The organism is Actinopolyspora xinjiangensis (genome assembly GCF_900104475.1).
GTDB classification, from domain to species: Bacteria; Actinomycetota; Actinomycetes; order Mycobacteriales; family Pseudonocardiaceae; genus Actinopolyspora; species Actinopolyspora xinjiangensis.
Genome location: NZ_FNJR01000005.1, coordinates 230,687 through 321,166, shown reverse-complemented (window position 1 = coordinate 321,166; position 90,480 = coordinate 230,687). Strand labels below are relative to the sequence as shown.

Genomic DNA, 90,480 nt, shown 5'->3' with positions numbered 1-90,480 from the left:
GTGATCATGGTCTCCATCGCCACACGCGAACGCGGGTCCTGCGCCAGCATCGCGTCCAGGATCGCGTCACTGATCGAGTCGGCCATCTTGTCCGGATGGCCCTCGGTCACGGACTCACTGGTGAACAACCGACGCTGGTCGGGACCCATCGAAAAACCTCATCGCACTGGTCACGCCCGAGGGCGAGCACGGCGGGTAACGTCCGGTCTCAGACTAAGCTCAGCTGTCCCCGGCAGCGAACTGCTCGACCACGGCATCCCACAATCTGGACGCAAGCAGGGTCTTCGAACCGTGCGGCACGGGGTGCTCCATGCCCGAGGAGGCCAACAGCCATCCCGCGTTGTCCTCGACCTCGAAGGCCCGGCCGTCACCGACCGCGTTGACCACCAACAGGTCGCACTCCTTGTGCGCGAGCTTCTTCCTGCCGTACTCCAGCACCGTGGTGTCCGGGTCACCGGTCTCCGCCGCGAACCCGACGATCACCTCGGTGCGAAGTCGCCCGTTCGCACGCCGGCGGACCAGCTCTCCCAGCACGTCCGGGTTGCGGCTCAGTTCCACCGGGGGCGGATCGCCCGAATTCTTCTTTATCTTGTGCTCGGCGCTCCCGGAGGGCCGGAAATCGGCCACAGCGGCCGACATCACCACCGCGTCGACCCCGTCCGCGACCTCGAGCAGCTCGGATCGGAGTTCCTCGGCGGTACCCACCCGCCGGAGCCGGACCCCGGCCGGAACCACGAGGTCGGCGGTGTTCGCGGCGACCAGCGTGACATCGGCACCCCGGTGCGCGGCCACCCTGGCCAGGGCGAAGCCCTGCCTGCCCGAGGAACGGTTGCCGAGGTAGCGCACCGGGTCCAGCGGCTCGCGCGTGCCACCCGCGGAGACGACGACACTGCGCCCCTCCAGATCACGGGGAAGCCCGGTGGGTTCGGCCAACAGCAACCGCGCCAGGTCGACGATCTCGACGGGATCGGGCAGACGCCCCTTCCCGGAGTCGGCACCGGTGAGCCGTCCGCTGTCCGGCTCGGCGACCACCACTCCCCTGGAGCGCAGCAGCGAGATGTTGTGCCGCGTCGCCGGGTGCTCCCACATCTCGGTGTGCATGGCCGGAACCAGCAGCACCGGACAGCGCGCCGTCAGCAGGGTCGAGGTGAGCAGGTCGTCGGCGATGCCGTTGGCGGCCCGTGCCAGCAGGTCGGCGGTGGCGGGAGCGACCACCACCAGATCGGCCTCCTGCCCGAGCCGCACGTGGGGAACGCTGGGCACGTCGTCGAACACGTCGGTTCGTGTCGGATGCCCGGACAGTGCCTCGAACGTGGCCGCCCCCACGAAGCGGAGCGCGGCGGCGGTGGGAGCCACCCGAACGTCGTGACCGCTCTCGGTCAGTCCCCGCAGCACTTCGCAGGCCTTGTAGGCGGCGACACCACCGCCCACGCCGAGAACGATGCGGGGCGCGCTCCGCGCCCCCCGCTCGTCACTCACGCGCCCTCGGAGTGCTGCAGCACACCCGCGTGGATCTCGCGGAGTGCGATGGACAGCGGCTTCTCACGCGGCCCCGGCTCGACCAGCGGGCCCACGTACTCCAGCAGTCCCTCGCCGAGCTGGGCATAGTAGTCCTGGATCTGCCTCGCCCGCTTGGCGGCGAAGATGGCCAGCGCGTACTTCGAGCTGACGTTGTCCAGCAGATCGTCGATGGGCGGATCCGTGATCCCCTCGGCCGCGCCACCGCTCGGCTGGGACTTGGTGTTGGAAGACTGGCCGCCGGGGAAGGCGGTCAGCGAGTTGGGGATGCTCACCTGTGTGGCTCCTGTGCTCTCCGACGGCGATCAAATTGGTCGATCCGAGTCCCCGCCGCCCGGGGCGCGAAGCCGCGTCGAACCGCTGAAAATCCCTCGGGCCGTCGCCCGGGAAGTTCGGTTCACGACGCGGACGACACCACGACCGGAGCGCCGGAACGTTTACCGATCGCCCGAGGACAGCGACTGCCCGGCAGGGGGACCGACTATCAATCGTACCAACTCGTCCACCGCTTTCCGCACGTCGGCGTTGACCACGGTGGCGTCGAACTCGGAGCGGGCCGCCAGTTCGGCACGCGCCGTTTCCAGCCGCCGCCGGACCACCTCGGGGTCCTCCGTCATCCGGCCGGTCAGCCGATGGACCAGATCGTCCCAGGAAGGGGGCAACAGCATGACCAGCTGGGCGTCCGGCATGCTCCGCCGCACCTGGCGCGCCCCCTGCAGTTCGATCTCCAGCACCGCGGGGCGACCGGACTCGAGCGCGCGTTCCACCGGTTCGCGCGGGGTGCCGTAGTAGTTGCCCGCGTAATGGGCGTACTCCAGCATCTCGCCCGTGGCGATCATGCGTTCGAACTCCTCGCGGCCGACGAAGTGGTAGTGCACCCCGTCGATCTCACCGGCACGCGGCGGACGAGTGGTTACGGACACGCTGAAGTAGATCTCCGGTGCCTGTTCGCGCAGTTCGTCGAGCACGCTCGACTTGCCCACACCGGAGGGACCGGAAACGACGGTGAGCCGGGGTGTGCCCCTGGGGGCACTCCCCGGCAGCACGCCGTCGTCCGCGTCGATCACGCCCCGTTGAACTCGGCGAGCAGCGCCTTGCGCTGACGCTCACCGAGACCACGCAGCCTGCGACTGTTCGCGATCTCCAGCCGCTCCATGATCTGTTGCGCGCGGACCTTGCCCACGCCGGGAAGGGCCTCCAACAGCGCGGAGACCTTCATCTTGCCGAGGGTCTCGTCGTTGTCGGCACTGTCCAAGACCTCGGCCAGGCTGGTCCCACCGCGCTTGAGGCGCTCCTTGAGCTCAGCGCGGGCGCGACGGGCGGCAGCCGCCTTTTCGAGTGCCGCAGCCCGCTGCTCCTCGGTCAGCTGGGGAAGGGCCACCATGTCCTCCGTGATGTGGGTTTTCTTGATCGGTGCGGCGACGGTACCGACCCAGGTCAGCTCGCTACAACGCGGGTCCGCCTTTTCGGTGTCGGCTTCATCGGTTCTCCCGTCGCCCGGCCTGTCGGATGACTCGCCCGCGACGCTGACGAGCACCGGCCGCTGCAAGTACTACCAACAACGAGGCTGAAGTGCACTAACCCGGGGCAAAACTGCCTCCAACTGTCCGATTTCCGTGCGGTTGAGCGACGCAGAGCGACTCATCGCAGGTCAGTACGGGACGCACGAGGTGGTCGCGGCAGGTGTGAGCGAAACCGCATCCGGCTCTTCGACAGAGGGACCGGGAGGACGTTCACGAACGTCGCGAGGAAGTGGTTCTCGGGCCGGTATCGAGCCGGTTCGTGATCCCCGCCTCGAAAAACCCCACCGAAAAGTGGTTGATATCACACCGACGCGGGGCTGTCAGCGCCGTTCGGGCTCGTCCACACGAGCGACACGCCGGTGTTCACGCCCGGTTCGACGCGGCGCAGCCGCCACCACAGCAGCAGCAGGGCCAGCACCGCGAGCAGCACGTAGCAGTCGCCGATCAGGTGCTGCCAAGGTGTCCAGCCCAGTTCGCGCCGCTGCCCGTGCGGCAGGAAGTGGTAGGGAGCCACCACGACGGTCGCGGTTACGAGAACCCCGGCGGCCGGAAGGAGGTAACCACCCCGGCGCAGCGCGGCACCGAACAGCAGCAGCACGGCCGGCACGCACCAGACCCAGTGGTTCGACCAGGAGGTCGGCGAGACCAGCAGCGTGAGCAACCCCACCGCGACCATTCCGGTCGGTGCGTCACACCGACGCAGCACTCCCACGACCACCCCGACGAGCAACGCGGTGATGATCGCCCACGCGATCACCTGCCAGGGCGAGTTCGGCATCATCCGGGCCAGCGCGCCCATGACCGATTGGTTGCTGTTGAGCGGGTGCCCGGCCACCTCGGAAGCGGGCCCGGCGCGGAACCAGTAGTCGACCGAAGCCCGCGCGTCCACCGCGAAACCGAGGGCGGTACAGGCCGCTCCGGTGACGACGAGTCTGATCACGGATCTCGTGTCGCGCCGCACCAGGAAGAAGAGCACGAAGGCCGCCGGGGTGAGTTTGATCGCGGCGGCCGCGCCGATCAGCACGCCCCGAGGCCACCTCGGCCAGGGCGCCAGGCAGTCGAGCGCGATCACGCCCATCAGCAGGAGGTTCACCTGCCCCTGACCGAAGCCCGAGTGCACCGGTTCGAGCCACAGGCTCGGCGAGAGCGCTGCCAGAGTCACCACGGCCGCACCACGCGGCCCCACCGAGGGCCAGCAGTGCCTGGTGACCAGGTGGATCACCGTGGCCAACGCGAGGACGTTCAGCGCCCAGAGCGAGGCCGTGGCCAGCCACATCGGTACGAGCCCGAACGGGCTCAGCGGCAGCACGGCGAACGGGGGGTAGACCCAGGGCAGCAACACTCCGTTGCTCAACGGCGCCCAGCCTCGGGGAATCCGGCCGTCGGTCACCCAGGAGCGGACCGCCCACGGGTAGACCTGCAGGTCGCCACGTATCTGGTAGACGGCCTCGCCCCCGCTGAACAGATAGACCGCGCACAGACCGGCCAGGGAGAACAGCAGAACGAACGCGGCGATCACGAGGGAGAGACGCCGATGCCGCACGACCAGAGCGCCGAGGAAACCGGCGATGTGCCGAGCGATTCTTCCCCGTCTTCCGGCTCCGTGGAACGGCGCCCGCCATCGTGGAATGACTTCTGTGGACACGGACGGAATTGAATCATCACGCCTACGGGTGACACCGCTGCTTCGTGAGATCCGAGCTCACCACCATCGTCGCGGCGGAGCCGGTGAGTACCTCGCGAAGCCACGGGCTCCACGGGGCACCCACCGGCCTACCGGAACGAGGCCCGGCGGAAGGGTCAGTGACCGAACACACCCGAGAGATCGGCGGCCAGGCGCCGGGTCGCCGCGCGGATCTCCCCGACGTCCGGACCGTGACGCAGCAGCTCCCGAGCGGCGGCGGGCAGCACGTTGGGCAGCACCGATCCGAAAACCGAACGCAGCCCCTGCACGGTAGCGCCCTGCGCTCCCAGGCCGGGCGCGAGGACGGGACCGTTCAGCGCGGTGAGGTCGAGCTCACCGGGACGGATCGTGGCGCCCGTGACCACGCCGACGTGCCCCAGCGGTTCGGATCCGGCGTTGCTCTCCGCAGCGGCGTCCACGATGGACTGAGCCACCGTGTTGCCCTCCGAGGTGACCGAACGCTGCAGCCCGACCGCCTCCGGATTGGAGGTGCGGGCCAGCACGAAGATCCCGCGCCCGGTCTGGGCGGCGATGCCCACGGCGGGCGCGAGCGAGCCGTACCCCAGGTAGGGGGACACCGTGATGGCGTCCGCCGCCAACGGCGAGGAATCGTCGAGGTAGGCGTTGGCGTAGGCGGTCATGGTGGAACCGATGTCGCCGCGCTTGACGTCGTGGATCACCAGGGTGCCGAGCTTGCCGCACTCGGCCACCACGCGTTCCAGCACGGCTAGACCGCGTGAGCCGTGGAGCTCGAAGAAGGCCGACTGCGGTTTCACCACGGCCACCTGCTCGCCCACCGCCTCGAGCACGGTCATCGCGAACCGCTCCACCCCGGCGGGGGTCTCGTCGAGGCCCCACGCGTGCAGCAGCGCGGGATGCGGGTCGATCCCCACGCAGAGCGGCCCCCGGGCGCTCACGGCCTCGCGGAGGCGCTGCCCGAAGGCCGCCTGAACAGCCGTCATCGGATCTCACCACTCCGATCGCCGCGCAGCGTGGCCTGCAGCCGCTGCAGCGGCCGCACACCGATGTTGCCCCGGATGGCCGCCTCCACGCCCTGCACCGCCGCGGCGGCGCCCTGCACGGTGGTGATGCAGGGGACGTCGCGGGAAACCGCCGCGGTGCGGATCTCGTAGCCGTCCACCCTGGGGCCCGGGTTGCCGTAGGGGGTGTTGAAGATCATGTCGATCTCCCCCGCCTTGATCAGGTCGATGACGTCGCGGTCCCCGTCGGTCTCGACGCCCGAGGGGGCGCCGAAGTCGGCCGGGTCCTCGTTGTGCTTGCGGACCACGGTGCAGGCGATGTCGTTGCGCTGCAGGACCTCGGCGGTGCCCGCCGTGGCGCAGACGTCGAACCCGAGGTCGGCGAGACGCTTGACCGGGAAGACCATCGAGCGCTTGTCCCGGTTGGCCACCGAGACGAACACCCGCCCGGAGGTCGGCAGCGAGCCGTAGGCACCGCTCTGGGACTTGGCGAAGGCCTGTCCGAAAGCGGTGTCGATGCCCATCACCTCGCCGGTGGACTTCATCTCCGGGCCGAGCAGCGAGTCGATGCCGTGCCCCTCCGGCGTGCGGAACCGGTGGAACGGCAGCACGGCCTCCTTGACCGCGACGGGGGCGTGCGGCGGCAGGTCCGCCCCGTCCCCCTGCGGTGGCAGCATGCCCTCGGCCCGCAGGTCCGCGATCTTGGCGCCGAACATGATCCGGGCGGCCGCCTTGGCCAGCGGCGCGGCGGCGGCCTTGGACACGAACGGCACGGTGCGGGAGGCCCGGGGATTGGCCTCCAAGACGTAGAGCACGTCGTCCTTGAGCGCGTACTGCACGTTGAGCAGGCCACGCACCCCGATCCCCTCCGCCAGGGCCTCGGTGCAGCGGCGGACCTTCTCGATGTCCTGCCTTCCGAGCGTGATGGGCGGCAGCGCGCAGGCCGAGTCGCCGGAGTGCACCCCGGCCTCCTCGATGTGCTCCATCACCCCGCCGATGTAGACGTCGGTCCCGTCGGCCAGCGCGTCCACGTCGATCTCGATCGCGTCGTCGAGGAAGTTGTCCACCAGCACGGGGTGTTCCGGTGTGACCTCGGTGGCGCGGGCGATGTAGTTCTCGAGCGAGGCCTCGTCGTAGACGATCTCCATACCGCGACCGCCGAGCACGTAGGACGGGCGCACCAACACCGGGTAGCCGATGTCGTCGGCGATGCGCTTGGCGCCCTCGAAGGAGGTCGCGGTGCCGTAGCTGGGGGCGGGCAGCCCGGCCCGGGCCAGCACCTCACCGAAGGAACCACGGTCCTCCGCGAGGTGGATCGCCTCCGGCGGGGTTCCCACGACGGGCACTCCGGCCTCGGCGAGCCTGCGCGCCAGCCCCAGCGGTGTCTGACCACCGAGCTGGACCACCACACCGGCGACCGTCCCCGAGGCCTGCTCGGAGTGCACGACCTCCAGCACGTCCTCGAAGGTCAGCGGCTCGAAGTACAGCCGGTCCGAGGTGTCGTAGTCGGTGGAGACGGTCTCCGGATTGCAGTTGACCATCACCGTCTCGTAGCCGCTGCCCCCGTTGTCGGGAGCGGCGCGCAACCCCATGGCGGCGTGCACGCAGGAGTAGTCGAACTCGATGCCCTGGCCGATGCGGTTGGGGCCCGAACCGAGGATGATCACCTTCGGCCGTTCGCGCTGCCGCGCCACCTCGGACTCGGCGGCCGGGTCGGACTCGTACGCCGAGTAGTGGTACGGGGTGGCCGCGGCGAACTCGGCGGCGCAGGTGTCCACCGTCTTGTACACCGGACGCACCCCGAGCCGGTGCCGCAGCGAGCGGACCCCGTACTCACCGGCGAGCTCGGGCCGCAGCGCGGCGATCTGCCTGTCGGAGATCCCGGCGCGCTTGGTGCGCCGCAGCAGTTCGGCGTCCAGCACGGGGGCGGCGAGGATCTCCTCGCGCAGCTCCACCAGCGCCGCGATCTGGTCGATGAACCAGGGGTCGATCCCGGATGCCTCGTGCACCTGGGCCACCGTGGCCCCCATCCGCAACGCCCGCTCGACGGTGTAGAGCCTGCCGTCGTGACCGTTGGTCAGCTCGTCCAGCGTGGAGTCCAGGGTCACGCCCTCCGGATCCGGCACGGTCCAGAAACCGGCCCGGGAGGACTCCAGCGACCGCATCGCCTTGCCCAGTGCCTCGGTGAAGTTGCGCCCCAGTGCCATGGCCTCACCGACGCTCTTCATCGTGGTGGTCAGCCCGGTGTCGGCGCCCGGGAACTTCTCGAAGGCGAACCTGGGGGCCTTCACCACCACGTAGTCCAGCGTGGGCTCGAAGCTGGCCGGGGTCTGTTCGGTGATGTCGTTGGGGATCTCGTCCAGCGAGTACCCGATGGCCAGCTTCGCCGCGATCTTGGCGATCGGAAAACCCGTGGCCTTCGACGCCAGCGCCGAGGAGCGCGAGACCCTCGGGTTCATCTCGATGACGACCATGCGGCCGGTGCTCGGGTGGATGGCGAACTGGATGTTGCAACCGCCGGTGTCCACCCCGACCTCGCGCAGCACGTCTATGCCCACGTCGCGCATGTGCTGGTACTCGCGGTCGGTCAGCGTCATCGACGGGGCCACGGTGACCGAGTCGCCGGTGTGCACCCCCATGGGGTCGACGTTCTCGATCGAGCAGATCACGACCACGTTGTCGGCGTGGTCGCGCATCAGCTCCAGCTCGTACTCCTTCCAGCCGAGCACGCTCTCCTCGATGAGCACCTCGTGCACCGGGGACTCGGTCAGCCCCAGCGAGGCCATCCGCTCCAGTTCCTCGTGGGTGTGAGCCATGCCCGAACCGAGCCCGCCCATGGTGAAGCTGGGACGGATCACCACGGGCAGTCCGCGCTCGCTGACGAAGTCGCGGACCTCGTCCATCGAGTTGCACACCCTGCTCTCGGGCACACCGCCGCCCACCGAGCGCACGATGTCCTTGAACCGCTGGCGGTCCTCGCCGCGCTGGATGGCGTCGATGTCGGCGCCGATCAGCTCCACGCCGTACTTCTCCAGCACACCCCGCTCGTGCAGCGCCACGGCGGTGTTCAGCGCGGTCTGGCCGCCCAGCGTGGCCAGCAGCGCGTCCGGACGTTCGGCGTCGATCACCTTCTCCAGGAACTCCGGGGTGATCGGCTCGATGTAGGTGGCGTCGGCGAACTCCGGATCCGTCATGATCGTGGCGGGGTTGGAGTTGACCAGCGTGACCCGCATCCCCTCGGAACGCAGCACCCGGCAGGCCTGGGTTCCGGAGTAGTCGAACTCGCACGCCTGGCCGATCACGATCGGACCGGAGCCGATGACCAGAACGTGGTTGATGTCGGTCCTCTTCGGCATCAGCGTGCCTCGCTCATCAGTCGTACGAAGGAGTCGAACAGGTTGGCGGCGTCGTGCGGCCCCGCCGCGGCCTCGGGGTGGTACTGCACGCTGAAGGCGGGAGCGTCCAGCAGCCGCAGTCCCTCGACCGCGCCGTCGTTGGCGCAGTGGTGGCTGACCACGGCACGGCCGAATTCGGTGTCGAAGTGCTCCCCCGGCTCACCGCGCACCGCGAAGCCGTGGTTCTGCGCGGTGATGGCGACCCTGCCGGTGTCGGAGTCGATCACCGGGATGTTGATGCCCCGGTGCCCGTAGGGGAGCTTGTAGGTTCCCCGCCCGAGCGCGCGGCCCAGGATCTGGTTGCCGAAGCAGATCCCGAACAGCGGCAGGCGCCGCGAGAGCACCTGCCTGGTCAGCTCGACCGCGTGGTCGGCGGTGGCGGGATCACCCGGACCGTTCGACAGGAACACCCCGTCGGGCTCCACCGCCGTGATCTCGGACAGCGAGGACGACAGCGGCAGCACGTGCACCTCGACGCCGCGCTCGGCCAGCATCCGCGGGGTGTTGGACTTGATCCCCAGGTCCAGCGCTGCCACCGTGAACCGGCGCTGCCCCCGTGCGGGCACGACGTAGGACTCGGCGGTGGTGACGTCACCGGCCAGGTCGGCGCCCAGCATCCGGTCTCCGGAAACGACCCGCTCGATCATCCGCTGGTCGTCGGTGACGTCCTCGCCGGAGAAGACACCCGCGCGCATCGCGCCCAGTTCCCGGATGTGGCGCGTGAGCGCCCGAGTGTCCAGGTTGGCTATGCCGACCACGCCCTGCCTGCGCAGCTCCTCCTGCAACGTGCGGGTGGCGCGCCACGAGGACGGTCTGCGCGCCGGGTCGCGCACCGCGTAGCCCGCGACCCAGATGCGCTGCGACTCGTCGTCCTCGTCGTTCCAGCCGGTGTTGCCGATCTGTGGCGCCGTGGCCACCACGATCTGCCGGTGGTACGACGGATCGGTCAACGTCTCCTGATATCCCGTCATGCCGGTGCTGAAGACGACCTCCCCGAAGCAAGAGCCCTCACTTCCGAAGGCCTCGCCGCGAAAGATCCGGCCATCCTCCAGCACCAGGGCGGCGGGGGCCTGCGCGGTCATGTTTCCTCCTGCCGCTCAACCGCGGCGTAGTCGTGGTCGGATTCGGAATCGGTGGCTGCGGCGGGCAGTGCCCTGATCGCGTCGACCCACGTCCCCGGATCGCTCTCGTCGCCGTGCCGGAACCCGCTGTCGACCAGCCGGCTCCCCGAAAGCCGGTCTCCCGGGCGCCAGGTGATCACCAGCATGCCGACACCCGGGACGACCTTGTTCGCCAGCTTGTGGTCGACGCGTGCGTCGTGGATCGCGGTGGCCGGAATCCAGAGGGGCTCGGTACCGTCCCGGTCGAGCAGCAGCCCCTCGGGGTACAGCCTGAGCGTGGCACCGGAGCGGTTGCCCAACGTCGCCGCCGTGACGCGGTCCTGCCAGTCACCGGCGACGGTGGTCCCCACGTACAGCCCCACCGAGGCGGGCAGCAGCTCCCGCAGCGAGCTCAGCTCCCCCGGCACCGGGGGCAGCGATCCCACGAGCTCGGCGTGCCCGCGTTTGCGGTTGTTCCAGCCCCTGCGCATCCCGTAGAGGACCAGCACGGCCAGCGCGGCCAGTCCGATGACCCAGAGCGTGCGCGCCATCAGAACCGCCCCCCTACGGGCTCGACCTTGCCGTCCCGGGCGGTGATCCGCCCGGCGGAGATCGTCGCCAGCACGCGCCCCGGCAGCACCATTCCCTCGAAGGGCGTGTTGACCGAGGTGCTCGCCAGTTCGGCCCCCCGGACCGTCCACTCCGCGTCCGGGTCGACCAGGGTCAGGTTGGCCGGCTCGCCGACGGCGACCGGGCGCCCCTGCTCGGACAACCCCGCGATGCGGGCGGGGGCCTCACTGAGCACCCGGGCGACTCCACGCCAGTCCAGCAGCCCCGGGCGCACCATCGTGCGCACCAGCACCGACAGCGCGGTCTGCAGGCCGAGCATGCCCGGCCTGGCCGCCGACCACTCGCAGTCCTTGTCCTGGTCGGCGTGCGGCGCGTGGTCGGTGGCGACGCAGTCCACCACGCCCTCCGCGAGCGCCGCGCGCAGCGCGCGCACGTCCTCGTCGGTGCGCAACGGCGGGTTGACCTTGTAGCGGGGGTCGTAGGTCTCCAGCAGCTCGTCGGTGAGCAGCAGGTGGTGTGGCGTGACCTCGGCCGAGACCGAGCCCCCCGTCGCACGGGAGCGCCACCACCGCAGGAACTCCGCGGTGCCCGCGCTGGAGACGTGGCACACGTGCAGCGCCCCGCCGGTGTGCTCGGCGAGCATGCAGTCCCGCGCCACCACGGACTCCTCCGCGGCGGCGGGCCAGCCCGCCAGCCCGAGGCGCGCCGCGTTCGGCCCCTCGTGCGCCTGCGAGTCGGGGGTCAGCCTCGGATCCTGGGCGTGCTGGGCCACCACCCCGCCGAACGCCCGGGTGTACTCCAGCGCGCGCCGCATCAGCAGCGGGTCGTCCACGCAGTGACCGTCGTCGGAGAACACCCTGACCTCGGCCCGGGAGCGCGCCATCGCCCCGATCTCGGCGAGCCGCTGCCCGGCCAGCCCGGCGGTGACCGCGCCGACGGGGCGCACGTCCACCAGTCCGATTTCCCGGCCCCGGCGCCGCACGTGTTCGACCACCACCGCGTTGTCGGCCACCGGGTCGGTGTTGGCCATGGCCAGCACCGCCGTGTAGCCCCCGAGCGCGGCGGCCGCCGAACCGGTCTCGACGGTCTCGGCGTCCTCCCTGCCGGGCTCCCGCAGGTGGGTGTGCGGGTCCACGAAGCCGGGCAGCAGTACCGCTCCCCCGGCGTGCACGATCTCGTCGGCGTCGGTTCCGGTCTGCTGCCCGATCGCGGCGACGACACCGTTCTCGATCAGCAGATCCACCGGCTCACCGGTGCCGTAGGGGCGTACTTCGCGCAGCAGTGTCCGACGGCCGGGATCGCCCGCCGGTCGCTCGACATCGTTCACGCCGTGCTCTCCTCTCCGGCCAGCAGGTGGTACAGCACGGCCATCCGCACGTGGACACCGTTTCGGACCTGCTGTTCGACGGCCGCGCGTGGCGAGTCCGCCACCTGCGGCGCGATTTCCATTCCGCGCAGCATCGGCCCGGGGTGCAGCACGACCGCGTGCTCGGGCAGCTTCGCCGTCCGGGCGGCGCTGAGCCCGTAGCCGATCGAGTACTCCCTGGCCGTGGGGAAGAACCCGCCGTTCATCCGCTCGGCCTGCACGCGCAGCCCCATGACGGCGTCGAGCCCGGGCAGCTGCGGGTCCAGCTCGTGCGTGACGGTGGCGCCCCAGCTCTCCACGCCCTCCGGAACCAGGGTGGGGGGCGCGATCAGCACGACCTCGGCCCCGAGCGTGCGCAGCAGGTGGACGTTGGAACGGGCCACGCGGCTGTGCAGCAGGTCACCGACGATGCCGATCCGCCTGCCCGCCAGCTCGCCGAGCCTCTCCCGCAGCGTCGCGGCGTCCAGCAGCGCCTGGGTGGGGTGCTCGTGGGTCCCGTCCCCGGCGTTGACGACCTTGGTACCGGTGTGATCCAGCCACTCCGCGAGCCGGTGCGGCGCCCCGGAGGCGCCGTGCCGCAGAATCACGCAGTCCGCCCCGGCGGCGGAGAGGGTCAGCGCGGTGTCGCGCAGCGACTCGCCCTTGCCGGTGGACGAACCCGAGGCCGACACGTTGATCACGTCGGCACTCATCCACTTGCCCGCCACCTCGAACGAGACCCTGGTGCGGGTGGAGTTCTCGTAGAACATCGTGATCACGGTGCGTCCGCGCAGGGTGGGGAGCTTGCGCACCTCCCTGCCCAGCAGCGTCCGCTTGAGCGTGTCGGCGGTGTCGAGCACCGTGTTCACGGTTTCGCCGTCGAGCCCGTCGGCCGTGAGCAGGTGTCGTATCACTGGTTTCCTCCGGCCGATTCGGCTGGGTCGGTCGCCGCGCTCGAGGAGTGGTCACCGGTGTGCTGGCTCGAGGAGGTGTCGGGGCGGCGCAGCAGCACCGCGTCGGCCTCGTCCACCTCGGTGAGCCGAACCGCGACGTCCTCGCTGCGTGCGGTCGGCACGTTCTTGCCCACGTAGTCGGCCCTGATGGGGAGCTCGCGGTGCCCGCGATCCACCAGCACGGCCAGCTGCACGGCCCTGGGACGGCCCTGATCCCGCAGCGCGTCCAACGCGGAGCGGACGGTGCGACCGGAGAACAGCACGTCGTCGACCAGCACGACCAGCGCGTCATCGACGCCCTCGGCGGGCACACTGCTCGGTTCCAGCGGACGATTCGGCTGCTGACGCAGGTCGTCGCGGTACAGGGTGATGTCCAGCGCCCCGGAGGGAACGGTCACGCCGCTGAAGGTGGCGATGCGTTCCGCGATGCGGTGGGCGAGGGGAACTCCTCTGGTGGGAACCCCAAGCAGCACGACGTGCTCGGCACCGCTGTCGAGCGCGGTCTTCTCGATGATCTGATGGGCCATTCGGGCGACGGTGCGCGCGACGTCACCGGCCGAGAGGAGTTCGCGCTCCCCGGCCGGAACCGCCGCGTCCGCCGATTGGCGTGACGCCACGGAAGGACCTCCTTCCCCGCCTCACTGGACGGGCCGTTAAAGGACGCCAGGAGCCCGGCACTCGCCGGGCTTGCCCTGTACGCTATCAGCGTCGGGGGGTCAACCGCCGGGGTGGTGTAACGGGATTCGTGCCACACTCACTCCATGAGCAACTTGACCTGGTGACGCTCGCGAGCGAATATTACTCTCCGTATCAATACTGAGCGTTCCTCCCCGGCAACTTGAACTAGGCTGACGGGGCGAATGAAACGGAGAAACGCCACATGGGCGACTACGCCAAGGCGCTGGGCAGCAAGCTCCGCGCTATCCGCCAGCAGCAGGGTCTTTCGCTGCACGGCGTCGAGCAGAAGTCAGGCGGGCGGTGGAAGGCCGTGGTCGTCGGGTCTTATGAACGAGGTGACCGTGCGGTCACCGTGCAGAAACTCGCCGAGCTGGCCGACTTCTACGGTGTTCCGGTAGCCGAGCTGCTGCCGGAAGGCAGGGTTCCCTCCAGCGCGGAACCCGCCACGAAGGTCGTCATCAACCTCGAACGGCTGCAACAGCTTCCCGCGGAGAAGGTGGGACCGCTGGCCCGCTACGCGGCCACGATCCAGAGCCAGCGGGGTGACTACAACGGCAAGGTCCTGTCGATCCGGACCGAGGACCTGCGCTCCCTGGCCATCATCTACGACATGTCCCCGGGGGAGCTCACCGAGCAGCTCATCGACTGGGGCGTCCTTCCCCCCGAGGCGCGTCCGGCCCGCGAGGAGTGATGAGCCGGCGGTCCGCGTCCGCCCCGCGCGGGTGCGGGCCGCACCGGGAACGGGCCGCGCCTCGTTCGTGGGGACAGCGCGGCCGTTTCCGGGACGTTCCCGGCCGGTGGGCGCGGTCCACCGACTGCAGGAACAGCGATCCGGGGAACCACCGGAAGATTTCGGCGTACGGCGCCGTACCGCTCCGCACGGCCCCGTGCGGCCTACGGTCCCGCCCGGCGGCGGCCAACCGGCACGGACTTCAGCCGGATGCGTTCCGGTGGGAACTCCGCCGGGGTGGCACGCCCCTTACCCGGTCCCTCCCGCCGGTGACGGGGAGACCGGGAGTTCGGCTCGCGAGCCACCCCGGGCGGAGAGGCCGGTCAGCGTTCGGAGGCCGTCGGGGACCCCTCGTCGGGGGCGGCGTCCTGGTCCCCGGCGTCGGACCGCTCCCCCGAGGAGCGCAGCGACTTCCGCTGCCGCTCGTCGATACCGGCCAACCTGCCCAGCACCCCGTTGACGAACCTGGGGGTGTCGTCCGTGGAGAGCGCCTTGCCCAGCTGAACGGCTTCGTCGATGACCACGGCGGGGGGAATGTCGTCCTCCCACAGCAGCTCGAAGAAGCCGAGCCGCAGCACGGCCCGGTCCACGACCGGCATGCGGGAGAGCGCCCACCCCTGGGAGTACTCGACGATCAACTCGTCGATCCGTTCGCGGTGTTCGGCCACGCCGGAGACGAGCGTGATGGTGTACTCACCGACGGCCGGCGCCTCCGTGGACCCGACGCGCTCCCGGAGCAACGTGTCGGGGGGAAGCTCCCGCAGGTCGGCCTCGTAAAGCACTTCCACCGCGCGTTCGCGGGCCTTGCTACGTGCGCCCAACTCACACCCTCTTTTCGGCAGCGCGCGGTCCTGTACAGCACAGTCGGGCCAGCATACCGACCGACCGAGAGCCGCTCACTTGACGCGTCCCAGGTAGCGCCCGTCCCTCGGGTCCACCTTGATCTTCTCGCCCGTCTCGATGAACAGCGGGACCTGCACGGTCGCCCCGGTCTCCAGCTCGGCGGGCTTGCTGCCGCCGGTGGAACGGTCCCCCTGCACACCGGGATCGGTGTGGGCGACCGTCAGCTCCACTGAGGCGGGCAGCTCGACGTAGAGCGGCTCCCCCTCATGGCGGGCCAGAGTGACGGTGCTGTTCTCCAGCATGTAGCCGGCGGAGTCACCCACGGTCTCCGGCGAGACGCTCACCTGGTCGTAGGTGTCGGGGTCCATGAACACATAGTCGACGCCGTCGTTGTAGAGATAGGTCATCTCGCTGCGGTCGACGTTGGCGGTCTCGACTTTGACACCGGCGTTGAAGGTCTTGTCCACGACCTTGCCGGAGAGCACGTTCTTGAGGGTGGTGCGCACGAAGGCGCCGCCCTTGCCCGGCTTGACGTGCTGGAAGCTCGTGACGGTCCACAGTTGCCCGTCGATGTTGAGCACGATTCCGTTTTTCAGGTCGTTCGTGGTGGCCACGGTCGGAGTCTCTCCTGTGCTAAGGCTGCAGATGTTCGCCGTTCGAGCTGGCGCGCGACCGAGAAGCGGGATCGAGCGCACGTTGCCCCACCTAGAGGACGACGAGCTCCTTCGTCGTCAAGGTGAGCAACTCCGGCGTGTCCGCACGCGCGACCAGCGTGTCCTCGATGCGGACGCCGCCCCGCCCAGGCAGATACACACCGGGCTCGGCGGTGACCGCCATCCCGGCCTCGATGGTACCTTCCCCGCGTTGGGACAGGGCCGGTGCCTCGTGGATCTCCAGTCCCACACCGTGCCCCAGACCGTGCGAGAACCGCTCCCCGTAACCGGCCCAGGTGACCACGTCACGCGCCGCCGAGTCGGCGTCGCGCACCTCGGTGCCCACCCTGATGGCCTCGCGCCCGGCCGCCTGGGCCGCGGCCACGAGCTCGTAGACCTCGCGCTGCCATTCGGCGGGCTGGCCCAGTACGACCGTACGGGTCATGTCGGAGTGGTAGCCGTCCACGAGGGCACCGAAGTCCATCTTGACGAAGTCGCCCGTCGCCAGCTCCGCCTCGGTGGGGCGGTGGTGCGGCACGGCCGAGTTGGCTCCGGTGGCCACGATCGTCTCGAAGGAGGGACCGCTAGCGCCGTGGTCGAGCATCCGGCTCTCCAGCTCGCGCGCCACGGCGAGTTCGGTGCGCCCGGGGCGCAGCCCGCCGTGCTCGATCAGCTCGGCCAGCGCCCGGTCGGCCGCCGCGCACGCCATGCGCAGCGCCTCGATCTCGCTCTCGTCCTTGAACAACCGCAGGCTCTCCACCAGTCCCGGAGCGCGCACCAGCTCCACCCCGGGCGCGGTGCCCCGCAGCTCCTCCAACCCGTCCACCGTGACGTGCTGACTCTCGAAACCGACCCGCCGGTAGGTCTCGGACCGGGACTCGGCCCGGCGGGCCAGCTCGGCTGCGCTGGCCCGGTCGATGAGGTGTTCGAGCTCGGGGACCTGGGAGGCGGCCTGCGTCTCGTAACGACCGTCGGTGCAGAACACCGTGCGCGTCTCGGAGCTCTCGGCGTCGGCCGCGTGCACCAGCAGGGCCGCGTTGGATCCCGTGAAGCCGGTGAGGTACCTGATGTTGAGCAGGTTGGTCACCAGCATCGCGTCCACCTCACGCTCGCGCAGGTGGCCGCGAAGGGACTCACGGCGATGTACGTGCGATTCGGGCATGAGGGCAGCTTAGTTCCCGCCCGGGAGCCCTCGCCTGGGCACGGGTGGCCCCGTTGTGCGGTCGGTTCGTCACAGTTGGGAGATCGGGCGTGGCCCGGGCGCCAACCTTCCAGCGATCTCGGGATCGGCACACCCCGCTCCGGAGAACGGTTTGAACACGACATCGACCGCGCACGCCGCGGCGCCGAAACGGCCCTCGACCTCGGATTCGCTCCGCCTCTCCCCTTCGGTTCCGGCGCACGCGGCGTGATCTTCTTCGCCGAACGCGCGGCACTGAAGATCTACACCCACCGATGGCGGGACCGCTGCCACCGCGAGAACACCGGCCCGCGCGCGGCCGCTCACCCCCCGAACCACGCGTGCCCGACGTCCTCGCCCACGATGCGCGGGCCGGACAGCTGTCCTAGCTGGCCGCCACCCGAATGAGGGTGCCCGACCTTCCCCGCACGAGGCGACCACGAGATCGGGCAGGTAGCCGCCCGACCGCACAGCCTGTCGGGCGAGCCTCCTGGCGGAGCTGCCGGAACACCGCCGACGGCTGCGCACCCTGCCGAAAGGCAGCAGCCCCGCACACGCGGCCGCGACCCAGCTCGGGGCCGCCCTGAGCGAGACGGCACCGGCGGCCGAAACGCACTGTGCCCGAGGGGTCGTGCACAGGACTTCTCCAGCTGCGACATCCTGCTCACCGACGGTGAACATCCGGACGTCATCGACTTCGAGGGCTCCGGGACCGGCTGTCGCTAAGAGGATCTCGGCACGCTGGTGCCGCACGAGCGCCTGTTCGGTACACACGACCGGCGCGTCCTCCTGACCGGCTACGACGCCGAGCGTCGTCGATGGAACCCCCACCACGGACCCGGTCAGCGGTGACCACCTCGCCTGTCACCTGGCCCTGCGCACCCGCTGGATCCTGTAATGGGCCCTCGAGCTGGCCGAGCGGGTCGCCGCGACAACCCCGTCGCTGTCGGCCGCGCCGAACGGACGGGAAGCGCTGTGAAGCCCTCAACCGTTCTCGCGCTCCGGCACCGCCCCGCGAGCTACGCGGAAACCGATGTCGTCGAGCCGGTTGGTCGGGTGGGTACGGCGGCGCACCGAGGCGCGGCAGCTCCAGTGCTCGTCGAACCAACCGCCGCCACGCAGGACCCGGTAGGTGCCGTAGACCTCGGGGTCGTAGAAGTCCCAGCACCACTCCCAGACGTTGCCGAGCGTGTCGTGCACACCCCACGGGTTCGGCTGTTTGCGGCCCACTTCGTGCGGCCGTTCGCCGGAGTTGTCGCGGTACCAGGAGATCTCGTCGAGCGGTCCGTACCGCGGCCCGGTGGTGCCCGCGCGGCAGGCGTATTCCCATTCCGCTTCGGTCGGCAGCCGGTAGCCGTCGGCCGTGGTGTCCCATTCGGCGGAGCCGTCGTGCTCGTGCAGGCGGTAGGCGGGCTCGAACCCCCGCAGCCGGGAGAACGCGTTGCAGAAGCGAACGGCGTCCCACCAGGAGACGCTCTCAACGGGGAGCTGGTCACCCCGTGCCGCGCTGGGACGCAGCCCTGTGACCTCGGCGTAGCGGGCCTGAGTGACCGGGGTCGCGGCGATGCGGTAGGCAGCCAGCTCGACCGGCCAGCTTCGCCGCGTCCGGCGATCAGTGAGCACCACCCGCCCCGGTGGCGGGTCGATCAGCTCGACGTCGGTCTCGACTTCGGTACCGTCGGCCACGGGTGCTCGTTTCGTCGGTGTTCTCGCCCGGCAACACGGCACGCACTCGGCGACGAGCGGCCCGCTCGGTGTGATCATACAGCGACCGGCCACCGAATTTCGTTGTCCGCTCACGATCATCCGCGCGGCGCGGTCTCACGGGAATCCTCCCGGGCCGAGCGGGTTCGCCCCGGTACCCCGGGTCAATCGCGTGCGGCCCCTTCGGGCCAGACGACGGTCACCGGCAGGCCGCGCTCGCGGGCGGCCGCGACGGTGTCACCGGTTCCGCCCGCGCCGTCGGAGGGCTGTCCGTCCCAGACGGCGACAAGCCAGTCCACAGTGTCCAGTATGTGAGCGCTGGCGGCCTGGTAGGCCGCACGTCCGGAGGTGGAGAACGGCATGATGTGGACCGTGGTCGCGTACTCGACCAAGGTGTCGAATTCGGGCAGGTCGTCGGGCTTGACCTTCGCGTCACGGTAGTCGTCAGCGGGCAGGACCACCTCGTAGGAACCGCCCACATCGCGCACGGCGTGCGCGAAGAGCTGATCGGCACCGCGCGCCAGGCAGGTCACCCCGTGCAAGCCGTGTTGGACGTGGGGCCGCAGGGTGGTGCGCAGCGCGGCGCGCACCATCTCACGGGTTCGGGGGGTCAGGCTGGAATGCCCGGTGATACCGACGCGGATCAACACGGCACCTTTCGTCGAAGTCAGCGGTGGATGAGGTCCATGATCGCCTCCCGCGCCCGCCGCACGGCGGGGACGGAGGCGAACGCTCGGGACTCCCGATGGAAATCGAGCAGTTTCGTTCCCACTCGTCCGGACCTTCGGGGCTCGGCCAACGGCAGCGCTTCCAACAGCAGCGCGGCGGCCCGCTCGGGTTGCTCGCGGCACGGCAAGACGCGGTCGAACGTGGGCTCGTGACACGTGCCGCGTTGCGCGGAGTTCCGACGTTGCTCCGGGGAAGCAGTTTCGCCTACCGCACGAAGCGGCCTCTCGAAGGCGGCGACACGTTCGAGAACGGCGTGTACGCCCATGGGCCCGAGGCGGACGCGGTGGCCGACGAGTACGTCGAGCTGCTGCGGCGATGGGACCGCGATCTGCGGGGCGGTCCCGGCGCGCGTATCGAGGTGTTTCCCGCTACGCGGCCGACCAGCGAACTCTCCAGGTGACGCGTCATCGAGAAAAAGCACACGCGTGTCGTCGTCTCCTGGTCGGGAGCGCGGAATCCCTGACAGGCAGGGCCCCGCGATAACCACGATTACCGAATGATGGAGGTTGCGTTGACTGTTTCCACCGATTCCGAGGTCCCCATGCCGGCGGTGGCCGAGACCACCACCGATGGGGAGGCCGAGTCTCCTGCTGTCGAGGACTTCGACCTCGACATCCGTTTCTCCGAATCCGGTCCGATCGTCGAGGAACTTATTCGGCCCACCGATGACCACGTTCGTCCGAAGAAATGTTTCCCCGTCATGGCCGGTGTCAGGCTGGTACGGACAGCAGCCAGTGACGAGAGCCCGGCGCGTCGTGGGGACCGCTCGAAATCGTCGGCGTCCGACGCGGGAAGCGGAGGGCGCGTTTCACCGCGCGATCACCCACGCGAGCATTCGCGGGGCGGCCCGGCCAGGCCCTCCTGGTACGCCAACCGCTCCCCGCTGTCGGCGGATCGCGTCACCGTAGCTGAGCGTCAGCCACGCAACACGCTCCTCCGCCGTGGGAACCCGCCCGTCACCCGGGCGGTGGACTTCAACCGTGGACACCGGGATGCATCCGGTGCAGCGTCGAACGGTGCGCCTGTCTGATCCGGGCGCCGTCCGACTCGTCGTCCACGGGCAGATCGACCTCGGTCGCGAGTGGCCACTCCGGCGGCCGGTCGGTGCCCGCCAGACTCCAGGCCGCCTGCCGCGCCGCCCCGAGGGCGACGTACTCGGCCTGGCGGGGAACGGTCACCGGCACGCCGAAGATCCCCGGCGCCACCCGGCGCACCGCCTCGGAACGGGCGGCTCCGCCGATGAGCAGCACGCGGCGCACCGGCACGTCCTGGCCCCGCAGCGCGTCCAGCCCCTCGGCCAGGCCGCACAGCATTCCCTCCACCGCCGCGCGGGCCAGGTTCTCGGGGGTCATGTTGTCCCTGCAGAGCCCGTGCAGCGTCCCGGTGGCGCCGGGCAGGTTCGGGGTGCGCTCCCCGTCCAGGTAGGGCAGCAGCGTCAGCCCGCCCGCCCCCGGCTCGGCCGAACGGGCCAGCCGGTCGAATCCAGCGTTGTCGGTACCCAGCAGTTCCGCTGTCGACGTGAGCACCCGCGCGGCGTTGAGCGTGCACACCAGCGGCAGGAACCTGCCGGTGGCGTCGGCGAACCCGGCTACGGTGCCCGTCGGATCCCCGGTGGCGGTCCCGGAACAGGCGAAGACGGTACCGCTGGTCCCCAGGGAAACCACCACGTCGCCGGGAGCGATCCCCAACCCCAGGGCCGCTGCCATGTTGTCCCCGGTGCCCGCCGAGACGAGCACGCCGGAGGGAGTGGTCCCCGCGGGTTCGCCGGGGGCGAGCACACGCGGGGTGTTCGGCGAACGTCCGCCGAAGGCCCGGGCGAGCAGGTCGTGGCGGTAGCGTCCCTCGCCCGGCGACCAGTAGCCGGTGCCCGAGGCGTCCCCGCGATCGGTGACGTACTCCCCGCCGGTGAGCCTGGCGGTGAGCCAGTCGTGCGGCAGCACCACGTCGGTGACCAGGTCCGCGAGCCGGGGCTCGTGCTCGGCCATCCACCGGAGTTTGGCGACCGTCAGGCTCGCCACCGGAACGGTTCCGGTCATGCCCGCCACGGCGGCCGCCCCGCCGAACTCCGCGGTGATCCGCTCGGCGGCCTCCGCCGAGCGCGTGTCGTTCCACAGCAGGGCGGGCCGCACCACGGCGCCGTCCGCGTCGAGCGCGACCAACCCGTGCTGCTGAGCCCCCACCCCGATGGCCGACACGCCGTCCAGCAGGCCGTCGGTGGCGCGGCACAGGGCGTTCCACCAGACCTCGGGGTCGATCTCGGTTCCGTCGTGGTGCTCGGCGCTGGCGCTGCGCAGCACTTCTCCGCTGGCGGCGTCGCACACCACGACCTTCGTGGACTGCGTGGAGGAATCGATCCCAGCGACCAGCTCCCCGGAACCGGGTGCTGACTCGTGTTCGGTGCTCATCTGGTGCCGTCCTGCGACTCGGGAGTCGAATTCGGAAGGATCTGCAGCTTGCGGCCGGTTCCGGCCCGGAACTTGCGGACCGCGTCCTCGTAGGAGTCCAGCGGGAAGGCGTCGCTGATCATGGTGTCGGCGTCGACCGCTCCGCTGCCCATGAGCTCCACGGCCCGGGAATAGCTGTGCAGCACCGCCATGCTGCCCACGATGGTGATCTCCTCGTTGTAGACCCGGAACGGGGAGAACGACGCGGTCGCCTCGCCCGGGGCCACGCCGAACTGCTGGAAGGTTCCCCCCGGACGCACCCTGCCGAGACCGTCCTCGATCGCGGCGACGACGCCGGTGCAGTCCACCACGACCTCCCAGCCGTGGCGGGCGTGCAGCGCCTCGGCCGACGTGGCGGTGGCGTCCGCGCCGAGCCGCTCGGCCACCTCCAGCCGCTCCTCGTTGAGATCGACGACCGACACCGAGGTGGCGCCGCCCCGGCGGGCGAGCTGGGCCATCAGCAGCCCCATCGTCCCCGCCCCGTAGATGAGGTAGTGCTCGCCGAGCCGGCGGGGAAGCCGGTCGAAACCGCGCACGGCGCAGGACAGCGGTTCGATCAGCGCGGCCCGCGCCGCTGTCACGCCCTCCGGGAGCCGGTGGCAGTTGGCGGCGGGAGCGAGCGCGTACTCCGCGCAGGCCCCGTCCCTGGTGTTGCCGATGGCGTTCCAGTCCTCACAGAGGTTGCCGCGGCCCAGCGCGCAGTAGTGGCAGCTGCCGCAGAACAACGAGGGGTCCACCGCCACGGCATCCCCGACCCGAAGGCTCGTCACTCCGTATCCGAGGGCGGCGACTCTGCCCGCGAACTCGTGGCCGGGCACGATCGGGTAGGGAGCCGGGGCGAAGTCGCCGTCGACGATGTGGATGTCGGTGCCGCAGATACCGCAGGCGTCGACCTCGACGACCACCTCCCCGGGACCGGGTTCGGGATCGGGGACGGTGGTGACCGACAGTTTTCCGGGTGTTTCGATGACAGCTGCGCGCACTGGGGCCTCGTTCCTCAGTCTCGGACGGTCTCTCCGGGAAGGTGTTCGTCCGGGTCGGCGGGGGTGACCCGCACCTCGGTGCCGAACGCCCGGATGGCCGCGATCTCCTGTTGCGGGGTGGTCCCGTCGGTGACCACCAGGTCGTACGCCGCCACTGTGCCGTGGGAGTACGTGGCCGTCTTGCCGAACTTCGAGTGGTCCACGAGCAGCACGCTGCGTTCGGCGGCAGCGCACATGGCTTCCTTGATCTCGGCGAAGTCCTGGATCGGGTGGTACAACCGGCCGTCGGCGACCGCGGTCGCCGACATCACCGCCAGGTCGGCGCGCAACCGCGAGAGGCCGCGCAGCACGTCCGGCCCGGTGCAGGACTCGAACTCGCCGCGGAAACGTCCCCCCAGCAGCAGTACCTCCCGCTCTGCGCCTGACAGGGTCCGCGCCACCACGAACGAGTTGGTCACCACGGTCAGACTCTCGACCGAGGTGAGCCTGCGGGCGCACGGGAACAGCGTGCTGGAGTCGTCCAGGATGACGGTGGTGTCCGGGCGGACCTCGCCGACCGCCACCGCCGCCATCGCCTCCTTCTCCGCGACGTGCAGCCCGACCCGGAACCTGGTTGCAGTCTCCATGGTCAGGGAGGGGAAGGACTCCACCCGACCGCGCAGTTTGCGCAGCAGATGGCGCGCGGCCAGGTCGTCGAGATCGCGGTGCATCGTCATGAGACTCACGCCGAAACGCTCGGCCAGCTCGTCTATGCGAGCCCTGCCCCGATCGACGACGAACCGCAAGATCTCCCGCCTGCGGCGCTCCACCGCGGCTTCCGATGGTCGGGCGGCGGCCACGGCCCCTCCCTTTCGCTTCGCCGGGTTCGTCCTCTCCGTTGCCGGAGCGCTCGCTTGGTGGACCTCTCGGTGGTTCCGAGGCCTCGCCGGGAAGCGAGCGCGTGGCTGCGCGGGTCCTGTTCGGGATCGTCATTCCTGGGGGCGGACGACGGCCTTGATCGCCGTGTCGTCGCGTGCGGACAGGGTGAGCGCCTCGGGAACCCGGTCCAGTCCGAACCGGTGGGTGACCAGCCTGTCGAGCTCCACCGCGCCGGACGCGGCGAGCGCGATGGCGGTCGGCCAGGTGTTGGCGTACCGGAAGGTGCCGGTCAGCTCGATCTCGCGGGTCTGCACGTGCGAGATCGGGAGGGTGAGTTCGTCCCCACCCAGGCCGACGAACACGGCGCGCCCGGCGCGGGCCAGAGTGCCCACCGCCTCGGCGGCGGCCCCGGCGTTGCCGGAGCATTCCAGCAGCACGTTCGGTTCGTACCCGCGGGCGGACAGATTCCGCTCACCGACGTTGACGGTGTCGGCGGCGGCCAGCTCCGAGGCCATCAGCAGCCTGTGCTCGGTCACGTCGGTCACCACGACCTCGGTGGCCCCGAAGGCACGCGCGGTCTGCGCCGCGAGCAACCCGATCGGCCCGGCCCCGGTGATCAGCACACGGTCGCCGGGGGCCACCCGCGCCCTGCGGCACGCCCACACGGCCACCGAGAGCGGTTCGACGAGGGCGGCGGCCTCGTCCGACATGTCCTCGGGCACCGGGTAGGCGAACCGCTCGTGCAGGAGCACGTACTCGCAGAACGCCCCGTCGACGGGCGGGGTGGCGAAGAACCGCACATCCGGGCAGAGGTTGTAGCGCCCCGACCGGCACTCGTGGCACGCCATGCAGGGAACCCCCGGTTCGAGAGAGACCCGGGTGCCGGGTTCGTGTCCGGACACTTCGGAACCGCGTGCGACGACCGTGCCGGAGGCCTCGTGCCCGAGGACCAGCGGTTCGCGGACCACGAACTCCCCGAGCCTGCCGTGTTCGTAGTAGTGCGTGTCGGAACCGCAGGTTCCCACCGCGCTCACCCGGACCAGCACTTCGTGCGGGCCGGGACGCGGAACGGGCCGGTCCTCGACGACGATGTCGTGGACGTCACGCAGCACGGAAGCGCGCATCGACGTTGGAAGTTCGTTCACTCTCCGGTCACTGCTCCCAGGGTCAGGCCGGTGACCAACCACCGGCGGACTGCCAGTCCCGCCGGCATCATCGGCACCACGACGAAGGTGCCGATGGCGCACAGCTGCCCCCAGTCGATACCTGACCGGGTGACCAGCTGGCCGGCGGCCATCGGTAACGTCCGCGAGTGCGGACCGCTGAATACGAGCGCGAGGGTGTAGTCGTTCCAGGTGAACACCAGCAGACGAACAGCGGACAGAACACGAAGGTGGTCACAAGTCCCGACCGGGTCAACGACAGCACCACGTGTCGGAAAGCCTGCCAGTCGGTGCGCCCCTCCACCTTGGCCGATTCCTCGAGTGCTCACGGGACGTCGGCGAAGAACGCGCTCAGCAGCCAGACCGCGAGCGGCGGATCGAACGTGAGATAGGCAAGCACCAGCCCCGCCACGGTGTCGATCAGCACGACCTGGCGGAACATCGGGAACAGCGGGAGCACCACCGCGGCGACGGGGGTCATCCGAACCAAGATGATCCGAAAGGACAGGTGCTTCCTGCCCCGCGTCCCGCCGCGGACCAGTCCGTAACCCGCCGGCGCTCCCGGCGTCACGGACAGCAGGGCCGAGGTCCCTACGGTGCTGCCAGATCATCGTGGCGCAGTCGTAGGGCAGCGCCAGTACCCGCTGGCCCCCGAAGCGCCCGGACACGTCCATCTGCGGCGGGACGGAGTCGTCGAACTCCGACGACTCGCCCGGAAACGAGGGGTCCCCGGCGGGGTCGAGCGGATCGACCAGCCCGTCGGCACAGGGCTCGAACACCTGGTACCGCGACTGGCCGGATGCCAGGTCCAGGGCCGCCTTCCGCACGAGCACGGACAGTCCCGGCGTGACGATGTCGACGTGGATAACGGTCAGCTCGGTGAAGCGCCGGGCGTCGGCGGCGATGGCGCCGAGGGGCGCCGTGTTCTCGGAGACGAGGTTCAAGGTGCACCCGGCGAACCGACGCCAGGGGTCGGCGGTGTCGTGCCGTGCCACGTCCCGACGGCCGGAGCAGCCGCTGAGCACACCACCACCGACCACGACGGCCCCTCCGCCGGGGAGTGTTCCCGTCGGTAGACGTCTTCTGCTGACGGTGGCTGGTTTCGGATCGGCCATGGGCCCTCCCGATGCTCCACCCGAACATGTGATCGGGATCATTCTTAGCAGACAAGCACCACTTTGTTAACACTTTCTGCGATATCTAATGGTGAATGATTCCGAACCGGCCGCGCGAACACGGACGGCAGACGAGCGGAGATGCCGCTGGGGCGCTCCAGCGGGGAGCGGATACCACGACGACGGCGCACGGCGGCCGGCTCCGGAGGCGGCCAATGGCCGGAACGACACAACGATGAGAGAGCTCGGGACGCACCACGCCCGCTTACCGGGGACGGCTCGGGAACCGCTCCGTCACGACGGCAGGCGACGCACGGGGGCGCCGCGTCGCGCTCAGGTGAAAGAAGGTCCGGTCACGTCGGGAATCCGGCCCTGTCCGGGGACGACCGAGCACGGGAAGCCCGCCGCACGGACCTCCCGCCGCGCGGCGGGGACCGGTCAGCTCGCGGTCTCGGCCAACCAGCGCAGCGCGAGGGTGTAACCGCGCACCCCGAGCCCGACGAGCACGCCGGTGGCGAGTTCGGAGATGTAGCTGTGTGCCCGGAACGACTCACGGCTGTGCACGTTCGACAGGTGCACTTCGAGCAACGGTGCGCGCAATTGGGCGCAGGCGTCGCGCACCGCGATCGAGTAGTGTGTCCAGGCCGCGGCGTTGAGCACCACGGGACGGCGCGAATCGGCGGCCTCGTGCAACCAGCCGACCATCTCGCCCTCGTGGTCGGTCTGGCGCACCTCCACCTCGATCCCGAGCTCGACGGCGGTGCGCTCGCACGAGTCCACCAGGTCGGCATAGGTGTCGTGACCGTACTTGTCCGGCTCCCGGGTACCGAGCCGCCCCAGGTTGGGACCGTTGAGCACCAGCACGTTCAAAGCAGAACCTCTTGTCCGGACCTGGCCTCGCCCCCGGCGAGGGCGGAGTAGGCGGCGGCCAGCAGGGAGGGGTCCGGCCCCTCCAGCCTGCCCGGCTTGGCCAGGCCGTCCAGCACGACGAAGCGCAGCGTGCCGGAACGGGTCTTCTTGTCGGAGCGCATCAGTTCGAGCAGGTCGCCCAGCGCGTCCGCGTCGTAGGTGACCGGCAGCCCCAGCCGATCCAGCACCGCCCGGTGGCGGTCGGCGGTCTCGTCGTCGAGCCGGCCCGCCAGCCGCGCGAGCTCGGCCGCGAACACCAGCCCGATGCTCACGGCGGCACCGTGGCGCCAGCGGTACCGCTCCCGCCGCTCTATGGCGTGGCCGAGGGTGTGCCCGTAGTTGAGGATCTCGCGGTGGTGGGACTCGCGCAGATCCGCACCGACGACGCCGGCCTTGACCCGCACGGCGCGCGCGACCAGATCGGCCAGCACGGGGCCGGTCGGGTCCAGCGCGGCGTCGGCGTCGGTCTCGACGAGCCGCAGGATCTCGGGATCACTGATGAAACCGCATTTGACGACCTCGGCCATCCCGGCGATCAGCTCGTTGCGGTTCAGCTCCTCCAGGGTCGCCAGGTCCACGAACACCCGCGCCGGCTCGTGGAACATCCCGACCAGGTTCTTGCCCGCGTCGGTGTTGATCCCGGCCTTGCCCCCCACGGCCGCGTCGACCATGCCCAGCAGCGTGGTCGGCACGTGCACCACACGAACACCGCGCATCCAGGTGGCCGCGACGAAGCCCGCCAGATCCGTCACGGCACCGCCGCCGAAGGAGACCACGACGCCGTCGCGGTCCATGCCGATCTTGCCGAACACGTCCCAGCAGAACCCCGCCACCGCGAAGCTCTTCCCCTCCTCCGCGTCGGGAACCTCGACGCGGTGGGCGTCCACACCGGCTTCGGTGAGCTCCTCCCGCACGGTCTCGACGGTGGTGGTCAGCGTCGGCTGGTGCAGCAGCGCGACCACCGAAGCGCTGCTCAGGAACTCGACGAGCTCACCGAGGAGTCCGCGTCCCACCAGCACATCGTAGGGCTTTTCGGCGTTGACGGAGATCAGCTCGGGTTCGCTCATCGTGTCCTCTCGCTTTCGACGGGCTCGTGCCGCATTCTCCCGCGTACCCCCGCTCCCCCGGCGAGGGGGACGCCCGGATCACTCCCCGGCGGAGCTCCCGGTGTCCGCGCCGTCGAGGCGCTCCAGCAGGTGCTCGACGACCTCGGCCGGGGCGGATTCGTCGGTGTCGATCTCCCAGTCCGCGACCTCGCGGTACAGCGGAAGCCGTTCCCGCAACAGCGCCTGGAACGTGGACCGGGGGTTCACCCCGGTGAGCAGCGGTCTGGGCGCGGAGAGACCGGTTCGCCGCACCCCCTCGGCGACACCCACCGACAGGAACGCCACCGGATGGGCGGCCAGCAGCGAGCGGTTCCGCTCGACAGTCACCGCACCCCCACCCAGCGCCAGCACGCCGTGGTGCTCGGCCAGCGCGGTGGCGATGGCACGGCTCTCCAGTTCCCGGAACGCCTCTTCGCCCTCGTGGGTGAAGATCTCCGGTATCGTCCTGCCCGCCAGCGCCTCGACGTCGGTGTCCGTGTCGCGGAACGCCGTCCCGAGACGTTCGGCGAGCAACCGCCCCACGGCGGTCTTGCCCGCTCCGGGGGGTCCGATGATGACCACTCGCGGGCTCATGGGCTCCCCTCCCGCGCCTCGGCTCGCTCGGTGAGCGCCGCGAGATAGCCCCGCACGTTGCGCCGGGTCTCCCCGAGGGAGTCCCCGCCGAACTTTTCCAGCACGGCCTGGGCCAGCACCAGCGCGACCATGGTCTCGGCCACCACCGCCGCGCGGGGCACGGCCGTGATGTCCGAGCGCTGGTGCATGGCCTGCGCCTGCTCGCCGGTGCGCACGTCGATCGTGGACAGCGCGCGGGGCAGGCTGGAGATCGGCTTCTTGGCCGCGCGCACGACCAACGGCTCCCCGTTGGTGATGCCGCCCTCCAGGCCTCCGGCCCGGTTGCTGGCACGGTGCACCCAGTTCGGTCCGGCGGCGGGGTAGAGCTCGTCGTGGGCCGCGCTGCCCCGGCGGCGCGCGTTGGCGAACGCGTCCCCGATCTCCACACCCTTGACGGCCTGGATGCTCATCAGGGCCTGGGCCAGCCTGGAGTCGAGCTTGCGGTCCCAGTGCACGTGCGAACCGATGCCGGGGGGCAGCCCGTGGACGACCACCTCGACCACGCCGCCCAGGGTGTCGCCCTCGGACTTGGCGGACTCCACCTCGGCCATCATGCGTTCGGTGGCCTGCTCACCGAAGGCGCGTACCGGGTTCTCGTCGATGGTGGGCAGGTCGGCCGCCGTGGGCAGTGCGTCCTGTGTGGCGTCCACATCCCCCAGCGAGACGACGTGGCTGACCAGCTCCACGCCGAGCAACTGACTCAGGAAGTGACGCGCGACGGTTCCCACGGCCACCCTGGCTGCCGTTTCCCTGGCGCTCGCCCGTTCCAGCACGGGGCGGGACTCGTCGAAGTCGTACTTCTGCATTCCCGGCAGATCGGCGTGCCCGGGCCGGGGCCGCGTCAGCGGTTCGTTGCGGGCCAGCGAGGACAGCACTTCCGGATCGACCGGGTCGGCGGCCATCACCTGCTGCCACTTGGGCCATTCGGTGTTGCCGATCCGCACGGCCACCGGTCCCCCCTGGGTGAGGCCGTGTCGGATACCACCGATCACCTCGAGTTCGTCGGATTCGAAGTTCATCCGGGGACTGCGGCCGAACCCGAGCTTACGACGCTCGAGCTGGGCGTTGATGTCCTCGGTGGTGACCTCGACACCGGCCACCATTCCTTCCAAAACTCCCACCAGAGCGGGACCGTGTGATTCCCCGGCGGTCATCCAGCGCAGCACGTCCGCGATCCTGCCACGGGGTCCTCCGTTCCGGGCAGCCCGGGTGGCGGAGTATGTCGGGTTCCCACCACCCGCGCACCTCAGCCCCCGAAGCGCTCGGGAACGAGCAGCGCGGGCGACGCCGTCACCAGCCAGGCGGGCAGCAGCATCGCCGGGCCGTGCGGCAACCGGAGCCGCAGGGTGAGCCCCGCCGCCAGCAGCGTGAGCAGTGCCGCCGCGAACATCACCACCGGCACGGCCACCGGAGCCACCGCTCCCAGCGGCAGGCCGAGCACGAAGGCCAGCTTCACGTCCCCGCCACCCAGCAGTCGCGGACGCGTCGAACGCACCAGGGCGTAACCGCCGCCGAACAGCAACGAGCCGAGGAGGGCGCTCCACAGCGCCCCGTACCTCCCCGTGGCCACCGCCCAGCAGGACAGCGCGGTCAACAGGGGTGCGGGTGCGCTCAGCGTCAACCGGTCCGGCAGTCTCGCCTCGGTCAGGTCGCAGGCGGCCAGCGTCACGGCGAACCACCCCAGCACCGCAGGAACCGGTGCCCACCGGACGGTGAGAACACCGCAGCCGAGGGCCGGGGCCAGTGACGCCCACAGCACCGCGAGTGCCGAGCGGCACGGCGCGAGGCGGACCGCTCCCCGCTCGTACGTCGCGTCGGCCGCGAGCCGGGCGCAGCGCGCACCCGCCGACCATCCGAGCAGGAAGAGCACCGCGGTCGCCGCGGCGACCGGTACCAACGTGGTGAGCGAACTCCGGAACACGACCGCATCCTCGGAGCCCGCTCGCCGAGTCGCCCGTGAGGTCGCCGGACCTCCTCGGCGTGTCGGGACTCGCGCCCGCGAACCGGACGCGAATCCCGGTCACCGGCCCGCGGCGACCCGGTCCGCGTCACGAGTCCACGGTGAACAGCGGATCCCCGCCGCTGACCCGGGCGTCGTCGGCTATGTCCGACAGTGCCTCCTGGCCGACATCCAGCACCACCACGGGGCACACCGAGGAGTAGCCCTGCTGCTCGACCTCGGTGGGGTTCCAGGTGACGACCGGCTGACCCGCCGTCACACGCTCCCCCTTGGCGGCGTGGAGCGTGAATCCCGCACCTTCGAGCTTGACGGTGTCGATTCCCAGGTGCACCAGCACGGCCTTGCCGTCGTCGGTGGAGACGACGAAGGCGTGCGGGTGCAGCGTCGAGAGGGTTCCCTCGACCGGGGCCACGGCTTCCGAGCTACCGCCGCTCGGCTTGACCGCCACTCCCGGCCCCACCATCGCCTGCGAGAAGACCGGGTCCGGCACCTCGCTGATCGGCGCCGCCAGACCCGTTACCGGACTGAGTACCTGAATGCTCACAACAAATCCTCGATATCGCTCGCGATGGTGTCCGCCTCCGGACCCACCACGACCTGGACGACCGTGCCCTGCTGCATCACGCCGTGCGCGCCCGCCTTCTTCAGCGCGGGCTCGTCGACCTTGCCGCCGTCCTCCAGTTCGCAACGGAGCCGCGTAATGCACGGCTCGATCTCGACGACGTTGCCCTGACCACCCAGGGCGGCCAGAATCGCCGCAGCCTTGTCATCAGCCACCGAAATCCTCCACCTTCGATCACTCGCGCGTCGAGTGTTGTGCCCACAGCTAACCACGCCGTCCCGGCTGCGTCCGATGTCGAACCGGCAACGAATCCGCCACCCGCTTGACACTCGTTCACCTGGAGGCGCAAGGTTCCCTCCAACTGGTTTAGACCTTACCGTACCAACCGCCAGGCGACGGTACGAGTGACTCGGCGGACAGTGAGCGACAGGTGTGCCCGACCCCGACCGGCACCACCGGAGCGTACTGGCCGCGACGCGTCGAAACCGTTCCAACGCACCGGTGTATCCCAGGAGGTACTCGATGAGCACCAGCGCCAGCCCGTCCTCGGGCGGCAGCAAGGCCTTCGCTCAGCTACAGCGGCTCGGCAAGAGCCTGATGCTCCCCATCGCCGTACTCCCCGCGGCGGCACTGCTGCTCCGCCTGGGGCAGAAGGACCTGATCGGCGCCATCCCCGGCCTGGCCGAAGTCGGCAGCGTCATCAGCTCCGCGGGCGGGGCGTTGTTCGACAACCTGCCACTGCTGTTCGCGATCGGCGTGGCGATCGGGTTCGCGCGCAAGGCCGACGGATCCACCGCCCTGGCCGGAGCGGTGGGATACCTGGTTCTCGCCGGGGTGCTGTACCAGATGACCGGCACCGAGGGCGAGACCGTCTACAACAAGGGCCCCTACGGGGTGCTGGGCGGCATCATCGCGGGGCTGGTGGCAGCCGGCCTGTGGCAGCGCTTCCACCGGATCAAGCTGCCCTCCTACCTGGGCTTCTTCGGTGGAAGGCGCTTCGTGCCCATCATCACCTCGGTGGTCATGCTGGTCATCGGTGTGCTGCTCGGGATCGTCTTCCCCTACTTCGACCAGGCGCTGACGGGCTTCAGTGAGGCGGTCACCGGCAGCGCCGTGGTGGGCGGCGGAATCTACGGCGTGGTCAACCGACTGCTGCTGCCGATCGGCCTGCACCACATCCCGAACGCCATCCTGTGGTTCAGCACCGGCGAGTACCAGGGCACGCAGGGCGACATCAACCGGTTCTTCGAGGGCGACCCCACGGCGGGCACCTTCATGACCGGGTTCTTCCCCATCTTCATGTTCGCGCTGCCCGCCGCGGCGCTGGCGATCTACCACTCCGCCAAGCCGTCACAGCGCAAGCTGGTCGGCGGTATCATGTTCTCCACGGGACTGACCGCCTTCCTGACCGGTGTCACCGAACCGCTGGAGTTCTCGTTCATCTTCGTGGCTTGGCCGCTGCTGATCGTGCACGCCATCCTGACGGGGACCTCGTTGGCCCTGGTCAACGCGCTGGACATCCATCACGGTTTCGGTTTCTCGGCGGGAGCCATCGACTACCTGCTCAACTTCGGAATCGCGCAGAAGGCGCTGTGGTTGATACCGATCGGGTTGGTCTACGCCGTCATCTACTACTTCCTGTTCCGGATCATCATCACGAAGATGAACCTGCCGACGCCGGGCAGGGAGGAGGACACGGAAACCGAACAGTCGGACTCCGAGGCCGGCTCGGTCACCACCGGTTCGTCCGGGAGTGCCGATTCGGCGGCGAGCGGGAACAAGACCTGATCCCCGCTGGAGAGCGAGGACCGACAGGCAACGACGAGAACGGACGAGGAGATGCCTGAACGACACGTCACCGTCGCGAGCAAGGTAGGGCTGCACGCACGGCCCGCGGCCCTGCTGGCCAAGGAGGCGGCCGCGCAATCGGTGAAGATCACCATCCGCAAGCAGGAGACGGAGCCGGTCGAGGCCGCCAGCATCCTGGGACTGATGACACTGGGGGCCGCGTACGGCGACGAAGTCGTGCTGGCCGCCGACGGCGAGGGCGCCGACGACGCGCTGGACCGCATCGCTGAGCTCGTGGGCAGCGAGCTGGACGGTTCCTGAACGAACCGCGGTGGCTCGGTGGTGGGCCGGCCCGCGAACCTCTCGCGAGCCCTCGCCGCCGGTAGGGCCCGACGTCGGGCGGATGTGCACGACGCCGGGCCTGAGAGCACGCGCGGCGGGGGTCGGAGTTCGGCGCCGGATCCGCGCTCGTCGCGGTGACGAACGCGGGAGATACCGGGCACCGGAAATCCTGAAAAACCCGTCACACCAGGCTGTGGGCCGGTTCTCGCACGGTGGAGGGCCGGCCCACTTCTCGCGCCAAGACCTCGCGGGACCGCCCCTCCGGGGAAGAGCCGGAGGCACGTTCACCACGGGGCCGATCGCTCACCGCAACGGGAGCGGCACCCCGCCACCGGTGGCTTCGGACAACGCGTCCCGCATCGCCGCTCGCGGCGCGGAAACCCCCGTGAACAACTCGACCTGGCCGAACGACTGGTGCAGCAGCATGTCCAGCCCGGTGGCCAACCGACCGCCCACGGCGTGCACCGCCTCGGCCAACGGTGTCGGCCAGGGGTGGTAGACCACGTCCAGCACGCAACCGGCCTTCGCCAGCTCGTGAGCGTACCCGTCCACCGCCCCGGCCGGCAGCGTGGAGACCACCACGTCGGCGGCAGCGGCGGCCTCGGCCAGGTCCAACGACCCCAGCGCCCGCGCCTCGGCACGCACCCCGACACGTTCGGCCGTCGCCAGCGCGGCCCCGGCACGCGCGGGATCCCGCACCGCCAGGGTCACCGTCCGCACCTCCAGTTCCGCGAAGGCCGCGAGCACCGCCAGGGCGGTACCCCCCGCGCCGAGTACCAGCCCGGTACCCGCTCCCGGAGCACCGCCACGGAAACCACCGGCCCCGCGCAACGCACCGGAAACGCCGTCGACATCGGTGCAGTCGGCGTACCACCCGCCTTCGGAGCACCGGACCAGCGTGTTGGCGGCACCGACAGCGACGGCACGCTCACTGCTCTCCGAGGCCAGTTCCAGCGCCGCGTGCTTGCCCGGCATCGTCACCGACAACCCGCGCCAGTCGGGACCGAGCTCACCGACCAGTTCCCGTAATCCTTCCGCGTCCCGTTCGACGCGCTGGTACGACCAGTCGCGCAGGCCGAGCGCCGCGTAGGCGGCGCCGTGCAGCACCGGGGAGAGCGAGTGCTCCACCGGCGACCCCACCACCCCGGCCCTGGCCGCACGCGGCCCCACCGACTCGGGTGACTGAGCTGACATTCCCGAAAGCTCCCCTCGGAACCGGACTCTCGTACGAACGACGCGGACCGCGCGGGCGAACGTCAGACGCCGTTGCGGTCGGCCTTCTGCTGGGCCTTCTTGTGCTGCTCGAACGTCTCGGAGAAGCACGAGGTGCCGTCCTTGTGGCACTTGACGAAGTACTTCCAGTCACCTTCGGCGGGATTGGCAGCCGCCTTGATGGCCGCCGTGCTGGGCGCGGAGATCGGCGTGGGGGGCAGGCCGGACCTGTCGTAGGTGTTGTACGGCCCCTTCCTCGCCCTGTCCTCGTCGTCGGTGTAGAGCTGCGGATCCTCCAGCACGTAGTTGATCGTCGAATCGAGCTCCAACCGCATGTCGATCGCCAGTCGGTTCTCGATCACGCGGGCGACCTTGTCGAAGTCTTCCGTGATGCCCTCGCTCTGCACCAGCGAGGCGATCCTGATCAGCTCGTAGCGCGAGTGGCCGGTATCGGAGGCGAGCTTCGACAACCCCACGGCCCGCATCTTGCCGAAGGACTCCTCCAGCACCGAGCGCAGGATCTCCACCGGAGCGGCCGTGGGTTCCACGTGGTAGATGCCCGGCAGGATGAGTCCCTCCAGCCGTCGCCTGGGATGGGGAACGTCCGAGATCCCCTCGGCGGCCCAGTCCGGGACACCGAGCTCGGACAGCGGTGCCCGGGTGGCGACCTCGGTCATCCGCTCCCCGTCGACGCATCCGGACGACTCCTCTCCCCCGGTGCAGGTGACCTCCGCCAGCCGGGTGAGGATTCCCTTCTTCACCTTCCCGCCCGGGAGATTGTGGTCGGCGAGCTGCATACCGCCGCGGATCTCCACCCTGCCGGCTCTGGCCTCGTCGGAGACGATGCGTCGCACGGCCGCCTCACCGGACATCTTGGCCCGCATCAGGTAGAAGCCCGGTTGGATCCCGGTGATCTCGCTGTTGTCCTCCGCCGCCTCGACGAAGGCCTTGGCCGAGGCGACCACGTCCCGCTCCGAGAGCGTGGTGGCGATGGCACTGGTCGTGTCGCCCCGCTGGACCTCGATGACGACCTGCCCCTCGCCGCCCCCCTCGTAGTCCTCGTAGCCGCCGAGCCGAAGCAGCTGCAACAAGCCGTAGCAGGCACCGCCGACGACGATCAGCAGCACCAGGACTCCGGAGGACGCCGTGACGACACGGCGACGTCGCCTGCGCTGCAGCCGCTCACGTTCCTGCTTGCGACCACCGCGCGGCGTCTCTCCAGCGTCATCGGTGAACAGGCCCAGATCATCGTTCACGCCGGGGTCCTCTCATTCGCTCCGGGCACGTGCGTCGAGCCAGGACTGCAGGATCTCGACGGCGGCCGCCTGATCCACCACGTCCCGTTGACGCCTACCACGGATTCCGCGGTCGGACAGCATCCGAGTGGCCGTGACCGTGGTGAGTCGCTCGTCACTGAGTCTCACCGGAACGTCACCGGTCCTGGCGTCGAGCGCGTCGGAGTAGGAACGCGCCATGTCGGCCGCCGGACCGTGCCTGCCCGCCAGGGTCACCGGCAGGCCGACGACTATCTCGACCACCTCGTACTCGCGCACCAGCTCGGCGAGGCGGTCGAGATCCGACTTGCGCGACTTGTCGCGCTTGAGCGTGGTCAGCGGGCTGGCGAGGATGGGCGCCGGGTCGCTGACCGCGACCCCCACCCTGGCTTCCCCCACGTCCACGCAGATGCGCCTGCCCGGTCCCGGATCCGCCCGGCCACCGGAGCCCGCGTCGTTGGCCTCGGTTTCGGACCGTTCGGGGTTCACGCCCGTGCCACCACCTGCTCCAGCTCCTTGCGCAACGCCTCGATCGCGGTGTCGATGCCCGACGGGTCGGACCCGCCGCCCTGGGCCATCTCGGCCTTTCCACCACCGCGTCCCCCGATGTGCGCGGCGAAAGAGGGCACCAGTTCACCCGCTGCCACGCCCCGGTCCTGAGCACCCGGGCTGACAGCCACCACGAAACCGACCTTGGAAGTCTCCGGGTCCGCCGAGAACAGCGCCACGACCGCGGGGCGCGAGCCCAGCTTACCGCGAACCTCACCCGTCAGGGCCCGCAGCGACTTGCCGTCCACCCCGTCGGCCACGCGCACGGCCACCAGGTTGACGCCGCCCACGTCCACGGAGTTGTCGGCCAGTTCGCCTGCGGACTGCAGCACCTTGGCCACCCGCAGCTGCTTGAGCTCCTTCTCGGCGTCCCGCAACCGCGTGACCATGTTGTCGATGCGCTCGGGCAGGTCCTCGGCCCGGACCTTGAACCTGTCGGCGAGCTCGTTGACGAGCATGTGCTCCTTGCTGATGTAGCGCATCGCGTCCATGCCGACCAGGGCCTCGACGCGGTGCACCCCGGAACCGACCGAGGAGTCGTTGACCAGCTTGACCACCCCGAGCTGCCCGATGCTGCCGACGTGGGTGCCACCGCACAGCTCGCGGGAGTAGTCACCCATGTCGATCACTCGGACCCGGTCGCCGTACTTCTCCCCGAACAGCGCCACCGCACCGAGCTCCATGGCGCGGTCCATCGAGGTGGTGTAGGAACTCACCTCGACGTCCTGCTGCAGGTACTCGTTGACCTCCTCCTCGACACCGCCGAGCACCGTCCCCGAGACCGCCGAGGGGGCGGTGAAGTCGAACCGCATCCGCCCTGGAGAGTTCAACGAACCGGCCTGGGCGGCCCGCTTGCCGTAGGCGTTGCGCACCGCCGCGTGGACCAGGTGCGTCGCCGAGTGCGAACGGGCGATGGCGTGCCTGCGCTCCGCGTCGACGCTGGCCTCCAGGCGGGTGTCGACCGCGACCTCTCCTCCGAGCACCTTGGCCCGGTGCACGGACAATCCCGGCACCGCCTGCTGCACGTCGGTGATCTCCAGCTCCACACCGGGACCGACCAGCCTGCCGGTGTCGGCGATCTGCCCACCGCCCTCGGCGTAGAAGGGCGTGCGGTCGAGGACAAGCTCGACCTGGCTCCCCTCACCCGCGACCGGCACCGGGGCGCCGTCCCGCAGCAGTCCGAGCACCCGGCTCGTCGCCTGGAGGTCGGTGTAACCGATGAACTCGGTCGCGCCGTGCTCGTCGAGCAGGTTCCGGTAGGTGGACAGATCACCGTGCGCGGTCTTGCGCGAACGCGCGTCCTCCTTGGCGCGCTGGCGCTGCTGCTCCATGAGCTCACGGAAGCCCTGCTCGTCGACCGAGAGGCCGCGTTCGGCCGCCATCTCCAGCGTCAGGTCGATCGGGAACCCGTAGGTGTCGTGGAGCTGGAAGGCCTTGGAACCGGGAAGCTGGTTCGAGCCCTTCTCGCGGGTCCGCTCGACGGCGGTGTCGAAGATCCGGGACCCGGCGGAAAGGGTGCCGAGAAAAGCCTCCTCCTCGTTGCGGATCACCGAGTCGATGCGGTCGAAGTCGGTGGCGAGCTCGGGGTAGCCCGGTGACATCGCGTCCCGGACGACCTTGGTGAACTCCCCGAGCACCGGTTCGTGCACCCCCAGCAGCCTGGTGGAGCGCACCACGCGGCGCAGCAGTCGCCGCAGCACGTAACCGCGCGTCTCGTTGCTGGGGGTGACCCCGTCGGAGACCAGCATCATGCCGGAGCGCATGTGGTCGGCGATCACCCGGAACCGCACGTCGTCGGCGTGGTTGTCACCGTAGTGCTTGCCCGAGAACTCCTCGGCCTTGGCGATCACGGGCCGCACCAGGTCGGTCTCGTAGACGTTCTCCACGCCCTGCAGCAGGCAGGCGACCCGCTCGACGCCCATGCCGGTGTCGATGTTCTTGGTGGGCAGCTCCCCCTGGACCGGGTGCCCGTCCTTGGGGCTCCCCTCGCCCCTGATGTCCTGCATGAACACCAGGTTCCAGATCTCGATGTAGCGGTCCTCGTCGACGACGGGACCGCCCTCCTTGCCGTAGGCGGGACCGCGGTCGTAGTAGATCTCCGAACAGGGGCCGCCGGGACCGGGAACACCCATGTCCCAGTAGTTGTCGTGCGCGTCCCTGCGCTGGATCCGTTCGGGGGGGAGTCCACTGATCCGCTGCCAGAGCCGTTCGGCCTCCGGATCGTGCTCGTAGACGGTCACCCAGATGCGGTCGGGATCGAAACCGAAACCGCCGGAGTCCTGCGAATTGGTGACCAGGCTCCAGGCGTGCTCGATGGCCCCCTCCTTGAAGTAGTCCCCGAAGGAGAAGTTGCCCGCCATCTGGAAGAACGTGTTGTGCCGCGTGGTCTTGCCGACCTCGTCGATGTCGGCGGTGCGCACGCACTTCTGGATGCTCGTGGCACGCGGGTAGGGGGCTGGCGCGTCACCGAGGAAGTAGGGCTTGAACTGCACCATCCCCGCGTTGACGAACAGCAGGTTGGGATCGTCCAGGATCAGCGAGGCGCTGGGGACCACGGTGTGTCCCCTGCCACGGAAGTGCTCGGTGAAACGGTTGTTTATCTCGTGGGTCTGCACGATGGGGTCCTTCTACGCGGATGCGGGCTACCGGCACGGAGCAGGCGGGACACCGGTCGGCGTGAGCGGCGACTCGCGACGAACGTCAGCGCCCCGCCCTACGAGCTCGCCGCCCGTACGAACCGGCTTCCTCGAGCGTTCCGGCCATCCGGGTCACCTGCCGGTTCCCATTCTCCGGCAACGTGACGGTCCTCGGTTCGCGGCCTCCGGTGACGATGCCGGTGCGCTCGGTCACGCTCTCGTGGAGCTCGCGTTCGCGCTCGCTCATCCCCGCGCGCACGTCGGCTCCGAACGAGCCTACCGCCTCCGCCAGTTCCCGAACCGCGTCGCCGAGCTGGTCGGCCACCCCGGCGGGTGTGGCCCTGCGCGCGGTCCGATTCACTTTGCGGCTCAGCGCCACGCCCGCGGCGACACCGGCACCGAGCCAGAACAGACGGCTCACTTACGACCCCCTTTGCGCCTGCGGGAATGCTTGCCCGCGGCCTGTTCGTCACGCTTGCGGCGGGCGCGCAGGGCTTTGCTCACGCCGTAGGTGAAGGCGGCTGACTTCACCAGCGGGCTTCCCAGTGTAGCGGTGAACAGCGAAGACAGTGCGGACACATTGTTGGAGACCGACTGGGCGTTGGCTGTGATGCCGTCAACACGCTCCAACTGCGTGTTCACGTGGTCGAGGGTGGTGTTCGCCCCGGTGAACAGCGGATCGGAGTTCTCCTGCGCCTTGCGGATCGCGTTGGTCGCCTCGTCCAGGGTACGGCCGAGCTTGACCAACGGGATCGCCAGCAGCACGACCAGCAGCACGAAAGCACCTGCTGCGATCAGCGCGGCGATCTCGGTGGGCGTCACGTGTCCTCCCGGTTTCCAGCTGATTCGCGTGCGGCCGTCGTAGCGGTCGCCCCGAAACGACGGCGATGATCGCGGTCAGGCTATCGCGCCGCCGTGCTCGGCGCGTGTGCGGCTTTGCGGCACACTTCGCCGAGCAGGCAGCGGGGGCACCACCAGAGGGAGCCCCAGGTCCGGACCGGGGAGGCGAACGCGGCGCCGGTACCGGCAACATGGCTTCCGTACCCGCTCGAGCCCCCCGGAACGGGAGTGGACGTATCGGGCGAGTGGTGCGAGGGCCCCTACTAGGATCGAGCGCGGGTGCTCGGCGCGAGGGGACTGCCGGCACGATAGATTGCCTGACCGGCCGTGTTGGCACCGCCGGACTAGCACGAGGGGACACGTCGAATGCTCAAGCGGGCCGTATCGGCCGCACTGAGGTCGGGATTCCGCAGCGCACCACTGCCGGTGATGCTTGTGTTCACGTTTCTGCTCGGCACGCTGGCCGGGGTCAGCGCCGGGATCCAGCACGCGACGGCACGCGACCTGCTTCGGGCCGACGGTGCGCAGCGCCTGGTGGTCTCGCCGTTGGACAGCAAGGGCACCATCGGGCAGCTCAACGCCGAGAAGCTGGAGATGATCCGTTCGATTCCCGGTGTCGAGTGGGCGGTCGGGGACTACGTGTCGTCGATCCGAAGCCCCGAGGACAGCCCACTGCCACGGTTCTCGTTGGCGACGCACTCCTGGGGGAGCTACGTCCCGCCGCCGATCACGAGCGGCTCGGTGGTCGACGGGTTGAAACCGGGACAGGTGGTGGTCCCGAGCCACAGCCAGGGAGTGGACTTCACCCGCCACCTCGGTCGCACAGTCCTCTTCGCCTACAGCAGCGAGGCCGAGGACACTCCACCTCCCTCATCCGAGGACGGGGCCGAGCAGGCCGCCGACCTGCAGAGGAAACCGCCGCTGGTCTCGGAGACGATCGAGCTGGAGATCGTGGCCACCTACGACGCCCGCTGGCACGCGGACGGGCCGGAAACCGCCTACCTCTCGCCGGTGACCGCCGCGAAGCTGGCTTCGGCCGCCGACGGCAAGACCGCTTCCCTGCTGCGGATCACCAACGGCGCCGACCGGGTCGGGGTGATGGTCGAGGACTCCCACGACCCGGAGGTGGTGGCCGAGCGGTTGCGCGAGACCGGACTGGGGACCTTCCCACTGCCGCTGCGGGAGCGGAAGATGATCGCCACAGTGGACACCTGGCGCTACATCGCGCTCGGTGGGCTGCTGGTCGGCGCGGCGCTGTTCGGCGTGTTCACCTTCCGGCGGAACCGGGCCGAGGAACCCCTCCCACGGGTGGCCGGCGTCGCCGCCGTCTCCGGCCTGGCGGCGGCGGTTCCCGCGACCGTGCTGGGGATGCTGGGGGCGCTGGCACTGCGGGCCCCGATGGAGGCGTTCCTGGGGCTGCGGATCGACTGGTGGATGCTCGTGCCGAGTCCGGCGTGGATTCTGCTCGGGATGCTGCTGCCCGCGCTCGTCGCGGCGGCGGGCGCCTCGGTGCCCCGGGCGGGACGGCGACAGCTGAGTGCCTGAGCACACCGAGGGGAGCGCCTTTCCCGTCCACGCACCGGGTACCGGGCGGGAGGATCAGCCGTTGACGGGTGAGACCGGGCCACTGCCGTCGAGCACGCCGACCACGTTGCGGGCCGCGAGCACCGCCATGGCGGTACGCGTCTCGCTGGTGGCCGAACCCAGGTGCGGCACCATCACCGCGTTGTCCAGTTCGAGCAGTTCGGGATCCACCTCGGGTTCGTTCTCGAACACGTCCAGTCCGGCACCGGCTATGGTCTCCTCCCGCAGTGCCCGCGCCAGCGCTCGTTCGTCGACCACCGCTCCCCGGCTGGTGTTGACCAGTACGGCCGAGGACTTCATGCGGGACAGGGCGGTCCCGTCGATCAGATGCCTGGTCGAGTCGGTCAACGGGCAGTGCAGCGAGACCACGTCCGAACGCTCCAGCAGCTCCGACATCGGCAGGAAGTCCGCGCCCAACTCGTTCTCGACCTCGGCCTCCACCCGGTTCCTGGCGGTGTAGACGACGTCCATTCCGAAGGCGAGTGCTCGGCGGGCCACCGCACGGCCGATCTGGCCCATCCCCACGATTCCCAACGTCTTGCCCTGCAGCCCGCTACCGAGCATGAACGAGAAGTTCCACGCCCAGGGGGTGCCCGAGCGGATCAATCGTTCTCCCTCGGCGAGTCTGCGGGTGGTCATCAGCAGCAGCCCGAACGTCAGATCCGCCGTGGCGTCGGTGAGTACCCCCGGTGTGTTGGTCAGCAGCACTCCGCGCCGATCCAGCGCCGTCACGTCGACGTTGTCGTAGCCCACGGCGACGTTGGCGACGACGCGCAGCGAGGAGCCCGCCGCGTCGAGCATCTCCCCGTCGACGCGGTCGTGCAGCATGGTGACCACGGCATCGGCGCCGTGCACGGCCTCGTGCAGCTCCGCCGGGGTCATGGCCCGGTCCTGGTCGCACACCCACACCTCACCCGCCGATTCCAGCAGTCGCACCGCCGAATCGGGAATCCGACGGGTCACCAGGATTCGAGGAGTCACTCGTCCGTCCCTTCCTGAACCGACCGCCACTACGGCCGGGCCGTTGACATCGCGTTTCCGCTCGGTCGGGCACGTCCCGGAAACCGGGGCGGCTACCGAAAACCGTCCCGGCGGGAGGCGGACCACCGCGCACGTCCGGCAGGGGCACCGACAGGCGGCACCCCACCACGTGACCGGACCGGCTTCGGATTCTCCCGCGCCGTGAGCCGACCGAACGTCCCGAGGTGCTTCGCCCTCCCGCGAGGCGCCCGACCACGGCCGTGTGGCGGTGAGGAGCGCAGGTCCCGGAAAGGAGTCACTCGGAGCGCGTCCTCGGCTGATCACCGCGTACGATGCCGCGCAGTTTCGGCACGCGGTCCGCCAACGTACGTTCCTCACCGCGACCGCTGGGTTCGTAGTAGTCCCTGCCGACCAGCTGGTCGGGGGGATACTGCTGTTCGAGCACTCCTTCCGGACGGTCGTGCGGGTAGCGGTACCCGATGGCGTTGCCCTGTCGTTCTGCCCCCGCGTAGTGCCCGTCCCGCAGATGCGCGGGCACGGTCCCCGCTCTGCCCGCTCGGACGTCGGCCAACGCCTCGTCGATCGCGGTGATGACAGCGTTGGACTTCGGCGCGGTCGCCAGGTGCACAGTGGTCTGCGCGAGTGCCAGCCTGCCCTCCGGCATACCGATGAACTGGACCGCCTGACTGGTGGCGACGGCGCTCTGCAACGCGGTGGGATCGGCCATTCCCACGTCCTCGCTGGCGTGCACCACCAGCCTGCGAGCGATGAACCGCGGGTCCTCGCCCGCCTCGATCATCCTGGCCAGGTAGTGCAGCGCGGCGTCCACGTCCGATCCCCGGATGGACTTGATGAACGCGCTCGCGACGTCGTAGTGCTGGTCACCGTCGCGGTCGTAGCGCACGGCCGCCTTGTCCACGGTCGCCTCGACCGTGGACAGATCGATGGTGTCCGCGCCGGTGGCCGCCGCCGCTTCGGCCGCCGCTTCCAGCGCCGTCAGCGCGCGACGCGCGTCACCTCCGGCGAGGGAGACCAGGTGCCGCTCGGCTTCCTCCGCCAACCGGAAGGCGCCGTTCAGCCCACGTTGTTCGCGCAACGCGCGCAGCACCAGCTGTTCGACCTCCTGCTCACCGAGCGGTCGCAGCTGCAGCACCAACGAGCGCGAAAGCAGCGGTGAGACCACGGAGAACGAGGGATTCTCGGTGGTGGCCGCCACCAACAGCACCGTGCGATCCTCGACCGCCGACAGCAGCGCGTCCTGCTGGGTCTTGGAGAACCGGTGGACCTCGTCGATGAACAGCACGGTGGCCTCACCCGAGTGACCGAGCCTGCGGCGCGCCTCCTCTATCACGCCGCGTACCTCCTTGACCCCCGCCGACAGGGCGGACAGCGCCACGAAGCGGCGGCCCGTCGCCTGCGAGACCAGTCCCGCCAGCGTGGTCTTGCCGGTACCCGGCGGCCCGTGCAACAGCACCGAGGCGGGTGCGGCTCCCTCCACGAGACGTCGCAGCGGGGCGCCCGACCCGAGGAGGTGATCCTGTCCGATGACTTCGTCGAGCGTCCTGGGACGCATCCGCACCGCCAGAGGCGCGTTCTCGGCGAGTCGCCGCTCGGCGCGGTCCTCGGCATCGGCGCCGAACAGGCCGCCGTCGAGCAGACCGCTGTGCAACGAACCGTTGCCGAACAGACCATCAGTCACGTTCCCGACGCTACCCGCGCCGCCCCGCCCCGAACGTGCGGGACGGGACGGTTCGCCGGGCATCGGGATCAGCTCGTGCCGGGCTTCGCCAGCTCCACGTCGCAGGAGTCCTTGCGCCGCTGCTCCGCCCAGTGCTCGATGGCCTGGTGGCAGGCACGGTCCAGGTGGCGCAGCAGCGTCATGTCCACATGAGCGCTACGTGTTCGGGGCAGCTGCTCCAGCCTGTCCTGCAGCTGTGGCAACCGCAGGAAGGTGGCGTTGCCGTGCAGCCTCACCCTGGCGTGGTCGTCCTCGTGCTCGACCTCCACGGAAAGCCCGGAGACCTCCCAGGCGGTCTTGATCACTGCCGCGACGATGCCGGTGAGCACACCGATCAGCAGATCGGTGGCCAGGATGGTGCCGGCGGTCAGCACCAGGATGAACGCCTCGGAACGCTGTTCCCGGAACAGCGCGGCGACCTGCCGCACCCCGAGCAGCTTCCAACCCGCGTGCACCAGCAGCGCCGCGAGAGTGGCCAGCGGGATGTAGGAGAGCAGCCCGGGCAGCAGCATCACGAACAACAGGAGCCAACAACCGTGCAGCACGCGGGAGAGCTTGGTTCGCGCTCCGGCGTGCACGTTGGCGGTGCTGCGCACGATCACCGCGGTCATCGGCAGCGCGCCGAGCACCCCGCAGACCGCGTTGCCGGTCCCCTGGGCCACCAGTTCGGCGTTGTAGCGCGTCTTGGGACCGTCGTGCATCCGGTCCACCGCGGCCGCGCTGAACAGGCTTTCCGCCGAGGCGATCAGCGCGAAGGTCAGGATCGAGCCGAGCACCGCGAAACTGGTCACCGCGCCGAAGTCCGCCGGGGAGGGAACGTTGAGCGTCTCCAGCAGGGAACCGACCCGGATCGTCTCCAAGGGGAGACCCAGCACATAGGTGAGCACCGCGGCGAAGGCCACTCCCACCAGCGGGGCGGGGACGATCCGCAGGCGGTTGGGCAACCGTGCCCACAACGCCATGACCAGCAGGGTGGCCACCGCGATGGTGACTCCCGCCCGCCCGGCGGGGGTGGTGAACACGGCGTGGAACAGCTCGGGCAGCCGCGCGAACTTGGCCCCGGTACTGGAAGGCTGGTCCAGCCCCCCGATGGGATAGATCTGGCCGAGGATGAGCACCAGGCCGATCCCGGCCAGCAGCCCTTGGATCACCGAGGGTGAGATGGCGCGGAACCAGGTCCCGACGCCGGTCAGCCCCATCACGATCTGCAACAGGCCAGCGCCGAGCACGACCACTCCCAGCATGGCGAGGCCGTGCTGGGCGATGGTGGAGGCGACCAGCACGGTCAGGCCCGCCGCCGGGCCGCTGACCTGCATGGTGCTGCCCGGCATGCAGCCGACCACGATGCCGCCGACTATGCCTGTGACGATGCCCAGTTCGGCGGGCACGCCGGAGGCCACGGCGATGCCCACACACAGTGGTAATGCCACCAGGAACACGACTAGCGAGGCCGCGAGGTCGAAGCCGAACACCGACTTGTTCCTGCGGAGGTGCTCCCCCAGGGAACCCGGTCGAGCCGGGCTCGGGGACTCGAGTTGTGTGGTCACGATTCACTCCGTGAGAGTTCGACAGGCCCGTGGCGGTGAAACGGACACCGTGGGCCCGCGGGGACGTCGGTCGAAACTTGTCGCTGGTACGAGTGGGAATCCGTGCCGGAAATCCCGGGGGTACTGGGACTGCTCGGTCGGAGCGTCGTCCGTCCCCGGTCGGCGGCGGTGGCCCGCTCCCGGTTCGGTCGAGTCGTCACCCTGGCGGGATCGTCGTGCACCCGAGCGGAAGCCACACCGCGGAACGGGCGCTGCCCGGCCGGGTGCGTGACTGTCCACTGCGGTGCGGTTCCCGTGCGGGATGGAACTCGACTCGGACGGACTTCTCGGAGTTCCTCGCGGAACGGTTCGTCCGGATGCGCGGTTTCCGGCACGCGACCGGGTATGCCGGGAAAGTTCACAGGGCACGCAACGGTCGACTCACGTCGGCACCCTGTCTTCCCGTGATACGGCGTTCACGAGGCGGAACCGCTCATCCCTTCCGCACCGGGTGATCCGGTGGGGAAGGAACCACTCCGAAAGGACCTCTTGGGATGGATTTCGAAGGACTCGCGTCACTGCGAGGAGAATTCGACGGGGACACCCACGGGCTGTCGCTCCCGATGGGGACAACCGCCGCTGTCGCGAAGACGAAACCAGGGACCTCGCGAGCAGCGCAGGTCCCCGTCAAACCGAATCGACTGTCGGATCACCTGCGATAGACCTGAAGTCTCGCCTGTGAGTGGGCTGATCTGCACTTCGTCGAGGAACCACCCGAAGTGCGAATGTTTCTCGCGTATTTTCGGGCGTCAGTTCGTTCCTGAGCGGGGCGAGTTCTCGTGGCCCGCGCGTTTCGCGAGCGTTCGGTCCGTCGTCCACACCGCCGGGCGAACTCGGCCACGCCGGGACGCTTGCGGAGTTTCTCGCTCTCGCACGGAGCACCCTGCTCGGTTTTGTACTCGCCGAGCGCGGCCCTGCCGACCTGGGGCACGGCGCCGACGGAGTGCATCGGGGAAAGGACGAGAAGAGCCACGGTGAAGGCCAGGAACAAGACCGCCCGTAGCACCGAAACGCAGTCCGACTTCACCGTTACTCGTGTCATCGTCACCCCCCGACCGCCGAGCGAACGAACCTGCCCACTGTCTGTTGCGGACATTCCCGATACTACCCGGGGAATGTGTACTCGAGGTGAACCAATAGTAACCCGAAACGGTAAGAAACGCCGGTCAGCGCCGCCGACCACAACGAACACGAGAATTTGTTCAGGTCAGCGGAACGACGAGAAAATCAATACGACCTTCGAGTGAAAGATATCGCACACTGCCCCAACAGCTCGTCACCCGATCGAGCAATACATGAAAATACGGTGAAAACGGACTTCAGCCCGCCGGTTCGACCACCGACGGGCGAGTCACGCGGATTACGCCGCTCTGTCGGAGCGGGAACCACTCCCACGAGGAACCGGACATCGGCACACGCGCCGGAACCAGGGGAACGGGCCGGCCACTCACCGGCGAGCACGGCAGCAGCGGTGGTCGCGACCACCGCCCGGAGAACGAGCCATTGTCAACGGAACGCCGGGTAAGGCCGCAGCTCCAACGCACCGGAGCCGAACCGCTCCACCAGGGCACGCACCATCCGCTCGGCGTAGGCGGCTACCTCGGGCATGCCGCCCGCCTCGGCGTCCTTGCCCAGCCGCTGCCAGCGGTCGGCGAGAGCGGTACTGCGACGCGGTGACGGCATGTGGGCGTCGATGGGGCCGTCCAACTGTCCGTCACGGGGCAGGAACCACCACGTCGACACCCAGACCCAGAGCAGCTGGGCATCCAGCAACCGGGGCATCAGGACCGCGTCGTCGTCCAGGTCCGACCAGACCTCGACGATCTCCGAGCGCCAGGTGGCCAGCATGTTGTCCACCAGTCCCGAGGGCATCGCGTAGGAGCACCAGGAGGAAGGGAACGGAAACTGCAGGTAGGCGGCGTCCAGGGCGACGTCACGGACACACGCCCATTCGAAGTCCAGGAACCGCACTCCGTTGCCCGTCACCAGACTGTTGTCCGGGCAGATGTCGGAGGGGCTGAAGGAGCGGTACCTGGTGGAGCTCAGCAACCCGGCGGCGGAGTCGAGACGGGCACGCATCTCCTCGGGTAGCGAAAGGTCCAGGGTGCGGGCCAGCAGTTCGGGGAGTTCCCGCAGCGAACGCTGGATGTCGTCGGCGACCGGATCGGTCCACGACTCGACCCCGAGCCTGCGCATCAGAGCGTCGAAGTCAGCTTCCCGGCCCGCCATCGAGGTGTGCAACCTGCCCAGGGCGCGTGCCCACGCCAGCAACGAGCGCTCGGCCGCCCGCGGGTCGTCGGCGAACAGCACGTCGGCCAGGTTGGCGCCCCGCCCGAGGTCCTCGAGCACCAGCAGTCGCTTCTCGGTGTCCTGAGCGATCAGCTCCGGCCCCACCCGCAGTTCCGGCGGAAGAGCCGTGGCCAGCTGACAACTGGCCGCCTCGTGGGCGAACGGATCGGCGTACCCCTTGGCCGGAACCGCCCCGTAGTGCTTGACCACGAGGGTGCGCGGCAGTTCGAACGGTGTCTCGGCGACACGCACCCGCATCACGACCGATCGGCCGCTACCGCCCAGATCCTCCGGGTCGGCGAGCCGGACGGGTGCGCCCGTTCTACGGGTGAGCACGGTCTCAGCGGTACCGAGCGTATCGGTAACCTCCGCACTCGCGGGCACACGAACCTCCGGCGGACCGGTGGTGATTTCCACGCTCATCGTCTCCAGACCCTACCGCCACCGCCCGATTCTCCACGGGCCTGACCGGTTAAGTTACACCCGACTCGGGTAACGCTCTTGCGTACCGAGGGTATCCGCAAGAACACGAACACCCTCCACCGTTACGCGGTCACCGAGCGCTCGGCAACCCTCGCCACCGTGGTGAGCTACCCGTTCCGGCGACGGATCGATCCGGAGTGAGGTTGCACGGTGTTCCCGAGTCGTTACGAACCGTCGGAGGCACCGCCGCCCCGGGCCACCGGCTCCCGAGGCCGGGAACCGACGGGGCCGGCCTTCCGGACGGCACCGTCCCGGCAGCGTGGTGGGGCCGCCAAGACCGGCCCCGAGCGTGGCGAAGCGGACTCAGCTCTGTTCCTGGGAGCTCTTGCCCTCACCCGTGGCACCGCGACGGGCCGGCTTGGCATCGACCCCCGCCTCCTTGCGCTGCTCGGCGGTGATCGGTGCCGGGGCTCCGGTGAGCGGATCGAACCCGCCACCGCTCTTGGGGAAGGCGATCACGTCGCGCAGCGACTCCGCGCCGGTGAGCAGCATGCAGATGCGGTCCCAGCCGAAGGCGACCCCGCCGTGCGGCGGTGGGCCGTACCGGAATGCCTCCAGCAGGAAGCCGAACTTCTCCTCGGCCTGCTCCCTGGAGATGCCGAGCACCTCGAACACCCGCTGCTGCGTCTCCCAGCGATGGATACGCACCGAGCCACCGCCGATCTCGTTGCCGTTGCACACCAGGTCGTAGGCGCTGGCCAGGGCCTGATCCGGGTTCCGCTCGAAGCTGTCGGCCCACTCCGGCACCGGTGCGGTGAACGGGTGGTGCACGGCCGTGTAACGGCCGCTGCCCACGGCGACGTCATCACTGTCGTCGACGGACTCGAACATCGGGGCGTCGACGATCCACACGAACGACCAGGCCCGATGGTCGATGAGTCCGCAGTGCTCCGCGACCTCCAGCCGAACCGCACCGAGCAGCGCCCGCGAGGGACCCGGTTGCCCGGCCGCGAAGAACACGCAGTCGCCCGGGGAAGCACCGACCGCCTTGGCCAGCCCCTCCCGCTCCTCCTCGGAGAGGTTCTTGGCCACCGGACCGGACAGCGCCCCGTCGGAGCCGACGAGCACGTAGGCCAACCCCTTCGCCCCGCGCTGCTTGGCCCACTCCTGCCAGGCGTCCAGCTGCCGGCGCGGCTGGTCGGCGCCACCGGGCATGACCACGGCACCGACGTAGGGAGCCTGGAACACCCGGAAGGGAGTCTCCCGGAAGTACTCGGTGAGATCGGTCAGTTCGAGTCCGAACCGCAGGTCCGGTTTGTCCGTGCCGTAGCGTGCCATCGCCTCGGCGTAGGGCAGTCGAGGGATCGGCGTGGGGATCTCGTGATCGGCCAGTTCCAGCCACAGGGCGCGGACGACGCGCTCGCTGATGTCGATGACGTCCTCGGCGTCGACGAAGCTCATCTCGATGTCGAGCTGGGTGAACTCCGGCTGCCGGTCGGCCCGGAAGTCCTCGTCGCGGTAACAACGGGCTATCTGGAAGTAGCGTTCCAGACCTCCGACCATCAGCAGCTGTTTGAACAGCTGCGGGGACTGCGGCAGCGCGTACCAGCTGCCGGGTTGCAGGCGAGCCGGGATCAGGAAGTCACGGGCGCCCTCGGGGGTGGAGCGCGTCATCGTGGGGGTCTCGACCTCGACGAACTCCTGTCCGTGCAGCACCTCACGCGCGATGCGGTTGGCCTCGCTGCGCATCCTGATCGTCTTGGCCGGTCCGGACCGGCGCAGATCCAGGTAACGGTGCCGCAGCCGGACGTCCTCGCCCACGTCGAGGTGCTCGTCCACCGGGAAGGGCAGCGGGGCCGACTCGGAGAGCACCTCGAGATCGGTGGCGGTCACCTCGATGGTCCCCGTCGGGATCTCGGGGTTCTCGTTGCCCTCGGGGCGAGGCGAGATCTCCCCGGTGAGCCGGACGCAGAACTCGGCGCGCAGCCGGTGTGCCCGCTCGGCCATCTCGCCCTCGCGGAAGACCACCTGTGCGACCCCCGAGGCATCGCGCAGATCGATGAAGATCACTCCACCGTGATCACGGCGACGCGCCACCCATCCGGCGAGGGTGACGGACTGCCCGGCTTGGTCGGCACGGAGCGAGCCGGCCTGGTGCGTGCGCATCACGGCTGCTGATCTCCTTTACGGCGTGAACGGGGGTGCTCCTCCAGGTGAGGACCACTCCAGGCTAGCCAACGCCACCCACTCGCCTCGCACCAGGTTTCGGGTCCGCACCGGGCCTTCGACACCGCGTGCCCGCACCTCCGGACCTCGGTGTCGTTGAACGTGGCAGCGGAATTCGGGGAGATTCCCGGGAGGGACGAACCGGAGCCCGAACCACGAGACGGAAAGCCCGGGGCACGGCCGAACCGGTAACGTACATCTTTCTGGGACGTCCAATTCCCGCAATCTCGTTGCACGAACGTGATCAGTGCAATTAGCGTTCCGCGCGAGGCTAGCCAGCGCGAGGAGTGGTGATGGTCGTTCCCCGTACCCGAACACCTTCCACGGCATCCCCGATAACCGGACACGAGCACCGACAACTCTCGCCCGAACTCTCGAAGCTCCTGCGGACCGGCCCGTTCGACGTGGCGCTGCGCGCCGCGATCCGTTCGAGCAGACTGAGCCTGGAACGCATCCAGCACCGGCTGCGCGCCAGGGGAACGCCGGTGAGCATCACCGCGTTGAGCTACTGGCAGTCGGGACGTCGTAGGCCGGAACGGCCGGACTCCCTGGTGGCGCTGCGCGAGCTCGAGGACGTGCTCGGCGTGCCGGACGGAGCGCTGTCGGCTCTGCTCGGCCCCCCGAAGCCGAGGGGGCGCAACCGCGAGGAACCCTCGGCGCCACCGCTGACGACGCTGTGGTCCGACAACGCCTCCGCCGCCGGTCTGCTCAGCAGGCTGGACACCAGCGCCGACGGTCACCTGACCCGCCTGAGCCAGCACGACGTGCTCGACATCGACGGCACGGGCAAGCAGCGCGGCCTGCGGGTGCGGCAGCTGGTGCAGGCGGAGCGCAACGGGGTGGACCGCTGGGTGACCGTCTTCGACAACGCGGGTGGCGGTGTGGCACCCCCCACCATCCGCGCCTCGCAGGGCTGCACCCTGGGGCAGACCCTCTCGGACAACCGCAACGGGGTGGTCGCCGCCGAGCTGCTGTTCGAGCGCTGCCTGGAGAAGGGCGAAACCGCGCTGCTGGAGTACGAGATCACCCACGGCCCGAACGGTCTGGTCGGCACCGACCAGGACCACACCTACTCCCGCCGGTTCCGGTTGCCGGTGCGGGAGTACCTGGTGGAACTGCGGTTCGACCCGGACAACCCGCCCGCGCGTTGCGAGAGCTTCGCCGCCCGCCCGGACGGTTCTGAACTGGAACCGCCGAAGCCGATGCCGGTGGACTCGCGCGGACGCACGCATGCCGTGGCGCTCGATTTCGGCCTCGGCGCGTTCTGCGTGCGATGGCACCCCGCTCAGCCGAGACCGCACCACTCGCCGGCACGGTAGGCAGGTACCTCCCGCCGTCGGAGGACTCGGGGCGGCGGGAGCGTTCCGAGTCGGGATCTCCGCGCGGCGGGAGGCGCGTTCACCGTCACCTCCGGTGGTGGCCGCGGGAGTCCGCCCACCTCCTCCCCCACCGCGGCGCCGGGGGAGGACCCCCGGCATCACGGCTCTCGGCAAGGGCCCGTGCGCCCCTCCTACTCGTCCTCCAAGGCGTGCTGGAAGGCCCGATTGAGGTCGCTGGAGGGCTCCAGACCGAACTCGTTGACCATCTCCGAGCGGACCCGGCGGAACACCTCGGCGGCCTCGGCCCGTCGTCCGGTCTTTCCGAGCGCGATGATCAGCTGCTCGAACAGCCGTTCCCGGTAGGGATACTGCGTGGTCAACGCCTTCAACCGTCCGATCACCCAGTCGTAGTGACCGCGTTCCAGGTTGAGCTCGACGAACTCCTCCAGCGCCAGCACGTAGTGCTCCTCGGCCTGCACGGCGGCGGCGTAGAGCCGGGCGCTGCGTTCACGGACCTCGGCGAACGCGGGGCCCGCCCAGAGTTCGACGGCCTGTTGCAGCATCTCCGTGGCCGCCGGGGAATCCGCGTCGGCGACCTGCCGCGCGGTGAGCCGCAGCGTGTCGAAGACTTCCAGGTCGAGCTCGCCCTGCTCGACGTGCAGTGAGTACCCGAAGGTGCTGGTGGACAGTCGCCTCGCTCCTTCCCCGGGACCGAAACACCGCTCCAGATCCCTGCGCAGTCGTGCGATGTGCGCCTGCAGGGCGTTGGTCTCGCCCTGCGGAGGCGCACCGCCCCACAGCTGCTCCACCAACTGTTCGCGCGGAACCACCTTTCCCGCACTGAGCAGCAGCAAGGCCAGCAGCGTTCTTCGGTGCACTCCACAGACCTCGATCGACCGCCCATTGCTGTCACACATCCGCACCTGGCCGAAAACCCGGAATCGAATCATCGGTTCGCTCCGCTCGAAAGAGATCAACGGATCGCGATCGCGCCGTTGTGGGGCAAGTTTTCCCGACTGAAAGACACCCGAACTCTCCGGGACGGATTCGCGGTGACAACGACCGCGCGAACTCCGCCCGCGAGGTGCCGCTCCTCGCCGTGGGTGTCGGTTTTTCGTTCGTTCGGTCCGGTGGTACCGCCACACGAACATTTCCCGTTCGCCGGGAACCGAGCGAAATGAATAATATGGACGAAACGACCCGGGAGCCAGACTCCAAACGTGTGAATCAACCAGACAGGAATATTCCATCCCCCCTTGGAATATTCCGACACCGGAGAGATCATCAAGACACCGCACGGAACATGATCCGCTCAACGGCAATCACTTTTGGCCGAACGCGCTTCCGCCGGCGCAAAGAAAACACCTTCGACACTGTCGGAAGAACGAAACCGCCCCGAAAAACACCTCGGTCGGCACCGAACCGATCGGGCCGTTCTCCCCTTTGGCGAGTGAGTCCTCCACAACGGGGGGCATCGCGGTAATGATCCCACAGCACGCGAAGCGCGATCGGGGCGTCGCGAGGCCCCCGAACGGCGGATGCCACTACGAAACAGATGGTCACACCGCCACCAGGAACCCCGAGTCCCGGCCCGCGGATCCCACACGAGCGCGTCCACCGACCGCTCGTCCAGGCGGGGAAGGACGTACAGATGCGCGTGATCCGAGATCTCCTCTTCGAGGAGAACGAACTCCGGCAGGACGTACTCGACCATGATCTCCGCGTCCGGTTCGCGGAACCGAACACTCAACGAGAGCGGTGCACGTTCGACGTCGAGTCCGCCCTCCTCGTTTACGCGGTTCCCCGTCGAGTTCTCGCAGCCGGTGCTCGGCATGATCTGCCGTCCGCAGGCACGAAAGCACCGAGAACGTTAGTTGCCTGATGGAAGTACCGGCGATCTCGTACCAGAGGAACACCGGAATCAGCGCGTCGCGGAAGCCGCCGAGCGTGTTTTCCGGAGATCCGATTATTGTTTTCCCGGATTTTCCGAAGAACTCGCACCTGGTGCGGTAAACTCCGCACGGCCACGGCATGCCGAAATACTTGTTTCCACTGCACACGATCGAACACACCTCGGGACACGGAAGTCGAACACCGGGCCGCACCGCCGTGTCATGCCCCGTTCGAACCCCGTTTCCGGATACGGCATGTAAGCGGCCCCGAAGGCACCGTCCATATGGAACCAGTACCGCCGATCCGATCCACCGTCACCGTACATGCCGTGTTCGACCAGGACGGGGCGCAACGCGCGGCACACCCGTTCGACGTCGTCGAAGGCACCGTTCGAAGTGGCACCGTAGTCGAAGTTCACCACCACCGAGTGTCCCCGCGCGGCGAAGAACTCCACCAGCCGGACGAGCGAGCCCACGTCGACCTCGGGATCGCCCGCGTTGCTCGCGTGGTACCGCAACAGCGCGTCCGGCCTCCGGAAGTCCTTCGGGGTCTCGTTCACCTGGAATCCCAGCATCGTGCTCGCACGGTCGCCCGTCTCGCGGGCCAGTTCGGACACGAGTCGGTCGCGGTCGGAGATCGGCAGCTCTTCGGAGACGAACCGAAAGCGGGCCGCCGAAAGATCCTCCTCGCGACGGAATATCTCGTGTTCGGGAGTGGCCATCAGGTCTCCGCCATCCGAGGAACGTGTCTCTGTCACGCTCTCTTACCAGCGGCGCACCTGGACACGGGAATGACACGGCACTGACGCCTGCCTCCACCGATCCCGCACCACTGACGGAGAAGAAGGCTGGTCCTCTCCGGTCGGGAATGGAACCTCAGAGCAGGCTGAGTTGCTGGGGTTCCGCTTCGGTGCCGCCAGCGCCTTCCCCACGAGCTCTCCCCCTCTCGGCACCGAAGGAGGGCCGGTGCACCCCGTGCGCCCGTTTCGCCCGCTCCACCAGATCGATCACCTCCCGCTGGTACGACTCGGGAACATAGGAGCCCTCCCGGTACAGCCGCGCGTAGAGCGGCACCAGCGAGGGATACTCACGCTGCAGCCAGGCGCGGTACCACTCCCGGGCACCGGGACGCAGGTGGAGCGGCAAGGGGGTGATGCTCCTCGCCCCGGCCTCCGCGAGGGCCGCCACCGTGTGCTCGATGTGCTCGGCGGAATCGCTCAGCCCCGGCAGGATGGGAGCCATCAGCACCGAGCACCCCACTCCGGCCTCGGCGAACCGCCGGACCACCTCCAGCCTTCTGGCGGGGGCGGGTGTACCGGGTTCGACCTTGCGCCAGAGCCGCTCGTCGAGCGAACCGATCGAGACCGCGATCGAAACGTCGGTCACTTCCGCCGCCGACTCGATGAGGTCCAGATCGCGCAGGATCAGCGTCCCCTTGGTGAGGATCGAGAACGGGTTGGCTCGTTCGGTCAGCGCGGTGATGATCTCGCGCATCAGACCGTAGCGCCCCTCGGCGCGCTGGTAGGGGTCGGTATTGGTCCCCATGGCCACCGGATCACCGCGCCACTTCGGGCTCGCCAGCTCGCCGCGAAGCAGTCGTCCGGCGTTGACCTTGACCACGATCTTGCTGTCGAAGTCGTGCCCGGCGTCCAGATCGAGATAGGTGTGGGTGTTGCGTGCGAAGCAGTAGCGGCACGCGTGCCCGCAGCCCCGGTACGGGTTCAGGGTCCACTGGAACGGCACGTGGGAGTCCCCGGGAACGCGATTGAGGATCGACTTCGCGCGAACCTCGATGGCGTAGGCGTCCTGCGTCCCCGCCTCGATCGGCACCGACTCCGGCAGCCGCAGTCCCGCGCCCACCCCGCGAACGCCGCCGCGTGCGGGCTCCGGGGAGATCCCCAGATCGAGTTCCGGAGTCCCACCACCTGTGAAGTCGCTGTCGGCGGTACCCGAGCGACCGTCCGGCGGAGTGATCCGCTGCCTCTCCCAACGCACGACCTCATTCGAACACACATTCGAACAAATGTCCAGCGTGCGAAGACGCCCGGGGCGGACCGGGGCGAACCCCGGCACCGCGAGCACGACTCCCCGAGACGGACGCACGCGGCCAGGTCAGCGACCGCCGCACACGAGACGAGAGCGGCCCCGCCCCGACCATTCGGGTTCCTGGCCGGCCACGGGCCCGGCGAATGGAACATCATCTCTCGGCGGCGAGGTCGTCCTCCAGCATGCTCTGAACGGCCCTGCTGAGTCTGCCCGAAGGATCCACCCCGAACTGCTCCACCATCTCGGAGCGCATCCTGCGGAACAGGTCCGTGGCCTCGACCTTGCGACCGGTACCACCGAGAGCCACGATCAGTTGTTCGAGCAACTTCTCCCGATACGGGTACCGCTCGGTCAACGCCTTCAGCCAACCGATCATCCGTTCGTGATTTCCCTGCCTGAGTTCGAGTTCCACCAGTTCTTCCAGCGTCAGCGCGTAGTGCTCCTCTTCCTGCATCGCCGCCGCGTACAGACAGGAGGTCCGATCGCGGACGTCGTACAGAGCCGGCCCTCGCCACAGTGCCAGCGCCTGCCGCAGCATTTCCGCCGCCGCGGCCGGATCACTCTCGGAGATCGCCCGTGCCTCCGCACGCAGCGTGTCGAAAACCTCCAGATCGAGCTCGCCCGGGCCGACGTGAACCGAGTATCCGGCACGACTGCTCGGCAGCCGGGTAGCGGCTTCCTCGACACCGAAGCACCGCTCCAGGTCACGACGCAGTCGCGTCATGTGCGCCTGCAAGGCGTTAGCGCCGCAGGAAGGCACGCCCGAGGGCCACAGCTCACTTATCAGTTGCTCACAACTGACCGTTTTCCCGGCGTTGAAGAGCAACAGGGCGAACAGCGCGCGGCGCTGCACTCCCGAAATAGGTTTCGGCTCTCCGTCGTGACCACACATCTCGACCGAACCAAGAAGACGAAAAAGAATCACTGGATTCTCCTGTCGAACAAAACATCAAGCAAGAAAATATCACCCACGAAAACAAAAACACGCCCTCAACGTTTGGATGCAGGATACACCTGAAACCCGAGGCCAAGCCCGCGAAACTCGTGACTTCCCAAAATCTAAAAGATGCTTCACTTTTAACTCCTTGCCAGCAATACTACACACGAAAAACCTCGCCACCCATACTCCGAAAGAGTGAAACAAAAACTTGATCAAATATGAAATTTGATTTTCACCTCACTCTTCGTGAGCAAAAATAGCGATCAACGACGTCGAAGGCGAACTCCACGAGCGGCGGCGGCCGAATGACCGGCCCGTCCTCTCTCGCCTCGGAGTCGGTCCCCACCACCGGGAGGGAGTCCGGGAACATCGATGACATCCAGGAGAGCGGGAGAGCTCGGACTCCCACGGTGGGGTGTCGAGCGCACCGTCCGGGTACCCCGGTGGGCACGGAGAGTTCTCCGGATTTCGCGGCGACAAAAGACGCCGATTCACCGGAGCGGCGACCCGAACTCCGACGAACGCCAATTCCTCACGAGCGGTATGATTCCCCCAACGGGACCACCCCAGGACTTCACGGGGACGTGAATCTATCGAACAAGTGTCGGGGCCACACCGGATTCGGCGAATTCGCGGTCGTCACGGATCGGCTCCTTCATCGGCGATGAGGCGGCCAGCAACCAGAAGTCGGACAGGCTCATCCGGAAGTCCTCGACGGCGGCGGAAACGGCCGAGGGGTCCTCACCGTCGGCCAGCCCGACCTCCACCACCTCGACGGCCTGCTCCAGCAGCGCTCGCGGAGGTTCCGCGTAGGCGGCGAAGTAGTCCGCGAAGGCGGTGGCGAAGTCGTCCTCGGAACGCAGCGCGTTCGCGAAGAGAGCACACTGCTTTCCCCAGGAGATCTGCGCGACGCGGAACGCCGCGGCCACTTCGGCACGGCCACCGAGCAGCGCGGAACGGCAGAGCACCCGTTCGAAGGAACGAATCCCCGCCGGAGACCGGCTCCGGCCCCACGAGGAGAATCCAGGTTCCCCCTCGACCAGTCGTGTCAAGCGGACACGACTCGAAACGGCCGCCGAAGCCAGCGCCAGGAAGAACCCGGCGGGACCGGAGTCGTCGAACCTGCTCGACAGGACGGTGAACACGCGCTGCTGCGCGCACAGCGCCGCGTGCTCCTGCCCGACCGCCGCGGGCAGCATTCCAGCGGCACGTTCACCGGCGTTCCCGCCAAGCACGTGCCGCAACGTCTCCAGCCCCGGATTGTTCACTTCCTCGTCGAACCGTCGAACCAAGGAACGACCATCCCCGTCGGCTCGCATGACGCGCTCTCCAATCGGTTCCCGGCGTTGTCGTTCCTTGATGGCACGACGAGCTGATTCGGGGCTGACACGCCGCTTACAACCGGACCGACCGAAGGCGCGGAACTCACCGGAGGGAGCGGACTTACCATGATCCGGTGCCCGCTCTCGAGGACTCCGCGAACGACTCGACCTGCGTCCCTCCAGCCGGGCACGGTCACGGTCACGGGCACTCGCCTCCACCCTCCTCGCGACGCACCAGACGGCTGCTGACCGCGGTGCTGGCGCCGTTCGCGCTGGCCGCCGTGCTCGGCGCCGTGCTGCTCTACCCGTTCGGGCAGGACTCGACGCCCGAGGCCAGGCAGGGATTCACCCGTGACCCGGTGGACGGCTCCGTGGTCGCGGCGCGTGCCGCTTCCTGCACCACGGGCGCGACCACCGGGCAGCGCACCGGCGACGGGGAGCACTGTGTGCTGCTCCGCGTCGAGCTGCGAAGCGGTCCGGCGTCCGGGCGCACGATCGAACAACGGCTTCCGAGAGAACCGACCACCCCGGAGTTCGCGGTGGGAGACGAGGTCGTGCTCTCCTACTCCGGCGACTCGCCCCGGGAATCCACCTCGTACCGGATAGTGGACTACCAGCGGGGTGGTTGGCTGCTGCTCCTCGTCGGCCTGTTCGGCGCGGCGGTGCTCGCGCTGGGACGGCTCCGGGGAGCGGCCTCGCTGCTGGCGCTCGCGCTGACCTGCGGCGTGCTGACCGGATTCGTGCTCCCGGCGATCCTGGCCGGGGCGAACCCCGTGGCCGTCGCCGTGGTGGGCGCGGGGCTGATCATGTTCTGCGCGCTGTACATCACGCACGGTCTCTCGGCACGCACCTCCACCGCCGTGCTGGGAACACTGGTGAGCCTGACCCTGATCGGCCTGCTCAGCACGGCATTCGCGGGCCTGACCCGGCTGACCGGACTGGACGAGTCCACCTCGGCGCTGATAGGTGCCCTCGGACACGACATCGACGCGCGGGGACTGCTGCTGGCGGGAGTGGTGATCGGCGCGCTGGGAGTGCTCGACGACGTCACCGTCACCCAGACCAGCGCGGTGTGGGAGCTGCACCACGCCGACCCCGGACTGCGTTGGAAGGAGCTCTACTCGGCCGCGCTGCGGATCGGCCGCGACCACGTCGCTTCCTCGGTGAACACGCTCGTACTGGCCTACACGGGCACGGCCCTGCCGCTGCTGCTGACCTACACGCTGTCCGGGCAGTCCTTCGGCGAGATCGCCACGACCCAGGACGTCGCCCAGGAAGTGGTGCGCACCCTGGTGGGAAGCCTGGGGATCATCGCGGCCGTTCCGCTGACCACGGCCATAGCCGCCGCGGTGGTGCTCGGCGAGAACGGGGCGAACCGTCACGGCGACACCTCGCGATCCGAGTCAAGCCCCCAGGACGGGGTCTCGGGGATCGTCGGGGTCGTGCGCCGGGCCGCGGCGGAGGGAGCCGCTCGTGCGGTGCTCGGCGGCTGGGAACCACGGCGCTGCTCCCGGCCGCACCGCTGAGCCGTCGCGATCGGCCATCCCGCGGTCGGTGTCGAACCGGAAGCCGTGTCCCGCTCCCCGGAAACGGCGGGTTCAGTCCAGCATGGCCACGAACTTCGCCACATCGGTGTTGGAGACCCGCCGAGCCACACCGCCACCGGGGACCGCCGAGGCCAGTCTGTACAGCGGACGGTCAGCGGCGGCGTCGCCGCGTGCCTCCGCCTTGAGCTGTGCCACGATCAGTTCCGAGAGCACCAGCGCGCGGGTGTCCCCGGTCCCCGCCAGCGTGTCGGCCAGCCGCCGCAGCGGGTAGATCCCGAGTTCCTTGCCACCGGTGCCCGCGTACATCGCCAGCGCCACGTTCAACGTGCGATGCCGGGGTGGGCCGGTGACCACCAGACTGATCGTGCGGGTGCCCCTGATGTCGGTGATCAGCACGTCCAACGCGGTGGCCCGCGAGAGGTCCACCCGACGCGTGCCGAAGGCACGCGCGGCCACTTCGCTGCCACGCAGCCAGTAGGTCTTCCGCGCCTCGCCGAAAGCCATCAGCAGCAGCGGCAACGCCAGCACGGTCATCGGAACGAAGAAACCGGCGGTTCCGGCGAACAGCCCGGCGATGCCGCCGATCGCCGCACCGACCACGACAGCGGCGATCGCCACGCTGATCGCCCGCCTGCGGACCACACGGCGATCGAGCAGATCCAGCGGGACGGCCTCCTGGGACTGTTCCTCGCTCATCCGGACAGCACCGTCCGCGCCTTCTCGACCACAGCGGACAGCGGCACGCTCTCCTGCTGCCCGCCGGCCAGATCCTTCAGCTGTACCGAGTCCTCGGCCAGATCCCGCTCCCCCAGCACCAGCGCGTAGCGGGCCCCGGAGCGGTCGGCGGCCTTCATGGCTCCCTTGAGCCCCTTGCCGCCGTAGGCCACCTCCACCCGGATCCCGGCGTGGCGCAGCTGTCCGGCCAACGAGACCAGTCGCCGTTTCGCCTGCTCCCCGAGGGGCACGCAGTAGATGTCGCAGCGGGACTGATCACCGGGGTGGACTCCCTCCACCTCGCAGGCGAGCATGGTGCGGTCCAGCCCGAGCCCGAATCCCACTCCGGACAGTTCCGCCCCGCCGAGGTCGGCCATCAGTCCGTCGTAACGACCGCCCCCGCCGATACCGGACTGCGCCCCGAGACCGTCGTGGACGAACTCGAAGGTGGTCTTGGTGTAGTAGTCCAGGCCACGGACCAGGCGGGGGTTCTCGGTGAACGGCACGCCGAGGTCCCGCAGGTGCGTCTTGACCCGCTCGTAGTGCTCGGCGGCCTGCTGGGAGAGATGGTCGGCCATCAACGGGGCGTCGGCGACCATCTCGCGGACCTCCGGCCGCTTGTCGTCGAGCACCCGCAGCGGATTGAGCTCCACCCGACGGCGGGTCTCCTCGTCCAGCGGCAGCCCCCGCAGGAATTCCTGCAGCTTGGCACGGTACTCCGGGCGACAGCTGTCATCACCCAACGAGGTGAGCTCGATGCGGTGCCCGGTCAGGCCCAGCCTGCGGTACCCCTCGTCGGCGATGGCGATCACCTCGGCGTCCAGGGCGGGGTCGTCCACGCCGATGGCCTCCACCCCGACCTGCTGCAACTGACGGTACCGCCCGGCCTGCGGCCGTTCGTACCGGAAGAACGCTCCGCTGTAGTACAGCTTGAGCGGCAACTGCCCTCGGTCGAGCCCGTGCTCGATGACCGAGCGGATCACCCCCGCCGTTCCCTCGGGGCGCAACGTGATCGAACGTCCGCCCTGGTCCGGGAAGGTGTACATCTCCTTGGTGACCACGTCGGTGGATTCACCCACCCCGCGTGCGAACAGCGCGGTGTCCTCGAACAACGGCAGTTCGATGTAGCCGTACCCGGCTCGGCGTGCCGCTTCGCCGAGGGTTTCGCGCACCGCGAGGAACCGCGCGGATTCCGGGGGGTAGTACTCGGGAATGCCCTTGGGGGCGGCAAACGTGCTCATGCTGACTTCTTCTGGTCTCGTCGGTCCTGGTTCGCTGTCACGGGCCGTCAGTCCACCGCGTCGTCGGATGTACCCAGCCCCCGCAGGAACGGGTTGCCCGCGCGCTCACGTCCTACGGTCGTGGTGGTGCCGTGTCCCGGGAGCACCGCCGTGTCGTCGGGACGCGGCAGAATCTCGCCGCGGAGTGTCTCCAGCATCCGTTCGTGGTCTCCTCCCGGCAGATCGGTGCGGCCGATCGCTCCCGCGAACAGCGTGTCGCCGGTCAGCAACAGCCGTCCCCCCTCCTCGGTGGTCGTCCCGAACAGCACGGAGCCACCCGTGTGGCCGGGAGCCGGGCGCACGTCGAACTCCATGCCCGCCAGTTTCAACACGGTGTCACCGGACAGCTCGCGCAGGTCGCCCGGAACCTTCACCGACACGCCGTCGAACAACTGCCGACCCTCGGGGCCGAGCGCGGCACCGGGATCGGAGAGCATGTAGCGGTCCGCCGGATGCACCCAGGCGGGTATCCCGTAGGACTCGCACAGTTCCCCCGCGGAGAACACGTGGTCGAAATGCCCGTGGGTCAACAGCACCCCCACGGGGGTGAGCCCGTGGTTGTCCAGCTGCTCGCGCGCCGCCTCGACGGCGTCCTGCCCCGGATCCACCACCACGCACTCACCGCCCTCGTGCGGCGCGAGCACGTAGCAGTTCGCCTGGAGCTGTCCGACGGGGAAACCAACAACAAGCACGGGGTGCTACCTCTTCAGCGTTAGGGGACGTACGACCCGGAAACTTCGGCGACCGAGGACCGCCCCGCCACTCACCGAGGGGCCATCCGGGTCACTCCAGTGCTCCCAGCCTAGTCGTGCGGTCTCACGGTTTTCGCACACCGGGCCGTTCTACACTCCCCGGAAAACGTGGTCCCGTGGCACGTCCCCGGGACGAACCGACCGACCCCGATCGCGGAGTGGGAACAGGTGTCCAGCAACGAACAACGTCGCCAGGCAGCCAAGAGCAAGCTGGAACGTCAGCTCGCTCGTAGGGAAGAGCAGGCCCGCAGACGCCGGACCGTGGCGGTGACGACCACGATCGTCGTGGTGATCGCGGCGGTGGTCGGGGTCTACTTCCTGACGCGCACCGGCGGTGGGGGCGACAGCGCCGCGAGCCCCCCGCCGAGCACCACGGCACCGTCCGAGCAGTCGGACTCGGAGCAGATCTCCATACCGACCGAACTCGCCCCCGCGCCGAGCCGGCCCGAGCCCCTGCCGGACCAGGTTTCGTGCACCTACCGTCCGAAGGGCGAACCGGCCAAGCCGGTGGAGCCGCCCGAGGACGGAGAGGTCTCGTCGAAGGGAACCGTCAAGGCCACGATCGAGGCGAACGTGGGCACCATCCCGATCACGCTGGACCGCTCCCTGGCGCCCTGCGCGGTCAACAGCTTCGTCCACCTCGCCGAGGCGGGGTTCTACGACGACACTCCCTGCCATCGCCTGTCCACCTCCGGGTTGCAGATGCTGCAGTGCGGTGACCCGACGGGCAAGGGCAGCGGCGGACCCGGTTACCAGTTCGACGACGAGACGTACTCGGACATCCAGTACGGGCGCGGCTACCTGGCGATGGCCAACTCCGGTGCCGACACCAACGGCAGCCAGTTCTTCATCGTCTACGGCGAGGCACCGCTGGACTCCAGGTACACGGTGTTCGGCACCGTGTCGGAAGAGGGACTGAAGGTGGTCGACGAGGTCGCCCGGGCAGGCCACGACGGCGCGTTCTCGACGGCGGGCGGCGGGCACCCCAACAAGAAGGTCACCTTCGAGAAGGTGACCGTGAAGTCCTGACCCGGGAAACCCTGCCCCGGCCCGGAACATCGGGGAACGCCCGCGTGGCCCGGGCCACGCGGGCGTGGTGCGGCCCGGACCGCGTGGATTTCACACGAAATCGCCGCGCCGCTTCGACGCGGGGGCGAGCTTCCACCACTGCCGCAGCCCGCACCGCCCCGGGTTCTCCGGCGTCGGCGCCGCGAGGACAGCGGGCACCTGGCGTAGTACCTACTCGATGTGCTCGCTCCCGGGCGCCGCCCGCGCCGGAGATTCCGCCACCCGCACCGCCACACAGCCGGATCGAGCGACGGTCAAGCAGCGGAGGTCATGCGGTACACGTCGTAGACACCCTCGATGTTTCGCACCGCCTTGAGCACGTGCCCCAGGTGCTTGGGGTCGCCCATCTCGAAGGAGAACCGGCTGACCGCCACCCGGTCCTTGGAAGTGGTCACCGAGGCGGACAGGATGTTGACCTTCTCGTCGGCCAGCACCTTCGTCACGTCCGAAAGCAGCCGGTGCCGGTCCAGCGCCTCGACCTGGATGGCCACCAGGAAAACCGAGGAATTGGAAGGGGCCCAGTAGACGTCCACCAGCCGTTCCGGCTTGGAACGCAGTTCCTCGGCGTTGTTGCAGTCGGTGCGGTGCACGCTGACACCACCGCCGCGTGTGACGAAGCCGAGGATCTCGTCCCCCGGAACCGGGGTGCAGCAACGCGCGAGCTTCGCCCAGATCTCGCCCGCGTTGGCCCCCTCCACTCGCACTCCGGAGTCCCCGGAACTGCGGCGCTGCTGCTGCACCGTGGAGGGCGTGGAACGCTCCGCGATCTCGTCCTCGGCCTGCTCGACCCCGCCGAACGAGGCGACCAGCCGCTGCACCACGTGGTGGGCCGACACCTGGCGTTCCCCGACCGCCGCGTACAAAGCGGTCACGTCAGTGTAGTGCAGCTCCTTGGCCACCGACCCGATCGAATCGGCAGAGACCAGTCGTTGCACCGGCAGGCCAAGCCTGCGCAGCTCCTTGGCGATGGCCTGCTTGCCGGATTCGATGGCCTCCTCGCGCCGCTCCTTGGCGAACCACTGCTTGATCTTGGTCTTGGCGCGCGGCGAGGCCACGAAGGAGAGCCAGTCCCGACTCGGACCCGACCCCTCGGCCTTGGAGGTGAAGATCTCGACGACCTCGCCGTTCTCCAGTTTCCGCTCGAGCGCGACGAGTCTGCCGTTGACGCGGGAGCCGATGCAGCGGTGTCCCACCTCGGTGTGCACCGCGTAGGCGAAGTCGACCGGGGTGGATCCTGCGGGCAGCGTGATCACGTCCCCCTTGGGAGTGAACACGAAGATCTCTCTGGTGTTGAGGTCGTAGCGTAGTGACTCCAGGAACTCACCGGGATCGGCGGCCTCGCGCTGCCAGTCGAGCAGCTGACGCATCCAGGCCATCTCGTCGATCTCGACGCCGGTGCCGCGGCCGCGGCCCTTGGTCTCCTTGTAGCGCCAGTGGGCCGCGATGCCGTACTCGGCCGTGCGGTGCATCTCCTCGGTACGGATCTGCACCTCCAGCGGCTTGCCCTCCGGACCGACCACGGTGGTGTGCAGCGACTGGTAGACGCCGAACTTGGGCTGGGCGATGTAGTCTTTGAATCGCCCCGGCATCGGCTGCCACAGCGCGTGCACCACGCCCATCGCCGCGTAGCAGTCCCGCACCTGGTCGACCAGGATGCGCACCCCCACCAGATCGTGGATGTCGTCGAAGTCACGACCACGCACGATCATCTTCTGGTGGATCGAGTAGTAGTGCTTGGGCCGCCCCTCCACCTTCGCCGAGAGCCGCGCCGCGTTCAGGTTCGACGACAGCTCGTCGACCACGGTGCGCAGGTAGGTGTCCCTGGAGGGGGCGCGGTTGGCGACCAGCCGGACGATCTCGTCGTACTTCTTGGGCTGCAGGATCGCGAAGGCCAGGTCCTCCAGCTCCCACTTGATGGTGGCCATGCCGAGCCGGTGGGCCAGCGGCGCGAGGACCTCGAGGGTCTCACGAGCCTTGCGGACCTGCTTCTCGGGCGGCAGGAAACGCATGGTCCGCATGTTGTGCAGCCGGTCGGCGAGCTTGATCACCACCACCCTCGGGTCGCGGGCCATCGCGATGACCATCTTGCGGATGGTCTCGGCCTCGGCCGCGTTGCCCAGCTTGACCTTGTCGAGCTTGGTCACGCCGTCGACGAGGTGGGCCACCTCCTCGCCGAAGTCCGCGCGCAGCCGGTCCAGCGGATAGTCGGTGTCCTCGACCGTGTCGTGCAGCAGCGCCGCCACCAGCGTGGTGGTGTCCATCCCCAGCTCGGCGAGGATCGTCGCCACCGCGAGCGGATGCGTGATGTAGGGATCGCCGGACTTGCGCCGCTGATCGCTGTGTTGTTCCTCGGCGATGTCGTAGGCGTACTGCAGCAGCTCCAGGTCCGCCTGCGGATGCATCTCGCGGTGGACCGAGGCCAACGGTTCCAGCACCTGTTTGACCTGCGTGGGCCGCTGCGCGGTGATACGCCGGGCCAACCGCGCGCGTACCCGCCGAGTGGCCGAGGCCGGTCGCTGCGCGGGCGGTTGGCCCCCGCCAGCTGGAGACTCGACTTCTTGGCTCACAGCACGCTCCCGGGTATTCGAGGATCCGCTCGGCCCGGGTCCGTTCTCCGCACTCGAAAACGTCCCTGCGTTCCGGTGCGACGACCCGGACACCGAGCATAACGCTGCGAACCCCGTGAGCCTTCCCGGGAGAGCCGGCGCCGCGCCGAGCGGTCCCCACGCGGCTTCGAAACGGACCTTCCGGCCGCTGCCGGTGACCGGTCGCGCCGATCACCGGAAAACGAAAGACACCTCCGGCGACCGGCGTAGGGTCACCGCCGCTTCCTGCCGGACGAACGGCGCCCGGCCTTCCCGGAGGGTCGGGCCGTGCCCGGGTTGGGCGCACCGGAAGCACCGGCCCCGGCCAGCTTCGCGCCACCTGTTCCGTTGCCTGCGTGGCGCGTGCTCTCGACCGAGTCGGCCTCGGCGGTGGCCCCGTTGACGGTGTTGGAGCCCTCCTGGTTCCGGTTGCGCCTGCGCTGGGCGACCTTCTCCGCGTGAGCTCGGTACTTGGACTCGCGCATCTTCAGGTCCACCAGCAGGGGCGTGGCCAGCAACAGCGAGGAGAGCACACCCGCGAGCATGCCGACGCCCTGCACCAGCGCGAGATCCCGCAGCACGCCCACACCCAGCAGTCCCGCGCCGACGACCAGCAGACCGAGCACCGGCAGCAGCGCGATGACCGAAGTGTTGATCGAGCGCATCAGCGACTGGTTGACGGCCAGGTTGGCCGCCTCGGGGTAGGTGCGGCGACTCGTGCTCAGCAGACCGGAGGTGTTCTCCTTCACCTTGTCGAAGACCACGACCGTGTCGTACAGCGAGAAACCGAGGATGGTGAGCAGACCGATCACCGTACTGGGGCTGACCTGGAACCCGGTCATCGAGTAGATGCCCGCGGTGACCAGCACGTCGTGCAGCAGCGCCACGAGCGCCCCGACCGCCATCCACCGCTCGAAGTAGAACGCGAGGAACACGGTGACCAGCACGAGGAACACCGCCAGCGCGATCAGTGCCTGCTGGGTGATCTCACTGCCCCAGGTGCCGCTGACGGCGCTGTCGCTGATCGCGTCGGCGCTGGGCTGACCGTTGGTTCCCAGGGGACGCAGGTCCTCGAACAGGGCCGACTTGACCTTGACCAGATCGGCCTGCGAGAGCTTCTCGGTGTTGATCTGCACCGTCTGGCTGCCGCCGCTGCCCACCAGCTGCACGGAGGACGGCTCGGAGCCGAGCGCCTCCTGGAAGGAGTTCTCGACCTCGGTGGTGGTGATCTGCCCGGAGGCGCCCTGAGCCGGCATCGAGATGTTGGTGCCGCCCTCGAACTCGATGCTGAGGTTGAAGCCCTTGACACCCACGAAGAGGGCGGAGACCAGCATCAGCGCCCCGAGGACGACGTACCAGTACTTGCGCTTGCCGACGATGTCGAACGCGCCGGTGCCGGTGTAGAGCCGTTGCAGCACCCCGCGCTTGGCCTCGGTGCCGCCCGCGTCGGCCGCGGTGGGAGCGGTCCCGTTGCTGCCGGTCGTGTCCACGACTCACGCCTCCTTCGGAGTGCCGTTGGAAGCACTCTGCTGCCGGTTGACGCCCTTCCGCTGCGCTCTGGCGCGTTCGCCCATCCGCTGGACCGCGCCGAGCCCGGTCAGCGCCGGGCGGGAGAGGAACTTGCTACGCGAGGCCAACGCCACCAGTGGATGGGTCACCAGGAAGACGACGATCAGGTCCAGCACCGTCGACATACCGAGCGTGAAGGCGAAACCCTTCACCTGACCGACGGCGAGCAGGTACAACACACCCGCCGCGAGGAAGCTCACCGCGTCGGCCGAGAGGATGGTCCGGCGCGCACGGGCCCAGGAACGCGGCACCGCCGACCGGAAGGTCCTCCCCTCGCGTATCTCGTCCTTGAGTCGTTCGAAGAACACGATGAACGAGTCAGCGGTGATACCGATCGCGATGATGAAACCGGCCATGCCCGGCAGGTCCAGTGTGAACCCGATCCAGCGGCCGAACAGCACCAGCACGCCGTAGACGACCGCGCCGGACAGCACCAGCGAGAGGATCGTCAACAGCCCCAGCAGCCGGTAGTAGAACAGGCAGTAGACGGCCACGAGGATCAGTCCGATGCCGCCCGCCAGCAGCGCCGCCTCCAGCGAGGCGACCCCCAGCGTCGGTGAGACGGTCTCGGCGGTGGACTGGTCGAAGGCCAGCGGCAGCGCACCGTACTTGAGCGTGTTGGCGAGGTTGTTGGCCGTCTCCTGGTTGAAGTTGCCCTCGATCGAGGTGTTCCCGCCGACGATCGCACTGTTGATGGACGGAGCGGATACCACCTGGTTGTCGAGTACGAAAGCGACCTGCTCCCCCACGTTCTGGGAGGTGAAGTCGGCCCAGGTCTTCGTACCCTGGTTCTTGAACTCCAGGTTTACGGTCCACTGGGCCTTGCGCTGTCCCGGCGGGGAGGATGTGGCGTCGCTGATCTGGGTGCCGGGGATCAGCACCGGCTCGAGGATGTACTTGCGCTGGCCGTCGTCGCCGCAGGTCACCAGCGGAAGCTTCGGGTCGGCGTTGCCACGGAGCGGATCGGGGGCATCGCAGTCCAGCGTCAGCAGCGCCTGGCGCTGCATCGCCGGGTCCTCGCTCTGCCGCAGCTGCTTGGCCTGCTGGATCCGCTCTGCCCTGGTCTGCGGTTCCTCGCTGCCCTGCTGGTCACCACCTCCGGACTGGGACTGCCCGTCCGGTCGCTGTTGATCCGAGGGCTGCTGGGCCCGCGCGGCGGCCCACTGCGGGGTGGTGCCCGATGACTGCTGCTCCTCGGAGCCGCTCGAATCGCCACCCTGGCCGGACTCGTCACCCTGCCCCGACTGGTTCCCCTGGCCGGACTGGTTTCCCTGCCCCGGCTGGTTGCCTTGTCCGGGTTGGTTGCCCTGCAGGGCGCTGACCGGAACCACCTGCTTGACCTTGCGCAGATTCAGCTCCGCGGTCTGCCCGAGCCGCTTGGCCTGCTCGCCGTCCTTGCCCGGCACCGTGATCACCAGGTTGGTGCCGTCGATGGTGACCTCGGAACCGCTGACGCCGAGCCCGTTGACGCGCTGCTCGATGATCTCGCGCGCCTGCTGCAACGACTCGTCCGTGGGGGGCTTGCCGTTGGGGGTCCGCGCCGTGAGCGTGACCCTGGTCCCGCCCTGCAGGTCGATGCCCAGTTCGGGTACGGGCTTGCGGTCACCGGTGAAGAACACAAGGCTGTATATGCCCAGCAGAATCACCACGAAGGCCAGCAGGTAACGCGCCGGCCGGATCTGCCCGCGTGGAGGTGCCACGTTAGGTCCGTCTCCTCGTCCGGGGTCGGTGCCGAAGGTCCGGCAGTCGTTCAGGGCCGTCGCCGCGCCCGGCCCTTCACGGTGCCGGCCACCGCACGTGGCTGACGCGACAACGGCGTCCAGTCTGACAGGTCACATCGCGGTCCTGTCGCGCAGGTACTGAATCGTGATCTACGAAGCGCGGGGGAACGACCGGGACCGTGTCCCGACGACACCGGTTCGGACGCCGAGCGCTCCCGCCGCGACTAGCTCCTCAACGCGAGTCCGCGCCCGGAGCGCGTGCTCCCGAGGTCGGCTCGCCCGCCGCCGAAAGCACGCGCCGGGCCTCACGTCGGGACCGCGCGACCCGGAACGACTCTCAGCCGGTCTTCTGGGTCTCGGCGTTCTCGGTGGTGTCGGACTCGTCCCGTGAGGAATCGCGGTCCGAGGAGTCGACGAGTTCCTCGTCGTCGTCATCCTCGTCGTCGTCCTCGTCGACCTCGGTCTCGACGCGCTCGCGGATCGCCTGACGCAGCCAGGTCGTGACCACACCGTCGGCGATCTCCAGCTCGATCGAGTCGTCCTCGGTGTCCACCACGGTGCCGAACAATCCGGAGGTGGTCATCACTCGGTCGCCGACCGTCAGCGAGTTCTGCAGCTTCTGCTGCTCGCTCATCGCCTTGCGCTGCTTACGCATCTGGAAGAACAGCAGCGCCGCGAACGCGATGAACAGAATCGGGATCAAATACTCTGTCGACATCTTGCTCCATCCACGGACGTGACCCGGACAGCGCGGCGACCGCGACAACGGAGCCGTGCCCCACCGGCGCCCGGACTATTCGGATGTACCTCCCCCAGTGTGCCAGGTTCACCAGCGCAGAAACGTCCCTGCCCTGACGGCCGACCCGCCGGAAGGAGCACAGGAAGGAGTGGCGCAGCGCACAACGCCACGCCGGAGCCGATGCCGCCCGTCGCCGGTCCACCCGCACCCGGCCCGATCCGCTCACTCGTCGAACAAGCCGGGCTCGGCCGGTTCGGGAGCGGCCACCGGAGTGGCACCGAAAGCGTTCGCCGGAGGCACCAGACCCAGGTGGTGCCAGGCCGCCGCGGTGGCCACCCGCCCGCGCGGCGTCCGGGCCAACATGCCCGCGCGGACCAGGTACGGCTCGCACACCTCCTCGATGGTGCTCTGCTCCTCGCCCACCGCGACGGCCAACGTCGAGGCCCCCACCGGCCCTCCGCCGAAGGAGCGGGCCAGCGAACCGAGCACGGCCCGGTCGAGGCGGTCGAGCCCCAGCTCGTCCACGTCGTAGACCTCCAGCGCGGCGCGGGCCACCTCGACGGTGACCACCCCGTCGGAACGCACCTCGGCGTAGTCGCGGACCCGCCGCAGCAGCCGGTTGGCGATGCGCGGGGTTCCCCGGCACCTCCTGGCGATCTCGGCGGCCCCGTCCGCGCGCAGGTTCACTCCCAGGATTCCGGCCGAGCGGTTGATGACCCGCTCCAGCTCGCTCGGCTCGTAGAACTCCATGTGCGCGGTGAAGCCGAACCGGTCCCGCAGCGGCCCGGTCAGGGACCCCGAGCGCGTAGTGGCCCCCACCATGGTGAACGGCGCGATGTCCAACGGAATGCTGGTGGCTCCCGGCCCCTTTCCGACCACCACGTCCACCCGGTAGTCCTCCATCGCCAGGTAGAGCATCTCCTCGGCGGGGCGGGCCATGCGGTGTATCTCGTCGATGAACAGCACGTCACCGGCGGCGAGGTTGGACAACATCGCCGCCAGATCGCCCGGTCGTTCCAGCGCCGGGCCGGAGGTCACCCTGATGGCCGAACCGAGTTCGGACGCCAGGATCATGGCCAGGCTGGTCTTGCCCAGCCCCGGCGGACCCGCGAACAGCACGTGGTCGGGCTGCTCGCCCCGCCCGAGCGCCCCGTGCAGGACCAGCCGGAGCTGCTCCCGGACACGCTGCTGACCGACGAAGTCGTCGAGCTTGCGCGGACGCAGGCTCGCGTCGATCTCCTGCTCGCCGGTGGCTCGGTGTGGCGAGAGGGTGTCCTCGGAAGCCTCGGTCGCGTCCACGGCACCGCTCTCCTGCTCCACCGGCCCGTCCTCGTGCATGGTCTCCTCGAACTCCGCTCGTACTACCCGCGATCGTGGTTCCGCCACGCCCGCACCGTCCCGGACTACTTGGGACCGAGTGTGGCCAGCGCCTTGCGCAGCACGGTGGAGGTGTCGGTCTCCCCACCGTTCTCGGCGAGCACCGCGTTGACGCTCTGCTCGGCCTGCTTCGCGGAGAACCCGAGCCCGACCAGGGCCTCGCTGACCTCGGACCGGATACCTGCGGTGTCCACGGCCGCGACCCCGGCGTCCGAGCCGCTCACCGGCGTCGGCTGCCCGGGCTCCGCCCCGTTCGCGGCGGACAGCGCGGCCACCTTGTCGCGCAGTTCCAGCACGAGCCGTTCGGCGCTCTTCTTGCCTATCCCTGGGACCATCGTCAGGGCACCGGTGTCGCCCCGGCTCAACGCGTCGCGCAGCTGCGACGGGTCGAGCACGGCCAGCGCGGCCAGCGCCAGTCGCGGCCCCACGCCGGAAGCGGTCTGCAACAGGGCGAACAGGTCGCGCGCCCTCGCGTCCGCGAAGCCGTAGAGCGTCAGCGAGTCCTCCCGGACGATCAGCGAGGTCGCCAGGCTGGCCTCCTCACCTCGCCGCAGCCCGCCCAACGTGGCGGGTGTCGCGTACACGGCCATTCCCACGCCGCCGACCTCGATCACCGCGTGATCCAGCCCGACCGACAGCACCTCACCCCGCACCGAGGCGATCATCGGTGGCCCCCCTTCGTACCGGACGAGTCCCGTGCGGCTCGCCGCAGCCGCTGTTGATGGTTGTGCGCGAGTTCGGCGGCGCGCTGCTCCGCCTCGGCGAGCCTGCCCGCCATCGGGGCCCGCCAGAGGTGGCACAGCGCCAACGCCAGGGCGTCGGCCGCGTCGGCGGGCTTCGGCGGGGTGGACATGCCGAGGACCTTGCTGACCATGGCGGTGACCTGACGCTTGTCGGCCTTGCCCGAACCGCTGATGGCCGCCTTGACCGAACTCGGGGTGTGGAAGGCGACCTGAATGTCACGTCGCGCGGCGGCCAGCGCGACGATGCCGGAGACCTGTGCGGTCCCCATCACCGAGCGCACGTTCTGCTGACTGAACACCCGCTCGATCGCCACGACCTCCGGGGCGTGCTCGTCGATCCACTCTTCCACCCCCTCGGCGATGGCGACCAGGCGCCGGGGCAGCTCGTCGTCGGTGGGACTGCGCACCACGCCGACTCCGAGGCAGCTCACCCCGCGCCGATGCCCACTCTCGACGACACCGACCCCGCAGCGTGTCAGCCCCGGATCGACTCCCAGTACGCGCACACCCTGATCCTCTCGCGCGAGCTGTTTTGAACACGCGTTCGAATGATACCGGCCGGAGGAACGGGACCGCGCACGGCGACACGCACGCCGCGCCGAGCGGAGACCCATCGCCCGGAACGGGTCAACCGGGCAAGCTCGCCCGCAGCGTGAACAGCATCGGCAGCCGAGGCGCACCCGGCGGCAGGCGGAACCAGTACGCGTCCCGAACTCCGCCCGGCCAGGGGAGCCAGGGACTGCTTTCGTGCTCGTGCAGTGCTTCGACACGCATCCCCGCCCCGATCAGCGCGTTGATCGTCCCACCGAGTCCGTGCGCCCACTCGAACGTCTCGTTGCCCTCCGGCATGGCATCGCCGGTGTAGGTCACCTCACCATGACTGTGGACGGCACTGTGATGGTAGTCGTAGTCCAGCCACAGACCGGAGTGCACATCGGGCTGTTCGTCAGCGGCCGCGCCCAGCACCGGATGGAATTCCACCAGGCAGAGCACACCACCGGGGCGGAGCAGTTCGGCCACCACCCTCGCCCACGCGTCGAGGTCGGGAAGCCACCCCAACGACCCCTTCCCGGTGTAGACGACGTCGAACCGCGCCCACCCCAGCACTTCGGCCGCCTCGTGGACATCGGCGGTGACGAACTCCATGCGCTGTCCGCACCGTACGGCCAGCTCCTCGGCCACCTCGACGGACCGCGGGGAGAAGTCCAGCCCGGTCACGTCGGCCCCCGCCCTGGCCAGCGCGACGGTGTCGGAGCCGATGTGGCACTGCAGGTGCACCACGTCGCGACCGCGAAGATCCCCCAGCGCCTCCCACTCGAAATCGGCCAGCGGTTGGTTGCCCGCGACGATGCCTTCCAGGTCATAGAACGAACTGGCGGCGTGCAACGGAGCGCTCGCGTCCCAGCTGATCCGGTTCGCGCGGTACTTGTCCTCGAAGGAGATCTCGGATTCGGTCACGGGCCGAATTCACGCAGAGCACGAGGAGCCGTGTCCAACGGTTTTCCGGCACGGCGACGGGACGTGGCCGTGAGCGGGCGAGGCGCGGGGGCGGCGCTGCCATCGGCAGCGGCGGACTCAGACCCCGTCGTGGCCGGGGGTCCAGCTCTCCGGCGCACCGCTGTCGGTGAGCACCGGCTGGTAGGCGGCGAACCCTTCCGGAGCCCGTTCCGACCAGGAGAACAGACCGGTGTCCGGGGTAGGCAGCAACAGTTGCAGCGCCGGGAAGTCGTCGTCGCCGTGAACCAGCATCGCGCTGCCCAGGTACATCGGGTAGTGCGCCCGGGCCACGCGCTCGAAGGTGACGGGCTGCTCGGCGAGGAAACCCTCGTAGAGCCTGCCGGGGACGAAGCGCTCTCCGGCGCGGGCGCGTTCGACGTAGGTGTCGACCACGCTCTGGCCCACCTTCTCGGGGAGTCCGATCACCACGACCTCCGGCCTGCCGAAACGTCGCCAGGCGCCCACCGAGAACGCGTAGGGCGCGTGCTCCTCGTCCTCCGGCACGTGCAGGACGGCCGCCCCGTGCCGCTCGGAGGTGTCGACCAACCACCTGCGCAGTTCGTCCGTCGAGCTCGCCGCGCCGGACATCACGTCTCACCTCTTCCGTCGACGGGTACGTTCGCGGCCCGACCGCACCCCGGGAACGCCGCGTCGAGGGCGAAGCCTAGTTCACCGAGAGGCGCGGCCGACATCCCGTCGCCCGCGCCCCGGGAGCCACCGAGCCGCGTAGCGACCTCGGCTTGACTTCCAGTTCGCTCGAACTCGCATGCTCGTGGTGATCTCACGAACCAACGAGACGAGGAGAGCACCGTGGACACTTCCATCGCGCGGGACCACTTCGAGCGGGCCTACCGGGACGGCGACCCCCTGTGGGTGATCGGACAGCCTCAACCAGCCGTGGTCGAGCTGGAACGGCGGGGCTGGATCTCGGGGGCGGTGCTCGACCCCGGCTGCGGTGAGGGCGAGCACACCATCCTGCTCACCGAACTGGGCTACGACGTACTCGGCGTGGACGGTTCGGAGACGGCCGTGGCACGGGCGCGCCGGAACGCGGCCGAACGCGGCGTGGCGGCGCGTTTCGCGGTGGCCGACGCGTTCGGCCTCGGCTCCGAACCACGCTTCGACACCGTGGTGGACAGCGCGCTGCTGCACGTGTTCGGCGCCGAGGAACGACGTGCCTACACGCGCGCCCTGCACGCGGTGTGCGGGCCGGGGGCGATGGTGCACGTGCTCGCGCTCTCGGACACCGAGGACGCGGGCGGGCCGCGGCTGAGCGCCGAGCAGGTGCGGGACTCGTTCGGCGACGGTTGGAGCGTCGAATCCCTGGAACCCGACATCTACCGCGGCATCGCGGGTGAGGAGTACGCCGCCCGGCTCGACGTCGCGGCTGACGAGGCGGTCGACACGGCCGCCTGGCTGGCACGGGTCCGCAGGCTCTGAGTCCCTCCTCGGGAGGGTCGGCGGAACCACGGGGCTGGCCGATCCGCCCCGGGCTTCCCGGTGGTCGCGGTGCCCGCGCCCGCGACGACGCGCGGGGTTCGCGGTCCTCGATGAACCGGGAACCCCGCGTGGTTCACGCCGAGACCTGGGCCATGACCTCGTCGGAGACGTCGAAGTTCGAGTAGACGTTCTGCACGTCGTCACAGTCCTCGAGCGAGTCGATCAGCTTGAAGACCTTGCGCGCGCCGTCACTGTCCAGTGGGACGTTGACCGACGGGAGGAAGCTCGGCTCGGCGGAGTCGTACTCGATCCCCTCGGCCTGCAGCGCCTTGCGAACCGGGACGAGGTCGCCTGGCTCGCAGAGGATCTCGTAGTTCTCCCCGAGGTCCTCGATCTCCTCGGCGCCCGCCTCCAGCACGGCGCCGAGCACGTCCTCCTCGCTGAGCCCGTTCTTGGGCAGGATCACCACGCCGCGCCGGTTGAACAGGTAGGACACCGAACCGGCGTCGGCCATCGAACCACCGTGCTTGTTCATGGTGGTGCGCACCTCGCCCGCGGCGCGGTTGCGGTTGTCGGTCAGGCACTCGATCAGCACGGCCACCCCGTTGGGGGCGTAGCCCTCGTACATGACCGTCTGCCAGTCGGCACCGCCCGCTTCCTCACCGGCACCGCGCTTGCGGGCGCGCTCGATGTTGTCCTGCGGCACCGAGGACTTGCGCGCCTTCTGCATGGCGTCGTACAGCGTGGGGTTGGCCTCGGGGTCGCCCCCACCCGTGCGCGCTGCGACCTCGATGTTCTTGGTCAGCTTCGCGAAGAGCTTGCCGCGCTTGGCGTCGAGGGCGGCCTTCTTGTGCTTGGTCGTGGCCCACTTGGAGTGGCCGCTCATGTGTCCTCCGTGGTATCTGGTCGCACCGGGCCGGTATGCCCGCTGTTCTCGTGGATCATCCTTACGAACAGCCGGTGCACGCGATCATCACCGTTGACCAACTCCGGATGGAACGCCGTAGCGAGCACCGGCCCCTGTCGAACCGCGACGATGGTACCCCCGCCCGTCGCCTCGGCCTCCCCGTCCGCCGGCTCACCCGACGAGGGGACGCTCGCCAGCACGGTGACGTCGGCGCCCGTCTTCTCGACGCGGGGAGCCCGGATGAACACGGCACGCAGTGCCGGTCCTTCGATTCCCTCGAAGGCGAGATCGGCTTCGAAGGAGTCCACCTGGCGCCCGAAGGCGTTGCGGCGGACCACCACGTCCAGCGCTCCCAGGGTCCGGACGCCGGGGCTGTCCCGGACGTCGGGGCGATCGTCGAGCACGCTGTCGGCGAGCAGCACCATGCCCGCGCAGGATCCGTAGGCGGGCATGCCCTCCCGCAACCGCGCGCGGAGCGGCTCGAAGAGCTCGAAGGTGTCCAACAACCGCGTCATGGTGGTCGACTCGCCGCCCGGCAGCACCAGGGCGTCCACCTCGGCGAGCTCTTCTGGGCGGCGCACCGGGCAGGCGGTCACTCCGGTGCGCCGCAACGCGGCGAGATGCTCGGCGACACCGCCCTGCAGGGCGAGCACGCCGACGACCGGTTGAGCTGGGTTCACACCCCGATTGTCCTGCAGACGCGCGAGCGGGCAACGTCCGGGTCAGTCGCGTTCGGCGGGAGCCGAACGCTTGCCGACCACCAGCCAGCCCACCCACAGGGCCACGACCAGCAGCGGGATCGCGTAGAGCGACCAGCGGGCGGCGATGTCGGAGGAGAAGCCCGCCAACACCAGCACGAGCGCGAGGAAGCCGAGCACGACCCAGTTGCTGTAGGGGGAACCGGGCATCCGGTAGGACGGCCGCCGGATCACCCCGGCCTCGGCCAGCTTGCGCATCCGGAGCTGGCTGTAGAGCAGGCTGGCCCAGGTGGCGATCACACCGAGCGAGGAGATCGAGGTGGCGATCTCGAAGGCCTCGTCCGGCACCACGTAGTTCAGCAGCACTCCGAGCAGGAAGACCGCGGCGGTGAACAGCACGGCCCCGTAGGGAGCGCGCTGGGCGTTCATCCGGGCGGTGAAGGCGGGGGCCTCACCGTTGCGGGACAGGGACCGCAGGATGCGTCCGGTGGAGTACAGCCCCGAGTTGCAGCTCGACAGCGCGGCGGTGAGCACCACGAAGTTCATGATGTCGCCGGCCCAGGGAATACCGATGCTGGAGAACACCGTGACGAACGGGCTCTCGGAGCCGCTGTAGGCGGTCCAGGGCAGCACCATGCACAGCAGCAGCAGCGAGCCCACGTAGAAGAACGCGATGCGCACGATGACGCTGTTGATCGCCCGGGGCATCACCTTGGCGGGGTTCTTCGTCTCGCCCGCCGCGATACCGGCCATCTCCATCGAGGCGTAGGCGAAGATCACTCCCTGCAGGCTCATCAGCACCACCGGTATCCCCATGGGCAGGAACCCGCCGTTGTGGACCAGGTTGCCGACTCCCGCCGTGGTGTCCCCGACCTGGGCCCCTGTCAGCACGAGCCACACGCCGAGGACCAGGAAACTGACGATGGCCAGCACCTTGATCACCGAGAACCAGAACTCCAGTTCCCCGAACAGCCGCACCGACAGCAGGTTGACCCCCAGCAGTACCAGCAGGGCCAGCAGGGCGGTGATCCACTGCGGGAAGTCGGGAAACCACTTGCCCACGTAGATCCCCGCCGCGGTGATCTCGGCGACTCCGCTGCCGACCCAGTTCACCCAGTACATCCAGCCCGAGGCGAAGCCCGCCCACGGTCCGATGAACTCGCGGGCGTACTCCACGAAGCTGCCGGACAGCGGCCGGTGGAGCACCAGCTCGCCCAGGGCGCGCATCACGAAGAACACGGCGATGCCGCAGACCAGGTAGGACAGGATGATCCCCGGTCCCATCCGTTCGAGCAGGCCACCCGCGCCGAGGAACAGGCCGACACCGATCGCGCCGCCCATGGCGATCATCTGGACCTGACGGTTGCCGAGTCCGGTGGCGTAGCCCTCGGCGTTCGAGTGTGCGGCGGGATCGCCGTCGGTGGTGGTGCCGCCGGGCGGTTCGGGCGCGCTGACCAAGGTCTGCCTCCCAGTCGACACGGGCCGCGTGGTGGGGCCCGAGGTTGCGCAACCGGGGACGGATCGCGTCCCCGAATCGGTCGGCAAAACCATAAACAACGCTAACGAACGACCCGAGCACGGGTTAACGAACGCTCACGTCGGTGACGTGTTATCGCCCGGCGGGGCCGCAGGCCAGGCGGGAGAGCCGCGAGCGCCGCCCAGCCTCTCGCCCGGCGCGATGTGAAAGACACCACTTCAAATCCGGGGGCGCGGGTGCTCACAGCAGTGCGCGCAACACGGCCGTGACCCCGGCGGCGGCGATCACGACCACCACGAACGGCGCCCCGCGCCACGCCAGGACACCGCCCACGAGCACTCCCGCCAGGCGCGGCCACCCGGCGAACGAACCCGACTCGTAGCACGCGCTGACGGCCACGAACGCACCGAGCAGCGTCAACGCGGCCGTCGAGAGCAACCGTCCGCCGCGTTCGGAGACCCGGAACCTGTCACGCAGCAGCGGGCCGGCGAGACGCATCGCGTAGGTCCCGGCCGCCAACGCGAGCACCAGCCCCAGCGTCATGCCGTTCCTCCTTCCCCCGCCCGGCTCCGCCGGTCGTTCGGCAGCGGCAGCGCCGCCACGGTTCCGAGCAGCGCGATCAGCACCGCGAGGCCTTGGTCGAACAACGGGACGGTGAGCACGGCGAGCAGACAGCCGAGCAGCACGGCACGCAGCACCGACCGGTCGCGCAACGAGGGCAGCACGAGGGTCAGCAGTCCGGCGGGCAGGGCCGCGTCGAGACCGAACAGCTGGGGATCGCCGAGCCCGCGCCCGAGCAGCCCGCCCAGCAGCACCGACGGAGCCCAGACGCAGTAGAGCGTCACTCCGGCCACCCAGTAGGCACGTCGTTGCCGCGCGGGCTCGGACTCGGCCAGCGCGAAGGCCACCGCCTCGTCGACCAGCAGGTGGCTCCCGAACAGCTTGCGCCCGATCCCCTCCCCCATGACGTCGCCGAGCGCCAACCCGTAGGGCAGGTGCCGCGCGTTGAGCAGCCAACCGCCCAGCAGCGCGGTCACCGGCGCGGCGCCCGCCGTGGTCAACCCCACGACGAGGAGCTCCGAACCTCCCGCGAACACGAGCGCCGCCATCACCGTGACCAGCCACAGCGGCACCCCGCTGGAGACCGCGATGGCCCCGAGCGAGGCCCCGATCACGGCGAGCGCGAGCGCCATGGAGGCCACGGCGGGCAGCAGCCGGGCCGTGTCGGAGGCACGATCCGTTCTGTTTGACAACCCCATCGTTCGCTATACTGAACAAAATGAACTCTGTTCGTCAAACCGAACGATCGTGAGCTCAGCGGGAACGATTATGCGGAGATCCGAGAGCGAGGCGATCGAGACGATCTCGATCGCGCTGCGCCACCACCGTGAACGCGCGGGCGTCTCGCTGTCCGAGCTGGCCAAGCGCGCGGGGGTCGCCAAGTCGACGCTCTCGCAGCTGGAGTCGGGCGAGGGCAACCCGGGGGTGGAGACGCTGTGGGCGCTGGCCGTGGCGCTGAACGTGCCCTTCAGCAGGCTCGTGGAGCCGCCGACCCCCAGCACGAGAGTGATTCGCGCCGGACGGGCCCCGCGGCTCCGGGCGGAGCACTCCGCCTTCGCGGCCGGGCTGCTGTCCTCCTCCCCCGCCGGAGCGAGCCGGGACATCTACGAGATAGCCCTGGAGGCCGACGAGAGCAGGGAGGCGGAACCGCACCAAGCCGGGACCGTCGAACACCTGGTCGTCGTCTCGGGGCGGATGCGCAGCGGACCGACCGCCTCCCCCGTCGAGCTCGATCCGGGTGACTACACGACGTTCTCCGGCGCGGTCCCCCACCTCTACCGCTCGGTGGGAGGCCCCGCCACAGCGGTGCTGATCATGGAGCACTCCTGAGCCGAGTACCGGGGGCACCCGCTCCGGGGCACCTCGGCACCGGAACCGGGGCATCGAACATGTGACGGCCGTAGCACCGGGAAGTGACCGGAGGCGCACTCACCTCCGACGGGTAGCGCCCGGGCCGGAGGCACCGAGAGGGCCGGGGCGACGCGAGGAACTCCGAAGCCCCGCCCGCTCGCCGATCGCCTGAACGACGCTCGGCGCCCCGGCCCCTGGAGGAACCGACCCGGCGGGATTCACCAGCCGCGCTGGGCGTAGTGCTGCTCCTCGGGAAGCTCGTCGACGTTGATGCCCACCATCGCCTCACCGAGCCCCCGCGAGACCTTGGCGACGACGTCGGGGTCGTCGTAGAAGGTGGTCGCCTTGACGATGGCCTCGGCTCGCCCGGCGGGATCGCCCGACTTGAAGATCCCCGAGCCCACGAACACGCCCTCGGCGCCCAGCCTGCGCATCATCACCGCGTCCGCCGGGGTGGCGATCCCGCCCGCGGTGAACAGCACCACCGGCAGCTCACCGGTCCCGGCGACCTCGCGCACGAGCTCCACCGGCACCCGCAGCTCCTTGGCCGCGGCGTACAGCTCGGTGGCGTCCAGCACCGACAGCCTGCGCATGTCCGCCCGGATCCGCCGCATGTGCCTGGTCGCCTCGACGACGTTGCCGGTACCGGCCTCCCCCTTGGAGCGGATCATCGCCGCTCCCTCCGAGATCCGGCGCAGCGCCTCGCCGAGATTGGTGGCGCCGCACACGAACGGCACCGTGAAGGGCCACTTGTCGATGTGGTTGTCCTCGTCGGCCGGGGTGAGCACCTCGGACTCGTCGATGTAGTCGACCCCGATCGACTGCAGCACCTCGGCCTCGACGAAGTGGCCGATACGAGCCTTGGCCATGACCGGGATGGATACCGAGCTCACGATGCCGTCGATCATCTCGGGGTCCGACATCCGGGCGACACCGCCCTGGGCACGGATGTCGGCGGGCACGCGTTCCAGCGCCATCACCGCCACCGCCCCGGCGTCCTCGGCGATCCTCGCCTGTTCCGGCGTGACGACGTCCATGATCACGCCACCTTTGAGCATCTCCGCCATGCCCCGTTTGACCCCGTCGGTCCCGGTGGCGGTGGTGGACAGGTCGGTGGCGTCGCCGTTGGTCACGTTCGATCGATCCTTTCTCACGCGTCGCTCGCGGTGCGGACGCTTCGGGTGGTCCCCCGCCCGGTGGACCGTCTTCGGAACACGCGGTACGCGACAACTCCTCGATCGGAGTCCCGGACACGCGCCGGGGCGGGGTTGCGTCTTCGAGCCTAGGAACCGCCGCGGTATGGCGAACGGGCCACTGCGCGCCTTTCTCACCAGTCCACTTCGCCCGAGGCCCGCCCGGCGGATGGGGGCGCGAGCGCCCCGGCACGGTGCCGGACCCCACCCGGCACGGTGCCGGACCCCACCCGGCACGAGGCCGTGCGCACGGGTTCGACCTTGCACACCTCCCCCACCGGGTGTGTGATCGGTACCACAACCGAGTCCGGTGTGCGGCGTGGCAGGGGGCAGCGATGAGCAACAAGCGCACGGGGAACGGAACGGCTCAGCAGGCACCGGCACCGACCGACCCCGCCGACATCCGCAACGTGGTGCTGGTGGGGCCGTCCGGCGCGGGCAAGACGACACTGGTGGAGCGATTACTGGCGACCACCTCGACCATCAGCAGGCGGGGCTCGGTGACCGAGGGCACCACGGTCTGCGACCACGAGACCGCCGCCGTGGAGCAGCAGCGCTCGGTCGGCATGGCGGTGGCCCCGCTGCGGCACCGGGAAACCAAGATCAACCTGATAGACACCCCCGGATACGCCGACTTCCTCGGCGAGCTGCGCGCGGGCCTGCGTGCCGCCGACGCGGCCCTGTTCGTCGTCGCGGCCACCGAGGGCGTGGACTCGGCCACGCGGACGACGTGGCAGGAGTGCGCCAGGGTCGGCATGCCGAGGGCGGTGGTGATCTCCCGCCTGGACCAGCCTCGGGCGGACGCCACGGCCGCCATCGAGTCGTGCGTGGCCGCGTTCGGCAACGGAGTGGTACCGCTGTACCTGCCGCGCGAGCACGGGGGCTCGCCCACCGAGCTGTTCGGGCTGCTCACCGGGAGCAGCTACGACTACTCGCGGGGAAGCACACCGATCGTGCGCGCGGACAACCGACCGCTGGACGAGTCGACCAGGGCTGCCAGGGAGAGGCTGCTGGAAGGGATCATCGCGGGCAGCGAGGACGAGACGCTGCTGGAGCGCTACCTGGCGGGCGAGAACATCGAGGAGGCCACGCTCCTCGGCGACCTCGAGGCGGCGGTGGCCCACGGCGGGCTGCACCCGGTGATCCCGGTCTCGGCCGAGACCGGGATCGGGATCACCGAACTGCTGGACGGCGTGGTGCGCGCCTTCCCCTCGCCGCTGGAGCGCGTGCCGCCGGAGTTCACCGACCCGCACAACGCCAACCCCCGCGAACTGGGGTGCGACCCGAACGGCCCGTTGGCCGCCGAGGTGGTGCACACCTCCGTGGACCCGTACGTGGGGCGGGTCTCGGTACTGCGCGTGTTCTCCGGGACGATGCGGCCCGACAGCCCCGCGCACGTGTCCGGCCACGGCATGGCGGACCGGGGACGTCCCGACCACGACTCGGCCGAACGGATCGGCCACGTGCACAGCCCGCTGGGGGCCGGGCTGCGCGAGGTGCCGCACTGCGTGGCGGGTGACCTGTGCGCGCTGACCAAACTGACCTCCGCCGAGACCGGCGACACGGTGTCCGACCCCAGGGACCCGCTGCTGCTGCAGCCGTGGGACATGCCCGACCCGCTGCTGCCGATGGCGGTCACCGGCCACGGCGACGACGACGCGCTGTCCCGCAACCTCAACCGGCTGCTCGCCGCCGACCCGACCATACGGCTGGACCGCTCCACCGAGACGCACCAGATGGTGCTGTGGTGCATGGGCGAGGCGCACGCCGAGGTCGTCCTGCGACGGCTGCGGGAGACCGGGGTGGACGTGGACACCGAACCGGTCCGCGTGGCCTTCCGCCAGACCTTCCGGGGGCCCGCGAAGGGGCACGGCAGGCACGTCAAGCAGTCGGGCGGGCACGGGCAGTACGCCGTCTGCGACATAGAGGTGGAGCCGCTGCCGCGCGGAGCCGGGTTCGAGTTCACCGACCGGATCGTCGGGGGTGCCATCCCGAAGCAGTTCGTCGGCAGCGTCGAGAAGGGGATCCGGGCACAGCTGGAGCGGGGGATCGAACCGGAGTGCCCCGTGGTGGACGTACGCGTGACGCTGGTGGACGGCAAGACGCACAGCGTGGACTCCTCGGACGCGGCCTTCCAGGCGGCCGGGGCCCTGGCCCTGAAGTCCGCCGCCGAGCGGGCCGGACTGCTCACCCTGGAGCCGGTGGACGAGGTGGAGGTGCGCATCCCGGACGACCACCTCGGGGCGGTGCTCGGGGACCTGTCCAGCCGCAGGGGCAAGGTGCTCGGCACCGAGCCGGCCGACACCGGCTGGACGGTGGTGCGGGCCCACGTCCCCACCACGGAACTGACGCACTACGCGGTCAACGTGCGCTCGCTGAGCTCCGGCAGCGCCAGCTTCAGCCGCAGCTTCGCGGGCTACGAGCCGCTGCCGTGGTGACCCCTTCTTCCTGGTGCGACCCCCCGGTCGGTCCGGAAGGTGCGGCGGTATTCGGTGGGGGTCACCCCCAACCTGCGCAGGAAGTGGTGCCGCATCGTCGTGGCGTTGCCGAACCCGCAGCTGTCGGCTACCGATTCGAGAGTGCTGTCGGTGTCCTCCAACAGCTGCTGGGCACGCGCCGTCCGCTGCGTGGTCAGCCAGTGCAGCGGTGTGGTCCCCGTCTCCGCCTTGAAGCGACGTGCGAAAGTGCGCGGGGACATCCGCGCTCTGCGGGCGAGCTCGGCGACGGGGAGATCGCGGCGCAGGTTGTGGCCCATCCACTCGAGCACCGGGCCCAGCGTGTCGGTCGAGGTCGGCACCGGTAGCTCGATGTACTGCGCCTGACCACCCTCCCGGTGCGGTGGCACCACCATCCGGCGGGCGATGGCGTTGGCGGTGCGGGCACCGGACCGCATTCGGACCAGGTGCAGGCACAGGTCGATCGCCGCGGCGGTCCCCGCGCTGGTGAAAACGGGCGGGTCCGCCGTGTACAGGACCGATTCGTCCACTTCGACGTCGGGAAACTCGCGGCGGAAGTCGTCCGCCTTGTACCAGTGCACCGCCGCTGTGCGTCCCCGCAGCAACCCCGCCTGTCCCAGCACGAAGACGCCGGAGCACAGCGCCGCCACCCAGGCACCTCCTTCGACGGCCCTCGACAACGCCTCGATCACCGGCCGGGAGACCTCGGGCGGAGCGGGCTCGTCCAGCGGAGGAACGATCACGAGATCGGCCTCCGACAAACGTCGCAACCCGTGGGTCGCGATCAGCCGGAAGCCGCTCTTGGTGCTGACCGAGGAGGTGCTCTCGGAACACAACGCGAAGTCGTACACCGGCAGCTGTTGCTCACCGCGATCGGTACCGAACACCTCGCAGGCCACGCCGAGCTCGAACGGAGCGACCCCGTCCCCGACCAGCACTGCCACGTTCCAAGGGTGTGACACGCGGCGATTGTGGCAGTAAATCATCGATGATCGACAGTCCTGCCAGTCGCGGGGACTCGTGGTGGCTGGGCATGCTGCCGGACGTGATCACCCGCCGCTCAGCGGCCGGCGGGAACGACCGAACACCGCGAACCGAGGAGTCGACATGCGATGGTTGCGGGCCTTTTGGCACGAGTTCCGCGATTTCAACGCCACCAATGTGTGGTTGTGGCAGCGCTATCTGAGTTCACTGCGTCCGTGGGAGTCCGAACCGGACTCGGCGGCCGAGGAAACGGTGGAGGCGTCGCACCGGGCGGACCGCACCACCGATCACGAGACTCCGATGCCCGTCGGTTGAGCCAGGGGTTCACGCGGAAGCGCCCCGGCGAGGAGACGACGCCTCCCGACCAGTTCCACAGCTTCGCGGCGGATCCCGAGAAAAGTGGACACACGCTCGGACGGAGTCGCCTCCCGGAGCGGGTGACCGGCGGTGTGGTCAGTGTCGATCAGGGCCCGCTCGGGATCGCCGTCGGTGGCGGCACCGTCGAGGGCTGACCCACGGCCCGCACGGTGCCCCAGTGTCGAACCGCCACTCCGCGAGTCCGCCGGTGAGCGCGTGGACGACGCCGAGCCGGCCGAGGACCGTGCGTTCCTCGGAGGCGGCGAACTCCGTCCGACCACGAGCGGATGAGGGTGTTCGGAGGTATCGGCGGGGCGACCACTTGGCGGCAGCCCTCGCACGGTATTCACCACGACAGGCCCGGTGCCGAAGAAGTGGGACGGCGGCACGCTGTTGACGACACTAGCGATTCCACCGAACGCGCTATCGAAATCATCAGAATGTGTAATTGCGTAGATCGATCTTATAACAAGAAACAGCACTTCTGTCCGCCAGGAGCATTCACCTTCCGGTTCCATGCGGGTGAATTTGTTTCGAACAATCCCATATCACCGCTCCCAACCCTTATGATGTCACCTCGACACTGGCTGGAAGACCGTTCTGAGCGTGAGCGCGGAGGGGACTATGCCGCCACGTATGGCGGGTAGCGGCGATCGGGACGAGACCGTCGCTCCAGCTGTTCTGGGGGCCGACTACCTGGATCGGGGAAAAACCCCGGAAGAGCAGGAGGAGCGAGGAGGAACGGAGGAGCGGCCCCACGGGCAACCCTCCTTCCCACCGGTGGTGTACGTACCCTGCGAGGCGGCTTCGCCGAACAACGGCGAGCTGTCCGTCGATCTACGGCGAACACGTGACGGGCGTACGGCGCTGTTGGTCTATTCCAGCAACGAGCGTCTGGTTCGGTGCTGCGGCGAGCAGCAGCCCTGGGTGGCCGTACACACCGAGAAGCTCGACGAACTCGATCGGAGAATCCATTTCGACCTGATTCTGCTCGATGTGGACATACCCCGACAGTTTCGGCGCTGAGGTGGGTGCGTTTCGATGGGATACGAGGTCGATCCCGGAGAGCTCGACAATCTCGCGGGGTCGTTGCGGGACGGAAGCGATTCCGTCGAGGAGCTGGGGAGCGCGCCCGGTGTTCCCGATGCCGGGCCACTCAGTTCCGAGATGGGCAAGCTGATGAGTTTGCTCACCGGAGCGGCGGGAGAACTGTCGACCGGGGTGGCCGCTGCCGCTGATGCGGTCTCCGAGGGCGGTCGCGTCTACGTCGAGAACGAGGAGTTCGCCGAACGAAACTTGCCGAGTACGGGAGGCTGAGGAGGCGGCGTGCCGATCGACACCAGAATCGAGGGGGACCCGGAGAGCATCCGGAGCGCTGCCCGTTGGCTGCGTTCGGACCTCGCTGCCGCCGTGCACGACTGCGCATCGCGCAACCACCGCGTCCGGACTCGCTCGGAACGAGTCTGGCGTGGTGACGCCGGGGAAGCGTTTCGGGGCACGTTGGGACGTATCGCCCCCGGCGTCGATGAGCTGGCAGGCGACATCGACGGTGTGGGCCGTTCTTTCGAGCGCTACGCGGACGACCTCCACACGGCGCAGCAGGGAATGCGGCGGGCGAGGGACATCGCTGTCGGAGCGGGACTGCGGGTGACCGACACCAAGATCTTCGATCCGGGAAGCCCGCCCGCGGCTCCGCGAGAACTGCCCGACGATGCCACTCCGCGGCAGACGCGGGCGTATGACGCCATTGTCTCGGCGCAACAGGCTCACGCACGGAAGGCCGCTGCCTATGCCGAGGCCGAGCAGGAAGCGAACAAGTCCCGTTCGTTGCTGCTGAGCGCGAAAAGATACGCGGAGAAGTACTGGAACGACCTCTGGAACAAGAGGTACATCCACGCCACGGATTTCACCAACGGCGTGGTGGGAGGGCTGGTCGCCAGGAACACGAGCATCATGCGCGCGGAAGCGAACCGGCTCGACGCCGAGGCCAGGACAGCCGAGTCGCGCTATCTCAGATCGCCCGGCGGCAGTGCCGAGTCGAAGTTCCAGACCCAGCAACAGATGGCCAAGGCGAGCCAGGCCGAGGACACACGGGTTCGAGCGGGCAGGTTCGCACGCCGTGTCGGCGGAAAGCTCCCCGTGGTCGGCCTGGGGATAACCGCCGTCGGGATCGGCTACGACATCCACACCGGAAAACCACCGGGCAAAGCCGTGTTCTCGGGACTCGCAGGAGCCGGTGCCGCGGCGCTGGTGGCCTCCACACCGGTCGGTTGGGGCGCGTTGGCCGCTGTCGGAGTGGGGATCGGTGTCGGCGTGGCGGCCGACTTCGTCTACGACGCCCTCCCGCAGAACGTGCGGGACAAAATCAACGAAGGAGTCAAGGCGGTCGGTGATGCTGTATCGAATGCGGCGGGAGCGGTCGGTGACGCGGTCTCGGACGCTTGGAACGCGGTGTTCTGACCGGGTACCGCTCCTTCGGGCCGGTCCGCCGTCGAGGTTGGGAGCTGAGCGGGCGTGTCCGGACTCGACAGGCAGCTGACCCGACACCTGCCCTGGCCGGACGAGTGGCCCACCCCCGACGGGTTGAAGGACCGGGCCAGGGCCACGGCGTTCGCTGTCCTGGGGGTGGGATCGGCGATCGCGGCCGTGATCGCCCTGTCGGCGAACCCACCGGACGCCCGGGGCGTGATCATGGCGGCGTGCGCTCCACTTCTCCTCGGTTTCGCAGGTATCGCGGTGCTCACCCGAGTGCGGGTCCGCGACCGCGGTATCGCCTCGGTACACCTCGCACGCATCGGAGACCCGGCCTCCGAAGCGGTCGTGATCCCGTACTCGCGGGGACTCACGTCCACTTACGTGGTCATGACCGCGTCCATGCTCGCGTTGTTCGGGTTCTTCGCCACGATCTCCCTACTCATCATCACAGATGATGGTTCCGGTGACGGGAGCATGATCCTGCTGTTCGTCGCCAGCGGGACGGCCACGCTCTACCTGCTCCTGCTGGTTGTCGAAGCGCTCCGGGGGGCACTGAGCCGTGGGGTTCTGGCTCTCGCGCCCACGGGTGTCTACCACCGCTCCTGGGCCTTCACGAGCTTCTTCTCCTGGGAAAGCGTCATATCGGTGACAGCGGGCACGACAGGGGGACAGTTGATCACCGCCGCTGTCTACGACAACAGCACACCGTACTTTCACCGCCGTTCCCGCATGTGGCGGCAGCCCGAACTGTCATTGGCGCCGCACCTGGGCGTGCAAGGGGTGAATCTGTCCGTGGACCCCGCTCTCGCCTACCATGCGCTGCACTACTACCAGCGACATCCGGAAATGCGAGCCGAGCTGGGCAGTCAAGCGGGAGTGGACCGCATCCGCAGCGCGAACCTCATCGAACACTGAGAGTCGGAGAAGGGAGCAGTGGGCGACGGCCGTGCGGAGTTCCCGCGTGGTGCCGCGAGCACGTGATCGCTCGGATGGTCACGCGAGATCACGCGGCCACGGTCGGGGCGCCGTTCACGGGCAGACCAGGGGATCGTTCGGCCGGGGCCGCCGGATTCGGCGCAGCGAGCGCAGGAACGCCGTCCACGCCCGACGGTCGAACAACAACGCCGGACCGTGCGGACGCTTGGAATCCCGCACCGCCGCGATCTCACCGCCCGGCAGGGTCGCTGTCTCGACGCATTGCCCACCATTGGGACCACTGTGGCTGCTGCGGCTCCACCTGACGGTTAATTCGGCCGCGTTCCGAACACACCCGTACCGCATCACGTGATCTCCTTAGCGAGCTCGGACAGGAAGTCGGCTGACTCCGCCGGGGACAACGCCTGCTCGGCCAACGACTCCATCACTAGGCGATACGGCGCCGGACTCGCTACGACCACGCGGGTAGAACAACCACGACGACGAAATCGGGGCCAGCATGGGTGCTGGTTCGACTAGGGTGACCGGGAGCGAGTGGGATCGCGTGCGGTGAGCGTGCTCGGGACGTGACGGGAGTCGTGATGGCGGAGCTGAACGCCGATCCGTCCGGTTTCGAGGGTGCCGGAGCGGCGCTGCGGTCGATCCGGGACGAGAACTCCTGGATCCAGCGGCAGATCTCCGGCGGCGGGCTGAGCATGGAACCGCAGGCCGCCGACGACGCGGCGGCGGTGTACGAACGCGAAGCCGAAGAAGCCGATAAGTTAGTCCGATCTGCTATCGAGTTGCAACAGGTCAACGGGCTGGGAGACTACCTGTCGGGCCAGCAGTTGACTGCCAAGTTCAGTCAGAAGGCGAGCAACGGTTCGACCGGCGCGGCGAATCTGTTGAAACAGTTCGCCGAAGAATTGCGTCGCAAGGCTGATTTGTCCAGGCAGACCAAGAAAAACTATCAGACTACCGATGAACAGGCTGCCGATGATCTGCGGAGAGGCGCGGAGTGAGGGTGTGGACGCGGTCGGTGTTGACGGCTGTTTTTGGAACGGCGTTGATCGGGGTCTCCGCGTGTTCCCCGGGAGAAGGTGCTGGTGATGGTTCGCCGGAGACGAGTGGGACCACACCTTCGGGGGAAGCATTGGCGAGTGTGAAGCCGTGTGAGATATTGCCAGAGGAAACTCTGAAATCCTTCGGGCTAGAGCCTCCTGGGGAGCCCACCAGCACGTTACCTTGGAAGCCGGGATGCGACTACAGTGGTCAGCCAGTTGGAGCGCGCCTGGGGAAGAATGACCGTCAAACGGTTGATTCAGCCGAACAGAAAACATCCTGGGCCGAGTTCGAGCGCGTTCAAGTCAATGGGCGAGAGGGAGCTCGATTCATTACAAAAGGCGCAACGAAGGCGCAGAGTTGTGGTGTGATGTTCAATTCTGGCGAGGGAGTGGTACAAGTGATTACTACTGAGTCTGGCCGCCCCTACAACACTGATGAATGCCAGAAGGCGTTGGAGATCGCGAAGAAGGTGGAGTCGAACGTTCCTGAGCCCAGGTGAATGGGTGTCGTGGCACGCTGTGTCTGTAGGCGTACCTCGGCCGCTGCGAGAGCGTGGGCGCGGGGCAGCGCCTCCGGCGGTGTCGGAGGCGCTGTGTCGCCGGGGTTGTCTCAGTGGAACCGGTCGGCCTTGACCGCGTGCGGGAACGCCTGCCACTGCGTGCTCGTGGTGGTGAAGTAGCCGAGCCAGCGGTCCTTGCCGTCGCGGACCGCCGCGCCGTCGCCGAC

The 90,480-nt window shown here is 69.2% G+C and carries 87 protein-coding genes (1 of these 87 running past the window's edge); 19 read left to right on the top strand and 68 right to left on the bottom strand.

Features of this window, described 5'->3' with window-relative positions:
• From BLQ75_RS10375 to pyrR, 13 genes are all read right to left on the bottom strand, one after another.
• On the bottom strand, positions 1-149 hold a 149-nt coding region (locus BLQ75_RS10375; RefSeq protein WP_244515424.1), incomplete at its 3' end, for an S-adenosylmethionine synthetase N-terminal domain-containing protein.
• Between the two features lie 70 nt (positions 150-219).
• Positions 220-1,479, bottom strand: coding sequence for a bifunctional phosphopantothenoylcysteine decarboxylase/phosphopantothenate--cysteine ligase CoaBC (gene coaBC, locus BLQ75_RS10370; RefSeq protein ID WP_211481285.1), 1,260 nt, complete (start codon positions 1,477-1,479; stop codon positions 220-222).
• Entirely contained in the window at positions 1,476-1,793 is a 318-nt protein-coding gene (rpoZ, locus tag BLQ75_RS10365; RefSeq protein WP_092600991.1) for a DNA-directed RNA polymerase subunit omega, read from the bottom strand. The genes coaBC and rpoZ overlap by 4 nt, the downstream gene beginning before the upstream one ends.
• 162 nt (positions 1,794-1,955) lie before the next feature.
• Positions 1,956-2,585, bottom strand: a complete 630-nt coding sequence (gmk, locus tag BLQ75_RS10360) for a guanylate kinase (protein WP_092600989.1) — start codon at positions 2,583-2,585, stop codon at positions 1,956-1,958.
• Complete coding sequence (mihF, locus tag BLQ75_RS10355; RefSeq protein ID WP_043575279.1) at positions 2,582-2,899, bottom strand: integration host factor, actinobacterial type; 318 nt, start codon at positions 2,897-2,899, stop codon at positions 2,582-2,584. The genes gmk and mihF overlap by 4 nt, the downstream gene beginning before the upstream one ends.
• A 443-nt stretch (positions 2,900-3,342) precedes the next feature.
• Positions 3,343-4,686: a glycosyltransferase family 87 protein gene (locus BLQ75_RS10350; RefSeq protein WP_170837419.1), complete on the bottom strand. Its 1,344-nt coding sequence runs from the start codon at positions 4,684-4,686 to the stop codon at positions 3,343-3,345.
• A 155-nt stretch (positions 4,687-4,841) separates the two neighbouring features.
• Positions 4,842-5,687: an orotidine-5'-phosphate decarboxylase gene (gene pyrF / locus BLQ75_RS10345; RefSeq protein ID WP_092600985.1), complete on the bottom strand. Its 846-nt coding sequence runs from the start codon at positions 5,685-5,687 to the stop codon at positions 4,842-4,844.
• A complete protein-coding gene (gene carB / locus BLQ75_RS10340; RefSeq protein ID WP_092600983.1) occupies positions 5,684-9,061 on the bottom strand; it encodes a carbamoyl-phosphate synthase large subunit in 3,378 nt (1,125 codons plus the stop codon). The genes pyrF and carB overlap by 4 nt, the downstream gene beginning before the upstream one ends.
• A complete protein-coding gene (gene carA, locus BLQ75_RS10335) occupies positions 9,061-10,182 on the bottom strand; it encodes a glutamine-hydrolyzing carbamoyl-phosphate synthase small subunit (RefSeq protein WP_092600981.1) in 1,122 nt (373 codons plus the stop codon). Before carA ends, carB begins: the two co-directional genes overlap by 1 nt.
• On the bottom strand, positions 10,179-10,751 hold the full coding sequence (locus tag BLQ75_RS10330; protein WP_092600979.1) for a PH-like domain-containing protein: 573 nt from the start codon (positions 10,749-10,751) through the stop codon (positions 10,179-10,181). The genes carA and BLQ75_RS10330 overlap by 4 nt, the downstream gene beginning before the upstream one ends.
• Entirely contained in the window at positions 10,751-12,097 is a 1,347-nt protein-coding gene (locus BLQ75_RS10325) for a dihydroorotase (protein WP_092600977.1), read from the bottom strand. The genes BLQ75_RS10330 and BLQ75_RS10325 overlap by 1 nt, the downstream gene beginning before the upstream one ends.
• A complete protein-coding gene (locus tag BLQ75_RS10320; RefSeq protein ID WP_092601104.1) occupies positions 12,094-13,026 on the bottom strand; it encodes an aspartate carbamoyltransferase catalytic subunit in 933 nt (310 codons plus the stop codon). Before BLQ75_RS10320 ends, BLQ75_RS10325 begins: the two co-directional genes overlap by 4 nt.
• On the bottom strand, positions 13,026-13,685 hold the full coding sequence (pyrR, locus tag BLQ75_RS10315; RefSeq protein WP_092600975.1) for a bifunctional pyr operon transcriptional regulator/uracil phosphoribosyltransferase PyrR: 660 nt from the start codon (positions 13,683-13,685) through the stop codon (positions 13,026-13,028). The genes BLQ75_RS10320 and pyrR overlap by 1 nt, the downstream gene beginning before the upstream one ends.
• A 263-nt stretch (positions 13,686-13,948) precedes the next feature.
• Between pyrR and bldD the strand changes: the two genes are divergently transcribed.
• Positions 13,949-14,437 carry a transcriptional regulator BldD gene (bldD, locus tag BLQ75_RS10310; RefSeq protein WP_043574581.1) on the top strand — a complete coding sequence of 163 codons (489 nt, stop codon included), beginning with the start codon at positions 13,949-13,951 and terminating at the stop codon, positions 14,435-14,437.
• Between the two features lie 362 nt (positions 14,438-14,799).
• Here the strand turns inward: bldD and nusB are convergent, their stop codons facing one another.
• The 5 genes from nusB to BLQ75_RS10280 all read right to left on the bottom strand — a co-directional run bounded on the left by nusB (position 14,800) and on the right by BLQ75_RS10280 (position 19,503).
• Complete coding sequence (gene nusB / locus BLQ75_RS10305) at positions 14,800-15,297, bottom strand: transcription antitermination factor NusB (RefSeq protein ID WP_092600973.1); 498 nt, start codon at positions 15,295-15,297, stop codon at positions 14,800-14,802.
• A 75-nt stretch (positions 15,298-15,372) separates the two neighbouring features.
• Positions 15,373-15,933, bottom strand: coding sequence for an elongation factor P (gene efp / locus BLQ75_RS10300; RefSeq protein WP_092600971.1), 561 nt, complete (start codon positions 15,931-15,933; stop codon positions 15,373-15,375).
• Between the two features lie 91 nt (positions 15,934-16,024).
• Positions 16,025-17,134: a M24 family metallopeptidase gene (locus tag BLQ75_RS10295; protein ID WP_092600969.1), complete on the bottom strand. Its 1,110-nt coding sequence runs from the start codon at positions 17,132-17,134 to the stop codon at positions 16,025-16,027.
• A 1,002-nt stretch (positions 17,135-18,136) separates the two neighbouring features.
• Positions 18,137-18,838: a formylglycine-generating enzyme family protein gene (locus BLQ75_RS10285; RefSeq protein WP_211481283.1), complete on the bottom strand. Its 702-nt coding sequence runs from the start codon at positions 18,836-18,838 to the stop codon at positions 18,137-18,139.
• Positions 18,839-19,020: 182 nt separating this feature from the next.
• Positions 19,021-19,503 carry a hypothetical protein gene (locus tag BLQ75_RS10280; protein ID WP_092601102.1) on the bottom strand — a complete coding sequence of 161 codons (483 nt, stop codon included), beginning with the start codon at positions 19,501-19,503 and terminating at the stop codon, positions 19,021-19,023.
• A gap of 98 nt (positions 19,504-19,601) precedes the next feature.
• Between BLQ75_RS10280 and BLQ75_RS10275 the strand changes: the two genes are divergently transcribed.
• On the top strand, positions 19,602-19,985 hold the full coding sequence (locus tag BLQ75_RS10275) for a class I SAM-dependent methyltransferase (protein WP_211481282.1): 384 nt from the start codon (positions 19,602-19,604) through the stop codon (positions 19,983-19,985).
• Between the two features lie 574 nt (positions 19,986-20,559).
• On the opposite strand, the gene xylB is transcribed toward BLQ75_RS10275, so the two are convergent.
• The 13 genes from xylB to BLQ75_RS10205 form a co-directional block, all read right to left on the bottom strand.
• Positions 20,560-21,990, bottom strand: coding sequence for a xylulokinase (xylB, locus tag BLQ75_RS10265; protein ID WP_092600963.1), 1,431 nt, complete (start codon positions 21,988-21,990; stop codon positions 20,560-20,562).
• On the bottom strand, positions 21,987-23,012 hold the full coding sequence (locus tag BLQ75_RS10260) for a zinc-dependent alcohol dehydrogenase family protein (protein ID WP_092600961.1): 1,026 nt from the start codon (positions 23,010-23,012) through the stop codon (positions 21,987-21,989). The genes xylB and BLQ75_RS10260 overlap by 4 nt, the downstream gene beginning before the upstream one ends.
• Positions 23,013-23,026: 14 nt before the next feature.
• Entirely contained in the window at positions 23,027-23,851 is an 825-nt protein-coding gene (locus BLQ75_RS10255) for a DeoR/GlpR family DNA-binding transcription regulator (protein ID WP_170837418.1), read from the bottom strand.
• A 129-nt stretch (positions 23,852-23,980) separates the two neighbouring features.
• Positions 23,981-24,994: an NAD(P)-dependent alcohol dehydrogenase gene (locus BLQ75_RS10250; RefSeq protein WP_092601098.1), complete on the bottom strand. Its 1,014-nt coding sequence runs from the start codon at positions 24,992-24,994 to the stop codon at positions 23,981-23,983.
• 17 nt (positions 24,995-25,011) lie between these two features.
• Entirely contained in the window at positions 25,012-25,233 is a 222-nt protein-coding gene (locus BLQ75_RS23870) for an ABC transporter permease family protein (RefSeq protein WP_211481281.1), read from the bottom strand.
• 125 nt (positions 25,234-25,358) lie between these two features.
• Positions 25,359-25,514, bottom strand: coding sequence for a hypothetical protein (locus BLQ75_RS23865; RefSeq protein ID WP_211481280.1), 156 nt, complete (start codon positions 25,512-25,514; stop codon positions 25,359-25,361).
• 1,072 nt (positions 25,515-26,586) lie between these two features.
• Positions 26,587-27,018 carry a type II 3-dehydroquinate dehydratase gene (gene aroQ, locus BLQ75_RS10235; RefSeq protein WP_092600957.1) on the bottom strand — a complete coding sequence of 144 codons (432 nt, stop codon included), beginning with the start codon at positions 27,016-27,018 and terminating at the stop codon, positions 26,587-26,589.
• A complete protein-coding gene (gene aroB, locus BLQ75_RS10230; RefSeq protein WP_092600955.1) occupies positions 27,015-28,124 on the bottom strand; it encodes a 3-dehydroquinate synthase in 1,110 nt (369 codons plus the stop codon). The genes aroQ and aroB overlap by 4 nt, the downstream gene beginning before the upstream one ends.
• A 78-nt stretch (positions 28,125-28,202) precedes the next feature.
• A complete protein-coding gene (locus tag BLQ75_RS10225; RefSeq protein WP_092600953.1) occupies positions 28,203-28,736 on the bottom strand; it encodes a shikimate kinase in 534 nt (177 codons plus the stop codon).
• Positions 28,733-29,941, bottom strand: coding sequence for a chorismate synthase (gene aroC / locus BLQ75_RS10220; protein ID WP_092600951.1), 1,209 nt, complete (start codon positions 29,939-29,941; stop codon positions 28,733-28,735). Before aroC ends, BLQ75_RS10225 begins: the two co-directional genes overlap by 4 nt.
• Before the next feature lie 80 nt (positions 29,942-30,021).
• Positions 30,022-30,696 (bottom strand): prepilin peptidase, encoded by a 675-nt coding sequence (locus BLQ75_RS10215; protein ID WP_092600949.1) that lies wholly within the window; start codon positions 30,694-30,696, stop codon positions 30,022-30,024.
• Positions 30,697-30,823: 127 nt separating this feature from the next.
• Complete coding sequence (locus BLQ75_RS10210; protein WP_092600947.1) at positions 30,824-31,279, bottom strand: PTS sugar transporter subunit IIA; 456 nt, start codon at positions 31,277-31,279, stop codon at positions 30,824-30,826.
• On the bottom strand, positions 31,276-31,512 hold the full coding sequence (locus BLQ75_RS10205; protein ID WP_043574560.1) for a PTS sugar transporter subunit IIB: 237 nt from the start codon (positions 31,510-31,512) through the stop codon (positions 31,276-31,278). The genes BLQ75_RS10210 and BLQ75_RS10205 overlap by 4 nt, the downstream gene beginning before the upstream one ends.
• Before the next feature lie 307 nt (positions 31,513-31,819).
• On the opposite strand from BLQ75_RS10205, the gene BLQ75_RS10200 reads away from it, so the two are divergent.
• On the top strand, positions 31,820-33,085 hold the full coding sequence (locus tag BLQ75_RS10200) for a PTS transporter subunit EIIC (protein ID WP_092600945.1): 1,266 nt from the start codon (positions 31,820-31,822) through the stop codon (positions 33,083-33,085).
• A 51-nt stretch (positions 33,086-33,136) separates the two neighbouring features.
• Positions 33,137-33,406, top strand: coding sequence for an HPr family phosphocarrier protein (locus tag BLQ75_RS10195; protein WP_043574555.1), 270 nt, complete (start codon positions 33,137-33,139; stop codon positions 33,404-33,406).
• A 324-nt stretch (positions 33,407-33,730) separates the two neighbouring features.
• Here BLQ75_RS10195 and BLQ75_RS10190 read toward each other — a convergent pair whose 3' ends face one another.
• The 6 genes from BLQ75_RS10190 to BLQ75_RS10165 all read right to left on the bottom strand — a co-directional run bounded on the left by BLQ75_RS10190 (position 33,731) and on the right by BLQ75_RS10165 (position 39,920).
• A complete protein-coding gene (locus BLQ75_RS10190) occupies positions 33,731-34,621 on the bottom strand; it encodes a shikimate dehydrogenase (protein ID WP_092600943.1) in 891 nt (296 codons plus the stop codon).
• Positions 34,622-34,683: 62 nt separating this feature from the next.
• Positions 34,684-35,895, bottom strand: a complete 1,212-nt coding sequence (locus tag BLQ75_RS10185; protein WP_092600941.1) for an endolytic transglycosylase MltG — start codon at positions 35,893-35,895, stop codon at positions 34,684-34,686.
• Positions 35,896-35,907: 12 nt separating this feature from the next.
• The gene (ruvX, locus tag BLQ75_RS10180; protein WP_092600939.1) at positions 35,908-36,402 is read right to left on the bottom strand and encodes a Holliday junction resolvase RuvX; all 495 of its coding nucleotides are present in this window, start codon (positions 36,400-36,402) and stop codon (positions 35,908-35,910) included.
• A complete protein-coding gene (gene alaS, locus BLQ75_RS10175) occupies positions 36,399-39,077 on the bottom strand; it encodes an alanine--tRNA ligase (RefSeq protein WP_092600937.1) in 2,679 nt (892 codons plus the stop codon). Before alaS ends, ruvX begins: the two co-directional genes overlap by 4 nt.
• Positions 39,078-39,162: 85 nt before the next feature.
• Positions 39,163-39,519, bottom strand: coding sequence for a hypothetical protein (locus tag BLQ75_RS10170; RefSeq protein ID WP_092600935.1), 357 nt, complete (start codon positions 39,517-39,519; stop codon positions 39,163-39,165).
• Complete coding sequence (locus BLQ75_RS10165) at positions 39,516-39,920, bottom strand: DUF948 domain-containing protein (RefSeq protein WP_092600933.1); 405 nt, start codon at positions 39,918-39,920, stop codon at positions 39,516-39,518. Before BLQ75_RS10165 ends, BLQ75_RS10170 begins: the two co-directional genes overlap by 4 nt.
• Before the next feature lie 447 nt (positions 39,921-40,367).
• Here BLQ75_RS10165 and BLQ75_RS10160 point away from each other — a divergent pair, with 447 nt between their 5' ends.
• The gene (locus tag BLQ75_RS10160) at positions 40,368-41,483 is read left to right on the top strand and encodes a hypothetical protein (protein ID WP_244515411.1); all 1,116 of its coding nucleotides are present in this window, start codon (positions 40,368-40,370) and stop codon (positions 41,481-41,483) included.
• 54 nt (positions 41,484-41,537) lie between these two features.
• Here BLQ75_RS10160 and BLQ75_RS10155 read toward each other — a convergent pair whose 3' ends face one another.
• The 4 genes from BLQ75_RS10155 to BLQ75_RS10140 all read right to left on the bottom strand — a co-directional run bounded on the left by BLQ75_RS10155 (position 41,538) and on the right by BLQ75_RS10140 (position 48,539).
• Positions 41,538-42,503: a 2-hydroxyacid dehydrogenase gene (locus BLQ75_RS10155; RefSeq protein ID WP_092600929.1), complete on the bottom strand. Its 966-nt coding sequence runs from the start codon at positions 42,501-42,503 to the stop codon at positions 41,538-41,540.
• Between the two features lie 295 nt (positions 42,504-42,798).
• The gene (locus BLQ75_RS10150) at positions 42,799-44,172 is read right to left on the bottom strand and encodes a replication-associated recombination protein A (RefSeq protein ID WP_092601096.1); all 1,374 of its coding nucleotides are present in this window, start codon (positions 44,170-44,172) and stop codon (positions 42,799-42,801) included.
• Between the two features lie 98 nt (positions 44,173-44,270).
• Positions 44,271-45,788 carry a SulP family inorganic anion transporter gene (locus BLQ75_RS10145; RefSeq protein WP_092600927.1) on the bottom strand — a complete coding sequence of 506 codons (1,518 nt, stop codon included), beginning with the start codon at positions 45,786-45,788 and terminating at the stop codon, positions 44,271-44,273.
• 1,545 nt (positions 45,789-47,333) lie between these two features.
• Complete coding sequence (locus tag BLQ75_RS10140) at positions 47,334-48,539, bottom strand: phosphotransferase family protein (protein ID WP_092600925.1); 1,206 nt, start codon at positions 48,537-48,539, stop codon at positions 47,334-47,336.
• Between the two features lie 78 nt (positions 48,540-48,617).
• Here BLQ75_RS10140 and BLQ75_RS24480 point away from each other — a divergent pair, with 78 nt between their 5' ends.
• The gene (locus BLQ75_RS24480) at positions 48,618-48,740 is read left to right on the top strand and encodes a hypothetical protein (RefSeq protein WP_280137828.1); all 123 of its coding nucleotides are present in this window, start codon (positions 48,618-48,620) and stop codon (positions 48,738-48,740) included.
• A 162-nt stretch (positions 48,741-48,902) separates the two neighbouring features.
• Here the strand turns inward: BLQ75_RS24480 and aspS are convergent, their stop codons facing one another.
• A complete protein-coding gene (gene aspS / locus BLQ75_RS10135) occupies positions 48,903-50,708 on the bottom strand; it encodes an aspartate--tRNA ligase (RefSeq protein WP_092600923.1) in 1,806 nt (601 codons plus the stop codon).
• A gap of 350 nt (positions 50,709-51,058) precedes the next feature.
• Here aspS and BLQ75_RS10130 point away from each other — a divergent pair, with 350 nt between their 5' ends.
• A complete protein-coding gene (locus tag BLQ75_RS10130; protein ID WP_092600921.1) occupies positions 51,059-52,084 on the top strand; it encodes a hypothetical protein in 1,026 nt (341 codons plus the stop codon).
• Between the two features lie 191 nt (positions 52,085-52,275).
• Here BLQ75_RS10130 and BLQ75_RS10125 read toward each other — a convergent pair whose 3' ends face one another.
• The 5 genes from BLQ75_RS10125 to BLQ75_RS10105 all read right to left on the bottom strand — a co-directional run bounded on the left by BLQ75_RS10125 (position 52,276) and on the right by BLQ75_RS10105 (position 58,254).
• The gene (locus BLQ75_RS10125) at positions 52,276-52,962 is read right to left on the bottom strand and encodes an AfsR/SARP family transcriptional regulator (protein ID WP_244515406.1); all 687 of its coding nucleotides are present in this window, start codon (positions 52,960-52,962) and stop codon (positions 52,276-52,278) included.
• Between the two features lie 1,088 nt (positions 52,963-54,050).
• Positions 54,051-54,698 carry a hypothetical protein gene (locus tag BLQ75_RS10120; RefSeq protein ID WP_092600919.1) on the bottom strand — a complete coding sequence of 216 codons (648 nt, stop codon included), beginning with the start codon at positions 54,696-54,698 and terminating at the stop codon, positions 54,051-54,053.
• Between the two features lie 154 nt (positions 54,699-54,852).
• A complete protein-coding gene (locus tag BLQ75_RS10115) occupies positions 54,853-55,971 on the bottom strand; it encodes an Rv2578c family radical SAM protein (protein ID WP_211481278.1) in 1,119 nt (372 codons plus the stop codon).
• Positions 55,972-56,173: 202 nt separating this feature from the next.
• A complete protein-coding gene (locus tag BLQ75_RS10110) occupies positions 56,174-56,875 on the bottom strand; it encodes an AfsR/SARP family transcriptional regulator (RefSeq protein WP_244515404.1) in 702 nt (233 codons plus the stop codon).
• 677 nt (positions 56,876-57,552) lie between these two features.
• Positions 57,553-58,254 (bottom strand): hypothetical protein, encoded by a 702-nt coding sequence (locus BLQ75_RS10105; RefSeq protein ID WP_170837416.1) that lies wholly within the window; start codon positions 58,252-58,254, stop codon positions 57,553-57,555.
• 164 nt (positions 58,255-58,418) lie between these two features.
• On the opposite strand from BLQ75_RS10105, the gene BLQ75_RS10100 reads away from it, so the two are divergent.
• A complete protein-coding gene (locus tag BLQ75_RS10100) occupies positions 58,419-59,810 on the top strand; it encodes a YibE/F family protein (RefSeq protein ID WP_170837415.1) in 1,392 nt (463 codons plus the stop codon).
• A 72-nt stretch (positions 59,811-59,882) separates the two neighbouring features.
• On the opposite strand, the gene BLQ75_RS10095 is transcribed toward BLQ75_RS10100, so the two are convergent.
• Genes BLQ75_RS10095 through BLQ75_RS10085 form a run of 3 tightly spaced genes read right to left on the bottom strand, consistent with a single transcriptional unit; the run spans position 59,883 to position 62,517 of the window.
• A complete protein-coding gene (locus tag BLQ75_RS10095; RefSeq protein WP_092600913.1) occupies positions 59,883-60,527 on the bottom strand; it encodes a hypothetical protein in 645 nt (214 codons plus the stop codon).
• Complete coding sequence (hisS, locus tag BLQ75_RS10090; RefSeq protein ID WP_092600911.1) at positions 60,524-61,786, bottom strand: histidine--tRNA ligase; 1,263 nt, start codon at positions 61,784-61,786, stop codon at positions 60,524-60,526. The genes BLQ75_RS10095 and hisS overlap by 4 nt, the downstream gene beginning before the upstream one ends.
• Before the next feature lie 47 nt (positions 61,787-61,833).
• Positions 61,834-62,517 carry an MBL fold metallo-hydrolase gene (locus tag BLQ75_RS10085; protein WP_092600909.1) on the bottom strand — a complete coding sequence of 228 codons (684 nt, stop codon included), beginning with the start codon at positions 62,515-62,517 and terminating at the stop codon, positions 61,834-61,836.
• Positions 62,518-62,745: 228 nt separating this feature from the next.
• Between BLQ75_RS10085 and BLQ75_RS10080 the strand changes: the two genes are divergently transcribed.
• On the top strand, positions 62,746-63,606 hold the full coding sequence (locus BLQ75_RS10080; protein WP_092601090.1) for a peptidylprolyl isomerase: 861 nt from the start codon (positions 62,746-62,748) through the stop codon (positions 63,604-63,606).
• A gap of 293 nt (positions 63,607-63,899) precedes the next feature.
• On the opposite strand, the gene BLQ75_RS10075 is transcribed toward BLQ75_RS10080, so the two are convergent.
• The 9 genes from BLQ75_RS10075 to BLQ75_RS10035 form a co-directional block, all read right to left on the bottom strand.
• Positions 63,900-66,212: a RelA/SpoT family protein gene (locus BLQ75_RS10075; RefSeq protein ID WP_092600907.1), complete on the bottom strand. Its 2,313-nt coding sequence runs from the start codon at positions 66,210-66,212 to the stop codon at positions 63,900-63,902.
• Positions 66,213-66,463: 251 nt separating this feature from the next.
• Positions 66,464-67,720, bottom strand: coding sequence for a protein translocase subunit SecF (secF, locus tag BLQ75_RS24475; RefSeq protein WP_092600905.1), 1,257 nt, complete (start codon positions 67,718-67,720; stop codon positions 66,464-66,466).
• Positions 67,721-67,723: 3 nt separating this feature from the next.
• Positions 67,724-69,499, bottom strand: a complete 1,776-nt coding sequence (gene secD / locus BLQ75_RS10065; protein WP_092600903.1) for a protein translocase subunit SecD — start codon at positions 69,497-69,499, stop codon at positions 67,724-67,726.
• A gap of 358 nt (positions 69,500-69,857) precedes the next feature.
• A complete protein-coding gene (gene yajC / locus BLQ75_RS10060) occupies positions 69,858-70,238 on the bottom strand; it encodes a preprotein translocase subunit YajC (protein ID WP_092600901.1) in 381 nt (126 codons plus the stop codon).
• A 243-nt stretch (positions 70,239-70,481) separates the two neighbouring features.
• Positions 70,482-71,597 (bottom strand): Holliday junction branch migration DNA helicase RuvB, encoded by a 1,116-nt coding sequence (gene ruvB / locus BLQ75_RS10055; protein WP_170837425.1) that lies wholly within the window; start codon positions 71,595-71,597, stop codon positions 70,482-70,484.
• Between the two features lie 65 nt (positions 71,598-71,662).
• Positions 71,663-72,301 carry a Holliday junction branch migration protein RuvA gene (gene ruvA, locus BLQ75_RS10050; RefSeq protein WP_092600899.1) on the bottom strand — a complete coding sequence of 213 codons (639 nt, stop codon included), beginning with the start codon at positions 72,299-72,301 and terminating at the stop codon, positions 71,663-71,665.
• Entirely contained in the window at positions 72,298-72,885 is a 588-nt protein-coding gene (gene ruvC / locus BLQ75_RS10045; protein WP_092600897.1) for a crossover junction endodeoxyribonuclease RuvC, read from the bottom strand. Before ruvC ends, ruvA begins: the two co-directional genes overlap by 4 nt.
• A gap of 121 nt (positions 72,886-73,006) precedes the next feature.
• On the bottom strand, positions 73,007-73,837 hold the full coding sequence (locus tag BLQ75_RS10040; protein WP_211481277.1) for a class I SAM-dependent methyltransferase: 831 nt from the start codon (positions 73,835-73,837) through the stop codon (positions 73,007-73,009).
• 117 nt (positions 73,838-73,954) lie between these two features.
• Entirely contained in the window at positions 73,955-74,464 is a 510-nt protein-coding gene (locus BLQ75_RS10035) for a DUF4262 domain-containing protein (RefSeq protein WP_092600895.1), read from the bottom strand.
• 222 nt (positions 74,465-74,686) lie between these two features.
• Between BLQ75_RS10035 and BLQ75_RS10030 the strand changes: the two genes are divergently transcribed.
• On the top strand, positions 74,687-75,316 hold the full coding sequence (locus BLQ75_RS10030; RefSeq protein ID WP_092600893.1) for a class I SAM-dependent methyltransferase: 630 nt from the start codon (positions 74,687-74,689) through the stop codon (positions 75,314-75,316).
• Between the two features lie 133 nt (positions 75,317-75,449).
• Here BLQ75_RS10030 and BLQ75_RS10025 read toward each other — a convergent pair whose 3' ends face one another.
• The 5 genes from BLQ75_RS10025 to BLQ75_RS10005 form a co-directional block, all read right to left on the bottom strand.
• On the bottom strand, positions 75,450-76,202 hold the full coding sequence (locus tag BLQ75_RS10025; RefSeq protein WP_092600891.1) for a YebC/PmpR family DNA-binding transcriptional regulator: 753 nt from the start codon (positions 76,200-76,202) through the stop codon (positions 75,450-75,452).
• Entirely contained in the window at positions 76,199-76,903 is a 705-nt protein-coding gene (gene pdxT, locus BLQ75_RS10020) for a pyridoxal 5'-phosphate synthase glutaminase subunit PdxT (protein WP_092600889.1), read from the bottom strand. The genes BLQ75_RS10025 and pdxT overlap by 4 nt, the downstream gene beginning before the upstream one ends.
• Before the next feature lie 42 nt (positions 76,904-76,945).
• Entirely contained in the window at positions 76,946-78,379 is a 1,434-nt protein-coding gene (locus BLQ75_RS10015; RefSeq protein ID WP_211481276.1) for an amino acid permease, read from the bottom strand.
• A 259-nt stretch (positions 78,380-78,638) separates the two neighbouring features.
• Positions 78,639-78,941, bottom strand: coding sequence for an AzlD domain-containing protein (locus BLQ75_RS10010; RefSeq protein WP_092600885.1), 303 nt, complete (start codon positions 78,939-78,941; stop codon positions 78,639-78,641).
• A complete protein-coding gene (locus BLQ75_RS10005; protein WP_139182947.1) occupies positions 78,938-79,657 on the bottom strand; it encodes an AzlC family ABC transporter permease in 720 nt (239 codons plus the stop codon). The genes BLQ75_RS10010 and BLQ75_RS10005 overlap by 4 nt, the downstream gene beginning before the upstream one ends.
• A 70-nt stretch (positions 79,658-79,727) precedes the next feature.
• Between BLQ75_RS10005 and BLQ75_RS10000 the strand changes: the two genes are divergently transcribed.
• The gene (locus tag BLQ75_RS10000) at positions 79,728-80,288 is read left to right on the top strand and encodes a helix-turn-helix domain-containing protein (RefSeq protein ID WP_092600883.1); all 561 of its coding nucleotides are present in this window, start codon (positions 79,728-79,730) and stop codon (positions 80,286-80,288) included.
• A gap of 239 nt (positions 80,289-80,527) precedes the next feature.
• Here the strand turns inward: BLQ75_RS10000 and pdxS are convergent, their stop codons facing one another.
• Positions 80,528-81,442, bottom strand: a complete 915-nt coding sequence (pdxS, locus tag BLQ75_RS09995; RefSeq protein WP_092601082.1) for a pyridoxal 5'-phosphate synthase lyase subunit PdxS — start codon at positions 81,440-81,442, stop codon at positions 80,528-80,530.
• A 395-nt stretch (positions 81,443-81,837) separates the two neighbouring features.
• Here pdxS and BLQ75_RS09990 point away from each other — a divergent pair, with 395 nt between their 5' ends.
• Positions 81,838-83,940 (top strand): elongation factor G-like protein EF-G2, encoded by a 2,103-nt coding sequence (locus tag BLQ75_RS09990; RefSeq protein ID WP_092600881.1) that lies wholly within the window; start codon positions 81,838-81,840, stop codon positions 83,938-83,940.
• Here BLQ75_RS09990 and BLQ75_RS09985 read toward each other — a convergent pair.
• Positions 83,919-84,902, bottom strand: a complete 984-nt coding sequence (locus BLQ75_RS09985) for a GlxA family transcriptional regulator (protein ID WP_211481275.1) — start codon at positions 84,900-84,902, stop codon at positions 83,919-83,921. The two genes, BLQ75_RS09990 and BLQ75_RS09985, sit on opposite strands and share 22 nt — an antisense overlap.
• A 163-nt stretch (positions 84,903-85,065) precedes the next feature.
• Between BLQ75_RS09985 and BLQ75_RS09980 the strand changes: the two genes are divergently transcribed.
• From BLQ75_RS09980 to BLQ75_RS09955, 5 genes are all read left to right on the top strand, one after another.
• Entirely contained in the window at positions 85,066-85,257 is a 192-nt protein-coding gene (locus BLQ75_RS09980; RefSeq protein ID WP_092600877.1) for a hypothetical protein, read from the top strand.
• 666 nt (positions 85,258-85,923) lie between these two features.
• Positions 85,924-86,325: an SAV_915 family protein gene (locus BLQ75_RS23860; RefSeq protein WP_211481274.1), complete on the top strand. Its 402-nt coding sequence runs from the start codon at positions 85,924-85,926 to the stop codon at positions 86,323-86,325.
• 15 nt (positions 86,326-86,340) lie between these two features.
• Positions 86,341-86,616, top strand: coding sequence for a hypothetical protein (locus tag BLQ75_RS09965; protein ID WP_092600873.1), 276 nt, complete (start codon positions 86,341-86,343; stop codon positions 86,614-86,616).
• Positions 86,617-86,625: 9 nt separating this feature from the next.
• A complete protein-coding gene (locus tag BLQ75_RS09960; RefSeq protein ID WP_092600871.1) occupies positions 86,626-87,759 on the top strand; it encodes a WXG100 family type VII secretion target in 1,134 nt (377 codons plus the stop codon).
• A gap of 54 nt (positions 87,760-87,813) precedes the next feature.
• Positions 87,814-88,689, top strand: coding sequence for a hypothetical protein (locus tag BLQ75_RS09955; RefSeq protein ID WP_092600869.1), 876 nt, complete (start codon positions 87,814-87,816; stop codon positions 88,687-88,689).
• 114 nt (positions 88,690-88,803) lie between these two features.
• Here the strand turns inward: BLQ75_RS09955 and BLQ75_RS09950 are convergent, their stop codons facing one another.
• A complete protein-coding gene (locus BLQ75_RS09950) occupies positions 88,804-89,055 on the bottom strand; it encodes a DUF397 domain-containing protein (protein ID WP_092600867.1) in 252 nt (83 codons plus the stop codon).
• A 236-nt stretch (positions 89,056-89,291) separates the two neighbouring features.
• On the opposite strand from BLQ75_RS09950, the gene BLQ75_RS09945 reads away from it, so the two are divergent.
• Together BLQ75_RS09945 and BLQ75_RS09940 are read left to right on the top strand one after the other, a co-directional pair.
• Positions 89,292-89,711: a hypothetical protein gene (locus tag BLQ75_RS09945; protein ID WP_092601078.1), complete on the top strand. Its 420-nt coding sequence runs from the start codon at positions 89,292-89,294 to the stop codon at positions 89,709-89,711.
• Complete coding sequence (locus BLQ75_RS09940; RefSeq protein ID WP_342028296.1) at positions 89,708-90,253, top strand: DUF3558 family protein; 546 nt, start codon at positions 89,708-89,710, stop codon at positions 90,251-90,253. Before BLQ75_RS09945 ends, BLQ75_RS09940 begins: the two co-directional genes overlap by 4 nt.
• Before the next feature lie 110 nt (positions 90,254-90,363).
• Here the strand turns inward: BLQ75_RS09940 and BLQ75_RS09935 are convergent, their stop codons facing one another.
• On the bottom strand, positions 90,364-90,480 hold the 3' portion of the coding sequence (locus BLQ75_RS09935; protein ID WP_092600865.1) for a DUF397 domain-containing protein. Its footprint extends 75 nt past the window's final position; only the last 117 of its 192 coding nucleotides appear in the window; the start codon falls outside the window, past its right edge; the stop codon is at positions 90,364-90,366.

Coding starts and splice junctions, on each gene's coding strand:
- BLQ75_RS10025 (WP_092600891.1), bottom strand. CDS start 76,202: ATGAGCGGCCACTCCAAGTGGGCCACGACCAAGCACAAGAAGGCCGCC.
- BLQ75_RS10000 (WP_092600883.1), top strand. CDS start 79,728: ATGCGGAGATCCGAGAGCGAGGCGATCGAGACGATCTCGATCGCGCTG.
- pyrF (WP_092600985.1), bottom strand. CDS start 5,687: ATGACGGCTGTTCAGGCGGCCTTCGGGCAGCGCCTCCGCGAGGCCGTG.
- BLQ75_RS10250 (WP_092601098.1), bottom strand. CDS start 24,994: ATGCGCGCTTCCGTGCTGCGTGACGTCCACGACATCGTCGTCGAGGAC.
- BLQ75_RS09950 (WP_092600867.1), bottom strand. CDS start 89,055: ATGCGGTACGGGTGTGTTCGGAACGCGGCCGAATTAACCGTCAGGTGG.
- BLQ75_RS10160 (WP_244515411.1), top strand. CDS start 40,368: ATGCTTGTGTTCACGTTTCTGCTCGGCACGCTGGCCGGGGTCAGCGCC.
- BLQ75_RS10200 (WP_092600945.1), top strand. CDS start 31,820: ATGAGCACCAGCGCCAGCCCGTCCTCGGGCGGCAGCAAGGCCTTCGCT.
- BLQ75_RS10005 (WP_139182947.1), bottom strand. CDS start 79,657: ATGGGGTTGTCAAACAGAACGGATCGTGCCTCCGACACGGCCCGGCTG.
- ruvB (WP_170837425.1), bottom strand. CDS start 71,597: ATGCACGAGGACGGGCCGGTGGAGCAGGAGAGCGGTGCCGTGGACGCG.
- BLQ75_RS10120 (WP_092600919.1), bottom strand. CDS start 54,698: ATGGCCACTCCCGAACACGAGATATTCCGTCGCGAGGAGGATCTTTCG.
- BLQ75_RS10225 (WP_092600953.1), bottom strand. CDS start 28,736: ATGAGCCCGCGAGTGGTCATCATCGGACCCCCCGGAGCGGGCAAGACC.
- carB (WP_092600983.1), bottom strand. CDS start 9,061: ATGCCGAAGAGGACCGACATCAACCACGTTCTGGTCATCGGCTCCGGT.
- BLQ75_RS10330 (WP_092600979.1), bottom strand. CDS start 10,751: ATGGCGCGCACGCTCTGGGTCATCGGACTGGCCGCGCTGGCCGTGCTG.
- BLQ75_RS10275 (WP_211481282.1), top strand. CDS start 19,602: ATGGAAATCGAGCAGTTTCGTTCCCACTCGTCCGGACCTTCGGGGCTC.
- ruvA (WP_092600899.1), bottom strand. CDS start 72,301: ATGATCGCCTCGGTGCGGGGTGAGGTGCTGTCGGTCGGGCTGGATCAC.
- carA (WP_092600981.1), bottom strand. CDS start 10,182: ATGACCGCGCAGGCCCCCGCCGCCCTGGTGCTGGAGGATGGCCGGATC.
- aroB (WP_092600955.1), bottom strand. CDS start 28,124: ATGAGCGAACCCGAGCTGATCTCCGTCAACGCCGAAAAGCCCTACGAT.
- yajC (WP_092600901.1), bottom strand. CDS start 70,238: ATGTCGACAGAGTATTTGATCCCGATTCTGTTCATCGCGTTCGCGGCG.
- BLQ75_RS10140 (WP_092600925.1), bottom strand. CDS start 48,539: ATGAGCGTGGAAATCACCACCGGTCCGCCGGAGGTTCGTGTGCCCGCG.
- BLQ75_RS10195 (WP_043574555.1), top strand. CDS start 33,137: ATGCCTGAACGACACGTCACCGTCGCGAGCAAGGTAGGGCTGCACGCA.
- bldD (WP_043574581.1), top strand. CDS start 13,949: ATGGGCGACTACGCCAAGGCGCTGGGCAGCAAGCTCCGCGCTATCCGC.
- BLQ75_RS10130 (WP_092600921.1), top strand. CDS start 51,059: ATGGTCGTTCCCCGTACCCGAACACCTTCCACGGCATCCCCGATAACC.
- BLQ75_RS10295 (WP_092600969.1), bottom strand. CDS start 17,134: ATGCCCGAATCGCACGTACATCGCCGTGAGTCCCTTCGCGGCCACCTG.
- BLQ75_RS10010 (WP_092600885.1), bottom strand. CDS start 78,941: ATGACGCTGGGGCTGGTGCTCGCGTTGGCGGCCGGGACCTACGCGATG.
- BLQ75_RS10190 (WP_092600943.1), bottom strand. CDS start 34,621: ATGTCAGCTCAGTCACCCGAGTCGGTGGGGCCGCGTGCGGCCAGGGCC.
- BLQ75_RS10095 (WP_092600913.1), bottom strand. CDS start 60,527: ATGAGCGAGGAACAGTCCCAGGAGGCCGTCCCGCTGGATCTGCTCGAT.
- BLQ75_RS09990 (WP_092600881.1), top strand. CDS start 81,838: ATGAGCAACAAGCGCACGGGGAACGGAACGGCTCAGCAGGCACCGGCA.
- BLQ75_RS09945 (WP_092601078.1), top strand. CDS start 89,292: ATGGCGGAGCTGAACGCCGATCCGTCCGGTTTCGAGGGTGCCGGAGCG.
- hisS (WP_092600911.1), bottom strand. CDS start 61,786: ATGAGCACGTTTGCCGCCCCCAAGGGCATTCCCGAGTACTACCCCCCG.
- BLQ75_RS09965 (WP_092600873.1), top strand. CDS start 86,341: ATGGGATACGAGGTCGATCCCGGAGAGCTCGACAATCTCGCGGGGTCG.
- BLQ75_RS09980 (WP_092600877.1), top strand. CDS start 85,066: ATGCGATGGTTGCGGGCCTTTTGGCACGAGTTCCGCGATTTCAACGCC.
- BLQ75_RS10035 (WP_092600895.1), bottom strand. CDS start 74,464: ATGTCCGGCGCGGCGAGCTCGACGGACGAACTGCGCAGGTGGTTGGTC.
- BLQ75_RS23865 (WP_211481280.1), bottom strand. CDS start 25,514: ATGACCCCCGTCGCCGCGGTGGTGCTCCCGCTGTTCCCGATGTTCCGC.
- BLQ75_RS23860 (WP_211481274.1), top strand. CDS start 85,924: ATGCCGCCACGTATGGCGGGTAGCGGCGATCGGGACGAGACCGTCGCT.
- xylB (WP_092600963.1), bottom strand. CDS start 21,990: ATGAGCACCGAACACGAGTCAGCACCCGGTTCCGGGGAGCTGGTCGCT.